The organism is Pseudooceanicola sediminis, assembly GCF_003575965.1.
Lineage (GTDB): Bacteria > Pseudomonadota > Alphaproteobacteria > Rhodobacterales > Rhodobacteraceae > Pseudooceanicola > Pseudooceanicola sediminis.
In genome coordinates this window covers 1-93157 of the sequence record NZ_QWJJ01000018.1, presented here as the reverse complement: position 1 = coordinate 93157, position 93157 = coordinate 1, and the positions used below count along the sequence as shown (strand labels likewise).

The window sequence follows — 93157 nt, the reverse complement described above, 5'->3', positions numbered from 1 at the left end:
GTATCAAAGCGGTGTCTGAACGGTGCATCCTCCCGGCACCCCACCCCGCCACCTCGACCCTCCCCCTGATGTTTCCCTGTTCCAAATATCCAGGGGGCTTTGCCCCCGTCCTTCTGCCGCCGGCCTCTTTCCCCGGAGGCGAGGGGAGCGGAGGCCGAGACTTCGCTTCGATATACACTAATATTTTAGTTTGAAAAGGGGGAAGAATTTCGGGCAGTATGCATTCAGACGCGGCAGTTTGGCCCTTTTGACCTTGATGCAGACGGTGTAAATCCGTTTCGCTGGTATGGTTGCCCTGGGCGATGGTTTCGGCAGGTTGGAAATATATATAGCCGCCGCTCGCGAGAGGGCCGTCTTGCCGCGGCCACGGCCTTCGATTGGCCTTCGATGGGTTTGCGCCGAGACGGGCCGGATCGCCGTGCGGTGCATGAATCGCGCGCGTCTGTCAAAGGGGGCCGGGGTGTCAGGAAAGTTGGAACGATATGTCTGTTAAAGCCGCCCTCGACCTTGTCAGGCACAGTGAGCCGCGTTTGCGCATGTCGGCATCGGGCAGGATCTACGACGACCTGCGCCAGCGCATCCTGTCGCTGGAACTGCCGCCGGGCACCAACCTGTTGCGCACGGAACTTGCCACCAAGTACCAGGTCAGCCAGACGCCGCTGCGCGACGCCTTGCAGCGGCTGGAGCAGGACGGTCTGGTGCAGATCTTTCCGCAATCACGCACGCTGGTCACGCGAATCGATATCCCGCTGATTCACGAAGCGCACTTTCTGCGCACCGCGCTGGAAACCGAGGTCGTGCGCCAGCTGGCCCGCACAGGCGCCGCCGAAACCGTGGCGCGCGGGCGGTCCGTGCTGGAAATGCAGCGCTCCGTGGCCGGGGACCGGTCGCAATTGCGGCTGTTCCAGGAGCTGGATGAATACCTGCACCGGGTGCTGTTCGACGGCCTGGATCGCAGCAGCCTGCACGGATTGATCCGGTCGCGGTCGGGCCACCTGGACCGGGTGCGGCGCTTGCAGGTGCATTCCAAGGCCAAGATCCAGTCGATCCTGGAGGGGCACGCCGCGATTCTGGACGGCATCGAAGCCCGCGATGAAGTGGCGGCCATGGCTGCCATGCGAGGCCATCTGCGGAAGTCCCCCGATTGGGTGGAAGAGTTCCGCGCGCTGAACGCCGAGTATTTCGACTAGGGCACGTCCCGACATGTGGCTGTGACGGTCCGGGGCATGGTGGCATGTCCCCGGTGGTGGCCCCTGTGCCGCGTGCGCCCCGTACTTCCGTGTCGCGCGGGACGGGAATTTGCGGCCCGTGGGCCGTGTTTTTTTAGGGGTGTGCGTAGGGACCCGATGCGGAATCTCAAGGGGGGCGGCAGGGCGGCGCGTGCCGTGTCGGTGGCTTTTGTGTCGTGCCCATGAATCCGGCTTGCCAAGGCAAAAGCAATTCATATAGTAATGTATTAGTTGCTCGGAGGCAGGATCTCCGAGGGCGCCCGGGCCACGGCCGATCGGGACCATCACCATCGGGGGCAGGTCGGTAGAGGACCGCCGGTCACTGATGATCACACACGGCGGGAGGCCGTCGTGCGACCTGGAGGAGACTTCTATGCTGAGACGGACATTTCTTGGAACCGCGGCCGCATTGGCGACCGTGCTGGCGCCGATGGGCGCCCTTGCGGCCGATTTCCCGAGCCGTGACATTCGCGTCATCGTGCCCTGGGGCGCGGGCGGCGGCACAGACGGGATCGTGCGCAAGATCACCACGATCGCGGAAAAGAGCCTGGACGGCGCGACCATGTATGTCGAGAACATCGAGGGCGGCATCAGCGCCACCGGTGTCGGCCAGCTGATGACGGCCCGTCCCGACGGCTATACCATCGGCGCCCTGACCTATGACAGCGTTGTCACCGTGCCGTGGCAGGGGATGCTGCCGACCTACAAGATGGACAAGCTGAAGCTGATCGCGCGCATCACCAGCGAACCGGACGCGATCATCGTCGACGCGAATTCCGATTACCAGTCGCTGGGGGATCTGATCGACGCGGCCAAGGCCGATCCCGGCAAGATCCGCATCGGCATCCAGAACCTGGGCGGGCGCATCCACCTGACGCTGCTGCAATTGCAGGAGCTGACCGGCGCGCAGTTCAAGATCATCTCGTACCCCGGTGGCGCCGCCCCGCAGAAAGAGGCGATCCTGTCGGACGAAGTGGATGTCGTGATCACCAGCCTGGGCGATTTTTCCAGCCTGCTGGAGGATGGCACGACCCGCGGCCTGGTGGAATTCGGCAGCACGCCGAACCCGACCTACGACGTGCCGCTGGCCAAGGACGAAGGTGTCGACCTGGAAAATGGCAGTTTCATCGTGATGGCCGCGCCCGCGGATACGCCTGACGATGTCGTCGCCAAGATCGAAGGCGCCTACAAGGCGGCGTTTGACAGTGACGAATTCCAGCAGTGGGTTGCCAAGGTCGGCGTCACCCCGGACTGGATCGGCACCGATGGCGTGACCGAATGGGCCGACGAAGCCTCGGGTGTGCTGTTCGAGAAGATGGACGCGCTGGCCGAAGCGGGCGTTCTGTCCAAGTAATCGCGACGACGATACGATTTGGCACCGGGGCGCAGGCTCCGGTGCCAGAGCTTTTTCCGATGCTCGGCCTTTTCAGGAGACGACAAGATGAGCGGCAACGCGGGCTTTCTGAGGCTGGGGGTGGTCTTTCCCCTGGTGCTGATGGTGCTGACGACGATCTATTTCGCCGCGGCCTTCGACATTCATGCGCAGTTCACGCCCGAGGGCGAGATGGGGCCGCAGCATATTCCGATGCTGGTTTCGGGGCTGATGTATGTCGCGTTGCTGGTGGTGCTGGTGCAGGAACTGCGCGCCCCCGCGGCGGTGGCCGAGACGGAGGAGGGCGCCAGCCTGTTGCGCCCCGTGCTGGTGGTGGCCGCGACTGCCGCCTACATCTGGCTGTTCCGTCCGCTGGGCTATGCGCTGTCGACCGCGTTGTTCGTGGCGGCGCTGTTCGTGGTGTTCAAGTTTGAAACCCGGCGACCGCTGGTGTTCGCCCTCTACGTCGTCGGGGTCGTCGCGGTGTTCTATGGCCTGTTCGCGGGCATCTTCGGCGTGCGCCTGCCCACTTTGATCGGAGATCTGATCTGATGGATACCCTGAGCATTTTCGCCGGTGGATTTCTGGAGCTGGCCGATCCGACGGTGCTGGCCTTCATGATCATCGGATTTCTGGTCGGCACCTTCTTTGGTGCGATGCCGGGGCTGACATCGGTGCTGGCAATCGCGCTGCTGCTGCCGATCACCTATACCATCGACGTGGTGCCCGCGCTGGTGATGAGCGCGTCGATCTTCATGGCCGGGATGTATTCCGGGTCGATCACCGCGACGACGATCAACATTCCCGGTGCGCCGTCGTCGATGATGACGGCGGTCGAGGGCCACGCCCTGATGCGCCGGGGCAAGGGGGCCAATGCGCTTGGTCATGCCGCGCTCGGCTCGATGATCGGGGGCAGCATCGGGGCGGTGCTGCTGATGGCTTTCATGCCGGTGGCCGCGGACATATCGCTGCTGATCCGTACGCCGGGGAAATTCTCGCTCGTGCTGTTCGCGCTGGTGGTGATCATCATCGTGGACCGGGGCGCGATGGCCAAGGGGCTGGTGGCGACGCTGATGGGGGTCATGCTGGCGACCGTGGGTATCGACGTGTTGCAGCCGGTGCCGCGGTTCAATTTCGGCACCGAAACGCTGGTGCAGGGCATCGACATCATGCCGATCGTCATCGGGGCCTTCGCGATCAGCGAAGTCCTGATCCAGGCGCAGAACTGGCGGTCCTCCCTCGGGGCGACGCTGGAAAAGGCCAGGGATATCAAGATCCGGCGGCGCGACTTTCTGCCGCCGATGTCCGAGATCCGCGAGATCGGCTTTTTCACATACATCAAGAGCGCGATCATCGGCTATGGTATCGGCATCCTGCCCGGCGCGGGCGGGTCGATGGCGGCCTTCGTGTCCTACGCCGTGGCGCGCGGCGGTTCGCGCAAGCCCGAGGAATATGGCAACGGATCCCGGCAGGGGATCGCGGCGGCGGAATCGGGCAACAATGCCATGTGCGGCGGGGCCTTCGTGCCGATGCTGATGTTCGGCATCCCGGGCGATCCGACCACGGCCGTCGTGCTGGGCGTGCTGGTGATCAACGGGCTTCAGCCCGGTCCGCGCCTGCTGGAAAACCAGGCCGATCTGCTGGCCCCGATGTTTGCATCGCTGTTCGTGTCGGCGCTGATCCTGATCCCGCTGACGCTATGGTTGTTCGGCCCCTACTTCGTCAGGATCGTGTCGATCTCCAAGGGGTTGTTGTACAGCGCCATCGCCGTGGTCGCGCTGGTGGGCAGCTACGTTGCCACCTATTCGGTCTTTCAGATGTCGCTGGCGGTGATGTTCGGCGTGCTGGCCTTTTTCATGCGCAAGCTGAAGTATTCGACGGTGTCGCTGTTGCTGGGCTTTATCCTGGGGCCCGACCTGGAGCAGTACATGCGGCGGTCCCTGTCGCTGAGCGATGGCAACCCGATGGTGTTCCTGACCAGCCCGGACAGCCTGTTCTTTCTGTGCCTGACGGCGCTGTTCATCTACATGATCCTGCTGCGCAAGAAAAAGCCGCGCGGCGGCGGGGGCAGGGACGGCCCGGACGGATCCGCCCAGGAGGCGTGATGCAAAGAGGGCGCAAGGGGAGATCCCTTGCGCCCTTTTACGTCTGTGCAGGCGTGTCAGCCGCGATCGGGGGTCTTGAAAAAGGGCGCGGGCGTCAGGATCGTGTTGATCTGGCTGGCAAGATATCCCGCCTCGGCGCTGATCTTGAGATAGGCCTGCCATTCGGGATCTGCGGCCATGGCGGCGCGTTTTTCGGCCCGGTCGGCGGCGCTGTCAAAGCACCAGACATGGACGTAGGAATTGACGTCGCCGGTTTCCACCGCGCCGTAGAGGACGGGCGTGCCGAGGTGGCGCGATTGCACGGCCCACCCGTGATCTTCGTACAGTTTCATGTGTTTCTTGATGGTGCCGGGGCGGCAGGTGTAGGTGCGATGGTCGAAAATCATGGGCGAAGCTCCTGTGTGGCGTCCTTGGGTGGGTGTCTGGTTGCGGCCCCTTGCTAATCATATGTCTGGTTGTCAGACAACTGTTTTGACGATAATGATGTCGCATGAGGATCGTCGCGCAACAGGTGCCGTGGGTCCATCGCCAAGCAGGTGCCGCAATGCCAGACGCTGCCCAGTTCTTTGATCGGATCGACCGGCCCGCGCGCCTGCCCGACGGGGTTGCCAGCGCGATCATCGACGCGATCGAGACGCGCCAGTTGCAACCCGGCGACCGCCTGCCGACCGAGATGGAGCTGGCGCGGCGGTTCGGCGTGGCCCGCACCGTCGTACGAGAGGCGATATCGCTGCTGCGGTACGACGGTATTGTCCAGTCGCGCCGCGGGGTGGGGGCCTTCGTCGCGGATCCGGCACAGAAATCGACCTTTCGCATCAGCCCGGCCTGCTTTGAAAAGCGCAAGCGTATCGTGCAGCTGCTGGAGCTGCGCACCGGGGTCCAGGCGGGGGCCAGCGCGCTGGCGGCCGAGATGCGGACCGAGGCCGAGATGCGCGACATCCGGCAGACCCTTGCCGAGGTCGAAGCCGCCGATCGCCTTGGCCCTGCCGCCGCGCTGGAGCAGCGGGTGGACAGCGAGCTGCTGTTGTACCGCCGCATCGCCGAGGCATCGGGCAACGAATATTACGTCGAGGTCACGCGGATGATCGAGACGACGATCCAGAACAACCTGCGCTCGGCGTTTCTGAAAAACGCGGCGAACAGCGAATTCGGCCCCCAGATCATGGCCGAACATCATGCGGTGGTCGATGCGCTGATTGCGCGCGATGCCGAGGCGGCGCGGCTGGCCACGCGCAGCCGATTTGAAAGGGCCGCGCACCGGCTGGCGGCGCGGCAAGATTTCCTGTGACGGTGGATTGTCCTTTGCGGGCAAACCCTTGAAAGTGCGCGGCGAGAGATTGGGAGAGATGACGATGACGCAAAAACAGTCCACCGGACATGGTGGCACGCTCTTGGTGGAATGCCTGGCCGCGCAGGGCGTGGACCGGGTGTTCTGCATCCCCGGCGAAAGCTTTCTGGCGGCGCTGGACGGGTTGCGTGACAGCGGGATCGACACCGTCGTGGCCCGTCAGGAAGGCGGCGCGGCGATGATGGCCGAGGCGACGGGCAAGATCACCGGCCGCCCGGGCGTGGCCTTTGTCACCCGGGGGCCGGGCGCGACGAATGCCAGTGCCGGCGTGCACGTGGCGTTTCAGGACAGCACGCCGATGGTGCTGTTTGTCGGGCAGGTCGCCAGTGACCAGCGCGACCGCGAGGCGTTTCAGGAGGTCGATTATCGCGCGATGTTCGGCCCCCTGGCCAAATGGGTGGCCGAAATCGACCGCGCTGACCGTATCCCCGAATATGTCAGCCATGCCTTCCACGTGGCGCAGAACGGCCGGCCCGGCCCCGTGGTTCTGGCGCTGCCCGAAGACATGTTGTCCGGCCCGGCAACGGGGGCGGCGCTGGCCCCTGCGGTGATCACCTCGGGCAAGGCCGCCGAAGATGACGTGGCCGCCGTGATCGACCGGCTGGAGGGGGCGGAACGCCCGCTGGTCATCGTGGGTGGCGGCGGCTGGTCGGCCGAGGCTGCGGCGGCCATCGGTGACTTTGCCGAAACGATGGGCCTGCCGGTCGGTGCGTCGTTCCGATGCCAGGATTACCTCGACAACCGGCATCCCAATTACGTGGGCGATGTTGGCATCGGCATCAACCCGACCCTGGCGCAGCGGGTGCGCGACGCCGACGTGATCCTGTCGCTTGGCGCGCGGCTGGGCGAGATGACGACCTCTGGCTACACTCTGCTGACGCCGCCGCTGCCGCAACAGGCCCTGCTGCATGTCCATGCCGACCCTGACGAGATCGGGCGCGTCTATCGCCCCGAGATGGGTGTCGTGGCGCGCCCCGGCCCGTTTGCCGTGCAACTGGCGGGCGCGGCGCGCAAACGCGCGGGCGGGGACTGGTTGGCGCAGGCGCGGGCCGATTACACCGCGTGGCAGGTGCCGCAGGAAACGCCGGGCGCGCTGAAGATGGAAAACGTGATCACCCATCTGAACGACGTGCTGGGCGACGATGCGTCGCTGACCAACGGGGCGGGGAATTATTCGGCCTGGCTGCACCGCTATTACCGCTATCGCGGCTGGCGCACGCAGCTGGCCCCGACCAGCGGGTCGATGGGCTATGGTCTGCCGGCGGCGATTGCGGCCAAGTTGCAAAACCCCGATGCCGATGCGATCTGCCTGGCCGGGGACGGCTGTTTCCAGATGGTCAGCCAGGAGTTCGGCACGGCCTGCGAATACGGCGCCAATGTCATCGTGATCCTGTGCGACAACGGCATGTATGGCACGATCAGGATGCACCAGCAGCGCAATTATCCGCATCGCCCCTCTGGCACGTCGCTGAAAAACCCCGACTTTGCGGCGCTGGCGCGCAGCTACGGCGGGTTCGGCGCGACGGTGACGACGGACGCGGAATTTGCCCCGGCGCTGGCCGAGGCGCGCGCGGCCAATGTGCCCGCGATCCTGCACCTGAAGACTGATCCGAAGGCGCTGTCGCCCAAGATGCTGCTGGAGTGATCGGAAACTCCGCGCCCGACGGGTCCGATGGGCCTGCCGGGCGCGGTGGCCGGACGACTTTGCGCCGGCCTATGTCAGGCCGTGCCGCTGTCGTGGCTGGCCAACGCGCATAGCCGGGTGCCGGAAGGGTCCCTGCCGTCGGGCTGATCCATTTCGGGCGTGACGCCGCCTTTTGGGTGGACAGCGGGCCGTGCGATGGCCCACGGGCCTATCTCCCCCTTAAATCTCTTGTTCCCGAAATCCTGGCCGCGGTGCGGAGCGGGCCTCTGGTCCGCAATCAGCCACGAATTGCATACGCTTGCAAAAAATTGTTGCGCGGGTGCAGGGATCTCTGTTATCGTCGTGAAAACGTATGCAAACAGGCGTCGGCCTGGGGGTGCGACACGGCGATGTCGCCCACAGCCACGGCAAGGAGGAACGGCGTGATACCCCTGCCACCGGCAGCGCGATCTGACCGCCCGCACCGCGCCGCCGGGGATGAACGCCCATCGGACGACGCGCTTTATCTGGCTTTCGGTGCTTGCGTCCCGCTGAGGGGGGCAACGCCAGAGGCCGCAGTCGGCAGCACAGCCGCAGGAAAGGACAACGGCCAATGACTCCTCAGGAAATGCGCGCGCGGATCGTTCGGTATGGCGAACTCCAGCCTTGCAAGACCGCCTTTATCGACGCCCACACGCCCGGTTCGGATCAAAAGGAAAACTTTACCATCATCGGTGGCGGCGTCTCGGAATCCGCCGATCAGCACGTGCATATCACCGACACGCCGGGCTTTAATATCGGCGCCGCCGGACAGCCGCCGAAATGCCGCAACAGCCTGCATTCGCACCGTACGGCCGAAGTGTTCTTTGTGCTGTCCGGGCGCTGGCGCTTTTTCTGGGGCCGTTGGGGCACCGCGGGCGAAGTCGTGCTGGAAGAAGGCGATATCATCAATATCCCCACGGGCATCTTTCGCGGCTTTGAAAATATCGGCACCGACTACGGCATGATCATGGCCATTCTTGGCGGTGACGATGCGGGGGGCGGCGTGATCTGGGCGCCCCAGGTGATCGAGGATGCGCAGGCGCATGGCCTGGTGCTGGGCCAGAATGGCAAGCTCTATGATACCAAGGCGGGGCAGGCGCTGCCCGACGACGTGCGGCCCATGCCGACCCTGACCGAGGCCGAGCTGGCCGCCTTTCCCGAACCGACGGCGGCGCAGGTCATTCCCCGCCACGTCGCGCGGTACCGCGATCTGATGGGGCTGGCGGGCCGTGCCCCGGCGCAGGTGATCGGCGCGCAGGGCGTGCTGAAGGACAAGCCCGGCTTCGAGGTCGATTTCCTGAACGGTGCCGCCCCCGCCGAGGGGCAGGTCACCTCGGGGCGCAACGATGTGCTGATGGTCATGCGCGGGCACTGGCGGCTGACCTGGGCCGAGGGCACGCAGACGCTGGCGCCGGGGGATACCTGCGCGGTGCCGCCCGGTCTGACCTATACCCTCGCGCCGTCGATGTCGGGCGAGGCCGCGGTGTTCCGGGTGCGCGATACCGATGATGCCGCCGGCCCGACATGGCAGGGCTGATACGCCGCGCCGTCACTTTATTCATTCACCAGCCCCCGGATGGCCGTGCCGCCCGGGGGACGCTTGCAGCGATGAGGACAAAATGACCCGACTGCCCCTTCCCCAAGGCCTGACCTTCGTCAAATCCCCCGGTCGTGACGCACAGGCCGACAATGCCCCGGTCGAAGCACTGGTCGCAGAGGTGCTGCACCGCGTGCGCACCGAAGGCGATGCCGCCGTGCGGGCCTATGGCCTCCAGTTCGACAAGGCCGATCTGGACAGCTTCGAGGTGACGCAGGATCAGCGCGCCGCCGCCGTTGCCAACCTTGATCCGCAGACGCGTGCGGATACGGAATTCGCCATCGCCAACGTGCGCGCCTTTGCCGAGGCGCAGCTGGCCAGCCTGTCCGAGGTCGAGGTCGAGGTGCGCCCCGGCGTTCACCTGGGGCACCGCAACATTCCGCTGGAACGGGTCGGATGCTACGTGCCCGGCGGGCGCTATCCGTTGTTGTCGGCGCCGATCATGACCATCGTTCCCGCCAAGGTCGCGGGCTGCGAACAGGTCATCGCCTGCCTGCCGCCCAATGCGCACGAGGCGATGATCGCGGGTTGCCACCTGTCCGGCGCCAACCGCATCTTTCGCATCGGCGGCGCGCAGGCCATCGCGGCCATGGCCCTGGGCACCGAAAGCGTGCCTGCGGTGGACAAGATCGTCGGCCCCGGCAATGCCTTCGTCAACGAGGCCAAGCGGCAGGTCTTTGGCCCGGTCGGCATCGACCAGCTGGCCGGCCCTTCCGAAATCTTCGTGCTGGCCGATCATACGGGCGACGCGGAAATGCTGGCGACCGATCTGCTGGCACAGGCGGAACACGACACCCGCACCCGGGTTGGCCTGATCACCACCGATGCCGCATTGGCCGAGGCCGTGCTGGCCGAGGTCGACGCCCAACTGCAAACCCTCAGCACCGCCGAAACCGCGGGGCAGGCGTGGCGCGACTACGGCGAAATCGTAGTGTGTCCGGACGAGGCGACGATGATCGCCTATTCCGATATCGTCGCGGCCGAGCATTTGCAGATCCATACCGAAGATCCGCATGGGCTGGGCAAGAAGCTGCGCCATTACGGATCGCTGTTCATCGGCACGAATTCCAGCGTCGTTTATTCGGACAAGTGTTCCGGCACCAACCACACGCTGCCGACAATGGGCGCGGGCCGCTATACCGGCGGGCTGTGGGTTGGCACCTACATCAAGACCGTCACCCACCAATGGCTGACCGAAGAAGGTGTGCGTCAGGTCGCGCCACCCGCGGCACGCCAGGCGGCCTCGGAAACGCTTGAGGGGCATCGCCGTGCCGCCCAGTTGCGGCTGGACCGGATGCAGGTGCCGTCCTGATCGCGCCAAAGGCCTGACCGGAACGCCCCGCCTGGCCCCTGACGGGGGCGGGCGGGTCCTTGTTTCCCGCAGGGTTTCACTCAGGCAATGAAATCGGCTCGGCCTCGATCGCGGGCCGGGCGGTATGCGCACTGTGGCTCTCGATGGCCTGGGCGATGCGGCACAATGTGGCTTCGCCCTGAGGGCGGGCCACCAGCTGCGCGCCCAGAGGCAAGCCGTTGTCGGCAAAACCGCAAGGCACCGAAATCGCCGGGTGCCCGGACATGTTGAAGGGCAGGGTGCGCATCGCGGTCCAGACGGGGCCGTCGTCGAAATCGCTGAACTTCGGGGCAGGGGACAATGTCGTCGGCGTCAGGATCGCGGCATGAAGACCAAGATACCGGTCTATCTGGCGACGAAACCCTTGTGCCACGGCCCGGGCGCGGCGCAGATGTGCCCCGGTCAGCACGGCCCCCGTGATCAGGTTGCGCCGCGCGTCCACACCATAACGATCCCAGTTTTCGCGCAGGCGATCACGGTGCACCTCCCACGCCTCGGCTTGCAGGATGACGGTTCCGGCGGCTTCCAGCGGCGCATACGCGGGCAGGGTGATCAGTTCGATCCGCGCGCCCAGCATCGACAGCAGGGCGGCGGTGTCGTCCATCGCGGTGACGACAGCGGGATCGCAGGCGGGATCATCCGCGAACCAGTCCCGCGCGTAGGCGATGCGCAGGCCCGCAACCCCCGCCGTCAGATCGACCGTGGCGCGGCTTTCTGGGGCAAGCGCCTCCAGCACCAGCGCCGCGTCCTCGACACAGGCGGCCAGCGGGCCGATCACATCCAGACTGGGCGACAGGGGAAAGCAGCCCGCCACGGGCACAAGGCCATGGGTCGGCTTCAGCCCGACAATGCCGCAATAGGCCGCCGGGGCGCGAATGCTGCCGCCGGTATCGCTGCCCAGGGCCGCGCGAAACAACCCGCCAGCCACCGCCGCCGCCGACCCAGACGATGACCCCCCCGTGATATGGTCCGGGTTCCATGGGTTGCGCGCCGGTGGATTCGGCTGATCATAGGCGGGGCCGGTCAAGGCGTATTCATAGGTCGCCAGCTTGGCCATCGGTGTCAGCCCGGCGCGGCGCAGGGCGGTCACGGCGTCGGCCTCCCCACCAGCGGCGTCATGGGCATGACTGCCGCAGCGGGTCGGGAAGCCGTCGACATCGATGATATCCTTGATGCCGATGGGCAGGCCAGCCGACGTATCGGGCCCGCCCTGCGCCAGGCTGACCACCGCCCCCAGCCGCCCGTCGCGCCGGGCGATGCGGTCCTGCGTCGCGCGCCAGATATCCCCGATCTGCGCGGTGCCTGCCTCCAACCGCGCCCTCTGCGTCCGGTAAGGCAGGTCGACAAGATCACTCATCCGTTTCCTCCGGCAGGCGATTCGCCAGTTCCAACAGGCGTTCGGCCGCAGGCAGCGCGCCTTTCAGATCGGCTTCGGGCAGGTTCAGCCCGGCGACCTTCAGCAGGTCGGCAAAGTCTTCAGCGGTCATGTGCCCCTCCGGTTCCTCCTATATTGAATAGGTATTCAAAGCGTTTCGCGCAAGTTCTGTCTGCAGCAAAACCGGACAGTTCACCGCCCCGCCAGACTATTTTGCATAAGTATTCATTTTTTCGTTGATCGCGGCGCCATCCTGCGTCACCTTCGGATTGAATATGTATGCAAAGCGGCGACGCCGCAGGACGGACAGGACTTTCATGGCCACTCAGGATGACACCGCAGCACTGACGAAACCCGCAAAAGCGGCGCCCAAGCGCGATGACGCCCCCCACAACGGTCAGGTCATGAATGTCGAACGTGCCGATTTCACCGACCTGGTCCCCGAAGGCCGCGCGCCGGTGCAGGGCATGGATGGTTTCGACCCCTGTTACAGCGACATCGTCGATTACATCATCCGCTGCACTCACAAGATCTGGGATGAACGCGACGTCGGGCTGATCTATACCCACTACACCCACAACATCGTGCTCTACCTGCCGACCGGCACGATCTACAACCGCGAAGACGTCGTGCGCGATACCATCCAGCGCCTTGTCAGCCTGCCCGAACGGCGCGGCAATGCCACTCACGTCATCTGGAACGGTGACGACAAGGACGGCTTTTATACCTCGCACCTTGTGACCGGCTCCGGGCGCTATTCGCAGAACGGGCACTATGGTCCGGCGAACGGGCGCACCTTTGTCAGCCGCACGGTGGCCGACTGCATGATCCACCGCAACAAGATCTATCGCGAATGGGTCGTGTCGGACCAGATGGCGATCATCCAGCAACTGGGTCTCGACCCGCAGGCCTATGCGGAAAAGGTCGCCCGCTCGAAATTGTCGCAGGGTCTGACGCAGCTCGACATCGGGGAAACCGGTCTGATGCTGGGCCAGTACCCGCCTGCCGAAAAGGCCGACCTGTCGATCGCCGGCACCGACCTGGAGCGTCAGACACTGTCCTGGCTGCATGAGGTGTTCAATCGCAAGATGTTCGGCAAGATCCGCGATGTCTACGCCCCCACCGTCATGTGGCACGGCCCCCTGATGAAGGAGCTTTACGGCATCGCGTCGGTCATGCACCAGACCATCGGCCTGATCGGTGCTTTCCCCGATGCGGTCTTTGCGCCGCAGCATATCTGCTCGACCCCCTGCAACGAGGGTGGCACCAAGGTCGCGGTCCGCTGGGTCATGGAGGGGCATCACCTCGGCTTTGGCGGGCTGGAGTCGTTGGGCGATCCGACGGGCAAACGGGTGCAGGTCATGGGGATGAGCCACTATCACTACAAGGACGGCAAGATCGTCGACGAATGGTGCGTCTACGACGAACTGGCCCTGCTGGTGCAGATCAAGCTTGCGCAGCTGGCCGATGCACCGGCGGTTTCGGACATTCAGCAGGCCTAGCCACGGCTGGTCGCGCCCGACCCGCGGGGAACACGCGGGCGGGCCTCACAACAAGGAGAGTACGGACATGAAGTTTCTGACGACAAGCGCGCTGGCGCTGGTTCTGGCCGCGGGCATGGCCCACGCGGGTTGCGGCATCGAAGGCGGCTCCGTCCGCATCCTTGCCAATGATTTCGATGCCCTCGGGCTGGTCATAGACGAGGCCGAGGGCTGCGCCGGGGATGGCGTCAGCGTCGAAGCCAACATGACGACCGAGCACAAGTCGCTGCAAGTGCCCGCCCTGACGGTGAACCCGGCGCAATATACCGTTGCGGTGGTGGCCAACAATTCGATCGTGCCCCTGCTGAACAAGGATCTTGTCCGCCCGCTCGACGATCTGGTGGCGAAATACGGCGAAACCCTGTCGCCGCGCCAGTTGATCAAGGTGGACGGCCAGACGATGGCAATCGCCTTTCTGGGCAACGGCCAGCACCTGTTCATGCGCGGCGACATCCTGCAACAGGCCGGGCTGGAACCGCCCAAAACCTGGGAACAGGTCCTCGCCGCGGCAAAGGTGATCCGCGAAAAGGGCATCATGGAATATCCGCTGGCGGCCTCCTACCAGGCAGGCTGGTATCTGGCGGCGGAATTCGTGAACATGTACCTCGGGATGGATGGCCATTTCTTTGAACCCGGCAGCGCCGAGCCATCGATTTCGGGCGAGGCCGGCGTCAGGACGCTGACCATGATGAAGGCCCTGACCGAGTACATGGAACCGGAATACATGACCTTTACCGCGGACGAGATGAAGGCGATGTACCTGGCCGGTGACGTGGCGATCATGAACCAGTGGGGCTCGATGGTGAACGGCCATATCGACCCCGAAGGTCCCGCCCCCGAGATCGGAGAAGCCACCATTCTTGCCCCGGCCCCCACGGTCGACGGCGGCACGATTCCGGCGGCGGCCCTGTGGTGGGACGGCTTTACCATCGCCAAGAACATCTCGGACGAGGACGCCGAGGCGTCGTTTATCGCCATGGTTCACGGCATCCGCCCCGAAGTCGCGCAGGAAAACCCCACAGCGGGCACCTGGCTGATGAAGGATTTCAACGCCCCCGATACCGCCAAGGGTGTGCTTGGCAATGCCGCCGCCGGTGCCAAGGCCTATCCCATGTCCCCCTACATGGGGCTGCTGCACACGGCCCTCGGCGCGGAACTGACCGATTTCATGCAGGGGTCTGAAAGCGCGGAACAGGCGCTGGCCGATGTCGAGGCTGCCTATCGCACCGCCGCGACCGAAGCAGGCTTCCTTCAGTAAATCTTACCGCGTCCCCGGCAGATCCGCCGGGGGCGCATTTCCCTGCAGGAGACGGGTATGCGCCACCGCGATTTCGCCAGCTTCATCTTTCCCTCCGCCCTGGCCATGCTGTTGTTCATCGCGCTGCCGATCGTGTCGGTGGCGGTGCAATCCCTGTTCGTCGAACACGACCAGGTGCTGATCAGCGTGGAAAGCTGTGGCCCCTTCGGCTGCCAGACCGAAACCAAGGTCGACCCCGCCGCCACGGCCGCGCTCAAGACCGCCCAACCCCTGGGCAAGTTCAACGGCCTGGGCACCTACCTGAACCGGGCGCACCTGGCCGTGTCCGAGATCGGCGAGATCCTGTCGAACAACGACGGGGTCGCGGATATCGTGGCGCAAATCTACAACCTGCCCTTCTACAAGGCGCTCAGCTTTACGCTGGTCTATACCTTCCTGGTGACGCCGCTCAGCATGGCCGTGGGTTTTGCCGTCGCGCTCGGGGTCAATACCATTCCGCGAATGTTCAAGGGGCCGGTGATCTTCCTGTCGCTACTGCCCTATATCGTCACCCCCCTGCTGGGGTCGCTGATCCTGTTCTGGATGATCAATTCGGACGGGGTGATCGGGGCCAGTCTGCAATGGATCTTCGCCGACCCCGAGCTCAGCCTCAAGGCGTCGCCCGTGCTGACCTGGGTCACGCTGATCGTCTATGGCACCTGGCACATGACGCCCTTTGCCTTTGTCGTCTTCTATGCCGGGCTGCAAACCCTGCCCAAGGACACGCTGGAAAGCGCCATGATCGACGGGGCCAATCGCTGGGAACGCATTCGCTACGTCGTGATGCCGCATCTGACACCACTGGCGACCTTTGTCGGGCTGGTGCTGCTGATGGACAATTTCCGCGTCTTTGAACCGATCATCGGTTTCAGCGCCGAGGCCAATGCAACCTCGCTGTCATGGTCGATCTACAACGATCTGAACGGGCAGGTCGATCAGCTGTTCGGTTCGGCTGCGGCCACGTCGATCCTGACGATGATCGGGGTCATCATCCTGTTGTCGCCGGTGCTGGTGCGCACCTGGCGCGAATTCAAGCGAAAGGCCCACTGATGGCGACGAAAATCGGATATTCCCGCCCGCTTGCCATCGCCACGACGCTGGTGCTCCTGCTCTGGCTGATCCTCGCGGCCTTTCCCTTTTTCTGGACCGTCTGGGGGTCGTTCAAGGTGCAGGCGGATTTCTTCTCGCGGGAGTCCTTCTGGAACGCGCTCACCGGTCCGGCCACCACACGCCAGACCGGCGGCGCCTTCACGCTGGACGGCTACCGCGGGGCCTGGATCGAGAGAGAGTTCTATCATTCGGTCTGGAACACGGTCATCGTCACCGTCTGCGTGACCTCGATCAGCCTGCTGTTCGGCACGCTTGGCGGCTATGCGCTGTCGCGCTCCAGCCGCAGCTATACCTTCTGGATCCTGATCGCCGCGCTGGTGTTTCGCGCCATGCCGCATATCACGCTGGTCGCCGGTTACCTGCTGCCGTTCTTCGAGATGAACATCTGGGGCCACCTGCCCACGGCCATCATCGTTCTGGTGGCGATCAACCAGCCCTTCACCATCTGGATGCTGCACAGCTTTTTCCAGTCGATCCCAAAGGATCTGGACGAAAGCGCGATGGTCGACGGCTGCACCCGGTTCCAGGCGTTTCGTCTGGCGATCATGCCGGTGATGTGGCCGGGGGTGATCACCACGGGCCTGTTCTCCTTCCTGCTGGCCTACAACGACTTTGCCGTCACGGCGATGCTGCTGAACCAGGACAATCAGACCATGGTGCCCAAGATCAGCTCCTTCCTCGGAACGGTGCAGACCGAGGGCACGATCATGTACGCGGTGGCCGCGACCGTTTCCGCCGCCGTGCCGCTGTTCATCCTCGTGATGTTCTTTCAACGCCAGATCGTCAGCGGCCTGACCGCCGGCGCCGTCAAGGGGTAAATCATGGCCGAAATCCAACTGAAAAACGTCTGCAAACGCTGGGGCAAGGTGGTCGGCGTCGATCGTTTCGACCTGCACATCGCGGACCAGGAATTCCTTGTGCTGCTCGGCCCCTCGGGCTGTGGAAAATCCACCACCATGCGGATGATCGCCGGGCTTGAGGATATCTCGGAGGGCGAGATCGTCATCGGTGGCCGCGTCGTCAACGATCTTGAACCGAAAGACCGCGACATCTCGATGGTGTTCCAGTCCTACGGTCTCTATCCCAACCTCTCGGTCTACGAAAACATCCGCTTTCCGCTGAAGGTGCGCAAGATCCCCAAGGCCGAACACCATGACCGCGTCATGAAGGCCGCCGAAATGGTCGACCTTCTGGAGCTGCTGGAGCGTCGCCCGGCCGAGCTTTCGGGCGGCCAGCGCCAGCGCGTCGCCCTCGGGCGCGCGATCGTGCGCGAACCCACGGTCTTCCTGATGGACGAACCCCTGTCGAACCTCGATGCCAAGCTGCGCGTCTCGACCCGGGCCGAGATCAAGAACCTGCAACACCGCCTGAAAACCACCACGATCTACGTCACCCATGACCAGGTCGAGGCGATGACCCTGGCCGACCGCGTCGTGGTGATGAACAAGGGCGTCGTGCAGCAGGTCGCCACCCCGACCGAGATCTACGACAACCCGGCCAATACCTTCGTCGCCAGCTTTATCGGATCGCCCGCGATGAACCTTGTCGAAGGGGTGATTGCCGATGGCGTTTTCCAGGCGGAAAACATCCACCTCGCGGGCCTGCCGCGTGGGTTCTCGGGGCCGGTCACGCTGGGCTTCCGTGCCGAGGATGTTACCCTGGTCGACGACGGCGGCGATATCGCCGCCCCGATTTTCGCCTTGGAATTGCTGGGTGAATCCAGCATGGCCGCGGTGCGGGTCGGGCGCGATCTGGTCAACCTCAGGGCGGGCAAATCATTCCGCGCGCAGATCGGCAGCACCATCCGCGCAACCATCCCGCCCCAGACCTGCCACCTGTTCGACGTGCAGACCGGCCAGAACCTGACCTACCGTTCTGCGCCCGAAGGGGTGGCAGACGCCGCCGATGTCAGTAAAGTCCCCCTTGGGTAATCATCGCAGGAAACGAACGTGAACGGCAGAACGATAACATCGGTGGACGTGGCCCGTAAGGCTGGGGTCAGCCAGTCCGCGGTCTCCCGGTACTTCACGCCGGGGGCGTCGGTGTCCAAGAAGATGGCCGAAAAGATCCGGGCCGCCACCGAAGAGCTGGGCTATCGGCCCAACGTGCTGGCGCGTGCGATGATCACCGGCAAAAGCCGCATCATCGGGCTGGTGGTTTATTACCTGGAAAACCAGTTCTATCCCGAGGCGGTGGAAAAGCTGTCCATCGCCTTGCAGGAAAACGGCTATCATGTGCTGTTGTTCATGGCCTCGGCCACTGTGGGCGATGTCGAACCCGTTGTGCAGGAACTGCTGGATTACCGCGTCGACGGCATCATCATGGTGTCGGTGTCGGTCTCGTCGACCCTGGCCGAGCGGTGCCGCGAACTGAACATCCCGGTCATGCTGTTCAACCGCGATCAACCGGGCGATTCCCTGCGCGCGGTGACATGCGAAAACCGCGATGGTGGGCGGCTGGCGGCGCAGATGCTGTTGCGCGGCAACCCCAAACGTATTGCGCACCTGGCCGGGTTCGAAGGCGCCTCGACCCAGATCGAGCGTGAAGAAGGCTTTCTTGAGACGTTGAAGCAGGCGGGACATACCCTGCATTCGCGCGCAAACGGCAATTACCACTATGAAGAGGCGGCCGAGGCCGCGCGCCAGCTGTTCGATGTGCCTGAACCGCCCGACGCCCTGTTCGTCGGGGATGATCACATGGCGCTGGCCGCGATGGATGTGATCCGCTCGGAATTCAAGCTGCGCGTGCCCGAAGACGTGGCCGTGGTCGGCTTTGACGATATTCCCCAGGCCAACTGGCCGTCTTTCAACCTCTCGACCGTGCGTCAGCCGCTGAACCAGATGGTCTCGGCCGCGACGCAGGAACTGATCGCCGCGATCGAAGATACCGCCCCGGTGCGCAAGTTGCGCATACCTCCGGTCGCCGTGACACGCGGAACCACCCGACCCTAGAGCCCGAGAGGGGCAGGCAACTGCCGCCCCTCCAAAGGACGCCGCCCGGCGTGATCGCACCCTCTTGCCGGGCAGGCCGCCCCCCTTGGCTGTCGCGCGTCCCCCCGGCGTCGCGCTGGCCCAGCCCCCGGTGTGCCTGCGGTATCCGGCCCTCTCTCCGCCATCATCCCGCCGCCCGTGGTCACGGCCCATGGTCGGCGCTCGTGTCGGGGCATCCCGCTGCCTCCCGATCCCGACGCCGCGCCCCTCTGCGGCTACGGCGGGGCAGGGTCATCGCCATTTTCGCCCTCGCCGGATCACCTCGCAACGGCGTCCTCCGCTGAGGATCCGTCAGTTTGCAAGCGTATGCAAAAAGATCTTGCAATGCGCCATCCCCGTCGCTACCACCATTGCATACGAGTGCAAAACCACGGGGAGGTGGTTCACCCTTGTCGTCACCCTCATCCTGTCGTCGTTCCGCCACGTCCCCCGCGCGGGGTTTGACCGGTGGTTACCTGTGGTCTTGCCGTGATGTCGCCTTGTGCCAACCGGCTCGCGAAAGGCCGGCTCACGAAAGGCAGGCTCACGAAAGGCAGGGTCGCGACAGGACTGGGCGATCCTGCGGCCTCTCTTCTGGCCTCTCTTCGCAGCGTGCCGCCCGTCGGTCGCGACCCCTCACCTGATTTCTGCGGCTGATGCCCGCCTCCGCAAAGGACACCTTCCATGACCATCGAATACCTCAAGCGCAGCAAATCCGAAGCGACCCGCAAGGAGGATGATTCCAGAACCCGCGCGGTTGTCGAGGCGACCCTGGCCGACATCGAGGCGCGCGGAGACGATGCCGTTCGTGCCTTGTCGGAAAAGTTCGACAATTACAGCCCGGACAGCTTTCGCCTGTCCGAAACGGACATCGAACATCTGCTGTCCCGGCTCAGCGCCCGCGAACTGGCCGACATCCGTTTTGCCCAGGATCAGGTGACGACCTTCGCCCGTGCGCAGCGCGCCTCCATGACGGATATCGAGGTCGAGACGTTGCCCGGTGTGATCCTGGGGCACAAGAACATTCCGGTGCAATCGGTCGGCTGCTACGTTCCGGGCGGCAAGTTCCCGATGGTCGCCTCGGCGCACATGTCGGTGGCCACCGCCGCAGTTGCGGGCGTACCCCGCATCGTTGCCTGCACTCCGCCCTTTCACGGCGAACCCAACCCTGCCGTCATCGCCGCGATGCACCTTGGCGGCGCGCATGAAATCAACGTGCTGGGCGGCATCCAGGCCATCGGCGCGATGGCGATCGGCACCGCTTCGATGGCCCCGGTGCACATGCTGGTCGGTCCCGGCAACGCCTTCGTCGCCGAAGCGAAACGCCAGCTGTTCGGCCGCGTCGGCATCGACCTGTTCGCCGGTCCCACCGAAACGATGGTCATCGCGGATGATACCGTCGACGCCGAACTCTGTGCCACCGATCTGCTCGGGCAGGCGGAACATGGCTACAACTCGCCCGCCGTCCTGCTGACCAATTCGCGCGCCCTGGCCACCGGGACGCTTGCCGAAATCGACCGCCTGCTCACCATCCTGCCGACCGCCGACACCGCGCGCAAAAGCTGGCAGGACTTTGGCGAGGTGATCCTCTGCGACACCTACGACGAAATGCTGGCCGTGGCCGATGACATCGCCTCGGAACACGTGCAGGTGATGACCGACCGCGACGATTGGTTCCTCGACAACATGACGTGCTACGGCGCGCTGTTCCTGGGCCCGCGCACCAACGTGGCCAACGGCGACAAGGTGATCGGCACGAACCACACCCTGCCCACCCGCAAGGCCGGGCGCTATACCGGCGGGCTCTGGGTCGGCAAGTTCCTCAAGACCCACAGCTACCAGCGCATCACCACCGATGCCGCCGCGGCCCGCATCGCCGCCTATGGCTCGCGTCTGTGCCTGCTCGAAGGTTTCGTCGGCCATGCCGAGCAATGCAATATCCGGATGCGCCGCCATGGCGGGGAAAACGTGCCCTACGGCGCCGCCGTTCCCCACCGCGAGGCCGCGGAATGACCCTGCCACGCACGCCCTCCTTTCGGCTGGATGGCCAGCGGGCGCTGGTCACAGGCGCCTCCTCGGGGATCGGGCTGGCCTGCGCTGTCGCCCTGGCCGATGCGGGGGCCGACGTCACCTGCCTGGCCCGCCGCGCCGCCCCGTTGCAGGACGCGGTGGACCAGATCCGCGCCGCGGGTGGCCGGGCAAGTGCGATGGCGGTCGACGTCACCGACCTGGATGCGCTGAAATCCACCTTTGCCACCCCCTACGACATCGTGGTCAACGCCGCCGGGCTGGCCCGCCATGGCCCGGCCACCGACACCACGCCAGCGGATTTCGACGCGGTGCTCGGGGTCAACCTGCGCGCCGCCTACTTCCTGTCGCAATATGCCGCGCGCGCCCTGATCGCGGCGGGGCGGCCCGGTACGATCATCCATGTTTCCTCGCAGATGGGGCATGTCGGCGGGCCGGACCGTGCCACCTACTGCGCCTCCAAACATGCGGTCGAGGGGATGGTAAAGGCGATGGCCCTCGAATGGGGGCCTGCCGGCATCCGCATCAATACGCTCTGCCCCACCTTCATCCGCACGCCGCTGACCGAGGCGACCTTTGCCGATGCCGACCGGCGCACCTGGATTGAGGACAAGATCGCGCTTGGCCGGGTCGGCCGGGTCGAGGATATCATGGGCGCTGTCGTCTATCTGGCCTCCGATGCGTCGGCGCTGGTCACCGGGTCGGCGCAGATGGTCGACGGCGGCTGGACGGCGGCATGACGACCGCGCCCGCCCCGCTCCCCCTGCTGCTGCTGGCGGGCATGATGTGCGACGCCCGCCTTTTCACACCGCAGATCGCCGCCTTTTCGGCCCGGCGCACTGTCCATGTGCCCTGGCTCGGGGGGGCCGAAACCATGGCCGCTCTGGCGGATCAGGTCCTGGCGCAGGCGCCGCCGCGCTTTGCGCTGGCCGGGCTGTCGATGGGGGGGATCCTCGCGATGGAAATGCTCGCCCGCGCACCCGACCGCATCGACCGGCTTGCCCTGCTCGACACCAATCCGCTGGCCGAACACCCGACCGTCCAGGCCGGACGCGCGGCCCAGATGGCGCGCGCCCGTGCGGGCGATCTCGAGGCGATGATGCAGGACACCTTCGTGCCGAACTATCTGGCCTCGGGTGCAGGGACAGGCCCGCTGGCGGACCTGTGCCGATCCATGGCGCGTGACCTCGGCGCGCAGGTCTTCTGCCGTCAATCGCTGGCGCTGCGGGATCGCGCCGACCGTCAGGATACGCTGCGCGGCCTGACCTGCCCGGCATTGGTGCTGTGTGGCCAGCAGGATCGTGTGTGTCCCGTGGCGCGCCACGAACTGATGCGCGACCTGATCCCCGGTGCCCGGCTGGAGGTCATCGCAGGCGCGGGCCATCTGCCCGTGCTGGAACGCCCCGAGACGACAAACGCGGCCCTGCGCCGCTGGCTGGAGGAGGCCCCATGAACGACACCCTGATGACCCTGCTGCGCAAGGTCGATACCCCCACCGTCTGCAACGCGATCGAGGTGGCACAGGGCCAACGCGGCTTTGACCGCTTTACCCGTGGCACCGTTCTGTCGAATGCGCCCGATGGCGGGGCCATGCTGGGCCGCGCGCGCACCGCCCGCATTGCCGCCCTGCGCCCCAGCCCCGATACCCCGCAGGATGTTCGCGCCCTGCGGATGGCCTATTACCGATACATGGCGCAATCCGACGGTCCCGCGGTCTGCGTCATTCAGGATATGGATGGCGATGCGGCCATCGGCGCCTACTGGGGCGAAATCAACACCACCGTGCACAAGGGGTTCGGCCTGGCCGGCGCGCTGACCAATGGCGTCATGCGCGATCTCGGCGACATGGCCGAGGGGTTTCCCGTCATCGCCGGATCGATCGGCCCCAGCCACGGCTTTGTCCATGTCACGGAAATAGATGTGCCCGTGACCGTGTTCGGCCTGACGGTGGCGCCGGGCGAATGGGTTCATGCGGATCGTCACGGGGCGGTGGTCATCCCCGACGACACGCTTCCCCTGCTCGAAGCCGCCATAGAAAAGATGCAGGCAACCGAACGCATCGTGCTGGACGCGGCGCGCGCACCGGGGTTCGATTTCGACAGCTTCGATGCTGCGTGGCAGGCGTTCGAGGCCGCGCGCACCTGACACCGCCGAACACTCGCGTCGCCTCTGTCGCGCCCTGACCGCGCTGCGGGGGTGCCGGGTGCAACCCGCCCTGTTGCCCGGCGCAGCGGGGCGCACGGCCCGGCCCCGCATCCTTGCGGCGCGCCCCTGACAGATACCCGTCGCGCCACGACGCAAAGGGCAGGGGGGCGACGCACTGCTCTCTCCGCCTGTGCTGTCCGTCCTGCGATTGGCCCGGCGGGATGGGGGGTGCGATGCTGGCCGCCACAGCGCCGCATCGCCCCCCCCGCCCGACACGCGCCCCCTGCCTGCGCGACATTCGCATCCCTATGCCAAGACCCGGCAGGCCAGGGCGTTTGTCGCGCCCCGTCCTTGCCCATGCCTGCGCCTGCCTGCCCCCCGGTTATGCCAGGGTGGCTGCGGCGGGCGGGGTGTCGAAAGGCGTCTGGCGGCGCGCGAAAGCCGGGCAAATGAAACCGTTCGGAAACCGTTTCGATACCGTTCAAATACCGACGTGCGAATCCAGCGATTTCAATGACTTGGCGGGGGTTGTCCCAGGGATACCGACAGTCCCGCTCAGCGCGGCCCGGCCACCGCCTCCTGCAACCCCAGAAACGCCCGCATCCGCGCCGCCTGGTGGGCCGCCATATCGGTACCCGTCACCACGCGAAGACCGCCGGCCCGCGCCGCCGCGATCAGCGCGGTTTCCGCCGGGTCCGTCAGCGCATCCGCCACGCAGGTCGCCCCGTCTGTCAGCGCTGCGGGAAAGGCCGGGGGCGCTTCGCCGGGACTGCCCGCAGGCGAAGCATTTATCACGATATCAGCCACTTGCGGGATACCCACGTGCAGCTCGGTCTGACCTACGACAGAAAGGCGTGCGATCAGGTCAGCCGCGCGGGCCGGAGCCATATCGGTGATGTGCAGCACCTTTGCCCCGCGCCGGATCGCCTGGATGGCGATGGCGCCGCCCGCCGCGCCGGCCCCGCAGATGGCGATTTGCGCCCCGGAAACGACGGTACCCGTGGCCTCGATGGCATCCATCATGCCAAATCCGTCGAACATTTCCCCGACCAGCATGCCATCGGCGTCGCGGCGGATCGTGTTCACGACCCCTAGGATACGCGCGTCCGGCTCCACCCTGTCACACGCCCCCGCCAGCGCCGCCTTATGCGGGATCGTCGTCAGGAAACCCGGCACGTTCCGCGCCATCCGAACCCAGTCGACAAAGGCCCCAAGCCCTTGGGAAGGAAGGTCAATCGGCACGCACACCGCATCGGTGCCGGCGTCCGAAAACACCGCGTTCCACAGGCGCGGCGTCGCGACCTGGGCCACCGGATCCCCCAGGATCGGGATCACGCGGGTTGCTGTAAGGTCGGTCTTCATCTGCAATGTCCTTGACGAGTCATTTGGATTATTATTAAGAATATTACACGTTTTTTCAATCGGGTCATGAAAGGGAGGTCATGAGGCGATGTTCAGCCGCAAATCTCATGCCACGGATCGTGCCTCCGACACAGTGGTCTCCGTACTGGCCTGCGCGCTGCGGCGCGATATTTCCTTTGGGGATCTGCCGCCCGATGCCAAGCTCAAGATCGAGGCTCTGCGCGCGCGCTATGGCGGTTCCAACCATTCCGTCCGCGAGGCGCTGACCCTGCTGGCCGCCGAAGGGCTGGTCGAGGCGACGGCGCAGCGTGGGTTTCGCGTGGCCTCCGCGACCGAGGCCGATCTGCGCGACATCATCCGCTTGCGCGCAGAACTTGAACCGATGGGTCTGCGCTGGTCGATGCACCATGCCGACGTTGCGTGGGAGGGGCGCGTGATCGCCGCACAACACGCCGCCGCCCGTGCCACGGATCAGCTGCTCGGCGATCCCGACGGTGCCGTGCTTGTCTGGGACGAGGCCGGACGCACGTTGCACAATGTCCTTTGCAGCGCCAGCGGCTCGCCCCGGATGATCCGCATGCTCGGTCAGCTTTACGACCAGTCGCGCCGGTTCCGGCTGGCTGCGCTGCGCGAAGGCAGCTGCGACCCCAAGGCGGTGCTTGCCCATCAGTCCGATATGGTCGAGGCAATCCTCGATCACGACACCGAAGGGGCTGTCCGCGCCCTTCTTTCAGACATTCGACACGATCTTGGTGGGCAGGACCTGTAAGGACTGATGCCCACCGACTACCGACCCCGGGGAGGGGTCTGCTCTAGGGAGGATACCAAATGAGCACATTCACACGTCGCGCCACCCTCAGCCTGCTGGGGGCCACGCTGGCCACTCCGTATCTTGTCCGTTCCGCGCGTGCCGGCACGGCGATCAACGTCGGTGCGATGCGCCTGGCCAGCCACGCGCCGACCTACATCGCGTTCGAGCGGGGCTATTTCACCGAGGCCGGTCTGGACGTGAACTTCGACTATTTCGAAGCCGCGCAGCCGATGGCGGTGGCGATTGCCTCGGGCGATACCGGCTATGCCATGACGGCGATTTCCGGCGGGCTGATCTCGCTCGCCGAAAAGGGTGTTGCCAAGGTCATCGGCGGTGCGCTGGCCGAGGAAAAAGGCATCTCGGGCCAGAAAATCCTGGCCTCCAAAGCCGCCTATGATGCCGGCCTGACCGATCCGTCCAAGCTGGATGGCAAGACCTTCGGCATGACGCAGGCGGGCTCGTCCTTTCACTACATGGGCTCGAAAATCGCGGCGGCCGAGGGTGTCGAGGTTCACTTCAAGCCCCTGCAAAAAACCGGCGCGGTGATCGGGGCCATCAAGTCGGGCCAGATCGACGCCTGGTCCATCGTGCCGAACATCGCCGCAACGCTGGCGGACGCCGGTGCGGTCAAGATCATTGGCGAAGTTGCAGACTACATTCCGAACTACCAGGTCACGACCGTCTTCACCTCGACCCGGAACGCCGAACAGGAAGATGCCCAGACCAAGGCATTTCTTCAGGCGCTGGCGCGTGGTGCGGCAGATTACAACGCCGCGCTGGTTGATCAGACAACCGATGCTGCGGACAAGGACGCGATCGTCAAGCTGGTTGCATCCTACGTCTATCCCGACCGGCCGATCGAAGACGCCAGCGCGTCGATCCTGTCGGGGGCGATGCGCATCAACAGTGGCATGGCGCTGAACAAGGCCTCGGTCGTGGATCAGCTCGAGTGGTTCAAATCGGGTGGCCTGGTCAAGGACGGCATCACCTATGAAACGCTGGTCGATGATCACTACGTCGACGTGCTTTCCTGATCCCCAGCGACCCTGCGCCGTGACCGGCGCGGGGTCCGTACCTACAGGACTTACCAATGGAACTCAGACTCGAAGGCGTTTCGCATCGCTACGGCGATGTCGAGGTCATCCGCGATATCAACCTGTCGATCCCGAAAGGGCGCATCGTCTGCATCGTTGGCCCCTCCGGGTGCGGAAAATCCACGTTGCTGCGCTTTCTGGGTGGGCTGGAGCGGCCCACCGGCGGCCAGGTGACACAGGTCGGGTCTCCGCCAGAGGACAGCATCAATCCTCTGACCTACGTGTTTCAGGATTTCGCCCTGTTGCCCTGGCGCACGGTCGAGGGGAACATCTCGTTCATCCTGGCGGATCATGGGGTGCGTGGTGCCCGTGCCGAGGCGATCATTTCGGACGTCCTGGCGCGCACCAAGTTGTCTGATTTCCGCAAGGCCCTGCCGAAACAATTGTCGGGCGGCATGAAACAGCGGGTGGCCATCGCCCGTGCGCTGGCGGTCAATCCCGCAGTGCTGCTGATGGATGAACCGCTTTCGGCGCTGGACAGCCAGACTCGCGAATTGCTGATGGACGACCTTGTCACCCTCTGGACCCGTCAGCCCTTTACCGCGGTCTATGTCACCCACAACCTCGCCGAAGCCGTGCGGCTGGGGCACCGCATTGTCGTGCTGTCGCGCCGCCCCGGCCAGATCCGCGAAGTGGTCGAGATCGACACCCCGCTGGAGAGCCGCACGTTGGGCGACCCGGCGCTGGACCGGATGCAGAAACACCTCTGGACGCTGATGCGCGCCGAGGCCGAAGCCGCAGATATGGAGCTGGTCAATGACTGATATTTCCGCCGTGTCTTCGGGCGCGCCCTCTGCCCCATTACCCGCTAATGCGCAGGCCAGCCCGGTCCATTTCAGAGGCGGTGGTTTCCGCCCTAAATCGCCGCGCGGCATCGGCCTGCTCGTCTTTGTCGTATTGATCGCCTTTCTCGAATGGGGCACGCGGGCCGGGTTCATCTCTGCGCTGACGGTGCCGCGCCCGACGGATGTCTTTGCCACGCTGGTCGATTTCGCCCAATCCGGCGGCTTGTGGAAGAACCTGCATCCGTCACTGATGCGGCTGCTTGTCGGCGGATCGCTGGGGGCCCTGGCGGGGATCGGTGTCGGCGTGATGATCGGTCTTTTCTCGGTCGCGCGCGCCGGGTTGGTGCCCCTGGTCGCGGCGTTGTTCCCAATCCCCAAGATCGCGCTGCTGCCGTTGTTCGTGATCTGGTTCGGCATCGACGAGTCGTCGAAATACGCCCTGATCGCCTTTGGCACTTTCACCCCCACGGTTGTCGCCACCTATGGCGCGGTCGACAACGTCGACCGGTCGCTGATCCGCATGGGGCAAAGTTTTGGTCTGAAATGGTCAACCATCGTTCTGCGCATCGTGCTGCCCGGCGCCATGCCGGGCATCCTGTCGGGGCTGCGCGTCAGCCTGGCCATTGCCATCATCCTGCTGGTCGCCGCCGAAATGCTGGGCGCGGAATACGGGATCGGTGCCTACATCCTGCAAGCCGGTTCGCTCTATGACCTGGAACGCCTGTTCGCGGGCGTGACCATCCTGTCGCTGCTGGGGGTCATACTGTCCGCCCTTGTCGGGCTGATTGAAAAACGTCTGCTGGGGTGGCGCGCATGAGCCGCAAGATCGAAAGCGAATATGATGTCATCGTCGCCGGTGGCGGGGCAGGTGGCATCGGCGCGGCCCTTGGTGCGGCACGTGCAGGGGCCAAGGTCTGCCTGGTTGAAAAGTACGGCTTTCTCGGTGGGGCGGCAACGACGTCGCAGGTGCTGGCGTATTGCGGGTTCTTTCAACAGGGCGCTGAGCCGGTCGAGGCGGTCGGCGGTGCAGGCGCGCTTGTCCTGGATGCGATGCGCGCCATCGGTATGGACGGGCGCGCGCATTGTTCCGAAACCACGGGCAACTGGATCATCCTGCTGAACCCCGAGGGGCTGAAGCTGGCGCTGGACCGGGTGCTGGCTGATCACGGTGTCGATGTTCTGCTGCATTCGCGGGTGGCCGCCGCGACGCGGACGGCGCAACGCATTGAATCCGTGACCGTTGCCGGAATGGAGGGCCGGCGGCGCATCGCCGCCGAGGGTTTCGTTGATGCCACGGGCGATGCGAACCTCTCGCTCGTCTCCGGGGTGCAGATGCGCGAAGGTGACGACAAGGGCCACCTTCAGGCGGTTTCGGCCCCGATCCGCGTCGGTGGGCTGGACCCGTCCATCCCGATAGAGCGCGAGGCCGTGAAGGCCGCCATTCGTGCATACAACAAGACAGGCCGCTATCCGGTCACCCGCACCGACGGGGGTATCTACACGCTGGTTCCGGGGTCGGGCGAGCTTTGGTGGATGGTGATCGACCTGCCGCTGCCCGATCTCGGGTCGGCCAGCTTTACCCGAGCCGAGCAGTTGGCCCGTGCCATGGCGCATGATTACGTCGAGATGCTGCGCACCCATGTGCCCGGGTGCGCCAACTGCTATCTGGCGCAGACCGGCCCGCAGATTGGTGTCCGTGAGAGCCGCCACCCCGCCGCCCGGTACGAGATGACGGCCCAGGATCTGGCCAGCGGCCGCCAACGCCCGGACAGTGTCGCGCGTGCCGCCTGGCCTGCCGAGCTGCACGGCGAAGCGGGAAAACCGGTCTATTACTCGGTCGGCGGCCCGGGCTATGCGTCGATCCCGCTGGACAGCCTGCGGGTGCGGGGCCTTGAAAACCTGCTGTTGGCGGGTCGTGTGATCGGGGCTGATCCCGTGGCCTATGGTTCGGTTCGGGTGATGGGCACGGCCTTTGCGACAGGCGAGGCCGCGGGTATTGCCGCAGCCGCGCCCGATATGGCCACCGGCGAAGAGGTGGCCGAGACGGTGCGTCGCCTCGGCGGCCTGACCTGAGCCTTTCAGCCGCCGCTTGACGGGCGGGTCACCAGCGCGGGCGGCGGGGCATGTACCACCTCGTCCGCGCCGGCGGTCCCTGCGACCACGCGGAGCAACAGCGAAATCGCCTGTCCCGCCACCACGTCCAGATGCAGGTCAACGGCAGTCAGGGCGGGCACCTCGCTGCGGGCGCGCAGGCCGTCGTAGCGGGTGACGACACGAACATCGCCGGGCACGCTGCGACCCAGATCGCGCAATCCCTGCATGACGCCTGTCGCCAGCGCATCGACGGGCACCAGCACGCCGTCAATGCCGGGGTTTTCGTGCAGTGCCTGGCATATGGCATCACGTGCACCGCCCTCTCCGCGATGTTCGGGGACGCGGATCACCTGGGGGCGCATGCCCTGCTGCGTCGCGTGGGCACGGTAGGCCTGTTCCGTGACCGCGTAGCTTGCCCGGTCAGAGGCGCCGATGATCAATGGAAAGCAACGTGCGCCGCTGTCATGCAGATGGCGGATCAGAAGTTCGGTGGTGGCGCCATAGTTCAGATCGACATGCGCCATGGTGCTGTCCGGCGGTGTGCCGATGGCAACCACAGGGGTAGAGCGCCTGCGCAGCAGATCCAGGAAGGGATCGTCGCGCGCCGGTTCGATCAGCAGCGCGCCGTCAAAGGGGATGTTGCGCAACGTGGCCTCCGGGTCGGGCAGGGGCGGAACCAGCACGAGGGCCATGTTGTGTTCGATTGCGGCAATGGCGGCCGAGGCGGCGATCTCCATCATGAACCCCAGGCGCGACGTGCCTGCCGACACGGCTGAGGGCATAGACGACAGAACCGCGATCGAGTTGACGCGCCCGGTGCGGACGCTGCGTGCGGACAGGTTGGGCACATAGTTCAGTTGCGCGATCGCGGCATCGATTCGCGCGCGGGTATGTTCATCGACGCGCCGCGCACCGGTCATCGCATTCGAGACCGTGCCGGGTGACACCCCGGCCTGCCGCGCCACGTCGCTGATGGTTGCGCGCCTGCCAGAGGCGGCCTTGTCGGAGGTATTCATCGGTGTCCTGCCCAGTATTCACACGTCGGGGCTGATTTTCCGGCGCATTGTTGTGCGATTCAAAAACTTTGCCGCTTTTGTGCATTAAATCGTTTTAACGGCAGCGGAGCAAGCGTATCACTCCATTAAATCGATTTAATAGCGAGTGACAGCATGACAACCAATCAACGCATCCCGACCACCCCCGACCAGGTTACCCTGCGCAGGCGCGGCACCGGTGTCACGGCGCATGATCCGCTTCGCAGCGCCGGTGGCTATACCTTGTTTGCAGGTCAGACGGCAGAGGGCCGGGTCGACCTGATCGACTGCGACGGCAAGACTGCGCATCGCTGGCAAATGCCGGTACGGGCGGGGCGCGACGCGGTGATCCTGCCGAATGGCAACCTTGGGTATAACGGCAGCCATGCGACCTCTGCCGCGCTCTATCCCGCCTGGGATCTGTGGCATGGCGGCGATTTCTACGAGGCGACGCCGCAGGGCGACATCGTCTGGCGTCACGAGGACATCTTTCACCACCATGACGCGCAATGGCTGGCCAGCGGCAACCTGCTCTATACCGTCGCCGCCCCTCTGCCGGCGGACAAGGCGGCGCGCGTCTGTGGCGGTGACCCTCGCAAGGATGGTGCGGATGGCGTGATCCAGTCCGACATCGTGCGCGAGGTGAACCGCAAGGGCGAAACCGTGTGGGAGTGGCGCATCTGGGATCACCTCGATCCCGCCGATTTTCCCATTCACACGATTTTCGACCGTCGGCACTGGCCGATGATCAACGGCCTGGCCGAAACCCGCGACGGGCTGATCCTGATGAGCCTGCGCACGACCTCGGGCGTCATCGCGGTGGATCGCACCACCGGCAAGGTGGTCTGGCATGTCGGTGCGGACGCGGTGGCGCAGCAGCATACCCCGGTGGAAATGGAGAGCGGCGCCATCCTGGTGTTCGACAACGGCAATCTGCGCGATGGCTCGACCTCGCCGTTTTCGCGCGCGCTGGAGTTCGATCCCAAGACCGGCGAAACCGTCTGGGCCTATCAGGATACCTCGTTGCCGATGGCGTTCTTCTCGCCCTACATGGGCAGCTGTCAGCGGTTGTGGAACGGAAATACCTTCATCTGCGAAAGCGCCTTTGGCAGGCTGTTCGAGGTGACGCCGGACGGCGCCGTCGTCTGGGAATACGTGATCCCGGATTTCGCGGCCTACCCGGCCCCCCTGAACACGTTTATCGGCGGCAGTCATAACAGTTGCTTTCGTGCACATCGCTATCGGGGGGAGGCTATCGCATGGCTGTGACCGAACCCTCGACCCAGCGTTCGGTCGTCGCCAGGTCGTTTCAGGCCGGGTTGAACGCGGGGGGAAGCGCGGCCAGGTCGCTGCTTTCGTTCGCCTTCATACTGGCATTATGGGCGGGCGTCGGCGCCGCGCAGATGGTCCCGGAGGCGATCTTTCCCGCCCCCTGGTCCGTCCTGTCCGCTGGGATCGAGCTGGCGCAGAACGGCACCCTGGCCAAGGACCTGTCGGTCTCGCTCAGCAGGGCGGCGATCGGGTTTGCCATCGGCGCCAGCCTGGGCATCGTCGTCGGGTTGCTGACGGGGCGGATTGCGGTCGTACGCATGTTGATCGGGCCCTTTCTGAACCTGCTGCGCCCGATCCCGGCGATCGCGCTGGTGCCCGTGGCCATCGTCTGGTTCGGGATCGGCGAGGGGTCGAAGTACTTCGTGATCTCCTACACCGTCTTCCTTGCCGTCTGGTTCAACACCCATGCGGGCATGGAATATGTGCCCGACATATACCTGCGCGCCGCCCGCTCTCTCGGCGTGTCACGCCTGCGCGAATTCATGTCGGTCATCGTGCCGGCCGCCGCGCCCTACATCTTTGCCGGGCTGCGTCTGGGCGTCGCGCTGGCCTTCCTCAGCCTGGTGGCGGCCGAGCTTTCGGGCGCGTCCTCGGGCATCGGGTATCGCCTGCAGGAGGCGCGCCAGTACATCCGAACCGACCGCATGTTCGCGCTTTTGATCATCCTCGGGCTGCTGGGGGCGGGGGTCGATCTGATCGTTCATCGCATTGGCCAAAAGCTGGTTCATTGGCAACAGGGGTAGGAAAAATGGAGACGAAACAAGGACATGTCCACGTCGATAACGTCGAAATCCGTTTCCAGGGGCGCGACGGGCCGGTCACGGCACTGGCCCCCACGACACTGGAGCTGGCGCCGCAGACCTTTACCGCGCTGATCGGGCCCTCGGGCTGTGGTAAGTCGACCCTGATGAATGCCATCGGCGGGTTTGTCACGCCAAGTTCGGGGCGGATCACGCTGGACGGCGCCGTCATCGACAAGCCCTCCGAACAGGTCGGGGTGATCTTTCAGCAATACGCCCTGTTTCCCTGGTTCAGCGCGCTGGACAACGTGCGCTTCGGGTTGAAACGGTTCGGGCTGAGCAAGCGGGAGGAGGTGGATCGCGCCCGCGCCGCGCTGGACGAGGTTGGCCTGAGCGCCCATGCAGACAAGTTTCCGCAGGCGCTGTCGGGGGGCATGAAACAGCGTGTGGCGATTGCCCGTACGTTCGCCTTCGGTCCCAAGGTCCTGCTGATGGACGAACCCTTCGGGGCGCTGGATGCGCAGACGCGGCTGGTGATGCACGACCTGCTGATGCGGGTCTGGCAAAAGCACAAGGCCACGGTTCTGTTCGTCACCCATGACGTCGACGAGGCGCTGCTGCTGGCCGACGACGTGCATGTCATGTCATCGGCCCCCGGCCGGCTGATCCGGCATTACGCGTTGGCCCAACCCCGACCCCGCGCCCTGAACCGAGCGGGTTCGGACCTGCTCGATATTCGCGAAGACATCCTTGGCCTGCTGCGCCCAGCAGATGCCACGGCCCTATAAAAACCACCAACAGGAGAGAATAACATGAATATTTTCCGTACTTTGACGGCTGCCGTCGCGGTCGTCACCCTGCCGGTTCTGGCGCAGGCAGAGCCGTTGACCTTTGCCTGGACACCCAATCCGCAGACACCGCAGGTCGATATCGCCCTGGCCAAAGGGTATTTCGAGGAGGCCGGGGTCGAGGTTGAAATGGTATCGTTTCCCTCGGGTCGCGAAGGGTTCGAGGCGCTGCTGGGCGGTCAGGTCGACGTGGCCTTCATGGCCGAGTTTCCGGCGGCCACCGGCGCGGTGACGGGACAGGATTTTGCCATCGTGGCGGACCTTGCCCGCTATACCGGATCGCGCATCATCGGCTCGGCCAAGGCGGGTGATTTCGCCAGCCCCGCCGACCTTGCGGGCAAGCGGATCGGCACGACCCTTGGAACCAACGTCAACTATTTCCTGTCCGAAGTGCTGAAAAGCGCCGGTGTCGAAGCCGAGATCGTCAATGCCTCGCCCGTTGATCTGGTGTCGGCGCTGTCGCGCGGTGACGTGGATGCCATCGTGCCGTTTCCGACATTCTATGCCGCCGCGGAAACGGCCCTTGGCGCGGACTATCGCGAACTGCGCGCGCCCGGCTATCAGCCGCATTTCGTGCTGGCGGCGACGCCCGAGATGACGGGCGAAAAATCCAGCACTCTCAAGGCGTTCCTTGGGGCGCTGGCGAAGGCGGATGCCGATGTGAATGCCGCCCCCGAGGCGGCGATGAACGCGGTCTCAGCCTCGATGCAGGGGGCCATGAGCCCCGAGGCTCTGGCGGTGATGTGGCAGGACGTGGACCTTGGGCTTGAGCTGTCGCCGGGCCTGGTGACATTGCTGGCCTCCGAGGGGGCGTGGATCGTCGCGCAGGGCGTCGTCAACGCAGATGCACCGAGCGAGGCAACCATCATGGAACATGTCGATGCGACGGCGCTGAAAGCCGTGGCCCCCGATGCGGTGACGCTGGCCGACTGACGCGGACCACCGCCGCCGGGTTAACCTGAGACCCCGCGCCACAGCCCGGCGCGGGGTGTTTTCACGTATCGGCAGGGCGCAGATGCAGGACATGGTGCAAGGCCTGGGGGCAGGGCATGTCGGTATCTGCGGGCTAAGTTACTGATATCCCTGAATTCGCACGTCGGTATTTGAACGGTATCCGAGCGGTAACTGAACGGTGCGCCGGCGAAGATCGCGCGGCGCCGGGCAAGGGCCGCTGGCCGCGACCCTGCCCGCGCAAATTGCCGCGTGCCGGTGGCCGCCGACCCGCCGCCTCCCCTAGTGATCGTGGTCGCAATAGCCGTGGTGGACGGGCGGTTTGCCCATGTGATCGCGCATGTCCTTCATCATCTCGAAGAACGGCAGCGGCACATGCACGGGCCGCTCCGGTGCGTTCTCGAAATCGTCGAACAGGGTGCGCATCGTGACGACCACGCGTTCGGCATCGTTCCAGTCACGATAGCCGCCGAGGTCGATCTTGTAGGCGGCATTCAGGAAATCCATGCCCTGTTCGTACAGGGGGCGGGCCTTTTCCGTCACGTCCAGCAGGTAATCGCGCATCTTGCGGACGTCTTCCTTGGTTGAAATCGGGCCGTGCCCGGCAACGATGATGTCCACATCCATGCCCAGCACCATGTTGCACACGTCGATCCAGCGGGCGATCGGGCCGTACCAGGCAATCGGCGTGCCCGCCGAAAACAGGATGTCGCCGGTATAGAGCACCTTGTCCTCGGGCACGTAGATCAGGGCGTCGCCCAGCGAATGCGCCGGGCCGACCTCGATCAGCTCGACGCGCTTGTCCCCGACCTTGAGGGTCATGCGGTCGCGAAACGTCTCGGTCGGTTCGGTCAGTTCGATGCCGGAAAAGTCGAAGGGGCGAAAACATTCGGCAATGAACTTGCCCGGGCGGCCGAATTTGGCCGGATCCTGCTGAACGGCGAGCAGCAGCGCGGGGTCGAAACGGCGAAAGTCGCTGACCGTGCCTTCGGTGCCGATGATGCGCGCGCCCTTGACCAGTTGATTCCCGAAGGTGTGATCGCCATCCGCATGGGTATTGACCAGAACGCCGATCTTTTCCGAGGCGGGCACGGCGTTGCGCATGTCGCTCAGCATCTCGCCCGTGCATTTCAGGTCGAACAGGGTATCGACCAGCAGCGTCGCGTCGCCATCGGCAATCAGCCCGGCGTTTGACCAGCCCCACGACCCGTCGGGGACGAGATAGCCCCAGCACCCGTTTCCAAGATCATGCAGGCCCTTGGTGTATTTCCATCTGGACATGAGGTGTCCTCCTTAAAGTAGCGCCGTGGCGATGGCCGGGAAAAAGAATACCAGGCCCAGCACCAGCAGCATCATCAGCGCGAAAGGGGCCGCGCCCGCGAAGATCTGCCCGAGGGTTATGTCGCCCTCGGGCCCGAGCGTGGCCTTGATGACGTAGACGGCGATGCCGAAGGGCGGTGTAAGCAGGCCGATTTCGACCGACAGGATGGCGATGACGCCCAGCCAGATCAGATCGACGCCAAGGCCGTTCAGGATGGGAACCGCAATCGGCAGCACCAGCAGCAGGATGGACGAGCTGTCGAGGATGGTGCCCAGCAGGACCATGACCACGATCATCGAGATCACCACGCCGTTCGCCGAGAACCCGGCATTCAGCACCGATTGACCCAGCCAGCCGGGCATTCCGGTAAACGCCAGCATCCGGGAATAGAGGCTGGCCCCGATGATGAGAAAGCAGATCGATGCCGTGGTGTGCCCGGTCTGCACCAGCACCTGCCAGAATTCGCGCCAGCCCAGGCGACGCTTGATCAGGGCGACGACGATGGCACCTGCGGCCCCGGCGCCGCCGGCCTCGGTCGGGGTGAATATGCCGCCGTAGATGCCGCCCATCACGAGCGCGACCAGCGCGGCGATCGGCAGCAGTTTCGCCGCGATCTCGGGCCAGCCCATCCGCGGGGCGGGGGGATCGTCGTGCCGTGTCGTGCCGCCGACAAAGCCGGGCAGCAGATAGGCCATCGCAATGATGCCGGCGGCATAGGTGGCGGCCAGCAGAAGCCCCGGCAGAACCCCGGCGATGAACAGCGATCCGACCGATTGTTCGGTCAGGATGCCGTACAGGATGAACAGCAGCGAGGGCGGGATCAGCATCCCCAGCACCGACGACCCCGCGACCACCCCGACAGAGAACGGCCGCGTGTATCCATGCCGCCGCATTTCCGGCACGGCGACCTTGGTGAACACCGCCGCGGAGGCGATCGAGATGCCGGTGATCGCGGCGAACACTGCGTTTGCGGCCACCGTGGCGACCCCCAGCCCGCCGCGGATCCGCCGAAAGGCCTGTTGCGCCACATCGAAGGTGTCGCGCCCCATCCCCGATATCGACACGACCAGCCCCATCAGCACGAACAGCGGCACCACCCCGAACAGCTGGTCGGTGATGGAATCCTTGAACGCCACCACCAGCATGTTCGCGGCCAGGTCAAAGTTGTCCCGCAGGATCCAGACGCCCAGAAAGCTGGTCAGGATCAGGGCAATGGCGACATGCAGCCCGCCATAGATCAGCACCAGCATCAGGGCGATGGAGCCGAAGGCGATTTCAACACCGCTCATCCGTCTTCTCCTGTCAGGGCCGCAAGGGCGCCTGCGGCAAACTGGGCGATGGTGGCGGCCATTCCGATGACCATCAGCGCATAGAGTGGCCAGGTCGGGATCTGGAAAAAGCCGGGATTGCCCATGAAGTGCCGCTCTGGCCGGTCCCAGGCCTGCATCAGTGACGGAAAGAACCGCCAGAGCGCGATGGCCAGCAGGACCGCGCCGGTCAGGCTGTAGACTGCCAGGACGTAGCCGCGCAGGCGCGGGGTCCGGCGGGCCAGCGTGTCGAGCACCAGGTCGGAACGGGTCAGCGCGCCGGTCGACAGGGTATGGGCCAGTTGCAGAAAGACGATGCCGACGATGGAAAAGGCCACCATCTCGGCCACGCCCGCAATCGGGGCGTTGAACAGCGTACGCATGAGGATGTCCGAACAGATCAGCAGCATCAGCCCGATGATCCAGATCGACCCGAGGGCATTCAGCCCGATCACGATGGGCGCGAGGATGGCAGGATGACGGCGGGGCTGTCTTTCAGGGTGTCTGGAAGGCATTGGGTTCTCCCGATGATGATGCCGGGGGGCGGCGGGGCCACCCCCCGGCAGGTCATTTCATTCGGCCAGGTAATCGCGCTGGAAGGTAAATCCGCCCTCTGCCAGCGTGTCGCGATAGGCGGTCAGCATTGCGTCGACGGGTTCGCCCCGCGCCAGCGCGGCGTCGCGCCAGGCGGTGATCGGGTTGCGCATTTCGGCGATCCAGGCTTCGCGCTCGGCCGGGTCCATTTTCACCTCGGAGCCGCCATTTTCGAGCATGGTCTTTTCCGAAGCGGCGTACTTGGCGGCCTGCTCCTCAAAAAACGCCGCCGCATAGGCTTCGGCCCCGGCGCGGAAGGCGGCGCGCGTGCTGTCCGAGAAACCGTCCCAGACCCGTTCGGCAATTCCCAGACCGCCGATGTACATCGCGCCGAAATCAATGCGGTTCCAGTAGGGCGCGACCTCGTACAGGCGGGCGGGAACGTTGGCCGTCATCCAGCCGATGTTGCCATCGTACACCCCGGTCGAGATATCGTTGTAGAACGAAACGTAGCTGCCCTGCACACCGACCGCGCCGGTCGAATCGAGCCAGGCCAGGTTCGGGCCGGCCCCGCCGATGCGCATGCCGTCCATGTCCGCGCGGGTGTTGAGGGGGCGTTTCGTCGCGATGTTGTAGCCGTCGATCGCCACGCCACCGCCGATGTAGACCACGCCGGTTTCCTGCGTGATCTGATCAAGCAGCCCGTCGACGGAATAGAGCGCGTCCTCGACAGCGCCTGTCACCATTTCGGGGTCGGTCGGACCGAAGGGCATGGCGTAGGTGATGTTCAGAATGCCCATGCCCGCCGGATCGAAGACGCCAGAGGCCATTGCGATATCGGCGATCCCGGTTTCGAGGGCTTCGGCCTCGGATCCCAGTCGGACCAGCGTGCCGCCGTAGGCTTCGGTCCAGTCGATCTTGACCTCGCCGGTTTCGGCAAGGGCGGCGTCGACCGCCGGGATGAAGGTTTCGTGCATGTGCTTGACCCAGAGAAACACCTCAGGGTGGCCGGACACGATGGTCAGCGGAATGGTTTCCTGCGCCGCGGCGGGTCCTGCCGCAGACGCAAGCAGGCCGCCCGCAAACGCTGCGGATGCGAAAAGTTTGTTCATGATTTCCTCCCTAGCGGGGCGCCATTTCCGGCAGCTCCCCTGAATTGGATAATAGCACTTGAACAAGCGTTCAAGTTTTTTATTATGATGTTCAACCCGACACGCAGGACGACCCAGTGGCCCAACCCAAGACGCAACCAAAGCAAGGCGACACCGCCAAGGACAGGATTCTCGACTCATCGGTCGGGCTGTTTGGCCAGTACGGCTATGAGGCGACGACCGCCCGCAAGATTGCCGAGGCGGCGGGGGTTCCCGTGGCGCTGATCAACTATCACTTCGGTTCCAAGGAGGGGCTGTATCGCGCGGTGTTCGAAAAACGCGCGCCCGCGATCTACGACCAGCGCGTCGTGGGGCTGCAACTGGCCAGGTCCGAACCCGATTGGGACAGGCGCGTCGAACTGGTGGTCAAGGCGCTGATCGTGCCGATGTTCGGGCTGCGCAACGGCAGCGACGATGGCGCGTTCGGTCGCATTCTGGCACGCGAGCTGTCCGACCCGAGCTCCGAGGGGCGCGGCATTTTCCGCGAGCTGTTCGACCCCGTGGCCGAGATGATGCTGGACGCCCTTGGTGAATGTTTCCCGGAATGGACGCAGGCCGAGGTGAACTGGGCCTACCAGACGATGCTGGGCGCCATGATGATCGTCATGATGGATATCGGGCGCATCGCCCGCTTGTCCGGGGGCACCGCCGATTCCAGCGACCCTGAGGCCGCCGCCGTTCACATCGTGGCCATTCTGACCGCCGGTCTGAAGCATCGGGACCGAAGCCAGACGAAACACATGCAATAGCGAGAAAGTTCAGGGAGGAACTGCTATGAAACTGGTGACATACGACGCCGGGGGTGGTCATCCCCGGCCAGGGGTCCTGTTGGGCGAAGGAGATCGGATCCTTGACCTGTCGCAGGCGACTGACGGGGCGATCACCTCGATCCAGGGGCTGATCGAAGGCGGCGATGCCGCGTTGGAGCGCGCAGGCGTCGCCGAAGCCACGGCCTCCAACGGCCACATGGTCGCGCGCGAGGGTGTGCGCCTGCTTGCGCCAGTCGAACCGCCCATCCAGATGCGTGACTGCCTGTGCTTTGAAACCCACCTGAAGCAGGCCTTTCAGCAGGCGCGCAAGCTGCGCGCGCAACAGTTCGACGACCCGGAGGCCGCCGAGGCCGAGATGGCGCGCAAAGGTATTCTGAGCGTGCCGGAGACGTTTTACGAACAGCCGATCTATTACAAGGCCAACCGGTTTTCCGTGGTCGGCCATGAAACGGACGTGATCTGGCCGTCCTATTCCAGGTTCATGGACTTCGAGCTGGAGTTCGGAATCTACATCGGCAAGACCGCGAAAGACGTGAAGGCCAGCGACGCGCGCCCCTATATCTTTGGCTACACCATCTTCAACGATTTCACCGCGCGCGATGCGCAGACGGCGGAAATGGGGGGGCAACTTGGCCCGGCCAAGGGCAAGGATTTCGACACCGCCAACCCGATGGGCCCCTGCCTGGTGACAGCCGACGAATTTGGCGACCCCTACGACAAGATGATGATCTGCCGGGTCAACGGCGAGGAATGGGGGCGCGGCTCGACCAGCACGATGCACTGGTCCTTCGAGCAGGTGATCGAACATGTCTCGGCGTCCGAAACGCTGCGGCCGGGCGAATTCCTCGGCTCGGGCACCGTCGGCAACGGCTGCGGGCTGGAGCATATGCGCTTTCTGTCGCCCGGCGACGTGGTCGAGCTGGAGGTGGAAGGCATCGGCATTCTGCGCAACAGGCTGATCAAACCGGCGACCTAGGGCCCCCGGGACCGCGCGTGCCACGGGTGCAGGCCCCCGACGCCAGACAACGCGGCGTCTGAAGAACGCGCGGTCCCGGAACCTGGCCGCGCGTCCGGTCAGGCGGCGCAGGCGAGGCGGGTCGGGTAAGCGAGGCAGGTCGAGTAAGCGAGGCAGGTCGGGCAGCCGGGATCAGGGCGGATGGGTCGGCATGTCACGTGGCCACACCCACGCTGCCCTGCCGGGGGCGATCCCAGGGGGCCACCGGGGCAACCGCGTCACGGATCCAATCCAGCATGGCCGAGACCAGTTCCTTCTTGATCTGCGTCTTGGGGATATAGGCGTTCACCCAGATGTCCGGCACGGCAAAGCCCGGCAGGACTTCGCACAATTGCCCGGTCTCGACGTAGGGCCGCGCGAGGTAGCCGGCCACCAGGGCCACCCCCAGGTTCAGCAGCGCGGCATCGACCAGAACCTGGCTGTCATTCACGGAAAAGCGCGAATGCACGTCGACGCTGACCGGGCCCTGCTCTCCGATGAAGGTCCAGTTGGACCCGGAGGGGTGAAAGGTCAGGCAGGTATGGTCCAGCAGGTCGCGCGGATGGTCGAGCGGCCCCGCATCCCTGAGATAGTCAGGGGCGGCCACGACCTGACGCAGATAGGGGCACAGGGCCACGATATCGACATTGGGAAAGGTGGCGGGCAGGGCGCCGATGGCAATGTCGAAACCCTCTTCGATGGGATTGACCGAGCGATCCATCAGCACCAGGTCGATCTTGGTCCGCGGATGCGCCGCCTGAAATTCCGTCACGATCCGGCCGAAATGCAGCACGCTCAGCGTCGTGGGGCACTTGATGCGCAGGGTGCCGTCCAGATCGCTTTTGGTCTGGCGGATGTCGGCAAAGGTCTCCGCGACGTCGTGCACGATGGACAGGAACCGCGGATAGAACCGGTCGCCGGTTTCGGTGAGGGTCAGTTTGCGGGTCGATCTCAGGAACAACGCCGCGCCGATCTGATCCTCGAGGCGGTTGATCTTTTTCGACACCACGGACGGCACCGTATTGAGATCGCGCGCGGCGGCGGAAAAGCTGCCTGCCTTGGCCACGGCCAGAAAGGTGCGCATGTTGTCAATTGTATCCATCGTGATCTGCCTCCCCCCGGCCTGTCACTTTTCGCAATATGCAAAAGGTAAGGGCGCATATCAAGCGTGTTTCGGATCAGCCCGATCTGCAACCTTGGCGATGAACAGGAAGAGGGGAGAGCCCGTGCATGGCTGAGGAATTCAACACCGCGACACGCATTGTCCGGCGCGATACTGCGGCACCGATCCAGCGGATCAAGACAGAGGTCTGCATCGTCGGGGCCGGAATATCCGGCGTCACCGCGGCGTTGCAGGCCGCCAAGCTGGGCCGCAAGGTGGTGCTGGTCGACAGTCAGCCGGCACTTGGGGGGCAGGCCGTCAACTCGATCATCGCGACGTTCTGCGGGTTGTTTTCCAACGGCACCCACGGTTTTCAGTTCACCCATGGCATTGCCGACGACATGCTCAAGTGGCTGGAGGCACAGGACAAGGCGCACTACTATCGGCACGGCCCCAACACGACGGTGCTGTATTACGACGAGGTGGCCCTGGGCCGCTGGGTCGAACAAAGCATCCTGGCCGCGGGCATCAACGTGGTGCTGGGCGCGACGCTGAATGGCACGGTTGTGGAAAACGGCCGGATCGTGCGCACCAGTTTCGTCACCCGCTACGGGCCGCTGGATATCGAGGCGGACGGATATGTCGACAGTTCGGGCGATGCCGCGCTGATCTGGCAGGCCGGGTTCGAATGCCGCGAACCGGATCGCAACGGAGTGTTCGGGACGCAGATGGTCGTGCTGGAAAACATCAACGAAGCGGCCCAACCCAGCCGCGAAGAGATCGGCGCCCGAATGAAGGAAGTCGGGGACAAGTACGGGCTGCGGCGGCGCGAGGGGCTGGGCTTTACCATTCCCGGGCGTGGCATTGCCGCAATGAACATGACCCACGTCGAAACCCCGCTGGAGCCTGTCGCGGCCTCGGCCGCCGCGCTGGATGGCAAGGACCAGGCGGCGCGCGCCGTGGAGTTCCTGCGAACGGAATTCAGCGACTGCTTTGGCCAGTCGCGGGTGCGTTCCTTTGGTCTGCCGGGCATCCGTCAGACCCGCTGGATCGTGGGAACCCATCACCTGACCGTCGACGAAATTCGCGCCGGCACCAAGTTCGACAGCGCAATCGGGCGCACCGCCTGGCCGATCGAACTGCATGACCACGATGACGGCCACCACTGGATCGTCTTCGACAAGGACCACGTGCACTATATTCCGCTGGGCAGTCTGACCCCGGCGGGCTGTCACAACGTCGTCGCGGCCGGGCGCTGCATCGATGCCGACAGCGCGGCGTTGTCCTCCGTTCGGGTCATGGGGCCGTGCATGGCCATGGGCATGGCGGCGGCCCATGCGCTCGATCTTGCCGGTACCGGATCGATCCATCAGATCGACATGGATGCAATGCGCGCGCGGGTGTCGGATAATGTCGATCGCGAACACTACCGCTGGGACGAAAAAGAACTGGCGTCTGTCGCGACGATTTCCTGATTGTGAACTCTGGGAGGAGTCATGCAACTTACCGATGAAGAATGCGCGATGCGCGACGGCGACAAGGGCGAGGGGGTTGCCGCCGCGATGGATCTGCTGATCCGTTACGGAGAGGCGCTTGGCGCGGAACGCCTGATCAGGACCGACAACGTCGCAGGCGCCTTCAACGCCTCGACGCCGTCGATCCGCCCGATTGCCGAACGCGGCATGGAAGAGGTGTTTTCCAAGCTGAACCTGGACAGCGACAAGGTGGTCGAGATCCCGCACGTGGCAGCGCGGACCTGCCAGCTGATCACCGGGATCGACGACCAGAACTGGGCCTTGCAGGGCGCCGATCCGCAGATGGTCGAGATACAGCGCAAGAACGAAGCCTTTATCGGCAAGCGCGGCATCAACCTGTTTGCCACCTGCACGCCCTACCAGGTCGGCAACGTGCCGGTGCTGGGGGAACATTGCGCCTGGATGGAAAGCTCGGCCGTGATCTATTGCAACGGCGCGCTCGGCGGGCGCACCAACGTCGAGGGCAAGGAAAGCACAGGCGCGGCGGCGCTGACCGGGCGCATTCCCTACTGGGGCTATCACCTGACCGAAAATCGCTTCGGCAATCGCCTGATCCGTGTCGAGGTCGAGGTCGAGAGCATGATGGACTGGGGCCTGCTGGGCTATTTCACCGGCGAGTCGGTGGAGGAGAACATCCCCGTCATCGAAGGCGCCCTGGGGCATCACGACCTGGTCAAGCTCAAGCATTTCGGCGCGGCGGCGGCATCGTCCGGCGGGGTCGAGATGTACCACCTGCCGGGCAAGACCCCCGAGGCGCGCGACAGCGCCGAGGCCTTTGGCACCCGCGAAGCCGAGGAAACCTTTGTCTACGACGCGGCGGCGCGCAAACGCATGTACGAAAACCTGCAAAGCGCCACCGACGACAAGGTCGATTTCATCATGCTGGGGTGCCCGCACAACAGCATCGAACAGGTCGGCAGGATCGCCCATCTGCTTGACGGGAAACGCCTGCACCCGGACGTGCGGTTGTGGGTGCATACCCCGCGCGCGATCCGCTCGGTGGCCGAACGCTCAGGCTATGTCGCGCTGATCGAGGCGGCGGGCGGCCAGGTCATGTCGGACACATGTCCCGCCATTTCGCGGAGTCTGCCCGAAGGCACGCGTGTCATTGCCACCGATTCCGCGAAACAGGCACATTATCTGCCGGCGATCGCAAACGTGCAGGGCTGGTTCGGATCGGTCGAGGCCTGCATCGACGCCGGGCTTTCGGGCCGCTGGAGGGGGGATTTCTGATGAAGGTCATGACATCTCCGCTCATCCTGACGGGGCGAAAGGTCGTCGGCGGCTACGCCGAGGGCGAAGCCCTGGTGACCACCCAGACCATTTCGGGCTGGGGCGGCATCAACGAACGGGACGGCTCCATCATCGAACGGCGACACGAACTGGTCGGACAGAGCTTTGCCGGAAAGATCCTGATCTTTCCCGGTGCCAAGGGGTCCTCGGGATGGTCGGCGTTCTTTCACATGACACGGCTGAACGATGTCGCCCCGGCGGCAATGCTGTTTACCCGCATGACCACGAAAATCGCCCTGGGCGCCGTGGTCACCCGTGTTCCGGCCATGACCGCGTTCGACGCCGATATTTACCAGACGATCAAGACGGGTGACCATGTCGTTGTCGATGCGGATGCCGGCACCGTCACGGTCCATCCCACCTGAAAGGCACATCATGAGCGATACCCCGAAAAACAGCCGCGCGCTGCGCAGCAACTTTGGCATCGGTTCCTCTTTCTGGGCGGTGCGGCGCGCACAGTGGCGTGCCCTCGGCCTGAGCGACGACGACATGACGCGCCCAAAGATCGCCGTCATCAACACCTCTTCGGAACTGGCGATCTGCTTCAGCCATCTGGACCACATCGCGGAACGGGTGAAACAATCGATCCGCGATGCCGGCGGTCTGCCGTTCGAGGTGCGCACCGCCGCCCCCAGCGATTTCATCCATTCCGCCGGGTCCGCCGGGCGCTATATCCTGCCGACCCGCGACCTGATCACCAATGACATCGAGGTTCAGGTCGAGGGCGCGCAACTGGACGGCATGGTCTGCCTTGCCTCCTGCGACAAGACCGGGCCGGGGCAGTTGATGGCGGCGGCGCGTCTGAACATTCCCACGATCTTCGTCATCTGCGGCTATCAGGACAGCGGCGAGGTCGACGGCCAGCATGTCGATATCGAAGACGTCTTTCTGGGGGCCGGGCATCACGCCATGGGTGCGATCAGCCTGGATCGTCTGACCGCCATGTCGGAAAACGCGATCCGGTCGCCCGGCGTGTGTTCCGGCATGGGCACCGCGAATTCCATGCACTCGGTGATCGAGGCGCTCGGGATGTCGCTGCCGGGCACCGCGCCGGTGCGTGCCAGCGGAACGAAGATGCTGGACAACGCCGCCGAGGCTGGCCGGCGCATCGTCGACATGGTCTGGGAAGACCTGCGCCCCCGCGACATCCTGACCGAGGCCGCGTTCGAAAATGCCGTCAAGACGGTCTTTGCGCTGTCCGCCTCCATCAACACCGTCAAGCATTTGCAAGCCGTCGCGACCGAGGCGCAATCCGGGGTCGACGTCTACGGCATGTATGAACGCTTCATGGATGATGTCCCGGTCCTGTGCGCCGTGCGCCCCTCCGGCACATCCTCGATAGAGGAGCTTGAGGACGGCGGCGGCGCGCGCGGTATTCTCAAGCAGCTTGGCCCGCTGGCACGGGGGGATGCCCGCAGCGTCGCAGGCAAATCCCTGGCCGAACTGCTGGAAGGTTACACGCCGCCGACGGACACCATACGCCCGCTCAGCGATCCCATTTCGGACCGGCCCGCCATCGTCATGGTGCGCGGCAACCTTGCCCCCGACATGGCCATCATCAAGCTGGGCCTGCGTTATGACCGAAAGCTCAAGGTCACCGGCCCCGCCGTGATTTTCGAACAGCCCAACGACGCGATCGAAGGCGTCAGGACGGGCAAGGTCAAGGCGGGGGACGTGGTCGTGCTGCGCGGGCTTGGCCTGAAGGGCGGGCCGGGGATGGGCATGGCCTCAAGGCTGGTGTTCGCGATCGAGGGCGCGGGCCTGGGCGCAGATGTCTCCGTCGTGACCGACGGTCAGCTTTCCGGCCTGGTGAACAAGGGCCTGGTGGTGGGCGAAGTCTCGCCCGAGGCGCATGGCGGTGGCCCGCTGGGTCTGCTGGTCGAAGGCGACATGATCACCATCGACGTTTTGGCGCGCCGGGTCGATGCCGACGTCAGCCCCGAGGAAATGGCGCGGCGCGCGGCGGCCCTGCCGGCGCCCGCGCTGTCGGATCAACGCGGCTGGCTGTCGATCTACGAACGCGCGGTTGGCCCGATGGACAAGGGCGCAACCCTCGGCCCCGTCGACAGCTGAGCGCACCGGTGCGGGCCGGATCAGGCACCGGCCCGCCGCAACAGAACGTCAATCTGCCCTGACGCACCACGATCTCTCGCGTCCAAAGCCCGGCAAACCGCCGGGCTTTGATCGTATGGGGGCAGGGCCCTTGCCTTGCGGTCATAGCACCGCGCAGCGCGGGAATGCCCCCCCGGCTGCCCGGATTCGTCCGATCGGCGGCCGAGGTCGCGTTGGTGATGTCGGGATGCTGACAGGAACATGAATGTGAGATTTGCTCGGGCAGCAGGGCGGCATCGCCCGGCGGATCGCGCCCATTCAGGATGGGCGGCACCCCCCGCCATGACAAGGCGGGTGGGCGTCGCGCATCGCAACGTGCGCGCGCCCTGCCCACCGAAACCGACCCCGCACGGAACCATGTCGCAGGCGGGCAGGTGGGCGCGTTCACCGCGCCCACCCCAAGGCGTCCTACATCAGGCTCGGCAGGTAGAGCGAGATTTGCGGATAGACCACCAGCAGGAACATCACCACGACCTCGCACCCCAGGAACCAGCCGACGCCCCTGAAGATCGTGCCGAGCGATATTTCGTCCCCCACCGCAGATTTCACCACGTAGACGTTGAACCCCACCGGCGGCGTCAACAGCCCGATCTCGATGAACTTGACCACGATGACGCCCAGCCAGATCGGATCGGCCCCTACCGCGGCAAACATCGGCTGCATGACCGGCAGCGACAGCAGCAGCACGCCCAGCGGGTCCAGGAACATCCCCAGGATCAGGTAGATGACACTGGCCGCCAGAACCAGCTGATACGGCCCCAGTTCCAGCATGCGGATCAGGTTGCCCATGTAGACGGGCATCCCCGACAGGGCCAGGAACTTGGCAAACATCACCGCGCCATAGGCCACGAACAGCAGCGACGCAGTCGTCACGACCGCCTCGACGACGCTTTTGCGCAGCACCCCGAAGGTCATGCGCCGCTGGCTGACGGCGATTGCGCAGGCCAGCAAGGCCCCCGCGGCGCCCGCCTCGGTCGGCGTGAACAGCCCCCCGTACAGCCCGCCGATGATGCCGAAGATCAGCACCAGCACCGGCCAGACCGGCCAGAGGGCGCGCCAGCGCTGCGCCCATAGCGTGCCGTCGGCGTCCTCGACCCGGATCCGCGGCGCGATCGAGGGCTGCAGCCAGGACCGCCCGACGATCATCACCATGTAGACAGTCGCAGTCAGCAGCCCTGGCAGGATCCCGGCCATCAGCAGCTTGGTGATAGATACCTCTGCAAAGACGCCGTAGATCACGAACATGATCGAGGGCGGGATCAGCGCCCCCAACGTGCCCGAAGACGCCACGACCCCGGCCGCAAGCCCCTTGTCATAGCCGTTTTTCAGCATCTCGGGGATGGCCAGCTTGCTCATCGTTGCGGCGGTGGCCACCGACGACCCCGACGCGGCGGCAAAGCCCGCCGAGGCCAGGTTGGTCGCCACGGCAAGGCCCCCCGGCAACCCAGACGCCCACAGCCGTGCGGCGCGGAACAGGGCAATGGAAATACCGGAGTGGTGCGCAATGGCGCCCATCAGGATGAACATCGGAATAGCGGACAGACCCCAGTTGGCAGCCACCTCGAACGGCGTTTGCTGCATCACGTTCATCGCGACATTCATGTTGCGCAGCAGGGACAGCCCGACCACCGCAACGATACCGAGGGCAACGCCGATCGGGATGCGCACGGCAATCAGGACGAGGACAAGGAAAAGGCCCAGCCCTCCGATCATCGGACCACTCATTGCGGCTCTCCCTCGTCGGGCAGGCGCGCGTCCCGGATGTCATTGACGATCTGGATGATCACGTAGATGCCCATCGTCAGAAAGCCGACGGGGATCAGCCAGCGCGATGGCCATATCTCGACATATCCGGTCGCCGCTTCCCATGCTTCGTGGATATGGGTCTTTTCGATGGCGGTCTTGACCACCTGCCAGCAAAAGACACCGACGTAGATCAGCGTCGCCAGACCGGCGACCGCATCCATCCGCAACAGCGACCGTTTCGACAGACCCGCCGTGAACAGCTCGACGATGATATGCCCGCGCTGCTTCGCGATCCAGGCAATCGGCAGAAAGGCGATGCAGACCATGTAATAGGCCGACACGATCTCGGTCGTGCCGATCAGCGGCTGGTTCAGGAACGTGCGCATGGCGACATCCGCGCAGACATGCAGCATCATGATGACGACGACAATGCAGGCGACCACGGTGGCCAGGCCTGCAAAGCCGTCCAGCAAACGTTTCAATTGGGGCATTTTCCACTTTCACGATCAGGGTGAAACGCGGGGCCCTGAGGCCCCGCACCAACGCTCTGCGCGTCGTCTCACGGTGCCTCGGGTCACAGGGCCTCGGGGTCCACCTTGGAATAGACTTCGCGGTTCAGCGCCTCGGTGAACTTGTCGACGTCCATGCCGATGTCCTGCGAAAGGCCGTGCCACTTGTCCAGAAGATCGCTGTAGGTTGCCAGCAGGCCTTCGATGTCCTCCACCCCGGCAGCCGTGGCAATCTCCACGATCTCGGCGGTCTGCTCGTCCGTGCGTTCCTGCATGATGGCGGCGAAATCATCCCCACCGGTGTTGAAGGTGATGCCCTTTTGCAGCGCCGCGTCCTTGACCTCGGCGTCGACCTCAAGCTGCGCCTCGATCGTGCCGATGGCGACCAGTCGTGCCGCGTTGTCGATATGGGCCTTGCGCTGTTCCGGGGTCATCGCGTTCCAGGCGTCGCGGTTGACGTACATCAGCATCGGCGGCCCCGCCATGCCCAGAGGATAATCCAGCACGTAATCAACGATGTCCATGTAGCCATAGTTGCGCAGCCAGGCGAGCGAGCCCATCACGCAATCGACCACGCCGCGTTCCAGCGCGGCGGTCGCTTCGGCCGGGTTCATGGCCACGGGTGTTGCGCCCGTTTTCTTGATCACCGCAACGCCCCCGCCCGAGGCCCGCACCTTGACCCCGTCCAGATCGGCCACGGTCTTGACCTCGGGTTTGCACATCAGCAGGTAAGGCGTGGTATTGTAGCCCGCAAACCCCACGGCATTGTTGCGCTTGAACTCCGCCTGGCATTGCGGGCAGTTCAGCATCAGCAGTTCGTTCATGGCGCCGGCGGTTCCCACCACATCGTCCCCCGCAACCGTACGGTTGAAGATCGCGTTCGTCGCCGGCAGTTCGCGTGGCGTGTAGGGGGCCATTGTCGTGCCCGCATCGATCAGGTTGCCCTTCACCGCATCGACGGTGCCCGGGCCACTGGCCAGCTGACCACCTGGAACGAGGGTCCACTCCACCTCCCCTTGGGTCGCCTCCTCGATCAGCTTGAAATATGCCGGCAGCGCAATCTGGTTGGTCGACGCATTGGCCCCCATCCACGAGCCGTAGACCAATTCCTTGGCGGACAACCCCGGTGCGGCCAGCATGGCGGCCACGCCGAGGGCGATTCCCATTTTCTTGAACATTGTCTTTCCTCCCTAGACACAGGTTCAACCGCTTATGGCGGTGTGCCTCAAGCGAGGATGAGACGGTATTAGGCATCAAACCAGCACGATTGTCGGAAAGAAGCTTTCGTGAATTGGAACAGCTGGCCCCGTTCTGCCCCGCAGATGGTCGTCTTTCGCGCGGTTTCACGGGCAAATCTGCCCTGTCAGTCCTGCTTGCTCCGCCGCAGGGGCGGTAGGCCAAATCCAGCCACCCCGAAGAACCACGCCCCAGGGGAGCGAATTACTTAACATAATTCATATTATGAAATCCGCCGATCCCGAGGGGCCACCCCCCCGGTTCAGACCGGGCCAGAGGTCAGGCAGCGCACCAGTTCCAGCGAATTGCGCACGCCAAAACGCGTCATCAGCCGGGTCTTGTGGACATGGACCGTGCGCGGCGAAATCTCCAGCCGCCGGGCGATTTCCTTTGCCGTCAGCCCCTCGACCAGCAGCATCCCCACCTGCCGTTCGCGGCGGGTCAGCGCCACCACGGGCCGCTCGGCCGATATGTCGGAAAAGCTCCAGACGGCGCGGGTCAGCGGGCGCGACGGGTCCATCGACTGGCCCCGCACGCGGCACCAGAACAGCGCATCGCCCTTGCGCCGCATGATCCGTTCATCCGCATAGACGCCATGCAGCGACAACTCGCGGCTCCATTGCTGGCCCGTATGATCGAAATCGTCAGGGCTGGGATACAGCAGTGCCAGAGACTGGCCCACCAGCTCCTCGGCGCCATAGCCAAAGATCGCGGCAAAGCGATGATTGCAGCGCCGGATCAGGCGATCTTCGGAATACAGCAACCCGATGGGCGCTGCGTCAAAGATCGCACTGTCGAGGGTCTGAACGGGCATCGGCTTATCCCCCCGATTAGGTAACATTGCGGAATATCCCGGCGCAGGCCGCACCGCTAAACTGCCATCCGGGACAGGAGGACACCATGCAACCATGTATCACCGGCTGGGGCCATACCAAATTCGGCGCGCTGCGCGATCAGAGTCTTGAAGATCTGATCACCGCCGCCGCGCGCGAGGCGCTGGATCACGCGGGCGTCGAGGCGGCCGATGTCGATGGCATCTGGCTGGGCCATTTCAACGCGGGCATGGTGCCCGACGCCTTTGCCGCCTCGCTGGTGCTGGGGGTGGACGACGCCCTGCGCTTTACCCCCGCGACGCGGTGCGAAAACGCCTGTGCCTCCGGCTCCGCCGCGATCTATGCCGCGCTTGAGGCCGTGCGCAGCGGGTCGGCAAAGGTCGCACTGGTCGTCGGGGTCGAGAAGATGACCGCGCTGGATACGGCCGGTGTCACGCAATCCCTCGCCGGGGCGTCCTATCAGGCCGAGGAATCCGGCGTCAGTTTTCCGCAGATCTTTGGCCGCATCGCCGGTCAGTATTTTCAGCAGTTCGGCGACCAATCGGCGGCGCTGGCGCAGATCGCCGTCAAGAACCACGCCAACGCCATGGCCAACCCCCTGGCCCACATGCAGAAACCCGTCACGTTTGAATTCTGCGACACCGTATCGGACAAGAACCCGATGATCGCCGCCCCCCTGCGCATGACCGATTGTTCGCTGATCACCGACGGCGCGGCGGCGCTTGTCATCGTCGCGCCGGACCTGGCGGGCGATTTCCCCCGCGCGGTCACCTTTCGCGCCAGCACGCAGGTCAACGATTTCCTGCCCATGTCACGCCGCGACATGACGGAACTGACCGGCGCAAAGATGGCATTTCAGCGTGCCTTCGATACCGCGGGCATCACCCTGCCCGACGTCGATTTCGCCGAGGTCCACGATTGCTTCACCATTGCCGAGCTGATGATCTATGAGGCCATGGGCCTGAAACCCAAGGGCCACGGCGCCGAAGCGGTGGCCGAGGGCACGGTGCTGAAGGGCGGCGCGCTGCCGATCAACCTGTCGGGCGGGCTCAAGGCCAAGGGCCACCCGGTGGGGGCGACGGGCGTGTCGATGCACGTCTTAGCCGCGCGCCAGCTGACCGGCACGGCGGACGACATGCAGGCCCCGGGGGCCGAACTGGGGGTCGTCTTCAACATGGGCGGATCCGGCGTCGCGAACTACTGCTCGGTTCTCGAGGCCGCACGATGAACCCCGCGGAATGGCTGGCGCGCGCCGCGCGCGATACACCCGCCGCCCCGGCGCTGTTTCACGGCACGCGGCAGGTCTGCGATTATGCGGGCTTTGCCCGGCAGGCGGCCGCAATCGCCGCTGGCCTGCACGCCCGTGGCATCGCGCAGGGGGATCGCGTGGCGATCTTCATGCCCAACTGCGTCGACTACCTGCCGATCCTCTTCGGCATCTTCTGGGCCGGGGCGACCGCCGTGCCGGTGAACGGCAAGCTGCACGCCAGGGAAGCGGCCTGGATTGTCGCCCATTCCCGCGCGGCGCTGGTTTTCGCCAAAGACCCTGAGGCGCTGACCGCGACGGGCGATATCGGCACCACCCCCTGCATCGCGCCGGGCAGCGCCGATTTCGCCACCCTGACCGCCGCACCTCCTCACGACTGGCCCGCCGCGATGGACCGCGATGACACCGCCTGGCTGTTCTATACCTCGGGCACCACCGGGCGGCCCAAGGGCGCGATGCTCAGCGCGGGCAACCTCATGGCGATGTCGCTGTCCTACCTGGCCGATGTCGATGACGTCTCGCCGCGGGATGCCGCGCTCTATGCCGCGCCGATGTCGCACGGCGCAGGCCTCTATGCCTTTGTGCATATCCTGCGCGGTGCCCGCCACGTCGTGCCCGAAAGCGGCGGTTTCGATCCGGCCGAAATCCTGTCGCTGGCGCGCAGCCTGCGCAATATCTCGATGTTCGCCGCCCCGACCATGGTAAAGCGGCTGGTCGATACCGCCCGCGCCTGCCAGTCGAATGGCGACGGGATCAAGACCATCGTTTACGGCGGCGGCCCGATGTACGTGGCCGACATCCAGACGGCACTGGCGGTGCTGGGGCCGAAGTTCGTGCAGATCTATGGCCAGGGCGAGGCACCGATGACCATCTCGGCGCTGTCACGTGCCGACCTTGCCGATCACGACCACCCCGATTGGGCGGCGCGCCTCGCCTCGGTCGGGCGGGCGCAGAGCGTGGCCGAGGTGCGCATTCTTGCCCCCGACGCCAGCCCCCTGCCCCGCGGCGAAATCGGAGAGATCGCCGTGCGCGGGCCGCAGGTCATGCGCGGCTACCTAGACAACCCCGAGGCAAACGCCCGCGCCCTGCGCGACGGCTGGCTGCTGACCGGCGACCTGGGGCATCTCGACCCGGCGGGCTATCTGCACCTGCATGACCGCGCCCGCGACATGGTGATTTCCGGCGGCTCCAACATCTACCCGCGCGAGGTCGAGGAGGCGCTGCTGACCCACCCCGACATCAGCGAAGTTTCGGTCATCGGCACCCCCGATCCCGACTGGGGAGAGATCGTTGTCGCCTTCGTCGTGCCCCGCGACGGCACGCCCCCCGATCCGCGCTCGATGGATGATGCCTGCACGGCGATGATTGCCCGGTTCAAGAAACCGAAGCGCTATATCCTTGTCCCCGAATTGCCCAAGAACAACTATGGCAAGGTGCTGAAAACCGAATTGCGCGCACAGCTGACCCCCGATCCGACACCCGTGCCGGCCGCCAGCTGAGCGCCTAGCCGGCTGTCCCCAGTCGGCTGTCCCCAATCGGCGGCCCCCCCGCAGTCTCACCTGACGGGGTGCCGCCGCAACGGTACACGGCACTGGTCGGCATCGTCGCGGCCCCGGGGCAGGATCCGCAAAAATAAAACCGTTCACTTACCGCTCGGATACCGTTCAAATACCGACGTCGGAATCTGGCGATATCAATGGTTTACGCGGATTTCACCGACGCTTCAGGCGTCGGTGGCCAGTTCAGGCCAATACAGCCGCGTCGGGTTGTGCACCAACAGCTTTTCCAGCAGCGCCTGTTCCGGTGCGATCCGGCTCAGCAAATCCACCAGCGCGCCATCGTCCGGCATGTCCTTCTTGATGTTGGGATGCGGCCAATCGGTGCCCCAAAGCACCCGATCCTCGAACCGCGTCACCAGTTCGCGCGCAAAGGGGACGGCATCATCATAGGGCGGACCCGCACGCGAAATTCTCTCGGCGCCACAGACCTTTACCCAGAACCGCGCATCGCCCATCAGCTCCAGAAGCATCTGAAACGCCCGCTGCTCGACCCCTTTTGAGGCATCGGGCCGGCCCATGTGGTCGATCACCATGGGCACCGGCAGCGCCGTCAGGATCGGCGCCAGAGTCTCCAGCCGGTCGGCTTCGAAATGCACCACCGCGTGCCACCCCAGAGGCGCGATGCGCGCCGCAAGCTCTTGTACCGCCTCGATATTTGCGTCCTTGCCCAGGTGTGTGACAAAGTTGAATCGAATGCCGCGCACCCCCGCCTTGTTCAGGCGGATCAGCTCTTCGTCACTGACATCCCGGTCCACCATCCCCACACCGCGACAGGTGCCGTTTGACCGCGCGATCGCGTCCAGCATCGCGGCATTGTCGGTGCCATGGCAACTGGCCTGTACCAGCACCGTCCGCGCCAGCCCCAACTGGTCGTGCAGCGCCTCCAGCCGGTCCCAGGGGGCATCGACCGGGGTATAGGTGCGCTGCGCTGCAAAGGGAAATTTTTCAGCAGGACCAAAGACATGGCAATGGGCATCGCAGGCCCCCTCAGGCAGCTTCAGCACCGGGGTCGAGGGGTTGGGATGGAAGGGCAAGTTTTCTTTCGACATGGCTCAGACCTCGGACTCAAGGGGGGTGGGACGCGCGACGAACAGCCGGATCAACAGGGCCAGCAGCCCCGCGATACCGATCAGCCGCATCGCCACGGTCAGCACGTCGAGCGAGGTCACGGCCGTCGGCCAGACCACCAGCAGCGCCGCCACCGCAAGGGCGCCGCGTTCGAACGCCGACATGGGCCGCACGAACCAGCCCGCAAAGGCGATGGTCAGACCGACGATGCCGATGGTTGCGAACACGGCCGACAGCGTCACGTCCAGCCCGTTTCCGACCATCAGCAGCCCCGGCATGGACACGAAGAGGAACGGCACGAACAGCTTGACGAAGCCAAGGCGGACCGCCTCCATCGCCGTGCCATTGGCATCCCCGCCCGAGATCGAGGCCGCCGCAAAAGCGGCCAGTGCGACCGGAGGGGTAATGGCGGAAACAAGGCCGTAGTAGAAAATAAACATATGCGCGACAATGGGTTCGATACCCAATCGGGTCAGCGCGGGGGCCACCAGAACCGCCAGCAGCAAGTAGGCAGCCGAGGTCGGCAACCCCATCCCCAGCACGAAGGACACCACCGCCGTCAGCAACAGGATCGCCAGGATACTGGTGCCGCCCAGGTCGACGATCAGCCCCGACAACATCAAGCCCAGCCCCGTCAGGTTCAGCACTCCGATGACCGCGCCCGCCGCTGCGACGGCGGCAATGATCGGCATCGTCGCCAGCAGTGTGTCGCGACACACGGCGACAAGATCAACCAGGCCGACCCGCGTGTCCTTGCGCCACGGCGAAATCAGCAGTGCGGCGACGATACACATCACCGCCGCCCGCGTCGGAGTGTAGCCGGCGATCAGGAAACCGACCAGCCCGATCAGCGGCAGCAAGAGGTAACCGCGCTTGGTCAGCGTGCTCCAGAGCAGCGCCAGTCCCGCATCCATGTCCCGTTGCAGGCCAAGCCGCCCCGCCTCGAGCCGGACCGAGATCATCAGCGCCAGCACATAGAGTAGCCCCGGGATCAGCGCGGCCAGCGCGATGGTGCCATAGGGAACGCCAATGATTTCAGCCATCAGAAAGGCCGCGGCCCCCATGACGGGCGGCAGGATCTGTCCCGCCGAGGAGGCCGCGGCCTCGATCGCACCGGCCAGGTTGGCCGAATAGCCCGTCCGTTTCATCAGCGGAATGGTAAAGGTGCCCGTGGTCACCACGTTGGCCACGGCCGAGCCGTTGATCGTGCCCAGCATCGCCGAGGCAAGGGCCGCGGACAGCCCCGGCCCGCCGACCATGCGCCCCGTCAGACCGCGCGCGATATCGACGAAAACCTCGCCCGTGCCGATCTTCATCAGCAACCCGCCCAGCAGCGCGAAAAGAAAGATATATTCGACAGCGACGCCCATCGGCACGCCATAGACGCCTTCGGTCGACAGCATGAGGGTCGAGGCGAGCCTGCGCAGGTCATACCCACCATGGCCATATTGCCCCGGAATCAGATAGCCGAACCAGGCATAGACAAGCGCCAGCGCCATCATGATGACCAGCGGCCAGCCAAGCGCCATGCGCACCAGCACAAAGACCACAGCCATCAGGCCGACGAATATCGGCAGATCGACCGGGGTCGCCATCGCTCCGCGCATCACGATGTCGATATAGCTTTGTTCGATGTGAAAACCCGGCACCAGCGCCACGAGGGCCAGCGCGTAGCATAGCATCCGCGCCCAGCCCGTGCGGGCTCGCAGGCCCAGAGCCAGCAGCCCGGCAGCCGCCACGAGAGAGAAGAAAACCGCGCGCAGGATAAGCGCGGTGATCAGGCCGAAATAGGCTCCGTAAATCACCAGTGCGGTGACCAGAAGTGCAAGCCCGGCATAGAGGAGGGAGATGATCGCCACCTCCCCCCGGCCGCGATCCTCGGCACGGTTCAACAGTAAGGTATCGAGAATACGCGACATTTTTGCTCGCCTCAGTCTTGCTTGTGTGCGTCGAAATACGCCTGTGCGCCCGCGTGCAGCGGGATCGGCATGTTCGGCGCATCCTTGAGGTTGATCGCACGGGCCTGCGGGTGCACCTCGCCCAGCTCCGGCAGGTTGTCAAAGATCGCCGCGGTCAGCTTTTCCACCATGTCGGGGTCGGCATCGGCATTGACGAACAGTGTCGCCGGGTCATTGACGACGCTGACCGGCTCGGTCTGATCCGGGTAGGTGCCGGCGGGAATGTCGTAGGGCTGGTAGAAGGGATAATCCTCGAACAGCGTGCCGACCTTATCCTTGTCAAGCGACAGCAGGACCATGTCATCCTGCGCGTCCAGGTCGATCAGCGCCGCGGTTGGTGCACCGGCGAGAACGACCGTGGCATCGACAGTGCCGTTGGTCAGCGCTGCAACACCTTCGTTGTAGGACAGGAATTCAACCTTGCTCGGGTCAAACACGCCATAGGCCGTCAGCACGCGCTGCGCCAGCACGGCGGCGTTGGATCCCGGAGGGCCCATGTTGACCCGCTTGCCCGCAAGGTCTTCGAAGCCCTTGATGCCCGTCGATTCGATGGTCGCGACCTGAAGGACGGCGGGATACAGGTACGCCATCCCGGCAACCGACTGCTTGTCGCCGTCGAATGCACCGATCCCCTCGGCCGCTTCGTAGAGCGTGGAGGACGAGGAAAAGCCGAACGTGATCTGATCGGCGGCAACGCGGCGGATGTTTTCCACCGATGCGCCCGTCACTTCGGCGCGTGCTGTAACCCCGTCCATATGGCTGTTGATCACGTTGGCAACGCCTGCACCGATCACGTAGAACAGACCGCCCGTGCCGCCTGTACCGATCGAGACACGCTCGTCCGCGAAGGTCGGCGCCGCCAGGCCCGACACCACCGCAACTGCGGCAATAAGTTTGGTAAATTTCATCAATAGTCCTCCCTTTTGATGTAGCGAAAAGTTTTAGCTTTCAGCCATTTGAGGCGTCACGAGCCCCATGAGACTGGCATGTGTCGACGCGACGAGCGCCTCAATGGCCGCCGTGTGATCGGCGCCACTGACATGACCATCCGACAGGCGGTCGATCCGTTCCGGATTGATCAGCGTGTAGTAGAGCGCCCCAAGCAGGAACTGGCTGCGCCAGACGATCTGTTCGCGGGCAGCACCTGGCAGGCATTGCGCGATGGCATCAATGAAGGCGCGCGTCGTGTCGTCGAAGGAATCGGCAATGATGCGCCGCGCCTCGGGGTCGCCTTCGGCGGACAGGACCGCCCGCATCCGGGTGAATTGCGCGCCACCACCGGAATCCGACGACGAGGCGAAGGCCGGCAGCAGATAGGCGCGCAGCACTGCGGTCAGGCGGTCGCTGCGGTCGGGGGTGCGCAGAGCCTCGCTCAGCAGATCGCGGCGACGGGCGTTCATCGGCTGGGTGTGGCGGGCATAAATCGCGCTGAGCAGGCCGATGCGGTCGGTGAAGTGATAGTTCAGCCCCGACACCGCGACACCGGCCTCGCGTGCGATCTCGCGCAGCGACACCGCGCTGAAGCCACGTTCGGCGAACAGCCGTTCGGCCACGTCCATGATGGTGACCTGCTTGCCCTGGTGTCCGTCCGATTTGCGCACCTGGTCCTCCTCCCGAATCTCATGTGTTGGGACACATGTACTGCAACTTAGTACATGTGTCTAAAACTTTCGTACAAGTGTACTATTTTTGAGAAACCGAGCAGGCGGCGCCTCCGCCCCCGCCATGAGGGGAAGAACGCCAGCACTCAACACATTGATATTTCTGTATTTAACTTGAGGCAGCTAGTGCTGCGGCACCTCGGGCGGAAGGGGTTTGAGCTGAAGGTCTTCGTGCAGCGGCACGGCCTGGCGTTCGATCAGGCGGTGGACGCGCGGGCGCCCCGGGCCGCGGTGCAGCTTCAGCAGCGTCTCGAACCCCTCCAGGTCGGATTTCGTGCGTCTGGCGTTGTGACGCAGGTAATCGTTCCAGGTCGCGACGTGGAAACGCTCGCTCCACAGGTCCGGGGTTTCGAGGTCCCGCAGCAGGGTCCAGTTGCGCGCGCCATCCCGGATTCTTACCCGGCGGCGGCGGTGGATTGCGGCCAGGAAGGCATCTGTATCCGCGGCGTCGATCACGTAGTCGATCATGATGACGATCGGCCCAGAGCGCGCCTGAAGGTCCAGGCGCAACTCCGGCTCCCGGAACGTATCGAGGGGGTCCAGATCCGCCGCACCGAATTCCCCCAGCGGGATCCAGCGCCCGATGACTGCCCCCAGCAGCAACAGTGCCCCGGCCCCGATAAGCGCCGTGGTGACACCGTGGTATTCCGCGACGAGGCCCCAGCTCCACGCGCCGAGGGCCATGCCGCCGAATGTGGCGGTCTGGTAGAACGACAGCGCCCGGCCCACGACCCAGCGGGGTGTCGACATCTGGACCGTCACGTTGAACAGCGAAAGCGCCATCACCCAGCACGCCCCGGCAATCAGCAGACCGATGGCGCTGACCGCGATGTGACGGCCAAGCGCCAGGATCACCATGCCGACGGCAAACCCGACAAAGGCCGTAACGACGATCTGTTCATTGCTGAACCTTGCCCGCACACGGCTGTTGGCAATCACCCCGCCAATTGCACCAAGGCCGAAAAAGCCAAGCAGCAACCCATAGGTCAGCGCGGTCCCGTTCAGAACACTGCGTGCGACCAGCGGCATCAGCGCCATGGCCGAGGACGCGGCAAAGCCGAACAGGCAACTGCGGCCCAGTACCCGCAGAAGGTGCGGCGACATCGACATGTAGCGCAGCCCGGCACCCAGGGCCTGACGCAGGTGTTCGCGTGGCAGGCGGTCCGTCTTGGCCGGGGGGTGCCACAGCCAGAGAGCCAGAACATTGGGCAGATAGGTCAACGCGTTGAAACCAAAGGCCGCCGCGGCCCCGGCGATCGCGACGAGGAACCCGCCGAACGCCGGGCCGACCGACCGCATCAGGTTGAAGCCCATCGAGTTCAGGCTGACCGCCGCTGACAGGTTCTGGCGGCTGACGATATCGCCCATGCTGGCCTGCCAGGACGGGTTGTACAGCGCCATGCCGCAGCCGATGGCAAAGGTGAACCCCAGCAACCCCCAAGGCCCGAGCAGATCGAGGTAGGCGCAGATCGCCAGGGCCAGGGACACGCACAGCATGAAGATCTGCGCACTAAGCAGGATTCGCCGCCGGTCGAAACTGTCGGCCAGGGCCCCGGCGACCAATGAAAAGACCATGATCGGCAATGTGTTGGACGCTTGGACCAGCGCCACCATATCGCTGCTTCCGGCAAGCGAGGTCATCAGCCAGCCCGCACCGACCATTTGCACGAGCCCCCCGAGATTGGAGGTTTGAGAGGCGAGCCACAGACTGCGAAACGTCGGGTTGCCAAGCGGCGCGAAGGTATCGCTTTTCGGTTCTATCGTCCTGCTCCGATTTGTGCTGCCGTCCCGCCCGATGGGTCGGCGGAGTGCGTGTGATACCTAGTGTCGCCGCTGGTCGCGCCCAGCCCCCGGCAAACGCCTGCCGTCATAACGCACAGATTTTTCGCCCGGTTCAAGTGTGCCAAAGGGGGGACTTTGGCTGGCGCATTTTACTGAATTCGGTAAGTTCGGTGAGACAAGCAAGCTAAATCGCCGCAATTTATCTTTTTCGATAAAAGACATTGCCCTGCCCAGTGATCCCCTCTATCTTTATCGTATTCGATAAAACAGGCGAGGCACCGATCACATGGCCCGGCCCCCGGCACACCCCGATACGCCCCCCGACACCGCGCTTTTGCTGAGCGAGGTCGGCGCCCGGCTGCGGCAGGCCCGTATCGCGCAGGGCATGAACCTGCATCAACTGGCGCGGCTGACCGGGATCAGCGCCCCTGCCCTGTCGCTGATCGAAACCGGCAAGCGCGACCCGAGGCTGAGCACGCTTGGCCGGGTTGCACGGGCGCTGCGGATGCCCCTGTCCGACGTGATGGGCCACCCGCAGCCAGACCCCGACGCCCCTGCCCAGCCAGCCCCCGGCGACGGCTATGACCTGGACGCCTACCGATGAACGCCAGGGTTGCGGTCTGGTTCGATGCCCTGCACGTCGGGGATATCCACGTGGCACAGGACGGACAGTTGTCGTTTGCCTATACCGACAGGTGGCAGGCCTCACCGGGGGCATTTGCATTGTCTCGAACGATGCCATTGCAGGTGGCCCCCTATCCGTCTGACGTGATTTCCCCCTGGCTTGCCAACCTCTTGCCCGAAGAAGACCAGTTGCAGATCCTGACCCGTTCCCTGGGGTTGGACCGCGCCGATACCCTTGCCGTGCTGACCGAGATCGGCGGCGACACGGCCGGGGCGCTGTCGTTCGGAGTGCCGGGTGACAGGGCGGGCTGGGCCTATACACCGCTGGTCGATCTGTACGACACCGACGATCCTGCAATCGCGCTGGAACGTCACTTTGACGATTTAGGCCGCCGCCCGTTTCTGGTGGGTGAAGAGGGCGTGCGGCAATCGCTGGCGGGGGGGCAGAAGAAATCTGCGCTGGCGGTGCTGGGGCCGGAGGGCGCCCCGGTTCTGCGGCTGCCGCAACCGGGCGACCGGCTGGCCGTGCCGCGCGACGGCGCGCCCTCGACCCTGATCCTAAAGCCCGACAACCCCACCCTGCCCGGCATCACCGAGAACGAGGTCTATTGCCTGCATCTGGCGCAGGCCATCGGCATCACGTCCGCCGCAACGACCATTGTGAGCACGGGACAGCGCAGCGCCATCTGCGCCCTGCGATATGACCGGCGGGTCGGCGCGTCGGGGCAGCTGCTGCGCCTGCACCAGGAGGATTTCGCGCAGGCCAACGGCGTGCCGCCGGGGCGCAAGTACGAACGCGGCACCCTGCCCGGTCCCAGCCTGCAAACCCTTCTGAGTACGGGAAACTTTCTGCCGCCGGGCGATGCGCTGGCACTGCTGGACCAGCTGATCTTCAACATCCTTGTGGCCAATACCGATGCGCACGCAAAGAATTATTCCCTGCTGCTGCCGATCGGATCGGGGCCGCGTCTGGCGCCGCTGTATGATGTGTCCAGCGTGCTGCCCTGGCCGCATGTGACGCAGTATTTCGCGCAGAACCTGGCCGGAACACGTCGCAAGCCCGAGGCGATGGCGGCGCGTCACTGGGACCACATCGCGCGGGACATGGGCTATCGCCCCGCCGACCTGCGCAGCCGGGTGCAGGAGCTGGTTGACGCCATGATCGGCGCGCGGGTCGCGGTCACCGCGACGGTCAGCGCCCTGCCCGGCGCGACGGCGGGCTATGTCGAACAGACTGCCGCGCTGGTCGAGGAAAACGCGCTGCGGATTGCCGGGCGACTGCGCTGATGTCGGTATCTGCCGCATCGAACCCTGCAAGCCTTTGATATCAATGAATTCGAACGTCGGTATCTGAACGGTATCAGAGCGGTATCTGAACGGTTTCCAAATCCGCTTTTCACGCGCCATTGGGCTGAGGGCGCGTGGGCGGCGAAAGCGACAGCGACAGCGGACAGACATGGCCGGCGGCATGGGCAGCCACCGGAGGAGCCAAACGACCGTCCGATGGAGCGGCTGCGCGCGCCAACGGACGGTCCCCGTGCCCAAAGGCCAGAGGCCAGAAGCCAGAAGCCAGAAGCCAGAAGCCAGAAGCCAGAAGCCAGAAGCCAGAAGCCAGAAAACCGAAACCGGCACAGCGTGACGCGGCAAACGCTATTTTGGGTATGACAGGATACCCGCACCGGCATTGCCTTCGCCCCGACAAACCCTGATTTTCCCGGCGATTCCGGGCTGTGCGGGTTTTGCGCGCAGACAGGCCGAGAGCGCGGGTGACGGAGTGGCCGACGCGTCACTGCTGCGCGCCGTCTGGCGGCAGACCGGGCACAACACGACGGGCGCGACCATGGTCTGCGCCCAGGGGGACGGAGGACTACACTTTGAACAAGATGACAGAAACGTCCGAGGCGGGTGCGCCCGACACAGGCGCGACGGAAACGCTGAGCTATCGCATGATGGCGCTTGGCCCGATTGTCGGGCTGCTGCTGATGTGGCTGCTGCCTGACAGCCTGCCCTTTGCCGGGCGCGCGGCGGCGGGATGCGCCCTGTGGATGGCGATCTGGTGGATGACCGAAGCCGTGCCGATCCCGGTGACATCGCTGTTGCCGCTGGTGCTGTTTCCGCTGTTCGGCATCGGCACATTCGGCCAGGTGTCGGCACCCTATGCCAATGCGGTCGTGTTCCTGGTGCTGGGCGGGGTGATCCTGGGCCTGGCGACGGAACGCAGCAACCTGCACCGGCGCGTGGCGCTGCGCACGATCCAGATGGTGGGCACCCGCCCCGACCAGATCGTGCTGGGGATGATGATCGCCTCGGCCTTCATTTCGGCGTGGATTTCCAACACGGCGACGGCGGTGATCATGGTGCCGATCGGCGCGTCGATCCTGAAACTGGTGCGGGATCTGGACCGGGAAAAGGGCGTCGATCGCAAGTTCGCCGCCGCGCTGATGCTGGGGATTGCCTATGGCGTCACCATCGGGTCGACCGCGACGCTGGTCGGCCAGCCGCCGACGGCGCTGATGGCGGCCTACCTGATGGACCAGCAGGATTACCTGATGGGGTTTGCCCAGTGGATGATGATCGGCGTGCCCTTCGCCGTGGTCATGCTGGCGATTGCCTGGGTGCTGCTGACCAAGGTTGTCTACCGGTCCGACCTGCGCGAACTGCCCGGGGGCGCGGCGCTGATCCGACGCGAGGTCGAAGGACTGGGACCGATGAGCAAGGCCGAGGCACGGGTCTCGCTGATCTTTCTGGGCGCGATCTTTTTCTGGGTCGTGGTGCCGTTGATAAGCAAGATCGCATTCGTGGGCGACGCCCTGCCGTTTCTTGGCGGGATCTCCTCAAGCCAGGTGGCGATGACGGCGGCTGTGGCCTGTTTCGTGGTGTCGTCGGGGCAGCGCGATGCCAATGGCCGCCCCGTTGCCCTGCTGACGTGGGATGCGGCGCGCGACATTCCATGGGGGTTGCTGCTGCTGTTCGGCGGCGGGCTGAGCCTGTCTGCCGCCTTTACGCTGACCGGCCTGTCGGGCTGGATCGGCGCGCAGGTCGGCAGCCTGGGTGACATGCCGCCGCTGGTGGTGCTGATCGTGGCGGCCGTCGTCGGGCTGGGCCTGACCGAGCTGACCAGCAATACCGCAACGGCCGCCGCTTTCTTTCCGATCATGGGATCGGTCGCCGTGGGTATCGGGATCGATCCGCTGATCATGACGGCGGTGATGACGCTGGCCGTCTGTTCGGCATACATGCTGCCGGTCGCGACGCCGTCGAACGCCGTGGCCTTCGGTTCGGGCGAGGTGTCGATCAAGCAGATGGTGCGCGCCGGGGTCTGGCTGAACATGATCTCGCTGGTCGTGATCTTCGTGCTGATCGAGACGCTGGTGCCGATGGTGTTGACGCGCTGACAGGCCAGGGCCCCGCAGTTCGCACCGCTGCGGGGTCATACCTTTTGCGTATCAAGGGATACTTGGCCGGGCATTGCCGAGTATCACCGAGCGGCGCAGAATGACGAAAATTCGCATTGATTGGGAGGAGAACCACATGCGCAGTATCACCCTGGACAACATCACGGAGGCCGTCGTCGGCGCGCTCGGCGACGATATCCCGGCGCGCAACCGCCAGATCATGGAGGCGGCGCTGAAACACATGCACGCCTTCATGAAGGAGGTCGACCTGAGCTATGACGAATGGCTGGGCGCGATGGAATGGCTGCGCCGGGCCGGCGATATCTCGGACGCGGCGCGCAACGAATTCATCCTGATCTCGGACATTCTGGGCGTCGAGGTTCTGGCCGACATGATCGACAAGAAGCCGACGCACAACGAGACGATCTCGACCGTGCTGGGGCCGTTCTATCGGGAAAACCCGCCGGTTCTGCCCAAGGGGGCCTCGATCATCCAGAAGGGTTTCGAGGGGCAAGAGACCCTGCGCATCACCGGCACGATCCGCGACACCGAGGGTAACCCGGTGCCCGGCGTCACGATGGACGTCTGGGAAGATGCGCCGAACGGGCTGTATGAACAGCAGGACCCCGACCAGCCGGAAATGAACCTGCGCGGCCGGTTCGAGACCGACGAGAACGGCCAGTACGACCTGGTCGCGATCCGCCCCGTGCCCTATCCGATCCCCGATGACGGGGCGGCGGGCGAGCTGCTGAAATACATGGGCCACCACCCGATGCGCCCCGGTCACGTCCACTTCATGATCATGAAAGACGGCTACAAATCGCTGATTTCGCAGATTTATGACAGCGAGACAGAGTACCTCGACAATGACTCGGTCTTTGCCGTGAAAGAGGATCTGATCGGCGAGATGAAGCCCGCCCCCGAGGGTGCGGATACCGACCTGGTGATGACCTTTGATTTCGTGATCCGCAACAATGCCCTGCTGGGCCGCGTCGCGGCGGAATAAACCCACACCTCGGTCAGGCAGCGTTGCGGCGTTGCCTGACCCCGCAAGAACGAGGCTGCTCATGACCGTTTCCCCCGGCGCCATTTCCCCGGCTGCCGACCTGTCCACCGACCTGCTGCGCGACACGGCGATCCGCCGCATTACTGCGCGCATGATCGCGGCCCCGACGACGCGCAATCACAAGCTGTCGAACACCTCGGTCACCCATCAGGGGTATATCCTGGTCGAGGTGCTGCTGGAAAACGGCGTGATCGGGTACGGCGAAGGGTCGACCCTGGGCGGCCCCCGCTGGGCCGAGGAAAGCGTCGAGGCGATGAAGGCCAATATCGACACCTATCTTGCGCCCGCGCTGGTCGGTCAGCCCGGCTGCAACCTCGAGGCGGCGACGCTGATCATGGATCGGGCGGCGAAGCGCAATTATACCGCGAAATCGGCCATCGACATGGCGCTGCTGGATGCGCTCGGCAAGACCCTGAACGTGCCGGCGCATGTGCTGCTGGGGGGGGCGGTGCGCACCAGCATCGAGGCGATCTGGGCGCTGGCGTCTGGCGACGCGGCGCAGGAGGTCGACGAGGCGCAGGCGATGATCCAGCGCGGCTGGTTCAACCGGTTCAAGATCAAGCTGGGCTTTGCCGATCCGGCCACCGACCTTGCCCGCCTCGGCGCGCTGCAAAAGGCGCTGCCGAGCGGCACGATGATCGTCGCTGATGTCAATCAGGGCTGGTCGGAGGCCGAGTGCATCCGTTACCTGCCGGAGCTGCACGACCTGGGCGTCAGCCTGATCGAACAGCCGATTGCCGCGGGACAGACCGAGGCAAGCGCGCGCATTGCCGCGCGGTCGTCCATCCCGATCATGATGGACGAAAGCGTGTCGACCCTGAGCGAGGCAAAGCGCGAAGTTGCCGCCGCGACCGGGTCGGTCCTGTCGCTGAAACTGTGCAAACATGGCAGCGTGCACAACCTGAAACGCGTCGCGGGGATCGCGGCGGCGGGCGGGGTGCAGATGTACGGCGGCTGCCTGCTGGAAAGCTCGATCGGGGCGGCGGGGCATCTGCATGTCTTTGCCACCCTGCCACATCTGGAATGGGGCACCGAGCAGTTCGGCCCCAAGATCCTGGTCGAGGACCTGGTCAGCGACAGCCTGCGCTATGAGGATTTCCGGGTGCATCTGCCGACCGGCCCCGGTCTGGGCGTGACCCCCGACCCCGAAATGATCGACAAATACGCAAGGAACGCCTGAGATGAGCGACAGTGACCTTCTGCCCCGCTTCACCGCCATGGCGCAGGCCCTGTCGGGCAAGGCGCATCTGGCCCGCCTCGGCGCGCTATTCTCGGAAACCGTGCTGATCGAGGTCGACGGAGAAGAGCTGTACCTGCACTTCCATCGCGGCGCGGTCGAGGGCATCACGACAGGCCCGTCGCGCAAGATCCCGTGGTGCTTTGCCATCCGCGTTGATCGCGCGGCGCTGGACAAGTACTGGCAGCCGATCCCGGAGGCGGGTTTTCACGACATCTTCGGGTTTGTCAAAACCGGGCGGGGGCGGATCGAGGGCGATATCCTGACCCTCGTCAAGAACCTGCGGTTCTTCAAGGACTTCATGGCCTTGGGCCGCGAACCGGACCGGGAGATCACGGCATGAGCACAGATATGACCATCGAACCCATCACCGGCCGCTACGTCACGATCACGGCCGCGGGCCGCCCCTATCGGATCTATTTCGAGGAGGCCGGGCAAGGCCAGCCTGTGCTGTGCCTGCACACCGCGGGGGCCGATACGCGCCAATGGCGCCACATCATGAACGATGCCGCGATCACCAAGGATCATCGCGTGATCGCCATCGACATGCCATGGCACGGCAAATCCCTGCCCCCCGAGGGCTGGGAGACCGAAGAATACCTGCTGACCACCGCGTTCTATATCGAGGTGGTGCTGGCGGTGGTCGCCGCCCTGGACCTTGACCGGCCGATCTATGCGGGGTGTTCCATGGGCGGGCGCATCGCGCTGCAACTGGCGCTTCACCATGGCGCACCCTTCAAGGGGTTCATCGCCATCGAGGCCAGCGATTTTCAACCCGCGTGGTACGACATCGACTGGTTCCACCGCCCCGACGCCCATGGCGGCGAAATGGGCGCGGCGCTGGTCAGTGCCAATATCGCCCCGCAGGGCCCGAGCGTGGAGCGCTGGAACACGCAGTGGATGTTCATGCAATCCGGTCCCGGTGTGTTTCGCGGCGACCTGAGTTTCTATACCCAGGACGACAGCCTTGTCGGCAAGCTGGGGCAGATCGACACCTCGGTGCGGCCGGTACACATCATGGTCGGGGAATACGACATGACCTGCACGCCCGAAGATGCGCAGCGCACCGCCGATGCCATTCCCGGTGCGACCCTTGCGGTGATGCCCGGCATCGGCCATTTTCCCATGAGCGAGAACCCCGAGGCGTTTCGGCCCTTCTTTGTCGCGGCGCTGGCCCATATGGGCTAGGCCTTCCGGGGCGGTAGGAGAGACGCCTTGGAGCTGAAGCGGCTGAGATATTTCATTGCGGTGGCCGAGGAATTGCACTTTGGCCGGGCGGCGGCGCGTCTCCAGATGGCGCAGCCGCCGCTGAGCCGCCAGATTGCCGCGCTGGAGCAGGACCTGGAGGCGCAGTTGTTCGACCGCTCGCGCAGCCAGATCCGGCTGACGCAGGCAGGGGCCGCCTTTCTGGAGAGCGCCCGCGATCTGATCGACCGACAGGAGAGCGCCTATCGCGAGGCGCGCCTGATCGGACAGGGCGGCGCGGGCCGGTTGCGCATCGCCTTTGTCGGGTCGGCCACCCACGGCCCGCTGCCGACGCTGATCAAATCGTACAGGTCGCATTTTCCCAATGTCGATCTGTCGCTATCCGCGATGAACAACGCCGAGCTGGAACGCGCGCTGATCCAGCAGGATATCGACATTGCCGTCGCCCGGCCCCGGTTGCAGGGCGAGGATCTGCGCTCGGTCCTGCTGATCGACGAGCCGCTGGTGCTGGCGCTGCCCGACAATGCCGCCCTGGCGACGCAGAAACAGCCGATCGCGCTGACCTCGCTGGAGGCTGAAACCTTTGTCCTGTATCCGCGCCGACCACGGCCCAGCTTTGCCGATGATGTCTTGCGCACCTGCGAAATGAACGGGTTCATCCCGCGCGACCAGGTCTTTGCGCAGGATTACCAGACGGCGATTTCGCTGGTGTCGGTGGGGGTTGGCCTGTCCATCGTGCCGCAGAGTGTCAGCCGGGTCAGCCGGCCGGGCGTGTTCTTTCGCCCCTTTTCAGGCGAGAACCCCGGAACGCAACTGACGATGCAGGCGCGGCTGGACAATCGCCGCCCGCAGGTGGTGAACTTTTTCGATGTGCTGCGCCGGTTCGTCAAGGGCGGCGCCGCGGCGACGGATGGCCCGCTTTCGCTTTAGGCCGCGGCTGTCCGCTCCCTCCTTGCGGCCACGGCCCCGGAATATTTTCGAAAATCCCGGATTTCGTATTTCCGCACCCGCGGGGGATGTTTACTCTGTCCGTCACATCAGCGGCCCCGGGTGGGCCCGATCCAGGAGGCGCAGATGCCATCGGACAACACCACGGCGCAGACCGCCGACCAGACCCTGGGCCAGTTGGCCTATGATCGGATACGTGCCGACATCCTCAAAGGTCAGTTCCGCCCCGGCAGCCCGCTTCGGCTTCAGGCGCTGAAGGAACGCTATGGTTTCAGCTTTTCGCCGCTGCGCGAGGCGTTGAACCGGTTGCAGAGCGAGCAGCTGGTCGTGTCCTATGCCGCGCGCGGGTTCCGCGTGACCGAGATTTCCACGACCGAGATGTGGGACGCCATCGAGACCCGTATCCTGATCGACTGCGAAGCGTTCCGTCGGTCGATCCGCAGGGGCGATGACGATTGGGAGGGGCGCGTGATGGGGTCGTTTCACAAGCTGTCGGTCTGCTTTGAGCGCAACCTCAAGCTGGGGCGCGAGGCGACAGAAGACGAAACGACACAGCTGGAGGATCGCCACCGCGCCTTTCACGGCGCATTGATCAGCGCCAGCGGGTCGAACTGGATGCAGGTGTTTTCCACCCAGCTCTACAACCAGACGCAACGCTATCGCTGGCCCTATTTCACGACCGAGGGCGGCAACGTCTTCCTGAAGCAATCCTACCTGGCAGAGCACAGCCAGATCGCAGCCCATGCCGTCGCCCGGCGCGAGGACGAGGCGGTGGCGATGATGGCCAAGGGGTTTCGCCGCACAGGCGAGATCATCGAGAGCCTGCTGAAGGGTCAGGACGAGGTCGCGCGCGGCACCTGAACCGCGCCCGCCAGTCATGGTCGAGCCGGGTCTAGTCGATCAGCCCCGGCAGCCAGGTCGCCATCCCCGGAAACAGCGCCAGCAACAGGATCAACACCAGTGTGCAGGCAAGGTAGGGCAGCACCGAACGCGCAATCTGCCCCAGCGTCGTACCCTTTGGCGCGACCCCGGCCATGACGAACAGCAGCAGGCCGAAGGGCGGTGTCGCCAGGCTCATCTCCAGCGCCAGCAGCATGGTGACGCCGAACCAGATCGGGTCGATCCCGTAAAGCGCGATCAGCGGCATGAACACCGGCAGGGTCAGCATCATGATCGACAGCTGGTCCATGAACATGCCCAGCACCAGCAACACCACCAGCATTGCCAGCAGCATCCCGTAATGGCCGAGTTCGAACCCGGTGGCAAAGCTGATCAGCCCGGCCGAGGCCCCGGAAAACGCCAGCAGCTGCGAAAAGGTGGTCGAGCCGATGATGATCAGCAGCATCATCCCCGAGACCTTGAGCGTGCCCATCATCGCCCTGATCAGCGCGGTGCGGGTCAGCTTGCCATAGATCGCCGCAAGGATCGCCACGGAGAGCGCGCCGAAGGCCGCGGATTCCGTCGGTGTGGCCCAGCCCAGCAGGATCAGGCCGATGACACAGAAGACCACAAGGCTCATCGGGGCGACGTTGAGGGCGAGCGCGCGCAGGATCTGGCCCAGCGAGTGTTTTTCCACCGCGTAGGACGGCGCCGCGTCGGGATCGAGCGCGATCTGCACCCGGATCATGGCCACGAACATCGCCATCAGGACCAGCCCCGGCACAAGGCCCGCGATCAGCAGCGCGCCCACGTCGATGCGCGCCAGTGATCCCAGAAGCACCGCCAGCGACGACGGCGGGATGATCATGGCGACGCCGCCCGTGGCGATGATCGGCCCCATGATCAGATGCGGCTTGTAGCCCCGGCGCAGCATGTCGGGCATCAGGGTCGAGCCCAGCATCGCGGTATTGGCCATGGACGACCCCGACAGCGTGGCAAACAGCGTGCCACCCGCCACGGTCAGATAGCTGAGCCGCCCCTTGATACGCCCGAAGCACATATCGAGCGCGTCGAACAGTTTCACCGCAAGGCCGGTGTGAAACAGCAGCTCGCCCATGATGGTGAACAGCGGCACCGGCACCAGCGCGAAGGAGGTGATGGAATCGGTCGAATTGGCGATCAGCTGGTCGATGCCGTTCAGCCCGCCCATGAACAGCAGCACGCCGACGACGTTGATCACCAGAAAGGCGATGGCGACCGGCATTGCCAGGAACATCAGGGCCAGCAGACCGCCCAGCAGCAGGGCGGTGGCCCCGATCCAGGTCATGTACCATTCCATGCTCAGGCCCCCGCACTGCCGGAATAGACCGCGCGCCGCAGCAGCAGGCGGAGGAATTCCAGCGCCATCAGCCCCAGCCCGACCGCCAGCATCGCATAGAGCACCCAGGCGGGGATGCTGATCGCGCGCATGTCCATCGTGTGACTGGCCGCCTTGTCGAAGCCGATCACGGCGGCGCGCCAGCTGAGCAGGCCCAGAACACCGACCGCCAGCGCCTGTGTCGCCATGCCGATGGCAAAGCGCAGCGCCTGCGGCATCATCGCGACAAAGGCGGTGATGGCGACGTGGCCGCCCTCGCGCACCAGCCAGGGCGCGGCGGCCATGGTGGAAAACAGCATCGCATATTCCGACAGCGCGCTGGAGGATCGCAGCGGATGAAAGCCGGTATTGCGCAACACGACATCGACGACGATCATCAGCGTGATCACAAAGAGACTGATCGCGCCAGTCACGGCAAGGCCAAGGATGGCGCGGTCATAGAGCCTGACCAGCATGGGGCACGTCCTGTTCTGGGAAGGGCGGCGCAGGCCCGGAAGGGCCTGCGCCAGCGGTGGCAGGGGCGTCAGATCATTCGGCGTCGTGGTAGAAGGCCGCGCGCAACGCATCGTAATGCGTGGTGTCAGAGGCTTTCAGCCGCGCCCATGCAGACCCGAAGGCGCTGTCGAGGTAATCGGTGGCCGTGCTGCCCTCCAGCGTGATGACTTCGATGCCGGCGTCGCGCACCTTCTTGTCCGTCTCGGCGGTGACCTCGGCCAGCCGCTCACGCGAGCTGCGTTCGTAATCCATCGCCGCCTGGTCGATGATCGCGCGGGCCTCGTCGGACAGGTCGGCGTAGCTGTCGGGGTTCATCACGATCACCAGGTCCGAGTTGAAAAAGCCCGGATCAATGCGATATTTCAGGTACTTGTCCCAGGACAGGTCGGTGACGCCGGCGATTGGCCAGCCGATACCGTCGAAGGTGCCACGTTCCAGCCCGGTGTAGACATCCGGCACCCCTGCCGACACGGGAACGGCGCCCAGCCCTTCAAAGAACGACGCATAGATCGGTTGCGAGCGCAGGCGCATGCCGTCCAGATCGACATTGCCATCCTCGGTGATTTTCGGCTTGTCGACGGTCCAGATATAGAATTCCAGCCCGGTCTGCGCCATCGACAGCAGGCGCACGCCCAGGCGGTCTTGCAGGATGGTCTGCATCAGCTCGAACCCGCCATCCTCGCGCGCGTCCTGCGGTGTGACGTTGGAGCCGACCAGCGCGTCGATCTCGGGCGCGGACCCCAGGTGATAGGTCGCGGGACCATACTGGATGTCGATGATGCCACGTTTCACCGCGTCGATCTGCTGGGTCGAGGGGACGACCTCAGGCCCGCCCATCATCTGGATGCTGACGACCCCCTTGCCCTTTTCGTTCACGTCCGCGACGAAATCCTGAAAATCCTGTGTCCAGAACATCGGCACGGGAAAGGCGCTGACGGCTTTCAGCACCTCTTCGGCACGCAGGGCCGTGCCCGACAGCATCATGCCAGCGACGGCGGCCGCCATCATGGTCCCTGAAACGCGGGACCGGCGGCGAGGAGTGGTCTTGTCGATCATTTCATTCGCTTTCCTGTTGGGGTGTGATCCAGCCGGTTGTCCGGCCTGTATTGTCGCCCCCGAGGGGGCGGACCTTTGTGGTCGTGCGATTTAGATGATTTTTCCCGGACCTTTCGGAGTCAAACTAATTTTGCACAATCCATAATTCTTTCGAAAATCCGCCCGATTTGTGACCGGGCGGACCGAGGCGGTGGCCAGTCAGACGACAGGCGGTACCATCAACCCTTCGGTGGCCAGACGCGCCGCAAGCGCACGCAGGCGGTCTTCGCGGTAGGCGTCGACATCCATGCCGTCGTAATTCAGGAACCCCTGTCGGGTTTTCAGCCCGATGCGCCCCTGTTCCATGTTGGCGCGGATCACGTCGGGGGCGGCGTAGCGATCATTGTCCAGCGCCTTGGACAGGTATTCGCTGGCGTAGAACAGGATGTCGCCGCCGCCCCAGTCGATGAATTCGAGCAGGCCGAGCACCGAGAACCGGAAGCTGAAGCCGTAGCGGATGGCCTTTTCCAGATCCTCGGCACTGGCGACGCCTTCCTCGACCATGCGGGCCGCTTCGTTCATGGCCACCTGCTGAATGCGGGGGATCATGTAGCCGGGGCTGGCGGCACAGGTGACGGGTACCTTGCCGATGCCGTCCAGCAGTGCCGACAGTATTGCCGTCACGTCGGGTCGGGTGGCGGCGCCGGGCGACAATTCGACCAGCGGCACGAGGAACGCCGGATTCAGCCAGTGGGCGTTGAGGAACTGACCGGGGCGCGCCAGCGCGGGCGACAGGTCATCGACAAGGATCGTCGAAGTGGTCGAGGCAAGGATCGCATCGGGGGCCATCAGCGCCTCGGCCCGCGCAAGGGCCTCGCGTTTCAGCTCCGGCACCTCGGGAAAGCCCTCAAAGACCACCGCAGCCGAGGCCAGCGCGGGGGCGGCCTCTGCCTCCGCAACGACGCTGATGCGGTCGGCGATGGCGGGCACCAATGCCGCATCGAACATGCCGAACCGCGACATCATCAGCAGCGTGGCGGTGATCTCGGCTTGGGCGTCCTCGGCCAGCGCGGCAAAGCTTGCGGCGTCGCGCGGTTTGAAGTCGATCAGGCTGACCGGGTGACCGGCGTAGGCAAAGACGATGGCAATGCCGCGCCCCATGCGACCCGCGCCAAGACAGGCAATCGGATCGCTCATGCGGCGGGGCCTTCGGCGGCGGCTTTCAGCGCCTCCATCGACAGCCCGCCAAGGCCGACATCCGCCAGCGTCCGCCCCGAGGACATGAAATCGACGCCGTTGATCGCGCCGCCGATGGCCAGCAGGCCGCGCGACAATGGCACGTCGACGCCTGCGACCTCGGCCAGCGAACAGATCAGGGACAGGCCAAGGCGCGTGTCCTCCATCATGTAACGATGCGCGTGCAGGTCGATCTTTTCACGCCAATCGCCGCTGTCGGTCAGGTTGGCGCGGCTCTTGCGGTCGTACATCCACATCTCGCCGTCATCGTGGTAATGGTCGGCCAGCGGAAAGTGCGGCGCGGCGTAGCCGAAAGCCTCGCGCACCGCGACACGCTCGGCATCGAGCATATCCGTGACGGCGCGGACGGATGGCTGCGTGCCCTCGTTGTGAATATCCCAGGCCTCGAAATGTTCAAGCGGGCCGGCGTTCATCATGATCAGGGGCGGGTGGATGATCGGGCCGGCGTTCATCAGGGCGGCCGAAAGGACATCTTCGCAGGGTTCGATCACCCCGGGAAAGGCGGCGTCGATGGTTTTCAGCGCGGCATCACGCAGGGCGACCGGGTAAACCCCGGTGGGCAGGCGGACGGCACGGGTGGAAATCACCACCTCGGCAAAGCCATGCTTGCGCACCAGCCAGGGCAGCGTGCCGGTTTCGGCAAAGGCCACGCCCGTCAGCGTCCCGGCATCGCGCGCCGCGTTCGCCAGGATCATGGTGCCCAGTGTGCCGGGCGGCAGGTAGATCACCTGGCCGGGTTTCAGATGCGGCGCCAGCACGGGGGCAAGGTCGTCATGCGCCGTCGCCGGGATCGGGCAGAAGATCATTTCGGCCCCATCGAGCGCGGCGGCAATGTCGCTGGTCACAAGCGCCATCTTGCCCGCATGCGTCCCGTCGGCGTCACGTACGGTGATCGTGTCGTCATAGGTGCCGTGTTCGGCCACATCTGACGCATTGCGCCGCCACAACCGGACCTCGTGCCCCGCCAAGGCAAAATCCCCTGCCGCCGCGATAGAGCCGTTGCCACCCCCGAGAATAGCGATCTTCATCCAGAAACCTCTTTGCTGTCCATTTCAGGCATCGCGCATCACGCCGACACCCCCTGTGCTTGTCTGGGGGTCAGCTTTGATTGCCTGCGACGTTCGGTCAATCATATTTTATAAAATTTTTTTATTTTACAAAATATGGTCGTGAACCTGCCGAGGTTTACGGCAGTACCGTCCGCGCGAAACCGCCCAGCCCGGCGCAGCGCAGGCAGGTGGGGGTGCGATTCAGGAGGAAAGGGACAAAGGCGACGTGCCAAACGAAAACCACCGCGCGGCAGGCAGCCGGGCGGTGGTGTGTCGTGCGAGCGCGTTGATCAGGGTCTTCCTGGCGCGCAGAGAGGCGCCCACAGGCTTGGCTGGCCAAACCTGCGGCGGGATCAGTCGCAGCGGGCCGTCATACCGCCGTCGACCACGATTTCGGTTCCGGTGACAAAGCGCGCCTCGTCCGAGGCGAGGAAGAGCGCGGCATTCGCGGTATCCCGACCGTCGCCCATGAAGCCCAGTGGAATGCGGCGGACACGCGACGCCAGCAGCGCATCGACATCCCCACCAGAGCGTTGCCCGGCCAGGCGCGCCTCGACCATCGGGGTATGCAGCTGGCCGGGAACGATGGTATTCACGCGCACCCCGCGCGGCGCATATTCCACCGCCACGACCTTGGAAAACTGGATCACCGCCGCCTTGGTCGCCGCGTAGGCGGATTGGGCGGCCCCGGTCCAACGCTGGCCCGAGGTAGAGGAGGTGTTCACGATGGCCCCCCTGCCCTGCTGCGCCATGTGCGGCAGCACGGCGCGGCATGTCAGATAGACGGATTTCAGGTTGAAATCCATCTGGCGGTCCCATGTCGCCTCGTCCATCTCGACCGGACCGCCCTTGGCCGAACCGCCGACGTTGTTGACCAGGATGTCGACCTGACCGAAGCGAGCGATACAGGCCGCAACCATATCCTCGACAGCGGCGCGGTCGGTGACGTCGCACAGGTGGGGCTCGATCTCTCCGCCGGCGTCCCGGGTGCGGCGCAGGGTTTCCTCCAGCGTGTCGCCGCGCAGATCGACGGCAAAGACCCTGGCCCCCTCTTCGGCAAAGCGCACGCAGGCGGCACGGCCATTGCCCCAGCCAGGACCGACGCAACCCGCGCCAGTGATGATGGCAACCTTGCCTTGCAGACGCCCGCTCATTGCTGACCCTCGCCGGTTGCAAAGCCGTAGAGGCGTGCCGGGTTGTCGACCAGCAGCGCCTGCATCAGCGCCGGGGTCGGGGCAATCTGCGGAATCAGGTCGAACAGGTCACCGTCATCGGGCGGCGCTGCGCGAAAATTCGGATGCGGCCAGTCGGTGCCCCACAGAACGCGGTCGGGGAATGCCCCGACCAAGGTGCGCGCAAAGGGCACCGCATCGCCGTAGGGCGGTTCTTGCCGAGAGGCCCGTTCGCTGCCCGATACCTTGCACCACAGGTGCTCTGCCTCCATCAGGCGCATCAGCGCCGTGAAGGGGGCCTGATCCAACCCCTGCGAGGCATCGACGCGGCCCATGTGATCGATCACCACCGGGATGGGCAAAGCGGCCAGCACCGGGGCCAGCTCCTCGATCAGCGTGTCTTCCATGTGGACCTGCAAGTGCCAGCCGGCCTCGGCCAGCCTTGGCGCCAGCGCCCTGAGCTGATCGGCGCTGGCGCCGGGTGCGAGGTGGGACATGTAGTTGAAGCGGATGCCCCGAAAGCCCTGCGCATCCAGACGCGCGATGTCCTCGGCGCTGATATCGGCCGGGGCAAGGGCCACACCGAGATAGCGCCCGGGCCGGGCCGCGATCGCATCTGCCGTCGCGCTGTTGTCAAAGCCGTGGCAGCCCGACTGAACGATCACGCACCGTTCGATGCCCATCATGTCATGCAGCGCGAACAGCTGTTCCTTTGGCGCGTCGCCGGGTTTGAACCCGGAACTGGCAGCGTAGGGAAACCGCGCCACGGGGCCGAACACATGACAATGGCAATCGGTGGCACCCGCAGGCAAGGCCACGGTGGTCTTGTGGATGTCGGGATTCCAGGTGATGGGGGCGTCATTCATCCGGGCCAAGCTCCTTCGGGGCGGTGTCGGGGGGCGAAATTCGAAAGATGTTCAGCGTCAGGGAGATCAGCGAATAATATCCCAGCACACCGACCAGATCGACGACGCGCTGTTCGCCCAGCACATCAATGGCACGGGCATACAGGGCGTCCGGCACCTGGCGGTCGACATGGGCCGCGCGGGCAAAGGCATGGACAACCTCTTCGTCCTCCCGATCGAAAACGGGGGTGTCTCCGCGCCGGATCGCCTCGACCACCGTATCGGACAGGCCGGCCCTAAGACCGTGCCCCTTGTGCGCGAACCATTCGAATTCCGCGCCCCAGATCCGCGCGATGGTCAGGATGGCAAGTTCGGACAGGCGCGGTTCCAACGTGCTGTCATAGCGGCAGTATTGTCCGAGCGCCTGCGCGGCGGCCGCCAGTTCGGGCCGGTGCAGCCAGACCGCCAACGGACCGCGAACACCGCCGCGCGGACCGCTGGCAATCGCTTCATGGATCTCGCGTTGGCGCGGCGAATAGGTTTCGGGATCCGGCGGTGCGAGGCGTTGCACGGGCCAGGGGGACTGTTCGGTCATGTCGGAGCTTTCGTCATGTCAAAGGCGGGTTCTGCGGCAGCGAAGGCCGCCAGCCAGGCCGCGATGGTCGGATACCGGCCGCGCCAGTCTTGCACGGGCTGACGCCAGTCGAGGTAGCCAAGCGCGCAGGCCAGCGCGATGGCGGCGGCGTCGGTCACGCGGGGGTCGGGCAGATCGGCGGCAAGGGCGCTCAGCCCGCGTTCGATCTTGCCGCGCTGATGCGTCAGCCAGATATCCGACATCTGGTCTGCCCTGCGAAACCGCCCCTCGTATGCGACAAGCAGGGCCGCGTCGGTGATGCCGTCGGCCAGACAGGCGCGCGTCAGACAGCGAAACCGGGCCAGGCCATCGCGCGGAAACAACCGCCCGCCCCCGGCAACCGCATCGAGGTATTCCAGGATCACGCGGCTGTCGTACAACGCCTGCCCTTCGACGATCAGACAGGGCATCTTTCCCAGCGGGTTCTGCTGACGCAGGTCGTCGCCAGGATCGCGGGTATCGGCGGGCCGCTCCGCGATCCCGTCAGCCAAGCCCAGCACGAGGGCCGCAATTCGCGCCTTGCGCCCATAGGGCGACGTCTTGGTCGAGCGCAGTTCAAGCGGCGCGTCGGCAGCGTCCGGCCAGCCAAGGGACTGGTGAGCGGAAACGCTCATTTCATCGTCTCCGGCAGGAACAGGGCAAGCTGCGGGAACAGGCATAGCAGGAACAGCATCAGAAACCCTGCCAGCACGAAAGGCACCAGCCCGCGGAACACTTCCTCCAGCTTGACGCGGCCTTCCGACGCTGCCTGCACGACGAAGCAGTTTATCCCCACAGGCGGCGTTACCGCGCCGATCTCGACCAGCAGCACGACATAGACGCCGAACCAGACCGGGTCGAATCCCAGCGACATCATCACCGGATGAGTGATCGGCAGCGTGATCGCCAGCAATCCAGGGGCATCCATCAACATGCCAAGCGCCAGATAGATCAGCGACACCAGCGCGACGACGACCCACCGGTTCACATCCAGGCCGGTCAGAAAGCTGCCGACGGTGTTTGCGAGGCCTGAAATTGCCAGGAACTTGGAAAACACCAGGGCGCAGATCAGGATGGCGAAGATCATCGCAGAGGTTTCGATCGTCTCGATCAGCGTGCGCTTTAGTTCGATCCCCTTCAGGCCGCGCTGACGGATCAGAGCCAGCACAAAGGTGAAGGCCGCGCCGATGCCGCCCGCCTCGGTCGGGGTGAAGACGCCCAAATACAGACCCGAGACAATCACCCCGATCACCAACACCAGCGGTCCGGCCAGTTTCAGCGACGCAAGTTTTTCGCGCAACGTGAAGCTTTGCCGGACGTGCGGCGCGAGCGCCGGGTTGCGCAGCACCGTCAGCCAGATGGCAATGCAGAGCAGCAGTGCAAACACCATCCCCGGAATGAACCCTGCGATCAGCAGCGCCCCGATGGAGGAGTTGGTCAGGATGCCATAGACCACGACAAGCGACGACGGCGGGATCATTACCGCCAGGGTCCCGGCGATGGCGATGGACGCGGCGGACAGGCTCTTGTCATAGCCCCGGTTCAGCATTTCCGGCAGCGCCAGCTTGGTGAACACCGTCGCGGTCCCTACGGACGAGCCCGACGCCGCGCCAAAGGCCGCCGCACCAAGCGTGGTGGAAATCGCCAGCCCGCCCCGCAGGTTGCCCAACCAGCGGCTGGTCGCCTCGAACATGTCCTCTCCCAGACCGGCCCGCATTGCGAAAAAGCCCATCAGCAGGAAAAGCGGGATGACCGAGAAGTGAAAGGAATGGGTTGTGTCGAAGAACACCGTGCCCAGCATGGCAGTCGCCGCGCCAAAGCCCAGGATCGCGGCAAGGCCCAGGCCGCCGACGGCCCCCAGGGCCACCATCACGTTGACGCCGGACAGGATGGCCGCGAACAGGCAGCAGACGCCGATCAGGCCGATTGCGAGAGAGCTCATTGCGTTTGTTCCACTTCGGAGTCGGGCAGTCGGCCGCCAGCCGCCACCAGCAGCGCGTCGATCAGGAATTGCAGGGACAGCATGGAAAGACCGAAAAACACGGCAAACTTGATCGGCCAGATCGGAAAGCGGATCGCACCGCGCTCAAGCTCTCCGTAGGACCAGGATTTCAGCGCCATCAGGAACCCGGCATAGGCCGCCCAGGCAAAAAGCAGCGCCCCGAGCAGCATCGCCAACGCCTTGAAGGCGCGTTGCCCCCCCGCCGGCAGGTGCTGCGTCAGCAGGACCACCTTGATGTGGCCGCCCTGCCATTGGGTCAGGGCCAGAGAAAGGAAAATGATCAGCGGCAGCGCGCTTTCAGTCAGCTCAAGCGTGCCTGCGATCGGCGCGTTCACAAGGAACCGCAACAGCGCGTTCGCCACCACCAGGCACATCACGACAAACGTCAGCACACCGGCGATCAGGCCGCAAAACCTTAGAAACACGCCGTAGCCACGGCGTATCTGTTCCAGCGATTCCATAGTCAGCTCCTTACGGAAACGATGCGGGAGGGAAAGCGGGCGTCGAAACGCGACGCCCGCGAAATGCGATCAGAACTGAAGTTCAGCCGCGATCTTTTCAGCGGGAACGCCCAGCTTGTCGGCCTTTTCGATCCATTCGGCGCGCACTGCCTGCACGCCAGGATCATTGACCAGCGCCGTCAGCTCTTCTGTCGGGAAGTCCATGACGGTCACCCCCAGTTCGCCCTTCCAAAGCTCACGCACACGGGCGTCGTCCTCGTCCAGCACGCGCGTATATTCGACCAGGTAGTCATGGCCCAGCTGATCCACGATCGCCTGGGTTTCGGGATCCATGGATTTGTAGCTGTCCAGGTTCATTGCCAACAGGTGCCCGAAGGACGCGCCAAGGGGCATTTCCATGTAGTACTTGGCAACCTCGTCGTATTTCCAGCCACGCGCCAGGGCCGGGCCAATGGGCGTGCAATCCACGATCGAACGTTCCAGCGCCTCGTAGGTTTCGGACGTGGCGATCGACACCGGGGTCGCGCCCATGGCCTCGATCAGCGCAGGATAGGCAAACCCGTAGGACCGCACCCGCAAGCCCTTCATGTCGGCCATGTTCTTGACCGGTTTGGTGCACAGCAGGCCATAGGCTTCCAGCGGACGGAACCCGAAGGCATAGAGGTTCTGGCTCGCCAGTTCTTCGTCGAATTGCGGATAGGTCTCGTGCAGGTTTTCCATGAATTCGCCCACTTCGAGCGAGTTCTTGGGCTGCGGGATGAAAAAGCCGACGGCGTTGTTCAGCGGCATCTGATCAGGGAAATATGGCGTCACGATGTCACCGAAATCGCCCGCACCAGCGCCGAGCACATCGGGAATTTCCTTGGTTCCGGCGACCGACCCGCCCCAGAAGACCTGAATGGAGTGCTTGCCCTCGGTCCGCTTGGCGAACTCATCGACCAGCCACTGAGTCGTGAGGGCCTGGGCATCGCCCGCGCCCTGCGGCTTGAACGTGATCCATTTGTACACGTCTGCCTGGCTCATGCCCGCGCCGAACGTCGCGAAGGCGACCCCCAGGGTCGCAACCCGGAGCTTGGATAGAATAGTCATGTCTTTCCTCCCTAAAATATGGCGGCCATCTGCTCGGCGCCACAATTCTCTTCCTCGTTGGGGCAGCCTGCCTTCCGCACCGACATGTTTCAAATACCATATGGATATGCCCGCCATACCTTTCAGGAATGCCTTGGCAAACGCCGGCAAGGTGGCAAAGGTCAGCGCCAGATGCCCCGCCTGACAAGATCACCGAGGATGGTCTTGACCGACTCCCCGACAAGCTGGATCGCCATCTTGTGGTGCTGGTCGGCCTTCGTGGCGATGCAAAGCGTCCAGTCGATCTGGGGATCGGTGATGGTTGCCGCCTCCAACGTGCCGTTCTGCACTTCTGACAGGACGCCACCGTAGGTCAGGATCGTGAAACCGTAGCCATGGCGCACAAGCGCCTTCAGATGCCAGACACCGTCGACCCTCTGCACCACGTTCAGCGGGTGCTGGATGGCGTCGGCGTGCTTGTCCACCAGGATACGCAAGAAGTTCGGGCGACTGGGCATGATCAGCGGCAGCGCGACCGCCTCTGCCAGCGTATAACTGGGCTGGGACAGCGAGCCCGGCGGGCCGATGACATACAGATGTTCGACCAGCAGGTTGGTGATGATCAGGTCACGCCGGCTTGGGGCGTCGTGCATCACGGCAAGACCAATCTCTCCACTCACCAGCTTGCGTTCAAGATCGCCCGAGAACCCCTCGACAAAACGCAACTCGATCTCGGGATAGTGCGATTTGATATGTTCATAAAGCGGTGGAACGATGAATTCGCCGGGCGTGGGCGGCATCCCCACCACCACCACGCCACGTGGCGCATCGGCATGGGCCGTGACGTCGTGATGCGCCTGGCTGATCTGCGCCAGAATACCATAGGCACGTCGCAACAGCACCTCGCCCGGTTCCGTCAGTTCGACCCCGCGCGGAGTGCGGATGAACACGGCCACCCCGAGATCCTGTTCAAGCCTGGTGATCTGACGGCTGAGCGCAGGTTGCGCGATCCGCAGCCGTTCCGCGGCGCGGGTCATGTTCTTTTCCTCGGCGACGCAGACGAAGTAACGCAGGGTCCGCAATTCGGGTTGCCAGTCGCGGTGGCTGATCGTCGGATGCCGGCTGGTCGGAGTGCCCTTTGCGGCCATCATTGCTCCTGTTGGATATGTTTTACAGGCTGATCGCGGACGATCATCTGCCCTGCACGGATTAGTGCCACCCTGTCCGTACCGGGATGCAGGTCAACCCCTGAACCCTGCGGGTGTGAGACTTCATATCCGATTGATTTCAATGTATTTTACCGATTATTGCCAGTTGGCAATCAGGATTTTCCCGTCTTGCGGTCCGCGATGAACTGTTCCAGCGCACGGCGCAAGGCATCGTCATCCAGCCCCTTGTCGAACTCCAGCTGAATACGGTTGCCCCTGCTGCGCATCTGAACGGCGGCCTGGCCTTCGTTCTGGCGATAGACCTTGTCGGCCACGTTGCGCTGTTTTGGTGGGGTGGCCGCGGATTTGAGGCGACTGAGCACCTTCGCCACCGGCACCTCGGCCAGTTTCTGTTCAGCACAGATCCGGTCGGCTTCTTGCAGGATCGCCGCCCTGCCCTGCTCGCTCGCCATCAACGGCTTGAGCTGCCTGGCGTGGAGTTCCTTGACGTCGCGCAACGACGCAAAGGCCGAAACGATCCGGTCATCCAGCTTGGCAAGTTGCAGATATCGCGACAGCCATCCTGCGGACACCTGAAGCCGTTCCGCCATCAGGTTCTGCTTGCCCTGATAATACGCCTCGACCGCCTTTGCATAATCCCGCGCCCGTTCCAGATCCGAGATATCCTCGCGGTCGCGGTTTTCGATGTCTGCCAGACGAAAAGCCTCTTCGTCGGTCATCACCCGCTCTTCGACCAGGTAGCGGAACTGCGGATAGTTGTTGGCCCGCAGCCAGCTGACGGCAAAGTGGCGCCGGGCACCACAGATCACCTCGAACTCGGGCCCCTGCCCGTCCTGTGCGGGCCGCAGCCTGCGCACGATCGCCGGGAATTCCTGCTTGCCCTGCGACAGGATGCCGTCGATCAGATCACGACAATTCTGCGGTGTCAGCAAATCATAGGCCCTGTTGTGCCCCGCCCACATGACGCAGCTGTCAGGATCGACCAGACGCAGAACCTTTTCCTGTCGTTCACCTGCAACCTGCTCGGCCATGGTGGTCGACCGTTTCAGGAACCGGGTCCCCGACCTGTCCCGACCGGGTTTGTCCGTCTCTCCCAGGCCTGCAAGCACGTCGTCGAAAACCGCATCGTGACGTTTGCTCATAGTACACCCTCCTTCCTGAGTGCCGCGTGATGGCTGGGCCATGTCTTGCGGATCAGGGTTTCAACTTCGCGACCGACGGCATCCAGGTAGACGCGACAGCGCTTGTGCGTGTCCGTCCGCGTTGCCGGGCCGGTGATTTCGTAAACGCTCATCAGATTGGCGGTGGCATTGTCGATTTCGGCACTGTCTTTCAGAACAGACTGCATGAGATCGTGGGGAAAAACCGCCTCCATCACGCGCTTTATGGCGACATGGGCGCTTTTCTGATCATTCATTTTCGTCGCGAGTATCTTCACGAAATTATAGCCCCGCGGGCCTCCGTGTTCGGAAAGCTCGTTCAGGGTCGCGCCCATCATCTTGAGAAAGTGCGCAGTCGATCCGAAATCGATATTGTTTGGCGGCGCCGGAATGATCAGCGCGTTGGCCGCCCGCAGGACAGATAGCGAGATCATGCCAAGGGCGGGTGGCGGATCCAGGATAATGACATCGAACTGGTCTGAAATCGTGTCGATCCCCTGTCGGAGGCGATCCAGCACAAAGCTCTGTTCGCGCAGCATCCGGGCGGCGAACTCATATTCCGCGTCATAAAGACCGAGGTTCGCAGGGATCAGCGCAACGTTCGGCCAGTAGGTGGCGCGCAGCGCATAGTGCAAGCTGGGCGGGCCGCCGTGGCGGAAGAAGGGATAGAGCGTGTCCTCCTCCTCGTCCACATCGACGTCGGGGTTGAGGCCGAAGATCGACGTGGTCGAACCCTGGCTGTCACAGTCGATGACGCAGACACGATAGCCCTTGAGTGCGAGGTACTGGGCCAGATGGACGACGACTGTCGATTTACCAACACCACCCTTGAAGTTCTGAACGGCAAGAACAGTCGCAGGGTCACCATCACGTCGTCGCGGCAAGGTACCGAAGACTTCGCGCATTCGATTGACCTCATCCAGCGCATAGCCCTTGCGCCGGCCGGTGGTTTCGTCCTTGTCTGGTGTGGGCAACCTACCGTCCGCTTCTGCGTCTCGAATGGCCTTTTCGGTGCGCCCGACCATCTCCGACGCTGTGCGAACATTGAACCTCAGATCCAGTGCTTTTTGGGTGCCGGGGGCGAAGACACGTTCTCTCAGTCGTTTGATGACGGTATCGGCCCGCTCTGCCAAAGCATCGATTTCGTCCAGTGTCACCGGGTAGGTTTGCGCGTCCGTCATCTGTGCCTCATGGGGGTTTTGGGCGGATCATGCCTTTTGTACCGGTTCGGCTCAAGTGCGAATTTTTGGGCGAATTCTGGAAAAAACGGTACTTTCGGCGCCGACGTGCTGAAAACCGGAAGACTGGCTTTTACGGCTCAGGGTTTGGACTTCGGAAGGGTCCGGGACCTTGCCAGCACCCGAAACGTTGCAATTGAGGGCTTTTCCGCCTGCGGTCGGGCAAACTCTAAAATCTCAAATCAAAAAAACCAGCTCTATTCTGGATTCTAGGATTCATCTGTTCACGATGCCTGTGGGCCTGCGATCCAAGGGTTTTTCTCGCTGATGCCTTACTTTACGGGACGGTTTTGCTTACCAATCGGGATGGCTGGCCTTACAGGTTGGGGGGGCTGGCGCTACGTTCCGGGTGTCCAAATCTTACTTTCCGGGTGGTGCGACTCAGCGCGAATCAGGTATTGCCAATTCCCCTTTAAAAGCAGGGCTATGTGATTCTCTTGCTTCGATGGCGTACGATTGAAAGCTTACCTTTCGGGTTGGTCCATTAAAGGATCTCTCTTGTAAAAATACATGGGCGTGATTACAAAAGTAAGAAAAGCAGGTATGGACCAGAGCAGTCATGGCCAAATCCACATCACAATACAGGACAGTAGACGCACGGCCAAGCCGCGAGTCGCTGGTCAAGCCGGGAGAACTGGTGGATCTGATCGAGGTCACGCCGCTGACGCTGACCGACCGGCGGATCTATAATCAGCTGTTGGAAAATGCGTGGGAAGCGATCGACAAGCCGGTCCTGCATGTCATCGCCAAGGCGGATCTGCGTGGATCGCACAATTCGAATGACCGTATCGGGGAGTCGATCGAAAGGCTGATGTCCGCCATCGTCAAGGTCGAGGCCGTTTGGGATGGCAAGCCAGCCATCGAAAGGGTGCAGCTGTTGGGTGGCAACCTGGAGATGGAGCGGGGCGATGGCCTGCTGGAATACGAGATCCCCCCGCGGTTGCGCAAAATCATCTCTAACTCGACGATCTTTGCGCGGTTGCAGCGCGAGGTGATGTTTGCCTTGTCGTCAAAATATGCGCTGACGCTGTACGAGATGGTGCAGAAACGCGGCAATCTGCGGTGGCGGTCATCTGAGAAGTTCAGCGTCGAGTCGCTGCGGGGTGTGCTTGGTGTGCCCAAGGGCAAATTGACGACCTGGTCGAACCTTAGGATGCGGGCTGTCGATCCTGCGGTTGCCGAAGTTTCCGCCCTGTCGGATTACATGGTCGAGGTGAAGCCGTTGAAAACCGGGCGGTCCGTGACGCATGTCGAGTTGCGATGGTGGCGCAAGGATGGCGAAGAGACCGGCAAGGTCGAGCGGGCCTTGCAATTCGCGTCCCCTGGACGGCGCGCCAAGGCCGAGGGCCGTACCGAGGAGGTCAGCGCGCCCAGTGCAGGGCAGGGGGCACGGCCGCGCCCGGGCTGGTTGGACCAGAAAGGGCCGGCGTTGCGCACGACGACCTATGAAACGGCGCGGCTGCGGCATCCGGGGTACGACATCTATTTCGTCGAGGGAGAGTGGCGCAATTGGGCCGCAGGCAAGGACGCGCCAGCCGATCCGGATCGCGCGTTTCTGGCGTTTCTGCGCAAGTTCACCGAAGCCAACCCGCTTTAACCCTCTGAAATTGATATTTTTTCGATGTTATTGCCAGTTGGCAACCAGTCCGTTTGCCTGGCAGCCGTCTTGGCCCGGCGGGGCAGGGGGCGTCGCCGCCCAAGATGTAAGGCCTGAAAAAGTACCCGAATTTCAACGTCGGTATTTGAACGGTATCTTGACGGTATCTGAGCGGTGCGGCGGCGGTGAAAGCGGGGTTCGGTCCAGCATTGAAAGTCTGCGGGACGCCGATGTCTGAAGCAATGATGCGGCGGGCGAGCAGTTAAGCGGCCTTCAACAGGGTATTCCCATGGGATTGGCGTGCCGGGAGGCGCGCTCGCCTCGGGCCCTGATCCATCTCCTTCGAGCGTATTGATCCGAAGCTGACCAGCAATGGACGGGAGGCGGAAAATCTGCCGGGAGAGAAAAATCGCAACTGCCGTCTTTACATCATACATATTATGTAAGAATGTGCGGTGCAGGAGAAGAGTCGCCACCGCTGGGTCGGGAGAGCCTTTGGGGCGCGACACCTCTTCATGTCTGCAAATGCAGAAAATCAATCGAGGCTTGCCCCGCGCGTGTCGGGGAAGGGGAGGAACTATCATGACAATCGCATTGAATGCCCGGCGCTTTGCCGGGGCATGGCTGATGGGCTGTGCCACCCTTGGTGTTGCCGGGGTGGGTCTGACCGGCGCGGCCAGCGCAGAGACGACAATCAAGATGGCAATGTCGTCCGTGGCCGATCTGGAAAACGACAATGGCATGACCGCGTGGGTCATGCAGAATTACGTCAACAGCCACTCTGACGATCTGAATTTCGAGGTTTACGGCTCCAGCGCGCTTGGCGGCGATCAGGACGTCTTGCAGGCCATGCAGCTGGGGTCGGGCGCGACGATGCACGTCGGGGGTACGGCGGTGTACAACAGTTTCGTGCCCGCGGGCGGCGTGCTGGATCTGCCGTTCCTGTGGCAGGATTTCGATCACGTCGGGCGCGCGCTGGACGGCGATCTGGGCGGTAAGCTGGACGCGAAGTTCGAGCAATCCGGTTTCAAGGTGCTGGGATGGGGCTATAGCTGGGGGTATCGCAACGTCGTGACCAGCGGCAAGGCGATCGAAAATCCCGAGGATCTGAAGGGCCTCAAGATCCGCACGATCCAGTCGCCGGTTTATGTCGCCGCGTTGAATGCCATGGGGGCCAATGCGACCCCGATGGCGTTTGGCGAAGTTTACACCGCGCTGCAGACCGGCGTTCTGGATGGGTTCGAACATGCCGCGTCGATGGTGTATTCCAGCAAGCTGTACGAGGTCAGCGACCACGTGGCGCTGACGCGGCACCTGTTCGGGCCGACCGTCATCACCTATTCGCTGCCGCTGTGGAACAAGCTGTCCGAAAAGGACCAGCAGGTGCTGGAGGATGCCGCCGCGCTGGCCATCGAGATCAACCGCGCCCTGGCCCCGATCCGCGAGCAAAAGGCGCTGGCCCAGCTGGAAGAGGTCGGCATGACGATCACCCAGGTCGACACCACGCAATTCAGCCAGGATGCCGTGCCCTTGCAGGATGAACTGGCGGATGAGCTGGGGGCGGCGGACCTGCTGCAACTGATCCGCGACGCGCAATAAGCGTCTGTGTCCCGGCCCCTGGCAAGGGGCCGGGATGACCACTGATAAGGGTTCCTGCACATGACTCGGTTTTGGGCGGTCTTTGACCGGACGATCGAAATGGTGATTTTCGTCATCTTTCTGGGCATCGTGATTGTCGGCACGATGCAGGTTTGCAATCGGTTCTTTCTGAACCTGTCGCTGAGCTGGAGCGAGGAGTTGCAGCGCTATGGCCAGATCTGGATCGTGTTCCTCGGCATTCCCGTGGCCTATCGGCACAGCGTGCATATCGGAATGGAGACGTTGACCGACCGCCTGTCCCACCGGGGCAGGGCGCTGTTCTTTGTCATTGTCGATCTGCTGTGGATCGCGCTGGCGGTGGCGCTGATCGTGGGGACCGCCCGCCTGGCGCAGTTCCTGCAATTTCAGAAAAGTCCGGGGCTGGGTCTGCCGATGCACCTGGTCTACGGGGCCATTCCGCTGGGCGCCGGGTACATGATCATCATCGCCCTGCGCAGGCTGGTCGCATTCCTGCGCCCCGCCACACCGTTCGTTTGATCCTGAAAGGCGGAACCAACCAATGCTTATCGGACTTTTCGTCGCCCTTCTGCTGATGATCTTTCTGGGAATTCCGGTGATCCTGTCGCTGGGCCTGGTCGGGCTGGCGGGCATCCTGATCGTGCCTGACCTGGCGCTGCCGCTGTATCCGCAAAAGATGTTTTCGAGCCTGGACAGTTTCAGCCTGCTGGCCATGCCCTATTTCATCCTGGCGGGCGAGCTGATGTCGCGCGGTGGCATCAGCCGCAAGCTGGTCGATTTCGCGGAAACCGTGGTGGGGCACATGCGCGGCGGGCTGGCGCAGGCCAATATCGTGTCCTCGATGATCTTTGCGGGCGTGTCGGGGTCGTCGACCGCCGATACCTCGGCTGTCGGGTCGGTCCTGATCCCGGCGATGAAGGAAAAGGGGTATCCGGCGGGCTATGCCGCCGCGATCACCGCCACCAGCAGCACCATCGGCGCGATCATCCCGCCCAGCATGACGATGATCGTCTATGGCGCGCTGGCCAGCGTATCGGTGGGCGGGCTGTTCCTGGCCGGGATCATCCCCGGCATCCTGGTCGGGCTGGCGCTGATGTCGGTCGTCTATATCCAGTCGCTGTCGGTGTCGCGCCATCCCGAATTGCAGAAGTCCGGGCAACGGTTTTCGCTGATGCGCTGCCTGCGGTCGCTGGTCGATGTCTGGGCGGCGCTGGTCGCCCCGGTGATCATCGTCGCGGGCATCCTGGGCGGGGTTTTCACCGCTACGGAATCGGGGGTGGTGGCCTGTGTCTTTGCCTTTCTGGTCAGCTTTTTCCTGTATCGCACCATCACGTTGCGCGATCTGCCGCAGATTTTCGTCCAGGCGGCGATCACCACGGCGATGGTTCTGGGGATCGTGGGCATCGCCAGCGGCTTTGGCTGGTTGCTGTCCTACCTGAACTTCAACCAGATGATCCTGGCGGCCATCATGGCCACGACGCAGGATCCTACGGCGGTGTTCCTGCTGCTGGTGGCCGTGATGCTGATCCTGACGATGTTCGTCGACAGCATGGCGGTGCTGATCATCACCGTGCCGATCGCGGTTCACATCGGCCATGCGGTTGGCATCAACGATCTGCAACTTGGCCTTGCCCTGGTGATGGCGACACAGATCGGATCGACCACGCCACCGGTTGCGGTGCTGCTCTTCGTCGCCTCCAGCATCGCGAAATGCCCCTATAGCGAAACGGTGCGCTATTCCTGGAGCTTTATCGCAGCCGAGATCGTGGCCCTTTTGCTGGTCGTCTTCTTTGAACCGCTGACCGTCGCAATCCCGTCCTACGTGTTCGGCAACTGAGCGCGTTTTCCTGTCTACTGAAAGAACATGATGTTTCGAATTCTTCTTACGCATACGCCGGCGGCGCTGGCCTTGCAGTTCCCGCCAAAGGCGCGCGATGCGCTGGCGCGACATGGCACCGTGATGCTGAACCCGACGGGCGCCGTGCTTGAGGGGGCATCGCTGGCCGAGGCGGCGCGGGGGTGCGACCTGGTCATCGCGGACCGTCAGACCGCCGTCGGCGCGGCGTTTTTCGACGCGGCCCCGGACGTGCTGGCCGTGATGCGCTGTGCGGTCGACATCAGCACGATCGACGTCGCGGCAGCTTCGGCGCAGGGGGTGCTGGTGACGCGGTCTATCCCGACCTTCGCGGCGTCGGTCGCGGAACTGGCGCTCGGGCTGATCATAGATGCGGCGCGTGGCATCAGCCGGGCCACGACGGCCTATCGCGCCGGGCGCACGCCCGAGATCGCCATGGGGGCGCAACTGTCCGGGCAAACACTGGGCATCTGCGGCTTTGGGGTGATCGGGCGGTACCTTGCCGCGCTGGCGCAGGCCCTTGGCATGCAGGTGATCATCACCGACCCCGCCCCCGGCACGCTGCCGGGGGGCATCCGGGCCGTGCCCTTTGAAACGCTGTTGGGTGCGTCGGACGTGGTGGTCTGCCTGGCACCCGCAACGCCGCAGACGGCGGGGATGTTCGGGGCGCAGGCCTTTGGCCTGATGAAGCCATCCGCGATTTTCGTGAACCTGGCCCGTGCGGCACTGCTGGACGAGACCGCGCTGGAACAGGCGTTGGAACATGGGCAGATTGCCTGCGCCGCAATGGATGTCGGCAGCGCCCCGGATCAGCGGCCCGCGCCCGCGTTGGCTGGCCGCGCAGATGTCATTGCCACGCCGCATATTGGCGGCCAGACCCCGCAGGCGGCAGAGGGACAGGCGCTGCATGTCGTCGAACAAGTGGCGCAGATGGCCTTGGGCCGCGTCCCGGACGAGGCGGTGAATGCCGCTGACGCGACGCGGTTTCAGGCGCGCCTGGCCACCCGCCCCCCCGCCGACAGGAGCGCGACATGACCGATTTTGCCATTCCCGCCGGGTCCTGCGACACCCATGTGCACGTTTATCGCAAGGGCGCCCCGACGGTGCCCGGTGCCCTGGCGGCCCCGGTCGAGGATGACGTGGCACGCTATCGCCAGACCCGACGCGCATTAGGCCTGAGCCGCGCCGTGATCGTGCAGCCAACCGCATACGGCACCGACAATACCGTTTCATCCGAGGCGATCGAGGCGCTCGGGAGAGAGCAGACCCGGGGCGTTGCCGTTGTCGATGATGCGGTCAGCGACCGCGCCCTGCGCGACCTCAGCGAGGCGGGGTTTTGCGGCGCGCGATTGCAGATGCTGGCGGGCGGCGTCATCCCGTGGGACCAGGTGGATCGGATCGCGGAACGGGTGGCAACCTGCGGCTGGCATGTCCAATTGCAACTGGACGGGCACGACCTGCCGCAGCGAGCCGACCAGATCCTGTCCTGGCCCGGCACCGTGGTGATTGATCACATCGGCAAGTTCCTGGACCCCGTCGCGCCCGATCACCCCGCCTTTCACTGTCTGTTGCGGCTGATCGACACTGGCCGCGTCTGGGTCAAGCTGTCGGCGCCCTACGAGGTTTCGCGGATTGGCCAGCCGGGCTATGATGATGTCTCGGCGCTGGCCCGCGCGCTGGTCCGACATGCGCCGGAACGGATGCTCTGGGCGTCGAACTGGCCGCATATCCAGATCAGACCGCGCCCCGATGACGCCAAGATGCTGAAGCTTTTGGGCGACTGGGCCCCTGATCCGGCTGTGCGCGACCGTATCCTGTGCGAAAATCCAGCCGTTGTTTATGGGTTCAAGTCCGCGATAATGGGGGAAGGCATCGCCCCCGCATGATCCCGACGTGCGGGCCGCAACCAAAAGAAAGATCTGAATGCAACCGACTGACCAGCAGACCCGGACACCGGCACGTTCCCTTCACCGTGACGCGGTCGAGGCGATAGCCAAATGGCTGATGATCGGACGCTATCCCGTCGGGGCGGTTCTGCCGAACGAGGCCGAGATCGGTGAGGAGCTGGGTATTTCACGCACGGTGGTGCGCGAGGCGGTGCGCACGCTTGTCGCAAAGGGAATGCTTCAGGTGCGGCGCAAGACCGGCACCATCGTTCTGCCCCTGTCCGACTGGAGCCTGTTCGACCCCGAGGTTCTGGCCTGGCGGTTTCGCTACAGCCGCGACGCGACATTCGTCGAGGACATGACCCGGTTTCGGGCGGCCATCGAAACCATCGCGGTCGAAATCTGCGCCGCCCGCCCCGATTTCGACAGTTCGGTGCTGCACGCGTGCTGCGACGAAATGGAAGCGGCGCTGGAGGGCAGGGGGGATTGGTTTGCCGCCGACCTTGCCTTTCACCGGCATATCCTGCGTGGCACGGACAACCAGTTCATCCTGCACATGCAGCCGATGCTGGACAATTTCTTTGATGCGATGCTGTCACCGGAGGTGCTGTTGCCCGAGAACATGCGCATCACCTTGCCCTATCACCGCGCCATCGCAGATGCGATTTCCGCAGGGGATCCGGTGCGCAGCCGACAAGAGATGCTACAGCTTGTCCACAAGGGGCGCGAAGACATCCTGAGCAGGATCGAGACCTTCGGGCCGGGCGGCTGATCGCCGCCCCTTTCGGGGCAGCGCCGGCGTTCGTGGCCACCGATTGTCTCGGCGGCAGGGGCGCCCTGCGTTTGCCGCAAGGCGCGGTGATCGCAGGGATCAGGTATGATCACCGATCAGGGTGCGCATCATCTCGCGCTCTTCCTCGGTCAGATCGGTCAGGGGGGCACGGACGGGGCCGGTTTCAAAGCCACGCAGCGCGACGCCAGCCTTGATCGCGGAGACGGCATAGCCGCTGACGCGATCGCGGATCTTGGCAAAGGGATAGTAGAAATCGCGCAGCAGCGCCTCGCAGGTGGCATTGTCGTCTGCCATGAAGGCCGCGTGGAATTTCAGCGCGGTTTCCGGCACGAAGTTGAACACGGCTGACGAATATGTTGGCATGCCGGCGCCCTTGTAGGCCTGGGCAAACAGCTCGTGCGTGGGCATGCCGCCGATGTAGGACAGGCGGTCGCCAAGCGCGATGGTGACGCGACGCACGGTGTCGATATCGCCGGTGCCGTCCTTGAAGCCGATCAGGTTGGGGCATTCGTTCGCCAATTGCTCCAGCACTTCGGCCGAAACGCGCGCCTGACCCCGGTTGTAGACGATGACGCCCATGTTGGTGGCCTTGCAGACGGCGCGGATGCGGTCCGCGACACCCTGTTGCGGGCCTTCGGTCAGGTAGTGCGGCAGCAGCAGGATGCCGTCACCGCCCGCCGCCTCGATCTCACGTGCGAGGTCGCAGGCGACGCGGGTGCCGTATCCGCAGCCGGCGATGACGGGCGCATCACCGCTGATTTCCTTGGTGGCGCGCACGACGTCGACGATTTCGGACGGGGCGAGGGAAAACATCTCGCCCGTGCCGCCAGCAACGATCAGGCCGGCGACGGGGTATTGCGACAACCAGTCGAGGTGGGCCTGAAAGGGCTTTCTGGCGAAATTATCCTGGGCGTCGAAAGGTGTCACCGGAAACGACAGCAGGCCGTTCCGGATGATTTCGCGCAGGTCGTTGGGTGCAATCATTGTTGTCTCCTGGATCTTGTAGGGGGTCGCGGCCGCTCAGGGCTCAAGCGATATCATCGGGCAGGACGCCCTTCGGGATGTTCTGAAAGCAGACGGGGCGCAGGAAACGGCGGATGGACAGGGTGCCGACGGAGGTGGCGCCAAAGTTGGTGGAGGCGGGGTAGGGACCGCCGTGCACCATGGCGTCGGCGACCTCGACGCCGGTC

86 protein-coding genes and 1 pseudogene are annotated in these 93157 nt (G+C 64.4%); 51 read left to right on the top strand and 36 right to left on the bottom strand.

The genetic code is table 11. The annotated features are described in order from the left end of the window. Positions 1-482: 482 nt before the first annotated feature. The 4 genes from DL237_RS17980 (at position 483) to DL237_RS17965 (ending at position 4706) form a co-directional block, all read left to right on the top strand. Positions 483-1190 (top strand): GntR family transcriptional regulator, encoded by a 708-nt coding sequence (locus tag DL237_RS17980; RefSeq protein WP_119400484.1) that lies wholly within the window; start codon positions 483-485, stop codon positions 1188-1190. A 412-nt stretch (positions 1191-1602) separates the two neighbouring features. Beyond that, positions 1603-2583 carry a Bug family tripartite tricarboxylate transporter substrate binding protein gene (locus DL237_RS17975; protein ID WP_119400483.1) on the top strand — a complete coding sequence of 327 codons (981 nt, stop codon included), beginning with the start codon at positions 1603-1605 and terminating at the stop codon, positions 2581-2583. A gap of 87 nt (positions 2584-2670) precedes the next feature. Next, positions 2671-3153 (top strand): tripartite tricarboxylate transporter TctB family protein, encoded by a 483-nt coding sequence (locus tag DL237_RS17970; protein WP_119400482.1) that lies wholly within the window; start codon positions 2671-2673, stop codon positions 3151-3153. Beyond that, positions 3153-4706, top strand: coding sequence for a tripartite tricarboxylate transporter permease (locus DL237_RS17965; protein WP_119400481.1), 1554 nt, complete (start codon positions 3153-3155; stop codon positions 4704-4706). The genes DL237_RS17970 and DL237_RS17965 overlap by 1 nt, the downstream gene beginning before the upstream one ends. 56 nt (positions 4707-4762) lie before the next feature. Here the strand turns inward: DL237_RS17965 and DL237_RS17960 are convergent, their stop codons facing one another. Next, positions 4763-5092, bottom strand: coding sequence for an NIPSNAP family protein (locus DL237_RS17960; RefSeq protein WP_119400480.1), 330 nt, complete (start codon positions 5090-5092; stop codon positions 4763-4765). Between the two features lie 158 nt (positions 5093-5250). On the opposite strand from DL237_RS17960, the gene DL237_RS17955 reads away from it, so the two are divergent. From DL237_RS17955 to hisD (DL237_RS17940), 4 genes are all read left to right on the top strand, one after another. Beyond that, complete coding sequence (locus DL237_RS17955; RefSeq protein ID WP_158585678.1) at positions 5251-5994, top strand: FadR/GntR family transcriptional regulator; 744 nt, start codon at positions 5251-5253, stop codon at positions 5992-5994. Between the two features lie 64 nt (positions 5995-6058). Further along, positions 6059-7699, top strand: coding sequence for a thiamine pyrophosphate-binding protein (locus DL237_RS17950; protein WP_119400487.1), 1641 nt, complete (start codon positions 6059-6061; stop codon positions 7697-7699). A 592-nt stretch (positions 7700-8291) separates the two neighbouring features. Further along, a complete protein-coding gene (locus DL237_RS17945) occupies positions 8292-9257 on the top strand; it encodes a cupin domain-containing protein (RefSeq protein WP_119400478.1) in 966 nt (321 codons plus the stop codon). 82 nt (positions 9258-9339) lie between these two features. Next, positions 9340-10629 (top strand): histidinol dehydrogenase, encoded by a 1290-nt coding sequence (gene hisD, locus DL237_RS17940; RefSeq protein ID WP_119400477.1) that lies wholly within the window; start codon positions 9340-9342, stop codon positions 10627-10629. Between the two features lie 76 nt (positions 10630-10705). Here hisD (DL237_RS17940) and DL237_RS17935 read toward each other — a convergent pair whose 3' ends face one another. Both DL237_RS17935 and DL237_RS20635 read right to left on the bottom strand, forming a co-directional pair. Then, the gene (locus DL237_RS17935) at positions 10706-12025 is read right to left on the bottom strand and encodes an amidase (RefSeq protein ID WP_119400476.1); all 1320 of its coding nucleotides are present in this window, start codon (positions 12023-12025) and stop codon (positions 10706-10708) included. Next, positions 12018-12155: a hypothetical protein gene (locus DL237_RS20635; protein ID WP_158585677.1), complete on the bottom strand. Its 138-nt coding sequence runs from the start codon at positions 12153-12155 to the stop codon at positions 12018-12020. The genes DL237_RS17935 and DL237_RS20635 overlap by 8 nt, the downstream gene beginning before the upstream one ends. Before the next feature lie 205 nt (positions 12156-12360). On the opposite strand from DL237_RS20635, the gene DL237_RS17930 reads away from it, so the two are divergent. From DL237_RS17930 to DL237_RS17885, 10 genes are all read left to right on the top strand, one after another. Next, complete coding sequence (locus tag DL237_RS17930; protein WP_119400475.1) at positions 12361-13545, top strand: nuclear transport factor 2 family protein; 1185 nt, start codon at positions 12361-12363, stop codon at positions 13543-13545. 67 nt (positions 13546-13612) lie between these two features. Then, the gene (locus tag DL237_RS17925) at positions 13613-14842 is read left to right on the top strand and encodes an ABC transporter substrate-binding protein (RefSeq protein WP_119400474.1); all 1230 of its coding nucleotides are present in this window, start codon (positions 13613-13615) and stop codon (positions 14840-14842) included. Positions 14843-14899: 57 nt separating this feature from the next. Continuing rightward, positions 14900-15931: a carbohydrate ABC transporter permease gene (locus tag DL237_RS17920; protein WP_119400473.1), complete on the top strand. Its 1032-nt coding sequence runs from the start codon at positions 14900-14902 to the stop codon at positions 15929-15931. Beyond that, on the top strand, positions 15931-16809 hold the full coding sequence (locus tag DL237_RS17915; protein WP_119400472.1) for a carbohydrate ABC transporter permease: 879 nt from the start codon (positions 15931-15933) through the stop codon (positions 16807-16809). The genes DL237_RS17920 and DL237_RS17915 overlap by 1 nt, the downstream gene beginning before the upstream one ends. 3 nt (positions 16810-16812) lie before the next feature. Continuing rightward, a complete protein-coding gene (locus DL237_RS17910) occupies positions 16813-17922 on the top strand; it encodes an ABC transporter ATP-binding protein (RefSeq protein ID WP_119400471.1) in 1110 nt (369 codons plus the stop codon). 18 nt (positions 17923-17940) lie between these two features. Continuing rightward, entirely contained in the window at positions 17941-18942 is a 1002-nt protein-coding gene (locus DL237_RS17905) for a LacI family DNA-binding transcriptional regulator (protein ID WP_119400470.1), read from the top strand. 702 nt (positions 18943-19644) lie between these two features. Further along, positions 19645-20973, top strand: coding sequence for a histidinol dehydrogenase (hisD, locus tag DL237_RS17900; RefSeq protein ID WP_119400469.1), 1329 nt, complete (start codon positions 19645-19647; stop codon positions 20971-20973). Next, positions 20970-21728, top strand: a complete 759-nt coding sequence (locus DL237_RS17895) for an SDR family NAD(P)-dependent oxidoreductase (protein ID WP_119400468.1) — start codon at positions 20970-20972, stop codon at positions 21726-21728. Before hisD (DL237_RS17900) ends, DL237_RS17895 begins: the two co-directional genes overlap by 4 nt. Then, on the top strand, positions 21725-22441 hold the full coding sequence (locus DL237_RS17890) for an alpha/beta fold hydrolase (protein WP_119400467.1): 717 nt from the start codon (positions 21725-21727) through the stop codon (positions 22439-22441). The genes DL237_RS17895 and DL237_RS17890 overlap by 4 nt, the downstream gene beginning before the upstream one ends. Next, a complete protein-coding gene (locus tag DL237_RS17885) occupies positions 22438-23133 on the top strand; it encodes an RraA family protein (protein ID WP_119400466.1) in 696 nt (231 codons plus the stop codon). The genes DL237_RS17890 and DL237_RS17885 overlap by 4 nt, the downstream gene beginning before the upstream one ends. Positions 23134-23688: 555 nt before the next feature. Here DL237_RS17885 and DL237_RS17880 read toward each other — a convergent pair. Further along, entirely contained in the window at positions 23689-24495 is an 807-nt protein-coding gene (locus DL237_RS17880; RefSeq protein ID WP_119400465.1) for a shikimate dehydrogenase family protein, read from the bottom strand. A gap of 88 nt (positions 24496-24583) precedes the next feature. On the opposite strand from DL237_RS17880, the gene DL237_RS17875 reads away from it, so the two are divergent. Genes DL237_RS17875 through DL237_RS17855 form a run of 5 tightly spaced genes read left to right on the top strand, consistent with a single transcriptional unit; the run spans position 24584 to position 29258 of the window. Then, positions 24584-25264 (top strand): GntR family transcriptional regulator, encoded by a 681-nt coding sequence (locus DL237_RS17875; protein ID WP_119400464.1) that lies wholly within the window; start codon positions 24584-24586, stop codon positions 25262-25264. A gap of 59 nt (positions 25265-25323) precedes the next feature. Continuing rightward, positions 25324-26340 carry an ABC transporter substrate-binding protein gene (locus tag DL237_RS17870; RefSeq protein ID WP_119400463.1) on the top strand — a complete coding sequence of 339 codons (1017 nt, stop codon included), beginning with the start codon at positions 25324-25326 and terminating at the stop codon, positions 26338-26340. A 56-nt stretch (positions 26341-26396) separates the two neighbouring features. Further along, the gene (locus tag DL237_RS17865; protein ID WP_119400462.1) at positions 26397-27164 is read left to right on the top strand and encodes an ABC transporter ATP-binding protein; all 768 of its coding nucleotides are present in this window, start codon (positions 26397-26399) and stop codon (positions 27162-27164) included. After that, entirely contained in the window at positions 27157-28002 is an 846-nt protein-coding gene (locus DL237_RS17860) for an ABC transporter permease (RefSeq protein WP_119400461.1), read from the top strand. Before DL237_RS17865 ends, DL237_RS17860 begins: the two co-directional genes overlap by 8 nt. Further along, entirely contained in the window at positions 27999-29258 is a 1260-nt protein-coding gene (locus DL237_RS17855; RefSeq protein ID WP_119400460.1) for an FAD-dependent oxidoreductase, read from the top strand. The genes DL237_RS17860 and DL237_RS17855 overlap by 4 nt, the downstream gene beginning before the upstream one ends. 5 nt (positions 29259-29263) lie before the next feature. On the opposite strand, the gene DL237_RS17850 is transcribed toward DL237_RS17855, so the two are convergent. Beyond that, on the bottom strand, positions 29264-30295 hold the full coding sequence (locus DL237_RS17850; RefSeq protein ID WP_119400459.1) for a substrate-binding domain-containing protein: 1032 nt from the start codon (positions 30293-30295) through the stop codon (positions 29264-29266). A gap of 153 nt (positions 30296-30448) precedes the next feature. Between DL237_RS17850 and DL237_RS17845 the strand changes: the two genes are divergently transcribed. The 4 genes from DL237_RS17845 to DL237_RS17830 are packed head-to-tail and all read left to right on the top strand — an operon-like array spanning position 30449 to position 34166. Beyond that, the gene (locus DL237_RS17845; protein WP_119400458.1) at positions 30449-31582 is read left to right on the top strand and encodes an aryl-sulfate sulfotransferase; all 1134 of its coding nucleotides are present in this window, start codon (positions 30449-30451) and stop codon (positions 31580-31582) included. Then, on the top strand, positions 31573-32388 hold the full coding sequence (locus DL237_RS17840; protein ID WP_119400457.1) for an ABC transporter permease: 816 nt from the start codon (positions 31573-31575) through the stop codon (positions 32386-32388). Before DL237_RS17845 ends, DL237_RS17840 begins: the two co-directional genes overlap by 10 nt. Before the next feature lie 5 nt (positions 32389-32393). Continuing rightward, positions 32394-33173 carry an ABC transporter ATP-binding protein gene (locus tag DL237_RS17835; RefSeq protein ID WP_119400456.1) on the top strand — a complete coding sequence of 260 codons (780 nt, stop codon included), beginning with the start codon at positions 32394-32396 and terminating at the stop codon, positions 33171-33173. 24 nt (positions 33174-33197) lie between these two features. After that, positions 33198-34166: an ABC transporter substrate-binding protein gene (locus DL237_RS17830; protein WP_119400455.1), complete on the top strand. Its 969-nt coding sequence runs from the start codon at positions 33198-33200 to the stop codon at positions 34164-34166. A 300-nt stretch (positions 34167-34466) separates the two neighbouring features. On the opposite strand, the gene DL237_RS17825 is transcribed toward DL237_RS17830, so the two are convergent. From DL237_RS17825 to DL237_RS17810, 4 genes are read right to left on the bottom strand one after another with little or no spacing between them, the layout of a single operon-like run. Beyond that, positions 34467-35465 carry an MBL fold metallo-hydrolase gene (locus DL237_RS17825; RefSeq protein ID WP_119400454.1) on the bottom strand — a complete coding sequence of 333 codons (999 nt, stop codon included), beginning with the start codon at positions 35463-35465 and terminating at the stop codon, positions 34467-34469. Positions 35466-35477: 12 nt separating this feature from the next. Beyond that, positions 35478-36794 carry a TRAP transporter large permease gene (locus DL237_RS17820; RefSeq protein ID WP_119400453.1) on the bottom strand — a complete coding sequence of 439 codons (1317 nt, stop codon included), beginning with the start codon at positions 36792-36794 and terminating at the stop codon, positions 35478-35480. Continuing rightward, positions 36791-37327, bottom strand: coding sequence for a TRAP transporter small permease subunit (locus DL237_RS17815; RefSeq protein WP_119400452.1), 537 nt, complete (start codon positions 37325-37327; stop codon positions 36791-36793). Before DL237_RS17815 ends, DL237_RS17820 begins: the two co-directional genes overlap by 4 nt. A gap of 57 nt (positions 37328-37384) precedes the next feature. Continuing rightward, the gene (locus tag DL237_RS17810) at positions 37385-38458 is read right to left on the bottom strand and encodes a C4-dicarboxylate TRAP transporter substrate-binding protein (protein WP_119400451.1); all 1074 of its coding nucleotides are present in this window, start codon (positions 38456-38458) and stop codon (positions 37385-37387) included. A 116-nt stretch (positions 38459-38574) separates the two neighbouring features. Between DL237_RS17810 and DL237_RS17805 the strand changes: the two genes are divergently transcribed. Together DL237_RS17805 and DL237_RS17800 are read left to right on the top strand one after the other, a co-directional pair. Then, the gene (locus tag DL237_RS17805) at positions 38575-39246 is read left to right on the top strand and encodes a TetR family transcriptional regulator (protein ID WP_119400450.1); all 672 of its coding nucleotides are present in this window, start codon (positions 38575-38577) and stop codon (positions 39244-39246) included. 25 nt (positions 39247-39271) lie between these two features. Further along, positions 39272-40243, top strand: a complete 972-nt coding sequence (locus DL237_RS17800; protein WP_119400449.1) for a fumarylacetoacetate hydrolase family protein — start codon at positions 39272-39274, stop codon at positions 40241-40243. A 193-nt stretch (positions 40244-40436) separates the two neighbouring features. On the opposite strand, the gene DL237_RS17795 is transcribed toward DL237_RS17800, so the two are convergent. Continuing rightward, positions 40437-41363 (bottom strand): LysR family transcriptional regulator, encoded by a 927-nt coding sequence (locus DL237_RS17795; RefSeq protein WP_119400448.1) that lies wholly within the window; start codon positions 41361-41363, stop codon positions 40437-40439. A gap of 128 nt (positions 41364-41491) precedes the next feature. On the opposite strand from DL237_RS17795, the gene DL237_RS17790 reads away from it, so the two are divergent. Genes DL237_RS17790 through ilvD form a run of 4 tightly spaced genes read left to right on the top strand, consistent with a single transcriptional unit; the run spans position 41492 to position 46264 of the window. Continuing rightward, positions 41492-42838, top strand: a complete 1347-nt coding sequence (locus DL237_RS17790; RefSeq protein WP_119400447.1) for an FAD-dependent oxidoreductase — start codon at positions 41492-41494, stop codon at positions 42836-42838. A 21-nt stretch (positions 42839-42859) separates the two neighbouring features. After that, entirely contained in the window at positions 42860-44131 is a 1272-nt protein-coding gene (locus DL237_RS17785) for an aconitase X (protein WP_119400446.1), read from the top strand. Positions 44132-44139: 8 nt separating this feature from the next. Beyond that, on the top strand, positions 44140-44556 hold the full coding sequence (locus DL237_RS17780; protein WP_233545046.1) for an aconitase X swivel domain-containing protein: 417 nt from the start codon (positions 44140-44142) through the stop codon (positions 44554-44556). Positions 44557-44566: 10 nt separating this feature from the next. Next, positions 44567-46264 (top strand): dihydroxy-acid dehydratase, encoded by a 1698-nt coding sequence (gene ilvD / locus DL237_RS17775; protein ID WP_119400444.1) that lies wholly within the window; start codon positions 44567-44569, stop codon positions 46262-46264. A 447-nt stretch (positions 46265-46711) separates the two neighbouring features. Here the strand turns inward: ilvD and DL237_RS17770 are convergent, their stop codons facing one another. The 4 genes from DL237_RS17770 to DL237_RS17755 all read right to left on the bottom strand — a co-directional run bounded on the left by DL237_RS17770 (position 46712) and on the right by DL237_RS17755 (position 50608). After that, positions 46712-48028, bottom strand: coding sequence for a TRAP transporter large permease (locus DL237_RS17770; RefSeq protein WP_119400443.1), 1317 nt, complete (start codon positions 48026-48028; stop codon positions 46712-46714). Next, entirely contained in the window at positions 48025-48540 is a 516-nt protein-coding gene (locus DL237_RS17765) for a TRAP transporter small permease (protein ID WP_119400442.1), read from the bottom strand. The genes DL237_RS17770 and DL237_RS17765 overlap by 4 nt, the downstream gene beginning before the upstream one ends. An 83-nt stretch (positions 48541-48623) precedes the next feature. Next, positions 48624-49736, bottom strand: a complete 1113-nt coding sequence (locus tag DL237_RS17760; protein ID WP_119400441.1) for a C4-dicarboxylate TRAP transporter substrate-binding protein — start codon at positions 49734-49736, stop codon at positions 48624-48626. 320 nt (positions 49737-50056) lie between these two features. Then, positions 50057-50608, bottom strand: a complete 552-nt coding sequence (locus tag DL237_RS17755) for a PAS and helix-turn-helix domain-containing protein (RefSeq protein WP_119400440.1) — start codon at positions 50606-50608, stop codon at positions 50057-50059. An 86-nt stretch (positions 50609-50694) separates the two neighbouring features. On the opposite strand from DL237_RS17755, the gene DL237_RS17750 reads away from it, so the two are divergent. Both DL237_RS17750 and DL237_RS17745 read left to right on the top strand, forming a co-directional pair. Continuing rightward, positions 50695-51855 (top strand): acetyl-CoA acetyltransferase, encoded by a 1161-nt coding sequence (locus DL237_RS17750; RefSeq protein WP_119400439.1) that lies wholly within the window; start codon positions 50695-50697, stop codon positions 51853-51855. Beyond that, positions 51852-53393, top strand: coding sequence for an AMP-binding protein (locus tag DL237_RS17745; protein ID WP_119400438.1), 1542 nt, complete (start codon positions 51852-51854; stop codon positions 53391-53393). Before DL237_RS17750 ends, DL237_RS17745 begins: the two co-directional genes overlap by 4 nt. A 224-nt stretch (positions 53394-53617) precedes the next feature. Here DL237_RS17745 and DL237_RS17740 read toward each other — a convergent pair whose 3' ends face one another. The 5 genes from DL237_RS17740 to DL237_RS17720 form a co-directional block, all read right to left on the bottom strand. After that, the gene (locus DL237_RS17740; RefSeq protein WP_119400437.1) at positions 53618-54502 is read right to left on the bottom strand and encodes an amidohydrolase family protein; all 885 of its coding nucleotides are present in this window, start codon (positions 54500-54502) and stop codon (positions 53618-53620) included. Between the two features lie 3 nt (positions 54503-54505). After that, positions 54506-56440, bottom strand: coding sequence for a TRAP transporter permease (locus DL237_RS17735; RefSeq protein ID WP_119400436.1), 1935 nt, complete (start codon positions 56438-56440; stop codon positions 54506-54508). An 11-nt stretch (positions 56441-56451) separates the two neighbouring features. Next, positions 56452-57387 carry a TAXI family TRAP transporter solute-binding subunit gene (locus DL237_RS17730; RefSeq protein WP_119400435.1) on the bottom strand — a complete coding sequence of 312 codons (936 nt, stop codon included), beginning with the start codon at positions 57385-57387 and terminating at the stop codon, positions 56452-56454. Between the two features lie 33 nt (positions 57388-57420). Then, positions 57421-58080 (bottom strand): TetR/AcrR family transcriptional regulator, encoded by a 660-nt coding sequence (locus DL237_RS17725; RefSeq protein WP_199672140.1) that lies wholly within the window; start codon positions 58078-58080, stop codon positions 57421-57423. Positions 58081-58263: 183 nt separating this feature from the next. Beyond that, on the bottom strand, positions 58264-59901 hold the full coding sequence (locus DL237_RS17720; RefSeq protein ID WP_119400434.1) for an MFS transporter: 1638 nt from the start codon (positions 59899-59901) through the stop codon (positions 58264-58266). A 307-nt stretch (positions 59902-60208) separates the two neighbouring features. Between DL237_RS17720 and DL237_RS17715 the strand changes: the two genes are divergently transcribed. The 9 genes from DL237_RS17715 (at position 60209) to DL237_RS17670 (ending at position 69259) form a co-directional block, all read left to right on the top strand. After that, positions 60209-60526 (top strand): helix-turn-helix domain-containing protein, encoded by a 318-nt coding sequence (locus tag DL237_RS17715; RefSeq protein WP_119400433.1) that lies wholly within the window; start codon positions 60209-60211, stop codon positions 60524-60526. Then, the gene (locus DL237_RS17710) at positions 60523-61833 is read left to right on the top strand and encodes a HipA domain-containing protein (protein ID WP_119400432.1); all 1311 of its coding nucleotides are present in this window, start codon (positions 60523-60525) and stop codon (positions 61831-61833) included. Before DL237_RS17715 ends, DL237_RS17710 begins: the two co-directional genes overlap by 4 nt. Before the next feature lie 596 nt (positions 61834-62429). Beyond that, on the top strand, positions 62430-63941 hold the full coding sequence (locus tag DL237_RS17700) for an SLC13 family permease (RefSeq protein WP_119400485.1): 1512 nt from the start codon (positions 62430-62432) through the stop codon (positions 63939-63941). Positions 63942-64077: 136 nt separating this feature from the next. Beyond that, positions 64078-64947, top strand: coding sequence for a dioxygenase family protein (locus DL237_RS17695; RefSeq protein WP_119400431.1), 870 nt, complete (start codon positions 64078-64080; stop codon positions 64945-64947). Between the two features lie 61 nt (positions 64948-65008). Continuing rightward, a complete protein-coding gene (locus DL237_RS17690) occupies positions 65009-66187 on the top strand; it encodes a muconate/chloromuconate family cycloisomerase (protein WP_119400430.1) in 1179 nt (392 codons plus the stop codon). A gap of 1 nt (position 66188) precedes the next feature. Further along, positions 66189-66587: a hypothetical protein gene (locus tag DL237_RS17685; RefSeq protein ID WP_119400429.1), complete on the top strand. Its 399-nt coding sequence runs from the start codon at positions 66189-66191 to the stop codon at positions 66585-66587. An 8-nt stretch (positions 66588-66595) separates the two neighbouring features. Further along, positions 66596-67432 carry an alpha/beta fold hydrolase gene (locus DL237_RS17680; RefSeq protein ID WP_119400428.1) on the top strand — a complete coding sequence of 279 codons (837 nt, stop codon included), beginning with the start codon at positions 66596-66598 and terminating at the stop codon, positions 67430-67432. 27 nt (positions 67433-67459) lie between these two features. Then, positions 67460-68380: a LysR substrate-binding domain-containing protein gene (locus DL237_RS17675; RefSeq protein WP_119400427.1), complete on the top strand. Its 921-nt coding sequence runs from the start codon at positions 67460-67462 to the stop codon at positions 68378-68380. Positions 68381-68524: 144 nt separating this feature from the next. Continuing rightward, positions 68525-69259, top strand: coding sequence for a GntR family transcriptional regulator (locus DL237_RS17670; protein WP_119400426.1), 735 nt, complete (start codon positions 68525-68527; stop codon positions 69257-69259). Positions 69260-69290: 31 nt separating this feature from the next. On the opposite strand, the gene DL237_RS17665 is transcribed toward DL237_RS17670, so the two are convergent. The 15 genes from DL237_RS17665 to DL237_RS17595 all read right to left on the bottom strand — a co-directional run bounded on the left by DL237_RS17665 (position 69291) and on the right by DL237_RS17595 (position 84162). Continuing rightward, positions 69291-70604, bottom strand: a complete 1314-nt coding sequence (locus DL237_RS17665) for a TRAP transporter large permease (RefSeq protein ID WP_199672144.1) — start codon at positions 70602-70604, stop codon at positions 69291-69293. Positions 70605-70618: 14 nt separating this feature from the next. Then, the gene (locus DL237_RS17660) at positions 70619-71110 is read right to left on the bottom strand and encodes a TRAP transporter small permease (RefSeq protein ID WP_119400424.1); all 492 of its coding nucleotides are present in this window, start codon (positions 71108-71110) and stop codon (positions 70619-70621) included. Positions 71111-71183: 73 nt separating this feature from the next. Beyond that, complete coding sequence (dctP, locus tag DL237_RS17655; protein ID WP_119400423.1) at positions 71184-72206, bottom strand: TRAP transporter substrate-binding protein DctP; 1023 nt, start codon at positions 72204-72206, stop codon at positions 71184-71186. A 198-nt stretch (positions 72207-72404) separates the two neighbouring features. Beyond that, a complete protein-coding gene (locus DL237_RS17650) occupies positions 72405-73382 on the bottom strand; it encodes a 3-hydroxybutyryl-CoA dehydrogenase (RefSeq protein WP_119400422.1) in 978 nt (325 codons plus the stop codon). Beyond that, complete coding sequence (locus DL237_RS17645) at positions 73379-74470, bottom strand: NAD/NADP-dependent octopine/nopaline dehydrogenase family protein (RefSeq protein ID WP_119400421.1); 1092 nt, start codon at positions 74468-74470, stop codon at positions 73379-73381. Before DL237_RS17645 ends, DL237_RS17650 begins: the two co-directional genes overlap by 4 nt. Before the next feature lie 374 nt (positions 74471-74844). After that, positions 74845-75645, bottom strand: a complete 801-nt coding sequence (locus DL237_RS17640; protein ID WP_119400420.1) for an SDR family NAD(P)-dependent oxidoreductase — start codon at positions 75643-75645, stop codon at positions 74845-74847. After that, the gene (locus tag DL237_RS17635) at positions 75642-76529 is read right to left on the bottom strand and encodes an amidohydrolase family protein (RefSeq protein WP_119400419.1); all 888 of its coding nucleotides are present in this window, start codon (positions 76527-76529) and stop codon (positions 75642-75644) included. The genes DL237_RS17640 and DL237_RS17635 overlap by 4 nt, the downstream gene beginning before the upstream one ends. Further along, positions 76522-77103, bottom strand: a complete 582-nt coding sequence (locus tag DL237_RS17630) for a carboxymuconolactone decarboxylase family protein (RefSeq protein ID WP_119400418.1) — start codon at positions 77101-77103, stop codon at positions 76522-76524. Before DL237_RS17630 ends, DL237_RS17635 begins: the two co-directional genes overlap by 8 nt. Then, a complete protein-coding gene (locus tag DL237_RS17625) occupies positions 77100-77756 on the bottom strand; it encodes a glutathione S-transferase family protein (RefSeq protein ID WP_119400417.1) in 657 nt (218 codons plus the stop codon). The genes DL237_RS17630 and DL237_RS17625 overlap by 4 nt, the downstream gene beginning before the upstream one ends. Next, a complete protein-coding gene (locus tag DL237_RS17620; protein WP_119400416.1) occupies positions 77753-79063 on the bottom strand; it encodes a TRAP transporter large permease in 1311 nt (436 codons plus the stop codon). The genes DL237_RS17625 and DL237_RS17620 overlap by 4 nt, the downstream gene beginning before the upstream one ends. Further along, the gene (locus DL237_RS17615; protein ID WP_119400415.1) at positions 79060-79584 is read right to left on the bottom strand and encodes a TRAP transporter small permease subunit; all 525 of its coding nucleotides are present in this window, start codon (positions 79582-79584) and stop codon (positions 79060-79062) included. Before DL237_RS17615 ends, DL237_RS17620 begins: the two co-directional genes overlap by 4 nt. 69 nt (positions 79585-79653) lie before the next feature. After that, complete coding sequence (gene dctP / locus DL237_RS17610; protein WP_158585676.1) at positions 79654-80673, bottom strand: TRAP transporter substrate-binding protein DctP; 1020 nt, start codon at positions 80671-80673, stop codon at positions 79654-79656. Between the two features lie 161 nt (positions 80674-80834). Next, the gene (locus tag DL237_RS17605) at positions 80835-81800 is read right to left on the bottom strand and encodes a LysR family transcriptional regulator (protein WP_233545045.1); all 966 of its coding nucleotides are present in this window, start codon (positions 81798-81800) and stop codon (positions 80835-80837) included. A 173-nt stretch (positions 81801-81973) separates the two neighbouring features. Continuing rightward, on the bottom strand, positions 81974-82963 hold the full coding sequence (locus DL237_RS17600) for a ParB/RepB/Spo0J family partition protein (protein WP_119400412.1): 990 nt from the start codon (positions 82961-82963) through the stop codon (positions 81974-81976). Next, positions 82960-84162: an AAA family ATPase gene (locus DL237_RS17595; RefSeq protein ID WP_119400411.1), complete on the bottom strand. Its 1203-nt coding sequence runs from the start codon at positions 84160-84162 to the stop codon at positions 82960-82962. Before DL237_RS17595 ends, DL237_RS17600 begins: the two co-directional genes overlap by 4 nt. Positions 84163-84778: 616 nt before the next feature. On the opposite strand from DL237_RS17595, the gene DL237_RS17590 reads away from it, so the two are divergent. From DL237_RS17590 to DL237_RS17560, 7 genes are all read left to right on the top strand, one after another. Next, complete coding sequence (locus tag DL237_RS17590) at positions 84779-85816, top strand: replication initiation protein (RefSeq protein ID WP_119400410.1); 1038 nt, start codon at positions 84779-84781, stop codon at positions 85814-85816. 582 nt (positions 85817-86398) lie between these two features. Then, complete coding sequence (locus DL237_RS17585) at positions 86399-87415, top strand: TRAP transporter substrate-binding protein (RefSeq protein ID WP_158585675.1); 1017 nt, start codon at positions 86399-86401, stop codon at positions 87413-87415. A gap of 60 nt (positions 87416-87475) precedes the next feature. Next, positions 87476-87952, top strand: coding sequence for a TRAP transporter small permease (locus tag DL237_RS17580; RefSeq protein ID WP_119400408.1), 477 nt, complete (start codon positions 87476-87478; stop codon positions 87950-87952). 22 nt (positions 87953-87974) lie between these two features. After that, positions 87975-89270 (top strand): TRAP transporter large permease, encoded by a 1296-nt coding sequence (locus DL237_RS17575; RefSeq protein WP_119400407.1) that lies wholly within the window; start codon positions 87975-87977, stop codon positions 89268-89270. Positions 89271-89300: 30 nt separating this feature from the next. Beyond that, entirely contained in the window at positions 89301-90323 is a 1023-nt protein-coding gene (locus tag DL237_RS17570) for an NAD(P)-dependent oxidoreductase (RefSeq protein WP_233545044.1), read from the top strand. Further along, entirely contained in the window at positions 90320-91174 is an 855-nt protein-coding gene (locus DL237_RS17565) for an amidohydrolase family protein (RefSeq protein WP_119400405.1), read from the top strand. Before DL237_RS17570 ends, DL237_RS17565 begins: the two co-directional genes overlap by 4 nt. 37 nt (positions 91175-91211) lie before the next feature. Next, positions 91212-91946 carry a FadR/GntR family transcriptional regulator gene (locus tag DL237_RS17560; RefSeq protein ID WP_119400404.1) on the top strand — a complete coding sequence of 245 codons (735 nt, stop codon included), beginning with the start codon at positions 91212-91214 and terminating at the stop codon, positions 91944-91946. 99 nt (positions 91947-92045) lie between these two features. Here DL237_RS17560 and DL237_RS17555 read toward each other — a convergent pair whose 3' ends face one another. Further along, a complete protein-coding gene (locus tag DL237_RS17555) occupies positions 92046-92948 on the bottom strand; it encodes a 5-dehydro-4-deoxyglucarate dehydratase (RefSeq protein ID WP_199672142.1) in 903 nt (300 codons plus the stop codon). 46 nt (positions 92949-92994) lie between these two features. Continuing rightward, positions 92995-93157, bottom strand: a pseudogene (locus tag DL237_RS17550) (aldehyde dehydrogenase (NADP(+))); the annotation flags it as partial.

Excerpts from the sequence above, each read along its gene's own strand:
- DL237_RS17980 (WP_119400484.1), top strand. The coding sequence starts at position 483 with ATGTCTGTTAAAGCCGCCCTCGACCTTGTCAGGCACAGTGAGCCGCGT.
- DL237_RS17975 (WP_119400483.1), top strand. The coding sequence starts at position 1,603 with ATGCTGAGACGGACATTTCTTGGAACCGCGGCCGCATTGGCGACCGTG.
- DL237_RS17970 (WP_119400482.1), top strand. The coding sequence starts at position 2,671 with ATGAGCGGCAACGCGGGCTTTCTGAGGCTGGGGGTGGTCTTTCCCCTG.
- DL237_RS17965 (WP_119400481.1), top strand. The coding sequence starts at position 3,153 with ATGGATACCCTGAGCATTTTCGCCGGTGGATTTCTGGAGCTGGCCGAT.
- DL237_RS17960 (WP_119400480.1), bottom strand. The coding sequence starts at position 5,092 with ATGATTTTCGACCATCGCACCTACACCTGCCGCCCCGGCACCATCAAG.
- DL237_RS17955 (WP_158585678.1), top strand. The coding sequence starts at position 5,251 with ATGCCAGACGCTGCCCAGTTCTTTGATCGGATCGACCGGCCCGCGCGC.
- DL237_RS17950 (WP_119400487.1), top strand. The coding sequence starts at position 6,059 with ATGACGCAAAAACAGTCCACCGGACATGGTGGCACGCTCTTGGTGGAA.
- DL237_RS17945 (WP_119400478.1), top strand. The coding sequence starts at position 8,292 with ATGACTCCTCAGGAAATGCGCGCGCGGATCGTTCGGTATGGCGAACTC.
- hisD (WP_119400477.1), top strand. The coding sequence starts at position 9,340 with ATGACCCGACTGCCCCTTCCCCAAGGCCTGACCTTCGTCAAATCCCCC.
- DL237_RS17935 (WP_119400476.1), bottom strand. The coding sequence starts at position 12,025 with ATGAGTGATCTTGTCGACCTGCCTTACCGGACGCAGAGGGCGCGGTTG.
- DL237_RS20635 (WP_158585677.1), bottom strand. The coding sequence starts at position 12,155 with ATGACCGCTGAAGACTTTGCCGACCTGCTGAAGGTCGCCGGGCTGAAC.
- DL237_RS17930 (WP_119400475.1), top strand. The coding sequence starts at position 12,361 with ATGGCCACTCAGGATGACACCGCAGCACTGACGAAACCCGCAAAAGCG.
- DL237_RS17925 (WP_119400474.1), top strand. The coding sequence starts at position 13,613 with ATGAAGTTTCTGACGACAAGCGCGCTGGCGCTGGTTCTGGCCGCGGGC.
- DL237_RS17920 (WP_119400473.1), top strand. The coding sequence starts at position 14,900 with ATGCGCCACCGCGATTTCGCCAGCTTCATCTTTCCCTCCGCCCTGGCC.
- DL237_RS17915 (WP_119400472.1), top strand. The coding sequence starts at position 15,931 with ATGGCGACGAAAATCGGATATTCCCGCCCGCTTGCCATCGCCACGACG.
- DL237_RS17910 (WP_119400471.1), top strand. The coding sequence starts at position 16,813 with ATGGCCGAAATCCAACTGAAAAACGTCTGCAAACGCTGGGGCAAGGTG.
- hisD (WP_119400469.1), top strand. The coding sequence starts at position 19,645 with ATGACCATCGAATACCTCAAGCGCAGCAAATCCGAAGCGACCCGCAAG.
- DL237_RS17895 (WP_119400468.1), top strand. The coding sequence starts at position 20,970 with ATGACCCTGCCACGCACGCCCTCCTTTCGGCTGGATGGCCAGCGGGCG.
- DL237_RS17890 (WP_119400467.1), top strand. The coding sequence starts at position 21,725 with ATGACGACCGCGCCCGCCCCGCTCCCCCTGCTGCTGCTGGCGGGCATG.
- DL237_RS17885 (WP_119400466.1), top strand. The coding sequence starts at position 22,438 with ATGAACGACACCCTGATGACCCTGCTGCGCAAGGTCGATACCCCCACC.
- DL237_RS17880 (WP_119400465.1), bottom strand. The coding sequence starts at position 24,495 with ATGAAGACCGACCTTACAGCAACCCGCGTGATCCCGATCCTGGGGGAT.
- DL237_RS17875 (WP_119400464.1), top strand. The coding sequence starts at position 24,584 with ATGTTCAGCCGCAAATCTCATGCCACGGATCGTGCCTCCGACACAGTG.
- DL237_RS17870 (WP_119400463.1), top strand. The coding sequence starts at position 25,324 with ATGAGCACATTCACACGTCGCGCCACCCTCAGCCTGCTGGGGGCCACG.
- DL237_RS17865 (WP_119400462.1), top strand. The coding sequence starts at position 26,397 with ATGGAACTCAGACTCGAAGGCGTTTCGCATCGCTACGGCGATGTCGAG.
- DL237_RS17860 (WP_119400461.1), top strand. The coding sequence starts at position 27,157 with ATGACTGATATTTCCGCCGTGTCTTCGGGCGCGCCCTCTGCCCCATTA.
- DL237_RS17855 (WP_119400460.1), top strand. The coding sequence starts at position 27,999 with ATGAGCCGCAAGATCGAAAGCGAATATGATGTCATCGTCGCCGGTGGC.
- DL237_RS17850 (WP_119400459.1), bottom strand. The coding sequence starts at position 30,295 with ATGAATACCTCCGACAAGGCCGCCTCTGGCAGGCGCGCAACCATCAGC.
- DL237_RS17845 (WP_119400458.1), top strand. The coding sequence starts at position 30,449 with ATGACAACCAATCAACGCATCCCGACCACCCCCGACCAGGTTACCCTG.
- DL237_RS17840 (WP_119400457.1), top strand. The coding sequence starts at position 31,573 with ATGGCTGTGACCGAACCCTCGACCCAGCGTTCGGTCGTCGCCAGGTCG.
- DL237_RS17835 (WP_119400456.1), top strand. The coding sequence starts at position 32,394 with ATGGAGACGAAACAAGGACATGTCCACGTCGATAACGTCGAAATCCGT.
- DL237_RS17830 (WP_119400455.1), top strand. The coding sequence starts at position 33,198 with ATGAATATTTTCCGTACTTTGACGGCTGCCGTCGCGGTCGTCACCCTG.
- DL237_RS17825 (WP_119400454.1), bottom strand. The coding sequence starts at position 35,465 with ATGTCCAGATGGAAATACACCAAGGGCCTGCATGATCTTGGAAACGGG.
- DL237_RS17820 (WP_119400453.1), bottom strand. The coding sequence starts at position 36,794 with ATGAGCGGTGTTGAAATCGCCTTCGGCTCCATCGCCCTGATGCTGGTG.
- DL237_RS17815 (WP_119400452.1), bottom strand. The coding sequence starts at position 37,327 with ATGCCTTCCAGACACCCTGAAAGACAGCCCCGCCGTCATCCTGCCATC.
- DL237_RS17810 (WP_119400451.1), bottom strand. The coding sequence starts at position 38,458 with ATGAACAAACTTTTCGCATCCGCAGCGTTTGCGGGCGGCCTGCTTGCG.
- DL237_RS17800 (WP_119400449.1), top strand. The coding sequence starts at position 39,272 with ATGAAACTGGTGACATACGACGCCGGGGGTGGTCATCCCCGGCCAGGG.
- DL237_RS17795 (WP_119400448.1), bottom strand. The coding sequence starts at position 41,363 with ATGGATACAATTGACAACATGCGCACCTTTCTGGCCGTGGCCAAGGCA.
- DL237_RS17790 (WP_119400447.1), top strand. The coding sequence starts at position 41,492 with ATGGCTGAGGAATTCAACACCGCGACACGCATTGTCCGGCGCGATACT.
- DL237_RS17785 (WP_119400446.1), top strand. The coding sequence starts at position 42,860 with ATGCAACTTACCGATGAAGAATGCGCGATGCGCGACGGCGACAAGGGC.
- DL237_RS17780 (WP_233545046.1), top strand. The coding sequence starts at position 44,140 with ATGACATCTCCGCTCATCCTGACGGGGCGAAAGGTCGTCGGCGGCTAC.
- ilvD (WP_119400444.1), top strand. The coding sequence starts at position 44,567 with ATGAGCGATACCCCGAAAAACAGCCGCGCGCTGCGCAGCAACTTTGGC.
- DL237_RS17770 (WP_119400443.1), bottom strand. The coding sequence starts at position 48,028 with ATGAGTGGTCCGATGATCGGAGGGCTGGGCCTTTTCCTTGTCCTCGTC.
- DL237_RS17765 (WP_119400442.1), bottom strand. The coding sequence starts at position 48,540 with ATGCCCCAATTGAAACGTTTGCTGGACGGCTTTGCAGGCCTGGCCACC.
- DL237_RS17760 (WP_119400441.1), bottom strand. The coding sequence starts at position 49,736 with ATGTTCAAGAAAATGGGAATCGCCCTCGGCGTGGCCGCCATGCTGGCC.
- DL237_RS17755 (WP_119400440.1), bottom strand. The coding sequence starts at position 50,608 with ATGCCCGTTCAGACCCTCGACAGTGCGATCTTTGACGCAGCGCCCATC.
- DL237_RS17750 (WP_119400439.1), top strand. The coding sequence starts at position 50,695 with ATGCAACCATGTATCACCGGCTGGGGCCATACCAAATTCGGCGCGCTG.
- DL237_RS17745 (WP_119400438.1), top strand. The coding sequence starts at position 51,852 with ATGAACCCCGCGGAATGGCTGGCGCGCGCCGCGCGCGATACACCCGCC.
- DL237_RS17740 (WP_119400437.1), bottom strand. The coding sequence starts at position 54,502 with ATGTCGAAAGAAAACTTGCCCTTCCATCCCAACCCCTCGACCCCGGTG.
- DL237_RS17735 (WP_119400436.1), bottom strand. The coding sequence starts at position 56,440 with ATGTCGCGTATTCTCGATACCTTACTGTTGAACCGTGCCGAGGATCGC.
- DL237_RS17730 (WP_119400435.1), bottom strand. The coding sequence starts at position 57,387 with ATGAAATTTACCAAACTTATTGCCGCAGTTGCGGTGGTGTCGGGCCTG.
- DL237_RS17715 (WP_119400433.1), top strand. The coding sequence starts at position 60,209 with ATGGCCCGGCCCCCGGCACACCCCGATACGCCCCCCGACACCGCGCTT.
- DL237_RS17710 (WP_119400432.1), top strand. The coding sequence starts at position 60,523 with ATGAACGCCAGGGTTGCGGTCTGGTTCGATGCCCTGCACGTCGGGGAT.
- DL237_RS17700 (WP_119400485.1), top strand. The coding sequence starts at position 62,430 with ATGACAGAAACGTCCGAGGCGGGTGCGCCCGACACAGGCGCGACGGAA.
- DL237_RS17695 (WP_119400431.1), top strand. The coding sequence starts at position 64,078 with ATGCGCAGTATCACCCTGGACAACATCACGGAGGCCGTCGTCGGCGCG.
- DL237_RS17690 (WP_119400430.1), top strand. The coding sequence starts at position 65,009 with ATGACCGTTTCCCCCGGCGCCATTTCCCCGGCTGCCGACCTGTCCACC.
- DL237_RS17685 (WP_119400429.1), top strand. The coding sequence starts at position 66,189 with ATGAGCGACAGTGACCTTCTGCCCCGCTTCACCGCCATGGCGCAGGCC.
- DL237_RS17680 (WP_119400428.1), top strand. The coding sequence starts at position 66,596 with ATGACCATCGAACCCATCACCGGCCGCTACGTCACGATCACGGCCGCG.
- DL237_RS17670 (WP_119400426.1), top strand. The coding sequence starts at position 68,525 with ATGCCATCGGACAACACCACGGCGCAGACCGCCGACCAGACCCTGGGC.
- DL237_RS17665 (WP_199672144.1), bottom strand. The coding sequence starts at position 70,604 with ATGACCTGGATCGGGGCCACCGCCCTGCTGCTGGGCGGTCTGCTGGCC.
- DL237_RS17660 (WP_119400424.1), bottom strand. The coding sequence starts at position 71,110 with ATGCTGGTCAGGCTCTATGACCGCGCCATCCTTGGCCTTGCCGTGACT.
- dctP (WP_119400423.1), bottom strand. The coding sequence starts at position 72,206 with ATGATCGACAAGACCACTCCTCGCCGCCGGTCCCGCGTTTCAGGGACC.
- DL237_RS17650 (WP_119400422.1), bottom strand. The coding sequence starts at position 73,382 with ATGAGCGATCCGATTGCCTGTCTTGGCGCGGGTCGCATGGGGCGCGGC.
- DL237_RS17645 (WP_119400421.1), bottom strand. The coding sequence starts at position 74,470 with ATGAAGATCGCTATTCTCGGGGGTGGCAACGGCTCTATCGCGGCGGCA.
- DL237_RS17640 (WP_119400420.1), bottom strand. The coding sequence starts at position 75,645 with ATGAGCGGGCGTCTGCAAGGCAAGGTTGCCATCATCACTGGCGCGGGT.
- DL237_RS17635 (WP_119400419.1), bottom strand. The coding sequence starts at position 76,529 with ATGAATGACGCCCCCATCACCTGGAATCCCGACATCCACAAGACCACC.
- DL237_RS17630 (WP_119400418.1), bottom strand. The coding sequence starts at position 77,103 with ATGACCGAACAGTCCCCCTGGCCCGTGCAACGCCTCGCACCGCCGGAT.
- DL237_RS17625 (WP_119400417.1), bottom strand. The coding sequence starts at position 77,756 with ATGAGCGTTTCCGCTCACCAGTCCCTTGGCTGGCCGGACGCTGCCGAC.
- DL237_RS17620 (WP_119400416.1), bottom strand. The coding sequence starts at position 79,063 with ATGAGCTCTCTCGCAATCGGCCTGATCGGCGTCTGCTGCCTGTTCGCG.
- DL237_RS17615 (WP_119400415.1), bottom strand. The coding sequence starts at position 79,584 with ATGGAATCGCTGGAACAGATACGCCGTGGCTACGGCGTGTTTCTAAGG.
- dctP (WP_158585676.1), bottom strand. The coding sequence starts at position 80,673 with ATGACTATTCTATCCAAGCTCCGGGTTGCGACCCTGGGGGTCGCCTTC.
- DL237_RS17605 (WP_233545045.1), bottom strand. The coding sequence starts at position 81,800 with ATGGCCGCAAAGGGCACTCCGACCAGCCGGCATCCGACGATCAGCCAC.
- DL237_RS17600 (WP_119400412.1), bottom strand. The coding sequence starts at position 82,963 with ATGAGCAAACGTCACGATGCGGTTTTCGACGACGTGCTTGCAGGCCTG.
- DL237_RS17595 (WP_119400411.1), bottom strand. The coding sequence starts at position 84,162 with ATGACGGACGCGCAAACCTACCCGGTGACACTGGACGAAATCGATGCT.
- DL237_RS17590 (WP_119400410.1), top strand. The coding sequence starts at position 84,779 with ATGGCCAAATCCACATCACAATACAGGACAGTAGACGCACGGCCAAGC.
- DL237_RS17585 (WP_158585675.1), top strand. The coding sequence starts at position 86,399 with ATGACAATCGCATTGAATGCCCGGCGCTTTGCCGGGGCATGGCTGATG.
- DL237_RS17580 (WP_119400408.1), top strand. The coding sequence starts at position 87,476 with ATGACTCGGTTTTGGGCGGTCTTTGACCGGACGATCGAAATGGTGATT.
- DL237_RS17575 (WP_119400407.1), top strand. The coding sequence starts at position 87,975 with ATGCTTATCGGACTTTTCGTCGCCCTTCTGCTGATGATCTTTCTGGGA.
- DL237_RS17570 (WP_233545044.1), top strand. The coding sequence starts at position 89,301 with ATGTTTCGAATTCTTCTTACGCATACGCCGGCGGCGCTGGCCTTGCAG.
- DL237_RS17565 (WP_119400405.1), top strand. The coding sequence starts at position 90,320 with ATGACCGATTTTGCCATTCCCGCCGGGTCCTGCGACACCCATGTGCAC.
- DL237_RS17560 (WP_119400404.1), top strand. The coding sequence starts at position 91,212 with ATGCAACCGACTGACCAGCAGACCCGGACACCGGCACGTTCCCTTCAC.